We start from the raw sequence: 115,343 nt of genomic DNA, 5'->3' as shown, positions 1-115,343 counted from the left end.
GCACTGGCACAACAGCAAGAACAAGAAGTACATATCCGCTGGCATCCTTTTCTTTTAGACAATACTGTTCCTGCGGAGGGATACGAATTTCGCAGTTTTATGCAAAATAGAAAAGGGATGAAAGCGGAAGAAATACAACAGCTATTTGATAGTACGCAACGCGCAGGTGAGGCGGCTGGAGTTAAGCTAAATTTTGAAAAAATCCGTTTAGCTGTCAATACTAAGCTTTCTCATCAATTAATTGCACTTGCACCCACAAACACAAAAAACGATGTTGTCGAAGCTATTTATCAAGCTTATTTTGAAGACGGTTTTAACATTGGAAATCTTGACGTTCTTGTTGCCATCGGTACAGCGTATCAGATGAATGCTAGCGAATTAAAGTTGCAATTAAACGATCGCGCAGTGAGTGATACAGTTATTGCTGAATCAACATTTGCTCGGTTAAATGGCATCAACAGCGTGCCATTCTTCGTCATCAATGACAAAGTTAAGGTAAATGGTTCTCACTCGGTAGAGGTGTTCCTAGAAACTTTGAATCGTGCTGCACTTTTAGATATACCTGCAAAAATATGATAGTTGACATCAAGCAAAAAAGTAGATTAATTCATCAGCGTGTTTCGGTTACTTTTAACTACGAAGTTTACTTCACCCAAAATTTATTTGAGTTGAAAAATCCTACATTAGCCCAAGTGGTTGGTGCGGATGAAGAGACAAAGCCAAAGAAATTAGTTGCAGTCATAGATGCAGGAATATTAAAGTATCAACCGGAATTGGTGAAGCAATTAGTCGCGTATACCAAGTTTTATGCAGAGGTACTAGCGATCGCAGCTGAACCAATGATAATTTCTGGAGGAGAAGCTGCTAAAAACGATCGCACTTTATTAGAGCAAATCCAGCAACAGATTGAAGCTGCCGGATTATGTCGCCATTCTTATGTGTTAGCGATCGGGGGTGGGGCGATGTTGGATTTGGTAGGATATGCAGCCGCAACTGCTCACCGGGGTATTCGTCTCATTCGAGTGCCAACGACGGTGTTAGCGCAAAATGATTCGGGGGTTGGCGTCAAAAACGGCATCAATGCCTTTGGTAAAAAGAACTTTTTGGGGACATTTGCGCCACCTTATGCAGTTATAAATGATTCTGCGTTCTTGACAACTCTAGATGATCGCGATTGGCGTTCTGGAATTGCAGAAGCAGTCAAAGTTGCGCTAATTAAGGATGCTAGCTTTTTTGATTTTATCCACTCTCACACCGCAGCTTTGAGGCGGCGAGATATGGATAGTATGCAACAGGTTATCTATCGTTGCGCCGAGTTGCATTTAGAACATATTGCCAATGGCGGCGATCCTTTTGAGATGGGTTCGTCTCGTCCCTTGGATTTTGGACATTGGGCGGCTCATAAGCTGGAGCATCTGACAAATTATCGCTTGCGTCATGGCGAAGCTGTTGCGATCGGTATTGCTTTGGATAGTACTTATTCTTATTTAGCAGGATTGCTGGATTGTTCGGAGTGGCAACGGATATTAAATACTTTATCGGCGTTGGGTTTTACGTTGTATGTGCCTGAACTAGCTCAGAAGTTATCACAATTGGAAGATCCTGATTGTTTGTTTCGGGGTTTGACTGAATTCCGCGAACATTTGGGGGGGGAGTTGACTTTGACGCTGTTGAAAGGGATTGGAAAAAGAATTGAGGTTCATGAGGTGGATTTGTTTTTGTATGGGCAAGCAATATCGCTGTTGGGGGAAGTGAGGGGGGAGTTTTAAACGCAGAGGAACGCTGAGGGAAGCGCGAAGGAACGCTGAGGTTTTATGAGGTTATTTACTACTTTTGGGGGAGGTGGATATTTTTAAATGGGATTGTTGGGAAATGTACTAGGAATGCAGTGTAAAAAGCGAATAAATTGACACCTAATCGAAAAATTATTCAATGTATTATCTGCTTGATATCTAGTATTATTAAATGAGAGACGAAAGGTTTTTGATTACATCTTTTAAAAATAATATGTTGGCTCAATACTGCTCGGTTAAGGATTTTTAACTCGGAATTGGGTTTGGGGTAAAGGTTAAAGGGTAAAGGTTAAAGGTTTTTTCTTTCCCCTTTTCCCCTTAACCGACAAGTATTGTATGTTGGCTTAGATTGATAGAAAGTTATCTAAGTCTGTTCTAGGTTTGAAAATAATTACTAATAATGATTAATGGTTGATTAACAAATATTCTAGAGAAATTAATCATGGTTTTTGATTCACGTTCTTACAAAACCCTTGGCGGTGTAAGTGTTTCTCGCTCCATTACTGAAGTTAAGATGGACACTGCTCTCGATGATATTCTGTTCCATTTAAATTCTCAGCGCGGAGGGTTGCTAAGGAGTAGCTATGAATATCCTGGCAGATATAAAAGATGGGCAATCGGATTTGTCAATCCACCGTTGGAGTTGACTACACAGGGTAATGCTTTCACTTTGATAGCGTTGAATGAACGCGGTCAAGTACTTTTGCCATTCCTTTTAGAGAGACTATCTCTGTCAGAACAACTTGAGAATGTCACCCAAGAAAATAACATTGCTCTAGGCTTTATTAAACCTTCAGAAAAATTATTTACTGAAGAAGAACGTAGTAAACAGCCTTCATCATTTACAGTTGTTAGGGAAATTCTATATACTTTCTCTAGTCAAGAAGACGAGCATTTAGGCTTGTATGGGGCGTTTGGTTATGACTTAGTTTTTCAGTTTGAACCAATTACCCAACATCTAAAACGTCCTACAGATCAGCGCGATTTAGTGCTTTATCTGCCAGATGAATTGATTGTTGTTGACTATTATCAGCAACGTGCATTTCGTCTACAATATGATTTTAAAACAGCGCGCGGCAATACAAAGAATCTTCCTAGAACAGGTGAGTCTGTAGATTATCGTGGCAAACATCTTTTACCGAATCAAACGGCTGACCATAAAGTAGGCGAATATGCGAAAAAAGTTGAGGTTGCACTCGATTATTTCCGCAGAGGCGATTTATTTGAAGTTGTTCCTAGCCAAAACTTTTTTGAAGGCTATGAAGACGAACCCAGCAAATTATTTGAAACTTTAAAAGATATAAATCCTAGTCCTTATGGGTTTATTTTTAATTTAGGTGGCGAATATCTGATTGGTGCATCTCCAGAAATGTTTGTGCGGGTTGAAGGTAGGCGGGTAGAAACTTGTCCCATTAGTGGCACTATTAGCCGGGGACAAGATGCTCTTGACGATGCGGTGCAAATTCGTCAGTTACTCAACTCTCACAAAGATGAAGCTGAGTTGACCATGTGTACTGATGTCGATCGCAATGACAAATCCCGAATCTGCGAACCTGGTTCAGTACAAGTGATTGGTCGTCGCCAAATTGAATTATACAGCCATCTGATACATACAGTAGATCATGTTGAAGGGACACTGCGATCGCAATTCGATGCTTTAGATGCCTTTCTTTCGCATACATGGGCAGTTACAGTCACCGGCGCACCCAAAAGAGCAGCAATAAATTTTATTGAACAGCACGAAAAGAGCGCCCGACGTTGGTATGGTGGAGCAGTCGGCTATTTAAATTTCAATGGGAATTTAAATACTGGCTTAATTCTGCGGACAATTCGATTAAAAGATTGCATCGCTGAAGTGCGAGTCGGGGCTACTGTCCTTTATGATTCCATACCACAGTTAGAAGAACAAGAAACAATTACTAAAGCTGCTGCTTTATTTGAAACGATTCGCCGTGTAAAGCAAACAAGTCAGAAAATTGATGAGTCCAGTTCTCTAAAATTAACGAAACTCCTCCCAAGTGCGGCAGCCGGCAAACGTATCTTATTAATAGACTACGAAGACTCATTTGTTCATACCCTAGCCAATTACATTCGCCAAACTGGTGCAAGCGTTACTACACTGCGTCATGGTTTCTCAGAATCGCTATTCGATACAGAACGCCCTGACTTAGTTGTATTATCTCCTGGCCCTGGTAGACCCAGTGATTTTGGGGTTTCACAGACTGTTGGCGCCCTTCTGCATCGCCAAATTCCGATTTTCGGAGTTTGTCTGGGATTGCAAGGCATCGTTGAAGCTTTTGATGGCGAGTTGGGAGTTCTCAACTATCCTCAACATGGTAAATCTTCACGGATTTTCGTCACTGATTCCAATTCTGTCACCTTCAAAAACTTACCGGAATCCTTTGCAGTCGGTAGATATCACTCATTGTTTGCCCTACCGCAAAGTTTGCCAAAAGAACTCAAAGTAACAGCGATTTCTGATGACGACGTAATTATGGGCATTGAACATCAAACACTTCCCATCGCCGCCGTTCAGTTTCATCCAGAATCAATCATGACTTTAAGTGGAAAAGTCGGTTTGGAAATAATTAAAAATGTGGTGCGTGCATATACGCAATCATTAGTTAGGAGTTAGGAGTTGAGAATATGGAATTTGGAGAACTGAAACTTCTTAACTCAAAAACTCATATATAACTCAATACGGTTCAGTTAAGGCTAAAACTCTTTATCAAAGTCAATTTTTTTAACGAACCGCAGAGGCACAGAGGAAACAGAGAGAGGAAAACAATGCTTAACTGAACCGTATTGAAATATAACTCCTAACTCTTAACTCCTAACTCCTAACTTCTAACCTCCCCACTCCCCCTAGCATTTTATGACTAACCAAGTTGCTCCTTCCCGCCATATTCTTGAAGAAATTGTGTCGCATAAAAGGCAAGAAGTTGCACAAATGCAGCAAGAATTGCCTTTAGGCTCATTGCGACAACAGTTAAATGCAGCCCCGACTGTGCGAAATTTCTTGACTGCTTTGCAAGAAAACCCCAACCAACCTAGCTTAATTGCTGAAGTAAAAAAGGCATCACCTAGCCGTGGGATTATCCGCGCAGATTTTGACCCAGTTGCTATTGCTCAAGCTTATGAACGAGGTGGTGCAGCTTGTTTATCAGTCCTCACCGATTGTAAGTTTTTTCAGGGCAGTTTTGATAATCTGCGAAAGGTGCGTCAACAAGTTGCATTACCTTTACTGTGCAAGGAGTTCATCATTGACCGCTATCAAATTTATTTAGCACGGACAGCAGGTGCAGATGCAGTATTGTTGATTGCAGCTATTTTATCAGATCGAGAACTCCAAGATTTTTTGCAAGTAATTCACGATTTGGGCATGACTGCGCTAGTAGAAGTCCATACCTTGGCTGAACTAGATCGAGTGCTAAAGCTTGATAATCTAAGTTTAGTAGGAATCAACAATCGCAATTTAGAAGATTTTACCCTTGATTTAGGAACAACACAGCAACTTTTAGCAGAGCGTCAACAACAATTACAAAGCTTAGATATCACCGTCGTCAGCGAATCTGGACTGTATACACCTGCTGATTTATCTCTTATCGCTGAGGCTGGTGCGCGTGCGGTTTTGATTGGAGAGTCTTTAGTTAAACAAAGCGATGTAGAACAAGCTGTACGTGATATTTTGAGCTTTTCTTAAATCTGTTACCTAATTACTAAGGGACTTCCAAATAAAAAAATATTCAATTATTGATTGTGGAGTGGGCAACATGAGCGCCCAGTTTGTATGGCGGGCAAGATGCCCACCCCACAAGAAGTGTAAATTATTCTAAAACTATTAAACAATCATTAACTATTTTTCAGCATGACTTCTATCTCCGATTCCTTTCAAACTTTACGCGATCGCCAACAGTGTGCTTTAATCCCTTTTATCACAGCAGGCGATCCTAACTTAGAAACTACTGCCGAAGCTTTACGCATCTTAGATCGCAACGGTGCTGACTTTATCGAGTTAGGCATACCCTACTCCGATCCTCTCGCAGATGGGCCTGTGATTCAAGCAGCAGCAACCCGCGCTTTGCAAAAAGGCACGAAATTAGAGCAAGTGCTAGAGATGTTACACGTAGTCATTCCTAGCCTAAAAGCGCCGATAATTTTATTTACTTACTACAATCCCATTTTGCACCGGGGTATTAAGTCGTTTTTGGCGCAAATTGCCGTTGCTGGGGTGCAAGGGTTGGTAGTACCAGACTTACCCTTAGAAGAAGCAGAAGAATTAATCCAAACTGCTGCCTCTTTTGGAATTGAGGTAATTTTACTCGTAGCTCCTACCAGTTCTCAAGATAGAATTGTTGCGATCGCTCGTCAATCTCAAGGTTTTATCTATCTAGTTAGCGTAACAGGAGTTACAGGTATCCGCGCTCAAATCCAAAACCGCGTAGAGCATTTAATTACCGAGTTGCGAAGCGTCACCGATAAACCCATCGGCGTTGGTTTTGGCATCTCTGCACCAGAACAGGCACATCAAGTCATGGAATGGGGAGCAGACGCAGTAATTGTTGGTAGCGCCTTTGTGAAACGGTTAGCTGAAGGTAGCCCAACAGAAGGATTGCAAGCCGTGGAAGAATTTTGTCGAGAACTTAAAACAGCCATTACAGAAAGTCGGCGCAAAAGTCCATCTCTTCAAGAGGTGAGATAAATCCATCCGCAGACTTAGGGGTATACACGCGCCCCTCTGCCCCCCTGCCCCTCTGCCCTCTGCTTCGATTAAGATAATGAAATCCCTGCTGAAATCTGTCAAAATATTAATTTATAGCGTACTTTTAGTTACCACCTCTGCGCTTACAGTCTTTGCCCACGATCGCCTTGACCACAGACAATACAAATACCATTGGAATCATAATCTTCCAGGGCAATACGCTCATTTAGCCGTAAGAAAGAACGTAACTGACCTGACACCAGCAGAGAAAACAGCCTTCGTCAAGGCTATCAAAACCTTAAAAACTGTCATACCAGCAGGTAGCAAGCTCAGTATTTACGACCAATTCGTTGCCATACACATAGGGGCAACACGCTTAATTCATAACCATAAAGGACATTCCGATGGTTCCGTCCAAGAACTTGCTCATGAAAATGCCGCATTTTTCCCTTGGCATCGAGAATATATCCGCAGATTTGAACAAGCTTTGCAAGCAGTAGACCCAACTGTTACTCTGCCATACTGGGATTGGACAGATGCCAAAGCACTTGATGTAATTTTTAATGATGACTTTCTTGGTTCTAACGGTCAAGGAGTAACCATTAAAGTTCCAAATCAGGGAAACTTTACAGGCGGCGCTGTACCTGGGGCTTTTTCAGCTGCAAATGGCTGGGTTATGAATCCGACATTAAATATTGACCCAGAAACCCAAACCTCATTAGGTACATCACTTGTACGTTTTCTAAGATTACCTCCAGCCAGTGATTATCCAGTGCCCAAAAAAGATGTTGAGCGTGTCCTGAGTCTTAATAACTATTCTCTATTTCGCCCTGCTTTGGAAGGATTTATCTCTGTAGATGAGCGAGGTAAAGTCACTCCAGGAGGATTTATACACAACTACATTCATGGTTTAGTTGGTGGGGTGCAGATAGATGCAAGCACAAGACCCGTAAAGTTTAAGGGCTTGGGTACTATGAGCAATATCCCAAGTTCGCCTTATGACCCAGTGTTTTGGTTGCATCATGCAAACGCAGACCGCCTCTGGGCTGAATGGCAAGAAAACGGTCATCAAGGTAGCGATTTCTATCCTGCTAATGGTCAGGCTTACGGACACAATCTTAAAGACCTAATGTGGCCTTGGGATGGCGGTATGTCTACCCCCAAAGCTACGCCGTTAGGAGATTTATTATCCCTATTACCAAATTTTGACTCTAGCGATTTGGTGCGCCCTATAGACGTTTTGAATCACAGAAATCTGGGCTATATCTACAAAACCCCTGAAAAGGAAACGCGAAGAGAATTTTATCAGAAGAATTCAGAACTCAGGAGTCAGAATTCAGGATGAATTTGAGTCCGACACTTCGGCATGGTTCGACTCTGCTCACCAGCCGCTCTGTTACCAAAGTAAAAAATATTTAAACGTAAAAGGATTTTAAGCAGTGGTAAGCATACAAGACATCAAGATTGCAACTCAACAACCAGATTCTTTGGGTAGATTTGGCAGATTTGGCGGTAAATACGTCCCAGAAACCTTAATGCCTGCATTAAGTGAATTAGAAGCAGCATTTCATCAATATCGCAACGAGCCAAGTTTCCAAGCAGAATTGCAAAACTTACTGCGAGATTATGTAGGACGGCCCAGCCCATTATATTTTGCGGAACGCCTCACAACAAACTACGCTAGACCAGATGGCACGGGGCCGCAAATTTATTTAAAGCGCGAAGACTTAAATCATACAGGCGCTCACAAAATTAATAATGCGTTGGCTCAGGTGTTACTCGCTAAACGTATGGGTAAGCAACGGGTGATTGCCGAGACAGGTGCAGGACAACACGGCGTAGCGACTGCAACCGTATGTGCTAGGTTTGGTTTGAAATGTGTGATTTACATGGGCGTTCACGATATGGAACGCCAAGCCCTGAACGTGTTTCGGATGAAATTAATGGGGGCAGAAGTTAGTCCAGTGGAGGCAGGTACAGGAACTCTCAAGGATGCAACTTCGGAAGCAATTCGAGATTGGGTGACAAACGTGGAAACAACTCATTACATCCTCGGTTCCGTTGCCGGGCCTCATCCCTACCCGATGATTGTCCGTGACTTCCACGCAGTAATTGGTATCGAAACTCGCGCTCAATCGCAGGAGAAATGGGGAGGATTACCAGATATTCTACTGGCTTGCGTGGGTGGAGGTTCCAACGCGATCGGCTTATTCAATGAGTTTATGCATGAACCTTCAGTGCGTTTAATTGGAGTGGAAGCTGCGGGTGAAGGTGTAGATACAGAAAAACACGCTGCTACCTTGACAAAAGGAAAAATAGGTGTATTGCACGGTGCAATGAGCTATTTACTGCAAGATGATGATGGTCAAGTCATCGAAGCCCATTCAATTAGTGCCGGATTAGATTATCCTGGCGTTGGCCCTGAGCATAGTTATTTAAAGGATCTTGGCCGCGCCGAATATTACAGTGTTACCGATAAACAGGCATTAGACGCATTTCAAAGGCTTTCGCAACTAGAAGGGATTATTCCAGCCTTAGAAACTGCTCATGCGATCGCATATTTAGAAACCCTTTGTCCTCAATTAAAAGGCAGTCCTCGCATCGTCATTAATTGCTCCGGTAGAGGTGATAAAGATGTACAAACTGTTGCCAAAGTCCTAATTCCTTAATTTTTTTGTCATTTGTCATTTGTCCTTCGTGAATCACTAATGCCCCATGCCCAATAAATATGATAGCTGTAACTAAAACTCCACTTGACAACATCCCCGCCACTCCTGAATTCTACAACTGGCCAGCTTTATTACAACAGTTGTTAAATCGGCAATCGTTGACGGTTCCCCAAGCTGCGGATTTGATGCAAGGTTGGCTCACAGATACCATTCCCGATGTTCTATCAGGAGCGATTTTAGCCGCAATTCAAGCCAAAGGCGTCTCCGCTGAAGAATTAGTTGGTATGGCTAGCGTATTGCAATCGCAATCTTCTCAGACGCCATTAATCGCGTCTCTACATACTCCCTTAATTGACACCTGTGGAACTGGTGGAGATGGTGCTTCAACTTTTAATATCTCGACTGCTGTCGCCTTTGTTGCCGCCGCCGCCGGGGTAAAGGTTGCCAAACATGGCAATCGTTCGGCATCTAGTAAGACTGGTTCGGCGGATGTGCTGGAAGCTTTGGGTATAAATCTCAACGCCACTCCTGAAAAAGTGCAAGCCGTAGTGGGTGAAATCGGAATCACCTTTTTGTTTGCTCCCGGCTGGCATCCTGCACTAAAGGCGATCGCTACTTTGCGAAAAACTTTGAAGGTGCGGACTGTTTTTAACTTGCTCGGCCCGCTAGTAAATCCCATGCGACCGACGGGACAAATTATTGGTGTCAACGACCCGCTTTTACTGGAAGAGATTGTGCAAGCCTTATCCCAACTGGGATGTCAGCAAGCGATCGCCCTCCACGGCCGGGAACGTTTAGATGAAGCTGGTTTAGCAGATGTCACCGACTTGGCTGTACTCCAAGATAAAAAAGTCCGCTCTTTGACGCTCAATCCTCAAGAACTTGGTTTAAGTTTTGCACCCACTGCGGCGTTGCACGGTGGAGATGTCCAAGAAAATGCCGAAATCTTGAAAGCAGTTTTGCAAGGTAAAGGCACTCAAGCGCAACAAGATGTAGTCGCTTTAAATACAGCCTTAGCCCTGCAAGTTGGTGAAGCCATTCATGGGGAAACTGATGTTTTAGCAGGTTGTGTTAAAGGTATTGTCCTTGCCAAAGAAATTCTGCAAAGCGGCGCGGCTTGGACAAAATTAGAACAACTTGCGGAATTTTTACACGATTCGCCAAGGTAAGAACGGACTGTATTACACCCAAAAACTATACGGAAGGAAGAATAGATGATTATCATACTTAAAAGCGGTACACCTGTTGAGGAAATTACTCGCATTAGCCAAGAACTGAGTGACACTTGGAAAGTCACCGTAGAAAAAAGTGTTGGCACTCATAAAGTTGTACTGGGGCTAATTGGTGATACCACTAGCATCGATAAATTACAGGTTCAGGAGTTCAGCCCTTGGATTGAGCAAGTATTACGAGTGCAACAACCTTTCAAGCGGGTAAGTCGAGAATTCCGACATGGAGAAGCCAGCGAAGTTGTTGTACCGACACCTAACGGTCGTGTCTATTTCGGCGAACATCATCCGATTGTAGTGGTAGCCGGGCCTTGTTCTGTTGAAAATGAAGCGATGATTGTCGAAACAGCAAAGCGCGTAAAGGCAGCTGGGGCACAGTTTTTGCGTGGCGGAGCCTACAAACCCCGTACTTCACCCTATGCGTTTCAAGGTTATGGTGAAAGCGCTTTAGATTTGTTAGCAGCAGCGCGGGAAGCTACTGGTTTGGGTATTGTCACAGAACTGATGGATGCTGCCGATTTATCAGCAGTGGCGAGGGTAGCTGACATAATCCAAATCGGAGCGCGAAATATGCACAACTTTTCGCTGCTAAAAAAGGTAGGCGCTCAAGATAAACCTGTGCTGCTGAAGCGGGGTATGTCTGCAACAATTGACGAGTGGTTGATGGCGGCAGAATATATTTTGGCATCTGGAAATCCCAATGTGATTCTTTGTGAGCGAGGAATTAGAACCTTTGATGGTAAATATGCGCGGAATACTTTAGATTTATCAGTGCTGCCAGTGTTGCGATCGCTGACCCATTTACCAATTATGATCGATCCCAGTCATGGTACTGGTAGGTCTGAATATGTGCCATCGATGGCAATGGCTGCGATCGCAGCTGGTACAGATGCCTTAATGATTGAAGTTCACCCCAATCCCGCAAAAGCTTTATCTGATGGGCCCCAATCTCTCACCCCTGAGAAATTTGACCGCTTGGTTCAAGAAATGTCAATTCTAGGTAAAGTAGTCGATCGCTGGTCTACACCTGCATTTGATAAGATTGGTGAAAGCCGCATTCTCTCCACGCCAGAACTCTTAAATAAGTAGGTCACAAAAGGTAAAATCGTCAAAGTTTTTGTGATTGCTTTGTTACACTCCGTTTCACTCGCAATGACATACTTGTAAATTTTCCCGCCCACCTACTTAGACGTAATCTTGACTGATCTTTGCAAATGGCTAAACCTGATTAGCAGATTTTTTAGAATAAAGAATCTGCTAATCAGTTTTTCTTAAAAAGAGTATAGGCGATCGCGACTAAATTTTCGCCTCATATCATGTCTGCCAAATTACCCATAATAAAATAACCCCACCCCCAACCCCCTCCCCGCCTGCGGGGAGGGGAGACAAAGCACAGCTTTGGCGGGGTGGGGTTCTTCGGGTTTAATAAGCAATCAAGCGGACATGATATCACGTGGGAATCTTCCTCTTTGCAAATGAACTGAGTATAACCCTGCACGTATGCAGGGAGGAAGAAGTTTATCTACACTAAGAAGACACCCCCAAGATCGTTCTCCCCTGCGTAGTCTGTATTAAAGAAATTTAGGTTATTGCTACTTCCAAAGTCTTGAATAATAACTTGAGACAAATTGGCCGCATATATTATCAGTTCAGGAGATGAGGTTCCAACATTTGCAACAGATTTAGCCTCGAACTTTAACTCTATATCACCATTTATGACAATAGTTTCCGACGAGTTGTAGTCTGTTATTATGGCATCTCCAGCAGGATTGTTGTAGAAGTTGTCGTAACCGTTGCCAGCCACATATATATCAACTCCTCCGCCTCCTGTTAAAACATCTCTGCCTGTTTCATTATAATTACCTATGCCTATTAGGATATCATTTCCATTACCACCAAGCAGCGTGTCGTTTCCCGCACCTCCTACGATAAGGTCGCTAGAATTAGTACCTTGCAGACGATTATTGAACTGTGTGCCCGTTATCTCAGTATCGTATTGAAAGACTGCTAGAGGATCATTGGGATCAGAATAACGAATTCGATAGTTAGCCATTTTACACCTCTTCAACAAAAGGGACTAAGCTAATCGTGATTCAAAATTCCGGCTTGAGTGCCATAGGATTAGAGGATGTCTGAAAAGTTTTTTTGTATACATCTAGCCCTTGGAGATCCCCCTAAATCCCCCTTAAAAAGGGGGACTTTAAGACTCTTATTCCCCCTTTTTTAAGGGGGGTTAGGAGGGATCAAGAAATATTTGATACTTTTCAGACATCCTCTTAGGGTTTAGCGCACAGTTAGTACAATTTGAAGGCAGATTAGCTTTATTTGTTAAAAAGTATAGTGAAAAAAAATGCAGTTGAGCAAAATGCAACAGAAATTTACTGCTAGGCTTCAGGAAACTTTACGGGGCGAAATGATTGATAGGTTAAGCGAAATACTTCAATAATTTCTTTTAAAGTGTGACCATCTGCATCTCCTATTTCAATAGACGCTCCAAACAGAACGACCCAAATTCATTAACAACATAAAAACAGTAAAAATTTTTTCAAACATCCTCTAAACTCGACTTTATCCATTTTTGGGCAACACTCAATCTGACGCTGAAACCTTTGTGGGGCAGTAGTTTTACTTTTTTGATTTCACCGAGAATCAGTAACATCGAAAAAGCTTTTGCCAAAAAGCTAGAATTTTTGCCGTATCAAGAGAACCAAGCTCTTCATTTTGGATAAAGTCGAGCTAAGGGCGTTTCTTAATTAATCGTCTTATATCCCGACACCAAACTGAGTATAGTTATGGTGCGGAGCTGACGACGTAAAAGCTAAATAAGAATGAAAAGCCAGATATCGAACTACCTCTTTTTTTGAAGTTCGTGCATACTTCTAACAACCTTTGTGACTAAATTTCTGGGCGTAAATCTGACGCTTTCAGTTAATATCTTATTTCTCATCCCAGGAATAACAACAGTTTTGTTTTTCATTAAGCCCCGATAACCAATCCTAGCGACGGTTTCTGTATCCATCATTCTGTTAACATTAGCAATCTTGGAATCTTCCATTGCAGCATTTTGTTGGAATTCCGATGCTGTTGGCCCTGGACAAAGAACAGTCACGCTGACACCTGTACCCTCTAATTCATTCGCGATCGCTTCTGAAAATGATAAAACATAAGCTTTAGTAGCAAAATAAACTGCCATTAAAGGGCCTGGTTGAAAAGCTGCTGCTGAGGCCACATTTAATATTTTTCCATAGTTTTGCTCAACCATATCTTTGAGGAACAACTTCGTTAAATGAGTCAGGCTGACCATATTTACCTGAAGCATTTTTAATTCAGTGCTGAGGTCTGTTTCGCTAAAGGCTCCATAAGTACCAAAGCCAGCATTGTTAACTAGCACATCAATCTTGATGGATGCTTGCTGTAATTCTGTGAAAATTTCTTCTGGGGATGTTGGGATAGATAAATCCTTAACAAAAATTTTGACGGAAATGCCAAACTTTTGGGGAAATTCATCTATAATTTCAGTAAGTTTTGATTCATTCTTATCTACTAATACAAGATTATAACTATGACGGGCAAAAATCTGGGTTAATTGATAGCCTATACCACTAGCCGCTCCTGTAATTAAAGCAGTTCTTTTTTGCCGAATTCCGTATGTTTGATTCATGTTAAAAAATGGCGAATTGGAGTTAATTAATTTAACAAAAAGAATTCAGAAGTCAGGAGCCAGAAAGGGCTAAACGCCCCGCTACCGCTAACAGAATTTAATTTAAATTCTTTTAAACTTCCCGCTAATTTATTCTGACTTCTGGATTCTTATTTAACGTTTATAAATTTAGCTACAGCAATATATAATGTTTGCCGTAGCTATTTTTATAGTGAAAAAATGATGCTATCCACCTGAAATGAGTATGCTTCAATCCAGGATATTAAACGCAAATATAAAAATCTGTATCTATATAAACAAGAGCAAGAATATTTAATCTCGTCGTTAGAATTCAGCACCCAAGAGTCATAATTTAGCAAGAATCTAGTATACTTAGTATATTTATTATCAAATATTCTCCTGATTCTTTAACTATTCTGACTTCTGTTAGCGGTAGCGGGGCGTTTAGCCCATTCTGACTCCTGAATTCTTAAATATCATCAATGACACAACCTAATTCCGTTGCTATAAGTGACGTGCAAGCAGCACAAAAGCGAATTTTAGGGATTGCCCACCACACACCTGTACTAACATCTAGAATCGTTAACGATCGCACCAATAGCCAAGTGTTTTTTAAGTGCGAAAACTTTCAACGCACGGGGGCATTTAAATTTAGAGGTGCGTACAATGCCTTAGCGCAACTATCGCTAGCACAAAAACAAACAGGCGTTATCACCTATTCATCAGGAAATCATGCCCAAGCAATCGCTTTAGCTGGACAATTACTAAATATTCCCATCACTATTGTCATGCCTGATGATGCACCCATTGTCAAACAAACTGCGACTCGTGGTTATGGTGCAGAGATAATTTTGTACAATCGCCAAGAAACAAACCGAGAAGAATTAGCCCAAAATTTAGCGGATAATCGCTCTCTCATACTCATTCCTCCTTACGATCATCCCCATGTCGTCGCCGGACAAGGGACAACTGCTTTAGAACTAATCCAAGAAGTTGGTGAGTTGGACTTACTATTAGTCTGTTGTGGCGGTGGCGGATTACTTTCAGGATGTGCGATCGCAGCCAAGTCACTTTTACCCAATTGTAAAGTCATCGGGGTAGAACCAGTCCTTGGCGATGATGCTACCCGCTCCTTTCACACCAAAACCTTACAAACAGTCAAAAATCCTAATACTATCGCTGATGGTGCGCGGACTCCTAGCCTTGGTCAAATTACTTTTCCCTTAGTGCTGCATTACGTCGATGATATGGTTACGGTATCGGAAGAGGCGATTCTTCGCACTATGTTTTTCTTGTGGGAGCGTCTGAAAATTGTAGTTGAACCTACTGGGGTATTAGCTGCTGCTGCTTTACTCGAAGGCGTGGTGACAGCACCAGAAGCGAGAATTGGTGTGATCATCAGTGGTGGGAATGTAGATTTAGGGCAAGTTGGTAAATTCTTTTCTGTGGGATTGAATTGAAAAGTTAAATTCCCAATTGCCCATTAGATTAATCTTCTGAGCTATAAATCCTAAAAGGGACGACTACCTGCAAGGCTAACCCGCTTTAATACTCGTCGCTCATTTGGATCAAATGCTTGACGGTAATGCAAGGTAGCTTGATTATCCCAGTAGACAATATCACCTACAGACCATTTGTGTTGGTAGTAGAACTTGGGTTGAGTTAAATGTTGCCTCAACTGTTCAATCAATTTAGATCCTTCTTCCGGTTCTAACCCGACAATTTCCACTTCTGTAGCAGCATCTAAGTAAAGATGCTTCTTACCACTTTCTGGATGTGTCCTAACTAAAGGATGGGGAAAGATTGGACTGATTAAAGCAATAGTTTTGTCTAAACGATACAAAGAGCGGGGTGCATTCCGATCTCGCAAAAATGGGTTATAGGTAATTAACTGCAAATCTGCAATCCGTTCTTTGGTGGCTTCATCTAATGCCTCATAGGCTAAATTGGTATTTAACCAATAAGTATCTCCACCATGAGTTGGTATTTCCAACGCATAAAGAAGCGAACCACTAGATGGGGTCGGAGTCCATTTGTGATCGGAATGGAAAGTTAATTCTCCAGTACCAGTATAGCCACCATCGACATTGGAAATTGGAATTACTACCGGAGTTTCTCCTGGTTTAGAAGCCAACACTGGAGTTTCATCAGATGGTACAAAGAGTGCGCCAAAGTATAGAGAAAAGTTTAAAAGTTGTTCATCGGAGAGCTTTTGGTCTTTGAAGATTAAGATGTGGCGATGTCTGGCGACAAGCCGCTTCGCGTCTACGCGCAAAGCTTCTTTAAGTTGTAAGATAACTTCAGGTGCGATCGGTTGACTAGCATCCAGATCGGTAACTATGGCTCCCAAAGGGGCATCAATAGACCTAACTTTAACCTTTGTCAAAGTCGAGATTGGCATAATATTCTCCTGTGTTTTAGTTTATTCAGAGGTGTTAACTACTTATTCGCTAACACCTCTGAGGGAGTAATTTTGGCGTACTCTTCAGGTGTTAAAAACCCTTCTCTAACATTCACTTTCTTGGGGATAAGTCCTAAGCTGTACCACTTATCTGCAACTTCCTGTTGCTTAGTAATAGTTTTATCAGTGATTGGTAGCAGCCCATAGTCATATTTCTTATGCATGATTTCTAGAGTCGGTGGATCTAACTGAGTTACAGTAGCAAGCAGTTGTGCTACTTCTTTGGGATGATCCTTCGTCCATATTTCTGCCTTTTCTAGTTCCTCTAAAAACACTTTGATTACATCAGGATGAGCCTGATAAAATTGGCGCGAAGTTGAGTAAAAATTACCAGTATCCCGCAACTTACCACCATCTGCTAAAACACGAGCGATTTTATTTTGTACATTTCTAGTAGCGAATGGCTCCCAGATATACCAAGCATCCACCTTGTTTTGACTGAATGCCGCATTTGCATCTGGCGGCGCTAGAAAAACTGATTGGACATCGCTCAGTTTTAGTCCTGCGTCTTCTAAAGCCTTAACTAATAAATAGTGACCGATAGAGGCTTTCTGAAAAGCCACTTTTTTTCCCTTCAAATCAGTAACACTTTTAATCGGAGAGTTTACGGGAACTAAAAGTGAAATTGCTTTACCACTAGGGCGTGTAGTAGCTAGATAAACAAGAGGCGCTCCTGCTGCTTGTGAAAATACAGGAGGCGATTCGGCTGTAGATGCAATATCTAGTCCATTTGCATTCAAGGCTTCTAGCTGTTGTGGCCCAGCGGCAAACTCAGCCCACTGTACTTTAAAACCCAGAGGCTCTAATCGCTTTTCCAAAGCACCCTGTTTTTCTAAAACTGCTAAAGCAGAAAGTTGTTTTGAACGTACAATCCGTACTACTTGCTTATCAGTTGACTTTTCTGTAGTGCCAGATGAAGCAGTAGACTCAGGGGAAGTTGTTGACTGCTGAGTGTTATTTTTGGCTTCACCACAACTCGATAAGACTGTCGATAGCATTAAGCAGTAGCCCAGAGCAAATAACAAGGAACGGCGTGTTGTTCTCTGGCTTTTCCTGAATTCAAACTTTCCTTTTAAAGCTGGCATGGGTTGTTATTTTTATTTCTCGATCGGTGGTTAAAACGATTATGATGAATTGCGAATCAAAGAATCCAAATAACTCTTCCTTTCCCCTCATACCTCTCAAAAGAAGAGAGGGGAGCTTAGTTACTCCTAAATTCTGTTAGCGCAGCGGGGCGTAGCCCACTCTCACTTCTTTTTTAATATAGGACTTACGCAAGAAACCTCTGAAACTCTCATTCCTCCGTGAACTCTGCGTCCTCTGTGGTTCGATTTTCTGTTACCCGTGCGTAAGTCCTGTAATAAATAAAAATAATTTCTGGGAATGTCTAAAATAGAAAAGAGAGTGGGTATTACCCACCCTATAACGACTCGAGGAACTGAGAATTTAAGAGTTGAGAGGGAAAAATTTAGGAAGTGGAGTGAGAAGGGCCCACTCCAGGGTCGTGCTAGTGGAAGATTGAAATTTGTGGCGTTTTGATTCTGAATTATTCTTCAATCATGTTCAATTTTTCTAGTGCTTCCAAGCGACTAAAATTGTAGCTTTGAGTTCTTCTGTAAAATGTCCAGACGGCTCAACTGCTAGTAGTGCTTCTCTAAGATCCTTTTCAAATGCTGGGGCGTTATCACCATAGAAAATTTTCAGAGAGAAGGCTGTAGTGTATAAATAGCCGAGATAGCTATCGACAGTCCAAGATTTTTCAAATGGCACTTCATAGGTTTCTTGACGAGCAAAAGCCGAATTACCAATTACGACTTCATGGGGAGGATCGACTGGCTTACGAGTGCCTTGTCCTCGTTGTCCAGTTCGGCGTTCTTCACCTAACCATTTTTTCACTACTCCAACAGCAGCTTGTTTCCAAAGTAAATTACTTTCCCAAGGGTTATCACCAGTGTTAAGCAGTGCTAATGCACCATCATCAGTAAGCAATTCATAAAGGCGCTCAAGCACTAATTCGCGTTCCATCCAGTGGAAGGCTCTACCAATAGTGGTTAACTTAAATTTCCCTAAACTAGAGTCGATTAACTCTGCTCCTTGTTCTAACCAAGTAATATTATTTGCTCCAACTGCTGCTGCTTGCCGTTTAGCTTCTGCAATCATTTCTGGATCGGGATCGATCGCCACAACTTCCTCAAATTGAGTTCGTAAGGGAATTGAAATTAATCCTGGGCCAGTACCTAAATCCAGGAGTCGTCCTTGACCATTGAGATTAAATATTTCGGCTAGTTTGTCAAATATAATCGGTGGGTATTTGGTTCTATATTGAGCGTAGCCTTCAGCAGCTCCCTCAAATAAACTTGGGTCGTAGGTGGGAAGTGTTTTTAGTTGAGTCATATCAATTTTGGATTTTGGTAAGGGATTTCCAAGAAATAAATTATCCAAATAAACGAACCACAGAGGCGCAGAGAACGCAGAGGGAGGAGAACATAGAGAGGATCTTTGCGTCGGTTTTAGGATATATTTTTTAAACTCCATTTCTCCGTGTCCTCTGCGCCTCTGCGGTTCGTTATTTAAGAGAAATGTAGAGTGGGCAAGGCCCACGCTACAAGTGAACAGAGGAAATGGAACATGGAACGTTGTAAAGATGGGCATTGGTCATTGGGCATGGGGCATAGTAATTCTTTTCCTATTCCCCATTCCCTATTCCCTATTTCCCAGCCAAATATTCGTTTGCGGCTTTCTCAACACCTGTACCTTTGAAGAAGTCTTGATTGAGACTGGTGTACAACTCCAAGGGATGGATTGAGAGGAAGTAACGGAGGTCTTCTTCGGTAATGATTTCGCGTTCTGCCATTGAGTAGGCGTTGGCTGTAACGGCGGTGATATCAGGCACATCCCAGTGACCGGAATCTGAACCCAAGAAGGCTTTAACTCTATCGCCAAAGGGATTAGCTGCACGATTAAAGGCTTGGCTTACACGGGTATCGTCTGATTCCGTACCGAAGTAGAAATGATTCAAGAAGCGATCGCGCACATCTTCTGGCTTCTCAATTCCTGCTAGTTCAAATTCGTCGAGTTCGCCTGGATCTTCTGGAGCTAATAGTTGATGGTGGAATCCTAAACCATCACCAATTTTATCTAAGCGTCCATCTACGAGATCGCCACCGTAGCGAGTATATAACTTTACTAATGCTTCCTTATCGATAATGGCAGGATTGTTATTTGACAACAAATGTTGTTTATTGCGGGTTTCCCAGTGCCAAATAATATCGGCGTATAGACTAGCACCCCAAGCTGAACCACCTTCTAAAAAGGCAAATTTTAATTGTGGGAAGCGGCGAGTAACTCCACCAAAGAACAGCGATTTGCATAATGCTTCTGCTGCAAAGGCAAAGTGATTAATGTGATTATACTGGGCATTGGTGACGGAACGCTGAGTTGTCCAACCTTGGCTAGAAGCGTGAGTTGTGGGTACAACTTTCAGTTCTTGGCACTTAGCCCAGAATGGATCGTAATCATATTGGCTATCTAAGCCAAAGTTATCAATCCAAACTACTTCGTTAGCGACTTCTTTGCCGTATTTTTCAAAGGCAGGAATTGGACGACGAACATAACCTGGGATTTGAATTGCTTTGAGTCCCAGAACATTTACCGCATATTCCAACTCTTCAATCCCTTCTTCGGGAGTATGCAGGGGAATGGCGGCGATGGGTGTTAAGCGATCGCTATAAGGGCGGAAAATATCAGCATGGTAGGTGTTAACTGCCCGACAAACAGCCCGCCGCATTTCTTCGTTGCCGATATTCGGAGCCATCGTTGCCAAGTTGGGGTACACAACGGCAAAGTCTGTACCTGCTTCTTGCAAGCGTTCGTGTAGCAACTTGGGTAAGCTAATGGTAGCCAGATTCAAAGTATTTTTTGTGGGACGACCCCACCAGTTAGGGCGATTGGTACGATAAGCAAAACGTTCTTCCCAAGTTTGTTTATACCACTTAAAACGGGAAGATCCTGGTAAATTCTCTTTGAAACGTTCGACAAGTTCAGTTCCACCAACTTGTTCTAAATAATCCAAGACTGCTGGTTCAAATTCTTGGGTATGTACATCGGTGTCAATGATTGGATAACCAAGTTTTTCCCGAATTTGAGCAGACCTGGTTTTTTGTGGGCGGTCTAAAGCGATCGTCATGATAATTTACCCTAAATTATTCAAATTGTTTATGGGCATTGACAAAGAAGCAGAATCAATCCTTTGTAGAGACGGCGATTTATCGCGTCTCTTTCCCAGCCAAAAATTCATCTGCTGTTTTCTCCACAGCTGTACCTTTGAAGAAGTCACGATTCAGGCTGGTGTACAACTCCAAGGGATGAATTGACAGGAAATATTGCAAATCTTCTTCGCTGATAATCTTGCGTTCTACCATTGAATAGGTATTAGCTGCGATCGCAGTAATATCAGGTACATCCCAATGACCAGAATCGGAACCTAAGAAGGCTTTAACGCGATCGCCATAAGGGTTAGCTTTGCGGTTAAAAGCTTGAGCTACACGGGTATCATCCGATTCTGTACCGAAGTAAAAGTGATTCAAGAAGCGATCGCGGATATCTTCTGGCTTGGTAACTCCGGCAACAGCGAATTCATCTAAATCACCTGGTTCTAGGGGAGATAATAACTCAGCGTGGAAACCTAAACCACTACCTAGTTGATCCAAACGACCATGTACTAATTCGCCGCCGTAACGGGTATATAGTTCTAACAGTTCTTCGCGATCGATATTGGCGGGATTGTTATTTTCCACCAAATGGTCTTTATTGCGAGTATCCCAATGCCAAATCAAATCAGCGTACAAACTAGCACCCCAAGCTGCACCTCCTTCTAAGAAGGCAAACTTGAGTGTGGGGAAGCGGTGAGTTACACCACCAAAGAACAGAGATTTACACAGTGCTTCTCCAGCCGATGCAAAGTGACCAATATGGTTATATTGGTAATTGCTAATGGAACGCCGATTGATCCACCCCATACCGGAAGAGTGGGTGGTGGGTACAACTTTCAGTTCTACACATTTCGCCCAAAAGGGATCGTAATCATATTTACTATCCAAGCCAAAGGTATCAATCCAGATGGCTTCGTTGGCTACTTCTTCGCCATACTTCTCGAAGGCGGGAATCGGGCGGCGGATATGTCCGGGGATTTGAATGGCTTTGAGTCCCAGTACTTTCACCGCGTATTCCAATTCTGCGATCGCCTCTTCGGGCGTATGCATGGGAATTGCCGCAATGGGCGTTAAGCGATCGCTATAAGGACGAAAAATATCAGCGTGGTAAGTGTTAGCCGCACGGCAAACAGCCCGCCGCATTTCTTCATTGCCGATGTGTGGCGCCATCGTTGCCAAGTTGGGGTACACAACGGCAAAGTCTGTACCAGCTTCTTGTAAGCGTTCGTGCAACAACTTTGGCAAACTAACGGTAGCTAAATTTAGGGGATCGTTAGTGGGACGAGTCCAGAAAGGAGGGCGGGCGGTGCGGTAAGTGCGGCGTTCATCCCAAGATTGCTTAAACCATTTAGAGCGAGATGCACCGGGTAAGTGTTCTTGAAAACGCTCTGCGATCGCAGTTCCAGCAACTTGCTCTAAATAGTCCAAGAATGCTGGGGGAAACTCTTGGGTATGCACATCAGTATCAATGATGGGATAACCCAGCTTTTCCCGAATTTGAGCAGACTTAGTTTTTCTGGGACGGTCTAATGCAATAGTCATAGGTTCTACCTTATTTTTCAATTAGATTGGGTAGATAGTCAATGCTGATTCAGAAGTTTGTTTACTTTCTTCTCAACAGCAATTCTTTTGAAGAAGTTGGAATTTTCCTTTACATCTAATGTGGCGTGCTTAGTAAAGACAAAATCTCCAAAATCAGTTTCACTGATAACTTCCTTCTCCATAAATTTTCTCTGCGTTCTCTGCGCCTCTGTGGTTCGTTAAAAAAACTTTAATCAACAAGATAAATAAAATTAACGCGGCTGTTCATTAACAACCCAGTCTGTTAATTTAAAGTCCGACTTTGCTAAACCCTGCAAGACTAAAAATTTCTTTGTTCCCTCTAAAAGTTTTACACCCTCAGCTGGTAATGGTTCTTCTGAGATTTGTTTCAGTGGGTACGATATTTTGATGATATCGAGGGGATATTTAGTAGTTTGTGCGTGATACTGATAATATTCTTCAGAATTAGCTTTTAAATCCTTGGCTGCTTCTGTCAGAATTCCGTTAAATTTTTTGGGAAAGTCAGGTTGTTTCGCCAAAAAGCTTTCGGTTGCGACAACTAATGATGTCCCTGACAAACCCTGATGATTTGCCGAAGAATCAATCACTGGAAACCCTTGTGATTTCAGAAAAGGCCCCATATCGCTAGAAGTTGCATAAGCTGCTATATCACCACGTTCTAAAGCCGCTTTTGCCTCAGTAGTCATCAAGTGAACAACTTTTACATCCTTGGCAATTTTAGCTTCAGCTAATAGACCCAGCAGGTATCGATGCATATAAGAACCTTTTTGGGTAGCTATTTTTTGATCTTTCAGTTCAGCAAGCGATCGCGCACCATTCTTTTTCGCCACTAACCAAGCGGTTGTATTAAATTGAGTAATCCGCAGCAGTCGCGTTTCCTGACCCCTTGCTCTCAAAACTATGGCTGGTGTATCGCCTAAAGAGCCAACATCTAATTGTCCGGCGACAAGCGCCTCATTTAGATCCGGCCCATTAGGAAATCTTGCAAAAGTAATGTTTTTAAATCCTGCTTTTTGCAACTCCCGATCTAAAATTCCTTTTTTCTTTGCCCAACCAAGTGGCCCTGTAGGTTCTGAACTACCTACATAACCTATACGTAGTGTAGGAATATTATTGGATGCAGCAACATTGTTATTGACATTAACAGCCTCAATGGATTGAGCAGATTTAGTTTCGCCTTGGCTACATCCTGTAGTTACTAACAGTAGGATACAAGCCACTGAAATTGAGAATCTGAAAGTAAATTTATTTTTACTGATATAACTTGTTCCTACTGGTAACGACAGCATGACTATTTTCTCCGCCTATATATACGCTGTGTGTAACTTTTTCTCAGACCTAACCCCCAACCCCTCTTCCCTACTAGGGAAGGGGAGCAAGAATCAAAGCCTCTCTCCCTGTGAGGGAGAGGTTGGGAGAGGGGTTCTAAGGATAAGTTGCACATCACGTTACTATTTCATCTGCTTCAGAATTTGGAATGTTTGATCGGCTTTTGCTGTTGAAGTGCGTTTATGTCCCCAACCAATGTTTTCTCGATAACTACCCAGTAGCCCAACTTCTGCCAATTCTGCTTCGTTAACTGAAGTCGTCACATCGCTCTCTGGTGCAACATAAAGAGCATCAACTGGACAATACAACTCGCACATATAACAGGTTTGGCAGTCACTTTGTCGGGCAATGGTTGGCGGCGCATTAGGTACTCTGTCAAACACGTTAGTTGGACAAATATTCACGCAGATATTACATTTTATGCACCGCGATTCGCTGACCAACTCAATCACACTGCTGCTCCTATTTTAGATAAAGACTTTTCTGTACTTAGCGGCTGACTCTTCACCCAGACTTGATCTAATCCGCCACTAATTAGGTGATGTTGCTGGTTAGCATCTTGTTCTGGATAGTCTTGATGTTTGTGCATACCACGAGTTTCTTTACGTTCAATGGCACTGCTGTACATCCATCGTGCTGTGGCTACCATTGCCGCAGCTTCTCGCGCCCGGATTAGCTCTTTCTCTGATGTTACCTGGCTACTGCGGAGTTCTTGCCAAAGATGATTTAGCTTACCCAAAGACTCGGTTAAGCCTTGTTCTGTACGGAAATAGTTCTTTTCGTAAGGGAATACTTCAGCTTGGACTGCCTGAATAATTTCATCAGTCGCTAAGGTGCGATGCCTTCGGCGGCAAGCTACGCTCCCACTCTCTAATATTACCTCTCCAACACCCTTAACTTGTCGTTGAGTTTTTTGTTCTCCCAAACTGCGGCTATATTCAGCAGCCGATTTTCCTGACCAATAGCCAGAAGATATTGCCCAAGCCGCATTATGACTACCACCGCCAGTAAATCCGCCACAAATTAGTTCCCGTGTAGCGGCATCTCCAGCCGCGTAAAGTCCCCGCACAGAACTGGCACAACTCTCATCTACAATCCGAATCCCCCCCGTACCGCGCACAGTTCCTTCTAGGCGCAGAGTCACAGGGAAACGTTGAGTAAATGGATCGATACCTGCACGGTCAAAGGGTAAAAAGAAGTTGGGCTGTGCTAAACGCATAGATGCCCGCATTGATTCTGCCGCTTTGTCTATGATGGCGTAAACTGGCTGTTGCAGTAATGTCTGAGCAATTATTGACCGTCTATGAGAACTCGCACCCGGAATTACAGTACCGTCTTCGTAGGTGAAGGTTGCCCAATTATAAAACAGGGTTTTGGTAACTGAAGAAAAGGCGGGAGAGATGCCATAAGCATTAGAAAATTCCATACCCGACATCTCGGCCCCTGCTTCTGCCGCCATCAGATAACCATCCCCCGTCAGGACGTTGCATCCTAACGCTTTACTGAGAAATGCACAGCCACCTGTGGCGATAATTGTGGACTGCGATCGCACTATCCATTTCTCACCAGTTTGACGGTTCACACCTGTTGCACCAGCAACAGCACCATCGTCATCAACTAGTAATTCTAAGGCGGGGCTGTTGTCTAAAATCTTGACTCCAGCGCGTTGAATTTGTCGCCGCATCAGCCGCATATATTCTGGCCCTTGCAGCGATCGCCGGTAGGGTTTGCCTTCATCGTCGGTAGGGAAGGGATAACCCCACTCTGCTAACTGATTAATGTTGATATAAGTCTGATTCAGTACCCGATCCATCCAATTGCGATCGGCTAAAAACCCACCCAACGATTCCCGACTTGCCTTCGCTGTTTCCCGTGCTTCTGGATCTGGTGGCACGTACCACACACCATTCCCAGATGCAGCAGCACATCCAGTTGTGCCGCAATACCCTTTATCTACGAGGATCACTCTAGCTCCATTTGATGCAGCACTCCAAGCCGCCCAAGTTCCAGCTGGCCCACCTCCAATCACAAGCACATCTGCTTCTAAGTCGAGTTCAAAATCGTTTGTTAACGTCTTAAGCATCAAGTCTTTACCCCATCCATACTGCAAGATAAATATTTAAAAATCTAGAAATTGTCATCCCTTAATACAGGTTCTCACTAGCTCTGACATCGCATAAATACATTATCTTGATCGATAAACCGTAGTTTATAGCATAATAAAGTCTTTCACAGTTTTCGGCAAAAAGCAAGTATTTTACCAAACAACTTCAAACGTAACTTTATGTAAAATCAACTGAGTTATCTTTCTCGATAGCTTGCTCTGTAATACCAATTTTTTATGAAGCTGCATAGAATTCGATCCCCCCTAGCCCCCCTTATTAAGGGGGGAACTGGAAAAACATCTATCAAAGTCCCCCTTTTTAAGGGGGATTTAGGGGGATCAAGATATGTGCAACTTCACATTAAATTGGTATAACGTCTTTTGTGTAGTTGTCCAATTTTGGTTCACAAAATACTTAAGTTCGAGACGAATAAGACCGTCATTGTTGTAGTTGAAATTGGAGAGCAAATTTTTCAGCGAAGCAAAAAGGGGTACTTCACGACTCAAGAATCCCCGGACTTTTGATTAAACGAATGTAAAAATTTTTATTCAGTCCGGGGAGTGTCAAAGGTTAAAACCTAAAGACAGTACGAACCCAAGCATATAAACTATCAGGATTGCTGGAATCAGAGTCTGGTGCAGTAATCCAGATCAAACCCGGCGTAACCTCAATATTATCTCCGATTTTATATTGGTAAAATGCCTCAACGTGCAGGGAAGTATCTTTGTCTGCTTGTCCCACACCTGCTCCCAAATCTACATTTTTACTAAGCCTGGTGAGTTTCGGCTCCATACCAACTAAAACCCCACCTAGCGCACCTTCACTAAAAAGATCCGGGAATGCTAGTCCTACCGCCCAATCCATAGCATTACCATCTCCGCGTCCCAAATAGCGGTGTGCTGCATAACTTATCCACCCATTGATTGCCAACTTGGGACTAATTTGATAGAACGCCTGTAGACCATAAAGATTACCCACAGTTCCGGTTCCAGCCACGGTGCTGTTTACCAGGTTACTCCCGACTGCTGGGCCGAAGTTTGTTCCACTTAGACCTCGTGTATTCGCTGGGCTATAAGTATTGACATAAGTTGCAGCCACCCGAAAATTCCGATTAGAGGAGTAGTATATTAACTGTGCTAAAGCTAAATACCTGCCTGTAAATAAGCCATTATTAGGTGTGGGATTACCACCGTTTGGTGCGCTGTACGCTATCCCGAATTGAACCTGTTTGCCTAATCGCTGGAGTATGGCAATTCCTGGGCCGCTATCTCCATAGTTATAGACCAAAGACCGCCGTGAAAATCGTGAAATCCCATTAGCACCAGTTGCAGAAGACGATTCAAAATATGGGTTAACGGGGCCAGAAAGACCTATCTCACTAGCTCCATCAGACAGGGCATAAATGTTGACTTGGGTATCTGGATTAGGTAGAAACCGATAGCGAACACCACCGAGAGTAATAGTGTTACGTGCAAAAGTAATACTGGAGTTATCAGCAGTCCTCCCCTCATAAGTTCCTAATAATGTGGATTCAACTCTTGTTTGTCCCAACGATTCAATATTTCCACCTGATAGTGACAAGCTTAGTGAATCTTTACCGTTAAAACTGGTGTTTAGCCGTAAAGAAGTTGAGCCTTGAAGTGTGACATTGCGAGGTGCTTGTCTCTTGGTAACGACGTTATTGCCAGCCAGAAGTGAACCAAGAACAATCTGGGCACGACCTATAAGTTTGGTTGTGGTTGTAAATTGAGTTGCTTCTAACTTCGCATTTCGTGCTTCCAGGCTATCTACGCGTCCCCGAAGTTGGGCGAGTTCTGGAGAAAATTGTTCTTGTAGTTTTTTGATGGTATCCAAGTCTTCGCGTTTGACTAAATCTGTTGTCGAAGTCGCTATTAGTTCATTGAGGCGATCTAAAGCTGCATTCAACCCAGCGGCAAATTCATAGCGCGTTAGGGAGCGATCGCCTTTAAATGTACCATCTGTATATCCTGCAATTACACCGTAGCGCTCAACTAGAGACTGTAATGCTTGAAATGCCCAATCTGTCGGCTTAATATCTGATAGTTGCGAGACGGATGTAACTTGCCCTGCTGCATTGTTTGGAGCTTTTTGCTTAGTTGGCGGTGTAGCTTGCAACAATTGTGATACAGGTATGACTCGATCTTGGAGATCGCTTGGAGCTTTTTTAAGAGTGACTGGTGCAATTAAAGTGTCTACTGTTTGATTGACAACTGCTTCTGGAGCTTTGTTCTCTTCTACTTCAATAGTAGATACATTAGATTTAGGTAATTCAGCCTGACTTTTGGCTGGATGAAAAACCAGGATAGCTAGAATATCTAGCACCGAAAGCAGGAACACTATGGATCTATAATTCCAGCGAAATTTCGACATGACTCCTTAACTCCTCAACCTTAAAGATGAATAAATTAGCCCTTTATTGGACATAAAAGACAAGATAAATCATTGTTCTAATGTTTATAGCTAATGGTTAGAACATCGATTTACCAAAGCTTTAGCTGCTGAAAAAAGCGCAAAATTCTGATAAATATCGAACCCAGTACTAAGTAGTTGAATGTAAAATCCCAAATTCGCAGTGAGCTAGGAATTGTGACGCTTTAAATAAGCCTAAAACCCTCTGAGATTAGACAATAAATGACTTAGCAAAGACTTCTTTATTTTTAAGGTAAACTCAACCACACACTATATGAACTGATACTTCTGAAACATCCTAAAGTCCATTTTTTAGTTATGCTGTACAAAGTTCATCAATGGCTACTGACATTGACGAAAGCTTGATTTCGATTCAAGTGATTATTTGCCAATTAACATTAGTTGAAAACACTATTTTGTAATCAGCTATATTTTGACAGCATCAATCGTTACACAAGTACGATAGTTCTATCGACTTACCGTACTTTAGTAGAATTATCTTTGCATAGAGCTTGGTACAATGCAAGACCTAGTAATTTTCTATGAGGCGAAAATATGTCAAATTTCTTGGTTAAGTCAATTTCTGTAAGAATTCAGGAGTCAGAATAGTTAAAGAATCGTAAATTCTGACTTCTGACTCACCTCTCCTGCCGGAGACGCTGCGCGTAGCTTGCTTCCCCGGAGGGTTACGGCTACGCTCAGGACAGGCTCGGCGACCACCTGGGTGCTGAATTCTTGCCAATTTCTGATGCTGCCGCTGCTAGGCGTTTCTGTAGGTATGACTTTTCTGTTTGTAATTGCGATCGCTTTTAGCTGCATCCTGTTTCTTCAGACGAAAGCCGTGCAACAGTCGTTTTTTGTTGGCTGTTGCACGGCTTTTATAAAAACTCAAAAACCAAGTTTTTATGCAAATTTAGGCATTGTATTTTGATCGACGGACTGTTATCAAAGACTTTTCCTCACAATCTTGAAGTTTTGTAAGATCAGCCATTAGAAATAGTCTGCTGTGATGGTGATGTCTGGGCTATTATCAAACACCTTCACAAAGCTGATATTGATGCTTTCGTTGTAATACCAAGCATTCTGAGGCGAAGAGTTGAGATTAGAACTCCCTTGCACCTGTGGAATACTTTGTCCGGCGATCTTCACACTCTTCAAACAACCTGAAGCACCTTTAGTTTCAGATGGATCGTGCAATACTGCCACAAAGAAATAGGTTTCAAGCTTTGGCGTGTAACCATCATGAACCCGCTTTACATTAATTTCGCGAGTCTTTTTATCAGGGTAACGATGGGTAATCTCAGTCCGACGATATTCATCGTTCGCTTCCTCATCCCATCCAGAGTTCGGTGGCATCTTAAAAGCAGAAGAACGGCTCACACCATCATCTAAGAACATGGTATACTTACCACTCACACCCGGATAGACATTCAGAGTAATCGGATTAGGCTTACCTTCCTTATTCAGCTGTCCTACATATTGTTCCAATTCAATCGTCGGAATGATAGCACCCGCACGCACATACATCGGCACAATGAAGTTAATATGATCGCCTTCCAGATTAAGACTAGCATCAAAATCTCGGATAGTTGTTCCACCCTCAACAACACTCCCAAGGGGCATAGTATTGTTCATAAAACAGTACCAATCGCTGCCGTAGGGAACATAAACATCCCGCTTGCCGTAGTTTTTCTCAATTGATTGAGGTTCCTGGGGATCTAAAACCGGAGCAATCAACAGATCCTTGCCCACAAAGAATTCATTGTCTAGGAAAGCTTCTTTGTCATTGTAGAGGGATTGATCGCCGGGATCGTTAATAAACAGGGGTCTGGATATCGGTAGTCCACTCAGGGAGTTTTCAAACATCCCATCGTAGAACAACTGCATCAGCCGATAGCGCAATTCAATGTAATGCTTGCAAATCGGCAGTACCATCCGGTACAGATTTTGCGGTTCGGGCAGCTTGCCACCCTGATATTGGTTAAACCATTCTACATACATGAATGGTTCTTGAAACTCTTTACGCCCTTTGCGGACATAATGATTCCGAAACCAGGGCAAGAAAGCACCCGCCGCCGTCCAGCGAATCAGCAATTCTGGACTAGCCCATTTGCCTTCATCCACCGCTGAAGCTTCAAAACCGCCAATGTCCTGCCCATTGATAGCTAATCCGCACAAACCAAGAGACAGCACTTGAGAGACATTCATCTTCAGAAAATCCCAGTCGGAAGAGTTGTCACCATTCCACAATCCTGCATAGCGATGGACACCGCTGAAGCTACCGCGTCCAATGATAAAGTTCCGCTTGTTTTTTCTTTCGCTTAAGTTCGGGTATCTGGAATCTTTGATTTCGTGCAGACGGTTTAATCCCTGATACGTGGCTTTGTGAAGATTGTAAGAGTACAAATTCCACACCTTAATCGCTGGAGTTAATGTCGGCTCGGCATCAGAGTGGGAATTATCCGTCACTAATAAACGGAAAGGAAAGCCCTTCATATCCCCACGATAATCGCGGATAGCAGGTGTTGTCATATCCTGCCAAACCATTTCTAGCCCCATCGAATAGAGGTATTTATATTGGGTTCCCCACCAATCACGTACCTCTTGCCGACCTAAATCCGCGTAATGACCAGAAGCCCCTAGCTCATTACCGTTAGAATCGTTGCCGTAGTAAACCCCACCAATATAGGGTTCCCCACTATTGAAACCTTCAACATACCCATTATTGGGAGAGAATTGATGACCGCTACCGTAAAGCTGGTAAATTTTGCTATCAGGATTTCCGGGATCGTAACGTCTGTCTATGACGAAAAACCCTTTGTCCTTAGCCTCAGCGTAAGTTGAATAATTGGGGTCTAGGCGGCTAATCACTGGGGTGATATTGGTGCTGCATTTCACGCCCTGTTCTTTCAAGTTGTGAAACATTTCGTAGGGGTTGGGGAATTTCTCTGTATCAATCGTGAAGGTTTGGTAATTCTTCTGGATATCTACATCGACATGCATACCATCAAGGGGAATTTGGTATTCCCGATGCTTGCGGACTGCCCATTCTACGATATCTTGACGTTCGTAGCCATAACAACCTTGTTGATATCCCAAGCAGTAGCGGGGTTTCAAGCGCGGTCTGCCCACAATTTCGGTATAACTATCTAGGATGTTGGCAGGGTTATGTCCGATAAAAAAATAAAAGTCAAGATCCCCAAAGCGAGTCCCAATCATATAGCGACTGGAGTTGATATAACCGATATCCACTAGGACTTGACCAGTATTATCAATAAAAACGCCAGTGACGCTATCGTGTTCGGGAACGCCATGAAATTCGTAAAAGAACGGTTCTGAGTGGTAAAGAGGTTCTCGGGGATCTAAAGGACCGCGATCGTAAACTTGCCGATACCGCATATTATCGAAGTTGAAATAGTTGACTTGTGCGGTATTTTTGCTTAGAGATTGCCCGCCTTGTTCGCCAAAGCCAACATATTTGGCATTGGCTGGCTTGTTCACTGCCTGGATAATGGCGTAATCATTATTTCCGTTAGGGGTATAGTAAATCGGAGTATCTGCCGTCTGCCAAACAATATACTCTTCATGGGGAGCAAACATATAGACCGTAATTGAAAATGGCTGATGATTGACAACCACTTTCATTTCTGGATTATTATCTACATTCTTCGTCACCAGTTCAATGCCGTTGCTGACATCTTTTACTACTTCAATGTCAAAATGTTCGTGATTCTCGGTCAGTCTCGTCAAATCTTCAAAGTTGTTCAAAAGTACTGAAGGACTATTTTTTGAAGAATAGTCCTTGGCAGTTTTTTTAGGATTGAAGCGCAACCGGAAAGTATCTTTTTGCGGGAACTGTATGAGTATACTGCATGGATTGCTATCACTCTTGCTAAAATTCAGCGTCAAAGTTTTTGAGTCTGCATCGAAGGCATGACTTTTGACTTCTAGAAGCTTCTCCCATTCTTTATACCTACCAAAATACTCTTCTACTTTGAGAAATTTGTAGGCCTCTTTTTCGGAAAAAATTATATTCGACATGATTATGCTCTGGTAGTACAAAATTGTCTCAATCGCTCAGTGATTAAAATCATTCACCATCAGATTTATCTGAATCTAAAGCGAATAAATTCTATTCTTGTTATTATTGAAGGAAATTGTGTGAGAGACTGACTGAGGTAGAGCTACCTTAACTTCCTACCCCAGACTCTCAAGATTAAATAGTGCAATCTGTTGGAGCCAAGGACAAAGGATGTGACTGGTAATTAGCGATCGCCATGTCATAATTTAGTTGGCAATCTCCCTCAATAAAGTTGCTTAGTTTAAGCTTTAGCCAACGGATGATATTCTATTGCCATCCAAATACAATCTGTATCTGCGTAATATTGATGCCACGGATAAATGTATTTGCTGTTTTCTTCAACTTGACAAAATGGCACAGCAGTTGTAAAACCTGGACTCATTAACATGTCTTCATAGAGAGTGCCATAATCTTGAGCTTTGAACTTCTGCATTCTGCCAGTACCAAATATCTCTGTATGGATTTCTATGAAGTCATGCTTGTTGTGTATGAAACAATTGGTGTGTGAGGGGGCAAACCATAAGTTGAGTTTTACGACAAAGCTTTGCTTTTCACTCGGCGTCTTTGCTTGCCTCGTCATGTAATACGGGTCGATCTCTACAATACCCGCGTCATCTTGTGGCGATTTCCATAGAGGTGTATTTTTAGGATAGGCGAGTTCGCTAGTGTCGCCACTATTGGGAGAGTCTTCCATAGTATCGCCTAATAGAACCCAACCCTCTTCCAAAAGAATATTTCCGATATTGGTGGTGTCTTTTACCTCGATCAATATCAGTGCTTGAGCCTTCTCGATGGTTATGTCTTTGAGGATAGTTGAGGAGAAAGCAGGAATGATATTTCTAACGGGCTGACCAACTGAAACATCCCACATATGTGGGTTAACTACAATCGTTTCGTTGTTGATGTAATAATTGGTTACATCAACAACGTATTTCGCATCTATGTGCGAACCGGAAAAGTTTAACTGCTTTTCCACGTTATGTATCAGCGTGCTTGTCATAATTTACTTTTCCTCTGCTCGACAAAATCTACTCACAGCAAACAAAGCAGTTGAGAGCATTCACTTACTGTTTGAATACAAACTGTCGGTGGCACTTGCTCCACCTAAGCTAATTGACACGTGCCCCAGCGGGCATTACTTAAAATTCTCTTCAACACTTTATTAAAAGTTGAATGCAAATACAAGGACAGTTAAGACAGTTAATAAACATTTAATAAATTCTTAATAACTGTATAGTTGCTATGTATTAGCGTGTATTTTCAAACTTGCCCGAAAATATGAGCAGACAACAAGCTTTTATTTTGCGTTGACTCTGGCTTTTATCCTTAGTGCAACTTGCGCTTTTTTCAGTGTTTATCCGTCTCATAGGTGCGGACTTTCCATTTTGTTTCGTAAAAAAATTTTACAAATTATTTAATTCACCACTACATCAAGACTCTGAAAGTACCTGCATAAATTGTGGAACTTATTTATTATTAGCCAACATCTTATCTAACATTCAACAATACAGTTAATTGCATGTTGCTACAATGATTTTTGAATGATTTTTTGTTATAGAAAAAACGTAAAAAATCAGTAATCTTGAACACATTATCTATCTATAGAATGATGTATTTCACATTCTGAAACAATAAGCATACTCAAAAATTTGGTTTTCGCAGGTAATTTTGCCAATAAGTAAAATTAAGGTTTCTCTCGATGAAACCAGAAGTAAACACTTACAAGGCGCAAAAATGTGGGTAATTGACACAAAACTTGTATTCTTCACGACAGCTATTGTTGCAACAAAAGTGTAATGATTATCGGGATTGTGCGTGAGAACGTCAATCTTGTGGGCAGTTATTCTTTATGAATCGTTAATCTATCACTGGCATTTTAAATAATTTCCTGTAAAATGCTGACTATAAACTCCGGCAAATCGATCGATTTGCCGTAGCATGTGTACTTGTACCCTGTCTGACACAAATGCAAATTCTTTGGTTTATTCCTACTGGATCTCATGACGGACGCTATTTAGGCACAGATATTGGTTCTCGTGTTGTCACACCTGATTATTTACAACAAATTGCCCAAGCTGTGGATAGTTTAGGCTACACTGGCGCATTGTTACCCACAGGAAGTTCTTGCGAAGACGCTTGGATAACCGCCGCTGCTTTCATCTCTGTCACCAAGCAGATGAAATTTCTGGTGGCAATTCGTCCAGGAATTACTTCCCCAAGTGTTGCTGCACGGATGGCAGCAACATTTGACCGAATTTCTCAAGGAAGATTGTTAATTAATGTAGTGACAGGTGGAGATCCGGTGCAATTGGCTGGGGATGGCTTGCATCTTAGTCATGACGATCGCTATGATTTAACCGATGAATTTCTCAGAGTTTGGCGGGGTATCGTCAGTGGAGAAACAGTCGATTTTAAAGGAAACTACCTGGATATTAAAGGCGGTAAACTCTTATTTCCACCAGTTCAAAAACCCTATCCGCCCTTGTGGTTTGGTGGCTCATCTGCTGCCGCCAAGCGGGTTGCTGCTAAACATATAGATGTTTACCTGACTTGGGGTGAACCTCCACAACAAGTGGGCCAAAAGATTGCCGAAGTTAAGAAATTGGCGGCTGAACAAGGCAGAACAGTCCGTTTTGGGATTCGCTTGCATGTAATTGTGCGAGAAACCGAGTCAGCTGCTTGGGATGCAGCCAATGAGCTAATTAAGTATGTCGATGAGGATGCGATCGCTAAAGCTCAGAAAGACTTAGCTCAATCTGATTCTGAAGGACAGCGGCGCATGAGTCAACTACATAGTGGTAGTCGAGCAGCCTTAGAGATTAGCCCCAACCTCTGGACAGGAATTGGATTAGTGCGGGGTGGTGCTGGTACAGCCTTAGTTGGAGATCCCGACACCGTTGCTGCTAGGATGCTGGAATATCGCAATTTGGGGATAGAAACATTCGTTTTCTCTGGGTATCCCCATTTAGAAGAAGCGTATCGCACCGCTGAATTATTATTTCCACGTCTACCTTTGCAGAATGAACCTGCACCTTTAACGCCAGCAGTCTTAAGTCCTATTGGCAAAGATTTCGCCAATGAAAAAATTGCGAAACAATTAACAAGTGCTTCATGACTTAATAATTCGTAATTCGTAATTAAAGAGCAAGTTGCGAATTATGCCAACGATGCTTCTAGATTAATCCTTGTGGACAATCTAAAATCCCAAATCCCATGACTATTTCTCTTAAACAGACCAAAAGCAACAACAATATAATATTTCTGAACGGCTTGTGGGAAAACCAACAATTCCAGAAATTAGTTCCTTGGATTGTACCTGTTACCGTACTAGTTCTTTGGGAATTTGCTTCCAGAACTGGCCTACTTTCCAGCAGGATTTTACCAGCACCAAGTGGTGTAATTGCTACAGCGATTAAACTAGGATCGACTGGAGAACTGTTCCAACATATAGGAATTAGTGCTGGGCGGGCGATATCTGGTTTTATAGTTGGTGGCAGTATTGGCTTTAGTTTAGGATTGCTCAATGGCTTTTCCCGTGTAGCAGAAAAGTTATTGGATAGTTCCTTACAAATGCTTCGTACTATCCCTAATTTGGCATTAATTCCGCTAGTGATTCTCTGGTTTGGTATTGGCGATCAAGCTAGATTATTTCTAGTGTCTATGGGGGTATTTTTCCCATTATATCTCAATACATTTCATGGCATCCGCAGTGTTGACCCTGGACTGATTGAAATGGGAAAAGTCTATGGATTAAAAACACCACAACTTCTGTGGCAAATAATTTTTCCAGGAGCTTTGTCTTCGATTCTCGTTGGTGTCCGTTTTTCCTTGGGGATTATGTGGTTGACACTAATTGTGGCAGAAACGATCGCGGCAGATTCTGGTCTTGGTTATATGGCAATGAATGCCCGTGAGTTTATGCAAACCGATGTTGTGGTTTTAAGTATTGTAATCTATGCACTGCTGGGTAAATTAGCAGATGCTGTCGCCAGAGGATTAGAAACAAAATTCTTGGCTTGGAACCCCAATTACCAAAAGTCATAAATACTAAACTCACCAGACTCAAAGGTTGAAAATTCCTGATTTTAACTTTTGAATTCTATTAATTTTGACTGTGATTTGCTTTCTTCAACGTCTGATCAATCAAATAAATAATAATTCCAGTTGTTCTCGAAAAGGAGGTTTTGCAAGTGAGTTCAAATGTACAGGGTACACAATTAAGTATTTTGGATTTGACGAAAGCTTTTGGTAATAAAACTGTTTTAAACTCGCTGAATTTAGAAGTTGAAGCAGGTGAGTTTGTCGCTATTGTTGGACGAAGTGGTTGTGGCAAGAGTACTTTATTGCGTCTGGTGTCAGGATTAGATAGAGCAACTTCAGGCGGAATACTATTGGATGGAGAACCACTGCGTAGACTCAGCCGCTCCGTAACAGTGATGTTTCAAGATCCCCGCTTGCTGCCGTGGAAGCGCGTTGTTCAGAACGTGGGGTTGGGCTTAGAAGGTAATTGGCGTGAAAAAGCTTTGTGGGCACTCAATAAAGTCGGACTCAAAGATAGGGCTGATGAGTGGCCTTATATTTTGTCTGGAGGACAACGGCAACGGGTATCATTGGCCAGAGCGTTAGTTAGTCAGCCCCGTTTGTTGTTGCTAGATGAACCTTTGGGAGCATTGGATGCTCTAACTCGGTTAGAGATGCAGGGTTTGATTGAAAACTTATGGCAAGAACGAAGATTTACTGCATTTTTGGTTACTCATGATGTAGAAGAGGCTGTGGCGTTAGCAGACCGAGTGATAGTGATTGATGAAGGAAAGATTTCTATGGATTTGCCTGTGAGACTTTCACGCCCACGGGATAGAAGTAGCGAAGTGTTTATCAATATCAGAGAAGCAGTTTTAGAGCAAGTAATGAGCAATGAAAGTACTCGGCTAAACAACCAGTTATTACAGCTGAGTAGTTGAAATTTAAGCTTTTTGTAGTCAATCAATATTAAACTTGAGGTAGCTGCGGTAAATATGCTACTTCGAGATTAAAACTTGCCTATACCAATAAAGAATATTTATGAATACTCAAAATACCTCTTAACTCTACTCTCTGCCAGTCTGGGGGATTTTTTATATATTCACGATCTAGACAAACTAAAATATAATAATCTTAATCTATATTGCTTTATTGACACAAATATCTATCATTTACATTGAATCTAATGATCGTCAAAAAATTAACAAAGTATGATGCAGAAGATTATAGACAGATCAGACTAGAAGCTTTAGATAAAAATCCAGATTCATTTGGCACAACATATCAAGAAGAAGTAATTAAGACGATAGAACAATTTCGGGATAGAATTCCAGCAGATAACAATAATTTTATTTTGGGATATTTTGAGGATAAAAATTTAATTGGGATAGTCGCATTTCATCAAGAATCAAGAATAAAACTCAGGCATAAAGCATATATTAGTAGCATGTATGTTCAACAAGAATATCGGGGAAAGGGTGTAGGTAAATTATTATTAAATGAATTAATTGAAAGAGCAAAAGCTATTAATGAGGTGGAAATTTTATTAATTGATATTGTTAAAAGCAACTTTTTAGCAAAACCACTTTATTTATCATTGGGCTTTCAAATATATGGAACAGAGAAAAGAGCGTATCAATATAATAACCAATATTTTGATCTAGAGTTTATGTATTTACAGATTAAATAATCGTTCCTAATTCCATTCTGAATTCTGACTCACCTCGACTCCTTTCGACTTCTCTACGAGACGCTACGCGTTAGCGGAGCTTTCGCTTTAGCGATACGCTCAAGGCAAGTCGCTCGGCGACCACCTGACTCCTGAATTCTTACAAATAATCAGCCTTGAAATATTACTAAATATCATCATAATTTGTGCCAATAAAAAATGGCACTCAGTTTTGTCAAACATAGGCAATTTCCAGAGATATAGAATTCCTATTTGATTTGTGAACAAGACTCAGTACGGATCTATCCATTCTTTCCTGTTCGCTGTCCTCTATTCCCTGTGCCCTGTCTACGCAACCAAATTCAGGAATCAAACCGGATTCCTATAGCCTTGTCAATAAAGAAGAGGTAATCTACAATGAAGCTCATTTTGCCGCTCGATCTGGTTACTGACATTGAGCCACATCTACCATCCAATACACAGATTGTACGAGTAGATGAGGTGCTGCCGATTGAGTTGCACAATCCAAAATCCAAAACTAAAAATGGAATTAGGGAGTAGCTAATGGTGAAACTAATTTTACCCGATCATCTCATTGCAGATATAAAGCCATACCTACCATCTAATATAGATGTAGTAGAGGTGGATAGTGAAGGTAATCTCGATGGTGATGCCAGTGATGCAGAGATTTATGTCAATGGATTTTACCTGAGAACCTCTACCCTTGACAAAGTACTGACAGCAGCACCCGCGCTGCGTTGGCAACAGTCACCAAGTGCTGGCGTGAATCACATCCTCACACCAACTTTTTTGCAAAAGGACATTATCCTCACTAATGGTGCAGGGGTTCATGCAATTCCAATTTCGGAATTTGTACTCGCATTTATGCTCTATCACGCCAAGAATCTGCGGAAATTGCAAACTTTGCAGAATGAACACACTTGGGTAAGAGGAGTGTTTCTCGAAGAGTTGGCAGACGCGACTTTATTAATTCTCGGCACAGGAAATATCGGTCAAGCGATCGCTTCTCGTGCCAAAGCCTTTGGAGTTACAGTGTGGGGTAGTCGCCGCCATCCTGAACCCCTACCGAATTTTGACAAAGTTGTGGGTGCTGATGAGTGGCGATCGCTCCTCCCACACGTAGACTATGTAGTTGTTGCTACACCACTAACCCCAGAAACTAAAGGCTTGATCGATGAAACTGCATTGCGCTCTATGCGTCAGTCTGCTTACCTAATTAATATTGCTCGTGGTGCGATCGTAGATGAAGCTGCATTGCTTACCGCACTACGTGAGGGATGGATTGCGGGTGCTGGATTAGACACTGTTGCAACCGAACCTCTGCCGCCAGAAAGTCCCTTATGGTCGCTACCGAATGCCTTTATCACTCCCCATTGTTCAGCCTTGTCGCCACGCCTCAGAGAACGCATAGCACAACTATTTATCGACAATCTTCAACGCTACCAAACTGGTCAGCCCTTGCGGAATGTTGTAGATAAGCAAGCAGGATACTAAATATTGGGTATTGGGCATGGGGTACAAGAAAGAAGCAGAGGGGCAGAGGAGCAGAGGGGCAGAGGGGATAAAATTTACTGTAACTTCTCCTCTGCTTCCCTGTCTCCCCTGCTCACAATCACTTAATTTTCAGCACTGACTTCCCTAATGACTGGCAAATAACATCATTCTGCGGCGTATGTATACGGCTGCACAAAACGTCACGGTAGTGACGCTCTAAAGGATTTCTTTTTAATAAACCAGGATTACCAGTTAGTTCTAAGGCAATTTCTACAGCACGAATTGAGTTGGTTGTGGTGAGGTATTTAACAGCCTGTGCCTGTAATCCTAGGTTAGGCTCATATTTGCCCTTGTCAATATCTTGAGCCAAACTATAAATCAATCTATTATTAGCAAACAGCAGTGCTTCCATCTCACCCACGGCAGTTTGGAAGCGTGGCAGAGTTGCCAGTGGCTCTTGGAGATTAGAAGGCGATCGCTCCCAAAGATATTTAACAAGCCAGTCTCGCGCACTACTAGCAACACCGAGATATAAGGCACTCACTGTCAAACTGCCCCAAGTGGAAATCAGTGGATCAAAAGATGGCGCAGCAGATATGGGGTTGATATTGAGAGCATACTCTGAGGGAATTAATACATTCTTTAAAATGAGATCGTGGCTGCCTGTAGCTCTCATTCCCAAGTGATCCCAGGTTTCGACAATTCGCAAACCTGGCAGATCGCGCGGAACTAGAAAATTCCCAACTTGTGGTTCATCTTCAGTTGTCCGTGCCCAAACAACAAAATAGCTGAGGATAGGACTGCCCGTGGTGTATTGCTTATGTCCTGTTAAACGCCAGCCATCTGCTGTTCGTTCGGCAATTGTTGCAGGTAATCCGCCTCTCGCTGGCGTTCCTAACTCTGGTTCAACACGGGCAGCATTCAGCAGGGCAATACCTTCAATTGATTCACGACACAGCCGCCTATATACTTCTGGATGCCAGCGACGGCTACGGGCTGCATGAGCATGTTGAAGATAGTGCATTGTCAGTACTAATGCGGTCGAAGCATCACCACGCGCTATCCCTTCAATCACCCGGCAGATAGTTGCCAACCCCAAATCCTGTCCACCGAATTCACGGGGAATGGTGAGGTTGAGCAATCCTGCCTCATGCAAAGCTGTAAAATTCTCGAAGGGAAAGGAAGCATCTCTATCGTGTACCCCTGCACGGGTGGCAAAATCTTTGGACAGAGCCTCAACTCGGTCGAAAATATTGGGGAGAGTTTCTAAGCCTTGGGCTACAAAGGTGTCTGGCACTGCTTGCTCCAACTGTGACATAAATACTCCTTCGTAATTCACTGTACTACTAAATCAGAGATGTTTTTCAATATGGAAGCATCTCAAGTTTGCAGGAACATCAAAATTTTTCCCATGACGGCAGTCTCCCCTCAATCTGCAATCCTCATTACCCAGACTGTATACTTCTAGCGCTTGTGGAATACTACTTAAAATCGACCGAGATTTAGTAATTAATTATCTCAGTTAAGTATGACACAAACTCCTTTCATAGAGCAAGCCAAGCAAAAAATTCAGCGATCGCCCCACAACTTAGGAACTGAATTCCCTACTGGTCTTTTAAGCTAATCATTATTCAAATTAAATCTCCGCATTTGGAACGAAGCACGGAGAAACAAGCGTTTAAATATTCTCTGTTGAGAGTAATATAAAGATCCCTAGATAATGCAGGGATAATTTTCTCATCAAGTAGATTTTCTAATGGATAAATATACAGCAACAACATTGGCGATCGCAAGCAAGGTGATATTGGTTGCTTTTATAGCGGTTCCTCTGCTACTGAGGTATAACTAGACTTCATATATAAATTTTTTAACTTTGAAGATGTACCCGATCTGAGTGAGAACCGCTATGGATGATTTCCTATATTTAACCAAATCTATGGTGTCACAATTTCATCAGAGCACTAGCTTTATAACCACCATTCAATTTATCCATTTACTACTTGACTTGATCGCATCGCAATCTTAGGTTTTAAAAGACGAATTTGCGATTTATTGTCATTTTTTGAACTATAGGCTCATTTAAAATTATGCTTATTTCTCAACTTCTATCAAGCTGCAATATGTATTGCTGCTATGCCCTTGATAGGAAAAATGCTAAGATTGCCGTAGTTAACTAGTGTGTGTGCCGGATCACAACATTAATGTGTTTTACCTCACAGCTAATTTAAACAACTTAATTGTCACCTTTAAGCAAACAATAGTCGCCGTTATGGCTACCATCATGTTATGCAGCCTAGCTATTTAAAGATTTAATGTATAAATGGTTGTGAAATATATTTTTTTTGTTAAAAATCATCTATTAGGTGACTTGTCAGAAAATTTACATTAAGAAACTACTAAAATATCTAAATTTAAGTGCTAAGGAGTGTAAGCTAATTATGTAAATATCATGTTTGTATGTAAATATGATGATGTTCGCAAGTCTATTTTAGTCACTTGCATTTGTTACACTATAGGAGGTATAATACAAACGTTAAATAACTTGCTAGATGCTCCTTAAAAATACTAAGCAGTGCTGGAAAAAGATCCCCTCTGGAATCTCCAAGCAAACTTAAGCAATATTTGTTTAAGTGGAGTTTTGCTTAATTGGTAAAATACTACTTAAACAAAAATTACGATGTGCTTTTATAGCTTTATAGTTTTTATAGTCTTCTGTTTCCTGTAGCCTACTCAAAATCCTCTTTTGTTCCAGGTTGCATGATAAGGATGAAGCTATCCCGGAGACTATCCCCTAGACTCGCCAAAGCACTAGGGAATATGCCGGGACCTAATTGCACATTGTGTAAATTTCTGATTAACACTACAACGTTAGTCAGATTTGTAGTTGTGGTTTTTTTGCTGTCAGGCTTTGATCACACAACTGCAATGAATTACGTTTCCACATAATTTACGACTCAATGCAATTTCTAACTACAATTATGTCACACCATTTAAGTCAAGACAAGGCTGTTAAAAAGTTAGGAATGTCTGAAAACATTCTTTTAAGAATTCTTCCGATTCAGGTCTTGTTCAAGAGGATGAAAGCTAACTTTCAGCCATAACATTATTCCGAACTAGAAAAAACTTTGAGAGTTTGTGATTGAGAAATGAAATATTTTGCATAGCTATTGCTGGATATAGCAAATTATGCTCCAAAAAGAATTTCTCTTCATCATCACTTCCAACCACTGCTGATTGCAAAAATGAGCAATCCTGATTTGTGTGGAGTCTGTCAATGCAGTTAGTTGCTCTTGAAGCTAAATGTCGGTAAACAAAGCTCTAGCTAGATATTCTGGCATTTACACTAGTTATTGCCACATCAATAACTGGCTGCAACAAGTAGATTGGCCACTCAATAAAAATACTTTGTATGTAAAAGAGAGCTGCTTTGCTGCCATACTATTTCTCTCTAAAATCTACTCTAGTAAAGCTTAGAGTTTCCTCGGTGAAAATACCGGATTAAATAATATTTTTAATGAAGTTTTGAATTGGATTCCGACTGATAGCTAACTAAATTTTTTTTGTGGAGATTAAAAAATGCCACCAGTGCTTTCTGAGCAACATGTGGGTGAAAGAATTTTGTATACCTTGGGTACAAAACTTTCAGAAAAAGAATTAGAGAACTTCTTGGCAGAAATGGAGATTGTGGAGCCACCATCAGCAAAGCAATTCTGGGAATCTGCACAGACGAATCCTGGTATATACATTATTCTTACAGGTAAAGTCAGACTATTAGATAGCTCTGAGAATTTAATTACTACCTTTGGTGCATGGTCTGTTTTTGGTGAATTGACCTTGTTTCCTGAAGCTAACTTTAGTCCTTATGTAGCTAGAGCTTCGACCAGCTTAAAACTTGGCTATTTTAGGCAAGAAGCATTGCAAAGGTTGATAGACAAGTATCCTAGCATTCGCGATCGCCTATTTGCCCGTGCAGAACTTTGGGATTTGTTGTTGTTATGTCGCCAAGTATCACAATTCCCACGCCATACATCACAAGTTTCAGGAATGCTCAAAGCCTTATCTTTGTTTGAGCGACACCAGTTAGAAACTGGCTCTGTAAGTCCACAAATATCCCAAGATTCACAGTTGTGGCTATTGTATAAAGGTCAGTTGGGGCATTCTGAAGGCGATTCTTTGACACCAGGTACAATCTTTGCTCAACCAAAACAAGGAGATTGGCAAACAACGCAACCAACGATTGCTTACATTCTGAAAAACCACCAGATGCAAACAGCACGAGAATACTTCCCAGAATTAGGGGAGTGGGCTTTTGCCATGAGCGTCAGCGGAACGGGATTGGAGGCTGAGGAATGGGGACTGGGTGCTAGAGAAAAAATTCAATCTCCAAAATCTAAAATTATTCCTTTTCCCCAAAGAGAGAAGCAGTCACAACAACAGCCAACAAAAAAATCACGTTTTTACTTTCCCAGCCCGAAAGTACAAATGGGGCATTGGTGGAAGCGGATTACCAAAAGCTATCCCTTCTATGCCCAACAAAGTGCAGCTGATTGTGGCTCTGCTTGTTTGGTGATGATTGGTAACTATTGGGGCAAACATTTTAGTATCAATCGCCTACGGGATATGACCAATGTCACTCGCAACGGTGCATCCCTCAAGGCTATGGCAACAACAGCAGAATACCTGGGTTTTGCCACCCGTCCGGTGAAAGCTACTCTTGATAAATTAGCAGAACAACCTTTACCTGCAATTGCTCACTGGGAAGGTAAACACTTTATTGTTGTCTATGAAATCACCAAAAAGCGGGTGATTGTATGCGACCCAGCCCTTGGTCAACGCAGTCTGACAAAAGCTGAATTTCAAGCGGGTTGGAGTGGTTATGCATTGTTACTGCAACCTACAGCTCTACTAAAAAGTGCTAAGGACGAAAGTAGAAGCTTCTGGAAATTTTTTGAGTTAGTCAAACCTCACTATCGAACACTGCTAGAAATTTTCATCGCTTCGATAGTCATTCAATTATTTGGGTTAGTAACGCCAGTATTTACCCAATTGTTGCTCGATAGAGTACTTGTGCAACGCAGCGTTCCAACCTTAAACGCCATTGGTTTAGGAATGATTGTTTTTGGGTTGTTTGGTGTTGCTGTCAACGGTGTACGGCAATATCTGTTATTTCACACTGCTAACCGCATTAGCATCGCCTTACTCGTAGGCTTCATCAAACATACCTTCCGTTTACCCCTTGCTTATTTCGAGTCGCGTTTCGTTGGAGATATAATCTCGCGCATCCAAGAAAACCAGAAAATTCAGCACTTCCTGACTGGTCAGACACTCTCCATTGTGTTGGATATGCTGACATTAGTGGTTTATCTGGCTTTGATGTTTTCCTATAGCTGGCGGATGGCATTATTCGTGCTGTGTACTGTACCGCCATTTTTTATCTTGGCGCTGGCCAGCACAAGTATTTTGCGCCGCATCTCCAGAGATATTTTTAATGCAGCTACCAAAGAACAAAGCTATCTCATAGAATCCCTAAGCGGAATTCGTACCGTCCGCTCATTAGCAATTGAACAGACAGTGCGTTGGCGTTGGGAGGAACTGCTGAATGATTTAATCAAAAAAGACTTTAATGCTCAAATAATTGACAATCGCTTGCAAATTATCAGCGGCGTCATCCACACCTTTGTAAATACTTCATTGCTGTGGTATGGAGCGACCCAGGTAATTAATGGCGAACTAACTATTGGACAATTAGTTGCTTTCAATATGTTGGTGGGTAACGTCTTGAGTCCTTTCCAGCGACTGGCTTTGCTGTGGAATGAATTACAGGAAATCGTGATTTCCACTGAACGTATTAATGATGTGTTGGAGGCGGAACCAGAAGAAGACTTAGAAACTAAACCCCGCAAGTCGTTGGGTAAACTCCGCGGCAACATTTGTTTTCAGAATGTTACCTTTCGTTATCACCCAGAAAGCGACACTAACGTATTAGAAAATCTCAACTTTGAAATTAAGCCGGAACAGATGGTTGCAGTAGTAGGGCGCAGCGGTTCTGGAAAAACAACTCTCAGTAAATTGATTTTGGGTTTATACCCACCGACTGATGGCAAAATCCTCATTGATGGTAACGATATCACCAGTGTATCTATGCGATCGCTGCGTTCCCAAGTCGGCGTTGTAGACCAAGATACTTTTTTGTTTGGTGGGACTGTTCGCGAAAACATTGCGATCGCTTATCCAAATGCTTCTTCAGAAGAAATTATCCAAGCAGCAAAATATGCTGGAGCCGATGAATTTATTCAAAAATTACCGATGGGTTACGAATCCGAAATTGGTGAAAGCGGCGGAATGCTCTCTGGTGGACAGCGCCAACGCCTAGCAATTGCTCGTGCTTTGCTCGGAAATCCTCGGTTATTACTGTTTGATGAAGCCACTAGTCACCTAGATTCAGAATCAGAACGGATTATTCAAAACAATCTCAAAACAATTCTTCAAGGACGCACAAGTGTAATTATTGCCCATCGCCTCTCTACAGTCCGTAACGCGGACTTAATCCTGGTTTTAGATCAAGGTATTTTGGTAGAAAGCGGTACCCACGACGAATTAATCGCTAAAAAAGGTCATTATTACTACCTGAATCAACAACAACTGTCTCAAGTTAGTTGATGGGGTATTGGGCAGTCTTTTTCTTCTTGACGAGACTCTGCGCGTAGCTTGCTTCCCTGTAAGGGTAAAATTTTGAATACTTCTCCTGGCGGAGAGGCTACGCCCGAAGCGTAGCTATGCCGCAGGCTTTACGACAAGCTCAGTACAAGTTTTGAATTTTGAATTGATTTCTCCCCCACTCCCCATCTACTGTTATCGGAAAAAAAACCATGCCACATCCCAATAGATCCTCCCCACTTTCCCCAGATGAGCAAGATAAATATCAAGGTTACAAACAGCAAGAGGAATCGGTAGAGTTTGACGAGCAGACAGAGGCAGAAAATGAAAGTCAAGATTTGTACTACGGTACAGAAAAACTACTCAATGCCTTACCTCGAATTTGGACTCGTGGTTTGTTGTATACGCTCATTGCCTTTGCTGGGCTATTCTTGCCTTGGGCAACTCTCTCGAAAGTCGATGAAACTGGTAGCGCTAGAGGGCGTATGGAACCTAAAGGCGCAACTCAAAAATTAGACGCTCAAGCTGCTGGAAGTGTCAAAGCAGTTACAGTCAAAGAAGGAGATACAGTTAGAGCCGGCCAGGTTTTACTGGAACTGGATGCTGATTTACTGCAAACAGAACTCCAACAAGTTCAGAGCAAATTGCAAGGGCTACAAAATCGGCAATCCCAACTGGAACTGCTGAAAAATCAACTCTTAATGTCAACAAGTCTTTTAGAACAACAAAATAAATCTCAAGAATTAGAAAAATTGGCTCAACTCAACCAGGTGCGGCAAAACCTGGATGCCAAACTGAGTAGCTATAACCTGCAAAAGTTAGAAAAACAATCATTAGTTAAGCAAGCAGAGGAGCAAATTTCAACCAATCAAGATGACCGAAAATCGGCTGAAGTTCGTTTCCGTATAGATTCTAGGAACGTTGAACGTTATAGCAAACTCGTTGACGACAAGATAGTTGCTCCAAACGTATTTGATGAAATCAAAAAACAAGAGGAAGAAAGCAAACGACTTTATAACAAGTCTCTATCAGATATTAAACAAGCCGAATTGCGTTTAGCCCAAGAGCTAAATAGTTATCAAGTAACTATCAAAACGTTGGAGTCTGATATCAAACAAGCAAAACTCCGACTGCAAGAAGAACAAAGTAGTTATAAAAGTGCCACGCAAGCCGGACAACTAGCTGTAATGAAAAATCAGGAACAGCTAAAAGACATACAGTCACAAATAACAGCAACGCAATCAGAAATCGCTCAGACTAAAAGCCAGCTTACATCTATAAGAGTACAAATTCAGCAGCGCGTGGTGCGATCGCCGATTAATGGGGTGATTTTTGAATTACCCACCACTAAGGCAGGAGCGGTGGTGCAAGTCGGTCAAAGGATTGCCCAAATTGCACCCACGAAAACAGACTTCGTACTCAGAGCAAATATGCCTAATCAGGATAGCGGTTTCTTGAAGTTAGGAATGCCAGTAAAAGTCAAGTTTGATGCCTATCCCTTCCAAGAGTATGGCATCGTGCAAGGGAAAGTTACTTGGATCTCGCCTGACTCGAAAGTTAACCAAACACCCCAAGGCAACATCGAAACCTATGAATTAGAAATCACCTTAGACCAGCAATATGTCCAAAGTGGGAACAAACGTATTCCATTAGGTGCTGGTCAGACAGCAAATGCTGAAGTCATCATTCGTCAACGACGAGTAATTGACTTTGTTCTAGATCCGTTCAAGAAACTGAAAAAGGGCGGTTTGGAGATGTAGTTAAAGGTATAGGAATCAGGAAATAGGACAAGGGAGACTGGAGGAATAATTAATGCCCCATGCTGTGCCCCATACCCAATCCCTAATCCGCTTAATTATTGGAGATATCATGTTATGCCCCACAATCTGACTATTTCCACCTCAGATATCATTCACAGTCTGAAACTCTCCTGTCAGATACCTGCTGTTGTGGAAGCGATCGCATCGCAAAGTATTATTACCGAAGCAGCTCAAGCGGCAGGAATTACAGTCACGCCAGAAGAACTACAGCAAGAAGGAGATAACTTAAGGTTCGCCAAGAAGCTTGTCAAAGCTAAAGACACCTGGTCATGGCTAGAAAAACACCACCTCTCTGTGGATCAGTTTGAAGAATTAGCCTACAACAACATCCTTTCGCGGAAGTTAGCAAATCATCTATTTTCCAATCAACTGGAAAAGCATTTTTACGAACATCAGCTAGATTATATCGCTGCCGTTACCTACGAAGTTGTCTTCGAGGATCGAGACTTGGCTTTAGAGCTTTTTTATGCCCTAGAAGAAGGCGAAATCAATTTTCCAGATATTGCTCGTCTATATATCTCAGAACCAGAAGCCCGTCGTGCTTATGGATACAAAGGACTCCGGTACCGCAAAGATTTTCGTCCAGAGATTGCAGCCGCTGTCTTTGCTGCTGCACCACCAGAAGCTCTCAAACCGATAACGACTCCCAAGGGAGTGTATTTAATTTGGGTGGAAGAAGTCATTCAACCCCAATTAGATGAACAGTTGCGCCAAAAAATCATTACAGAATCCTTTGCTGATTGGTTAAAGCAACAAATCACCACGATGAAAATAGTTACTCAAATAGACTCAGACGGTTCACAAGAGGAATTAATAGATATGTTATTCACCAAGACTAAATAATTTAGGAATTTTCAAATGTTTTTGTTGCTAAGTATCTACCCTAATTTAGGATATATTTCTCTAGCCTTCAAAAATGTTGCAGATACAGGTTTTATTTGCTTTAAAACTTAATAGCTTTTCTTTTTTAGTGTTTTGTGAATATATCTACAAAGTGCTATTACTGCGTTGTTTAAAAATTAATTTAAATCGTTATAACTCTTGCTGGGCAGCAATTAATTTAATTTCTGCTTAAATTTGACATGCAGTTTTTTATAACTTCAATTATGACTAAATATAATGAATTTTAAACATAAATACATTAGTTTTTTTAATCATAAATTCCTCAAAAAAGTGTTGACTTTTTTGAGGAATAAAGTATATTAGATGTATAGCCAAACGAAATAAGTTGGTTAGACAAAACATTCCCAACAACAGTTACAAATTTTAGGAGAACTCAAATGATCATTTCTGATCTTAACTACTTGGAAAATACCACTGAAGAAATTATTGGTGGTACCTATAAGAAGCCAATCATCATCATAGTTAAGCCCAAGCCCAAGCCCACTCCAAAATACACAAGCATTGCACAAGCAGATGCAGATGCTTCAGCAACCGGCGGCGTCAACAACATCGCTGTAACCTTTACTAACGCTACCGTCACTCCTAATAGTGCTACTGCTTCCTCATCCAGCTATGCTTCTACTTCTTACAAGTAGTAACAAGTAGTAATAATTAAACTCTACTTACAAAAAGTATTAACTTCTGCAAGTAGAGTTAGGCTCGAAAGCTTAGTATATTGATAAATGCCGAAGGCTCTTTGCTCATTTGAGCCTTCGGCTTTTACCAAAAATACATCTTTTGGCCTGAAATAACTGTTTCCGCAATAAAATTTTACAACTGACAACATTTAATCCTCAACCCAGTTTGCAGTCTATGTTGTTTGCCCGCCCTGAATTAAAACTCTGGGCTAATAGTCATAAGAGGAACACTTTACCGTAGCCTTAAGCTTCTCGTAGACCCCCCAAAGGTAGAGAAGAGTAAAATTCCTGTTAATCAAATTTAAGAAGTAATCAAGCAGACATGATATCAATTGATATCATTTATAAGTTTCAAAAACTTGAGTTCCTTGCAGATATAGGAACAACAGACATATTAAATAAATAAAGATTGTATAAATCATAGCTCATAAATAAAAGGATACAAGCTCCTAAATTTATTTATGGGGATTGTTAATTTTGAATTTGGAGCAAAGCGACGTGACCACAATTCCTGATGCTCTCCAACTCGCAAGTCAATATCACCAAGCCAAGCGTTTCACCCAAGCCGAAGAGATTTATCGTCAAATTATAGATTTAGATCCCCAGCAGTCAGAGGCGTTATATGGATTAGGTCTGCTGGTGCAGCAACGTGAACAATATCAAAATGCAGAACAATTTTTTCAAGCAGCCTTGCAATTACAGCCAGAAGTAGGGGCAATACATAACAGTTTGGGGTTTGCTCTGCAACAACAGGGTAAACTAGAAGAAGCGATCGCCTGTTATGAAAAAGCACTCTTAATTCTTCCTGACAGTATAGAAGTACAAATTAATATCAAAAATATTCTTCACATTCAAGGTAAGCTGTCACCAGAAGAACAAATCCGCTACGCAGAGTTGAATGAGCAGTTTGCTTTAGCTAGGCAACAGGCAGGTGATTTCAAGATCGCAGAATTATATTATCGCCAAGCTATTGCATTGCAGCCAGATTTGGTATCATCTCATACTAATTTAGGAGAGGTACTCCAAAAACAAGGGCGATTCAATGATGCCATCGATTCTTACCAACAAGCACTAAAAATTAAACCAGACTATCATTACGCCTATCATAACTTAGGGTATCTTTTCCAGGAAAAAGGAAAATTTGCAGAAGCAATAGAAGCTTATGAAAAAACTTTAAGCATTCAACCTGATTTTGCAATCACCTATAACAACTTGGGAAATATTCTCAGGGCACAAAATAAATTTGATGCTGCCATAGAATCCTATCAAAAAGCGATTAAAACTCGATCTGATATTGATTACATATATTCCAACTTGGGAACAGCATTGAGAGATGATAACCAAATAGAAGGGGCAATCCAGGCATTTGAGCAAGCAGTCAAACTAACACCAAACTATGATCTGGCTAAATTTGGTGCTTGTATGAGCCAACTACCAGTTATCTATTCTAATGTTGATGAAATTGCATTCAGACGAAATCAGTATCAACAGTATTTGCAAGATTTAGCTCAATATTATGAATTAACTAATCAGGAAGAACGGGCCAAAGCATCTGAGGCTGTGGGAGCATTTCAACCTTTTTATTTGACATATCAAGGTTTAAATGACCGAGATTTACAGCGAACTTATGGGGAAATGATTTTCCAGATTATGTCGAGTCGCTATCCCCAAGATTGCCAGCCGCTTGTTCTGCCAAATTTAGAGAAAAATCAAAAGGTTCGTATTGGTATTGTCTCTGGGTTTTTATCTAGTCATTCTAATTGGAAAATCCCGATTAAAGGTTGGGTAGAAAATATAGATAGAAGCGAGTTTGAATTATTTGGTTATTATACCGGAGATAAAACAGATTACTCAACGATAAGTGCCACCAAAGCTTTTGATAAATTTGTCCAAGGTGTTCGCTCAACTGAACAATGGTGTGAGGTAATCACAAAAGATAAATTACATATCTTGATTTTCCCAGAATTTGGAATGGACCCAATGACGCTCAAACTGGGTTGTCTGAGATTAGCACCAATTCAAATGACATCTTGGGGACACCCTGAGACGAGTGGACTCCCGACAATTGACTATTACTTGAGCAGTGACTTAATGGAACCAGAAAATGCTCAAGAACATTATACAGAAAAATTAGTTAGATTACCTAATCTATCTATTCATTACATGCCTTTAGCAATTCCACCCGAAGAAATTAAGAAACCAGATATAGGTTTAAAAGAGGATGATATTTTCTTCTGGTGTTGTCAGTCATTATATAAATATTTGCCTAATCATGATGATGTTTTCCCTTCTATTGCTAAAGAGTTAGGTAATTCTAAGTTTGTATTTATTAAAAGCAAAAGTGAAGAAATCACAGAAAGATTTCGCCAGCGCTTAAACCATGCTTTTACAGCATTCGGGTTAGATTATCAAGATCACTGTTTGTTTTTGTCTTTCCTGAATGACAGAAAGTTTGCTGGGACTACAGCTTTAGCAGATGTCTTCTTAGATAGTATTGGTTGGTCTGGATGTAACTCCACGCTCGAATCTATTGCTCATAATATTCCAGTTGTCACTTTACCAGGAGAAATGATGCGATCGCGCCATTCTCTAGCAATTTTGCAGATGATGGGTATCGAAGAGACGATCGCTTCAAATAAATCAGAATACGTCCAAATCGCCATCCGTCTGGGGAAAGATGCTCAATATCGGCAATATATTTCCCAGCAAGTTGCAGAAAATAAACATAAATTATATGGCGATTTAAAGCCAGTCAGAGCGCTGGAAGATTTTATTTTGCAGTTGGTTAATAAACCAAGACAATTTAACGCCGAAGAAGTTGCTGAACTCTTTCAAATTGCACTTCAAGATCATCGAGCTAATCGCCTAGACACAGCCGAACAGCTATATCGTCAGGTGATAGAAAAACAACCAGACTATTCAGAAGCATTATACGGTTTAGGGATACTGGCACAGCAGAAAGGTGAGTTGCAGGAAGCCGAGAAGCATTTGAGTGCAGCTTCCCAAGTTCAGCCTAACTCGGTGAAAATTTGGTTTAGTTTAGGCAATTTGCTTCAAGGTCAAGGACAGTTACCAGAAGCTGAAGCCGCTTACCGAAAAGCGATTGCGTTGCGACCAGATGCAGGGACAATATACAACAATTTGGGCTACACCTTGCAACAACAAGATAAGTGGGAGGATGCGATCGCATCTTATCAAAAAGCTCTGGAATTTCAGCCCAACTGCATAGAAGCAGAAATCAATTTAGCGAATGCGCTGTTTGCTCAAGGGAAGCTTTCACCAGAGAAACAAGCCTATTACGCAGAATTGAATTATCAGATGGGCATTGCCCACCAAGAAGGAGGTGATTGGCAAACTGCTGTTGTTTACTATCGAACTGCGATCGCAATACAGCCTGATTTGGTAGAAGCCCATTATAACTTGGGGATGATACTGCAAGAGCAAGGGGAGTTAGAAGAAGCTATCGCTTGCTATCAAAAAGCTTTGGAGTTCAATCCCCAACACCAGGAAGCCAACATCAAATTAGGAGATATTTACCAAACCCAGCAACAAGAATTTACACAAGTTGACTCACTAAAAGTTTCTGGCTAAACGGATTATTTCACGCGATCGTCAATTTTCATCAATCTAAACTTCAACTTTCAAATTCAGGGGGTAAAATTTATGTCATTAACAATTTTTGAGAAAGTTAAAGACTTCTTAGTCAGACTAGTCAAAGACGAAGCTTTTTACACTCAATTGATGAGTGATAAGATTGAGGAAGTGATAAAAGTCATGGAAGAAAGTGGCTATAATTTTTCTAAAGAAGAATTTGAAACAGCCTCCATTAAAATCTTGGAATTAAAAGAACTAGGTCAGTTTGATGACCTCAGTGAAGAAGAATTAATGGGAGCATTTGGTGGGATTATAAGCATCAATCAACCAGTCATTAAGCCACCATTAATCACTCAACCAAAATTACGTGATGTTGTAGTTTCACTTCCCGAAAACTTTGAAAAACCATCAATTAAACCAATTAAATGGATTCCTAGACCACTTCCAAAGCCATGGCCACTTCGTCAAGCAATAGACCCACCTGTACAAGCGTTATATGGAGTCGTTGTTAGTTCAACAGAAGTACAATAACCCGATAAAACGTTTATTTTGAGGGTTGAGATTGAGAGTTAACCTATGACATATCACCGCAAAAGCTACGCAGTTTGGGAAATTACCTTAAAGTGCAATCTAGCTTGTAGTCACTGTGGTTCCCGTGCAGGACATGAACGCGCCAACGAACTTTCCCCAGAGGAAGCTTTGGATCTCGTCAAGCAGATGGCAGAAGTTGGAATTAAAGAAGTTACTCTCATTGGTGGTGAAGCATTTCTGCGTCCAGACTGGCTGGAAATTGCCAAAGCTATCAACGAGGCGGGAATGTTATGTGGTATGACTACAGGCGGCTATGGCATTTCGTTAGAAACCGCCCAAAAAATGAAGTCAGCGGGAATTCGTACCGTCTCTGTTTCTATTGATGGCTTGGAAGCAACTCATGACCGTCTGCGGGGAAAGAAAGGCTCTTGGAAATATGCATTTAAGACCATGAGTCATCTGCGAGAAGTCGGTATTTCTTTTGGTTGTAACACCCAAATTAACCGCCTGTCAGCGTCAGAATTTCCCTGCATCTATGAGTGCATTCGTGATGCCGGTGCCCGTGCTTGGCAAGTTCAGCTAACTGTACCAATGGGGAATGCTGCCGATAACGCAGATATCCTGCTCCAACCCCATGAACTGTTAGATATCTACCCCATGCTTGCCCGTGTGGCGCGTCGTGCTTACCAAGAAGGTGTGCAACTTCAGGCGGGAAATAACATTGGTTACTACGGCCCTTATGAGCGACTGTTGCGGGGACGGGGAAAGGAGCATGAATTCTCATTTTGGCAAGGTTGCGGTGCAGGACTCTCAACCTTGGGAATTGAAGCTGACGGAGCGATTAAAGGTTGTCCCTCATTACCGACTACTGCCTATACAGGTGGTAATATTCGAGAACAAACCTTGCATGATATTATCGAGGGTGCAGAAGAACTACGCTTCAATCTAGGAGCAGGAACACCTGAAGGCACAAAACACCTGTGGGGTTTCTGTAAAACCTGCGAATATGCTGAACTTTGTCGTGGGGGTTGCAGTTGGACTGCCCATGTTTTCTTTAATAAGAGAGGTAATAATCCTTACTGTCATCATCGCGCTCTTGTTCATGCCAAACAAGGTATGAGAGAGCGTGTAGTTCCCAAAGTAAAGGCGCAAGGATTGCCATTTGATAATGGCGAATTTGAGCTAATTTTCGAGCCTACAGATACTTTGTTGCCAGCCAACGACCGATTCAACTTTACTGCTGACAGCATTCAGTGGTCGGAAAGTTGGCAACAAGAACCCGAATTTTCTTACTCTATCGTGAGATAATAAATCATGGCAGAAAATTCAGAAATTAACACAATTTCAGGGAAAAAAACTGACCTTAAGTCATTACCATCTCAAGATTTAGAGAAAATCCCATTACTTCCACGTTCAGCTTGGAATAGTCAATTGGGCTATTTAAAAGTGCTGTTAAAAGCAAAGCAAGTCCTGGATAAAAGCTGACAGGTTCATTAGGGATATCGAGAGATTTAGCTCGTAAATTAGGAGAGAATTACTCCCCGAACTTTTACGCGCAAATTACGCGCAAATTACGCGCAAATTTGTTAACTAACAAAATCAATACAGGTTTTTTATGGCATCAAGAGTAAGTCTAACACTGACAGTTCCAAAGTTACTTTCTTTCAATGGTAGAACTAATCTCAATAATAGACCCGATCCCAAGCCCGATCCTAGACCTAATTTTGCTACCGCTGAAGGGGATGCAACTTTTTCTAACTATAGTGAAGGTGCTGCAAGCATTTTAACTTCTACCGAGGCCGATACATTAGTTAAAGGTGGTATAACTGCTGCAATTGCTGAGGCTAAAGCAAGTTTTGATCCAACTTTTTCATCACTTTTCACTCAATCTGCTGTTGTTGGATTAAGTGGTCAATTTGAAGGTACTTCCAACAGCGAAGCAAAGATACTTGCTAGTTTTGCGGTTGGTCGTAATGAAAGCTTCTCTTTTGATTTTTCAGCAGATTTAAAATTGGCAGCTAAAGAAATTGAAAATCCTGACGTAGAATATAACAAGGCTCAGTCTACAACCACTTTTTTGGTATTAGATACTACAAATCCTAACAGGGCCAGGGTTTTAGATTATTTTGGTATCCAGGGTAAATTAATCTCCTCCGATAAAATTGGGGATCTAACCTTTGGTCGTAGTAGCAATGTTAAAATTGACGATCGCGATAGAAGCTCCGATATTAATGGCAACAATGGTAGTGACTTTCTCAATGGTAGTGCTGTTGGGACTTATGAACGGAATTTTAAGCGCAATACCAACCTAACTATAGTCAAAATTAATACTACTTCTGTTGAATTGGCAGGAGATACTTTAATCGGCAACCTGGGTAGAGATGTTATCTATGGCACAATTCGGAAGGATAATCTGACGGGAACCAACGGTGCGGATAAACTTTATGCCAGCTTGGGAGATGATAAGCTATCTGGAAACAGAGGTGATGATGACCTCGACGCCGGCCAAGGTAATGATTCGCTAAATGGTGGCGATGGCAATGATACACTCTATGGCGGTAAAGGCAATGATACACTCTATGGTGGTAGTGGTAATGATGTCTTAGTTGGTGGCGAAGGTAATGACACATTTACTTTCAAACGTAGCGATACCTTCCTTAAAAAAGACTTTGATGTCATTCAAGATTTCCAGGTTGGTGTTGATAAGCTTGTATTAGATGGCTGGGGAAGTCAAGGGAAGGTAACAGATACCAACAATGGCGCTCTTCTCACCTTCAATTCTTTGTCTTTCGGTAATTCTTTGACTCTCGGTGATTCTTTTTCTCTCGGTAATTTTTTGTCTCTCGGTAATTCTTTGTCTCTCTTGAATAATTCTCCACAAAGCATACTATTTACAAACGTGAGTGCAAGTGATATCAGCTCGGTAATCTAATTTACTTAAGGCTAATTCCTCGTTTCATTCACTAACGGACTCTGATTTACAAGCATCTCAGTCAAAACAATCGGGTGAGTAAAAAATCTGATTGTACAAGAAAATGTCGATATCTTTTCTGGGAGAAGTTTTGCCAACAGCAACCCCTATGGTGTACGCACTGAAATTACTTGAGTTGGTAACGTTTGATCGCTAGCTTCAAGCTTATTTATCGCTCATACTGTTGACAAAATCTCTCCTTTATCTTAATCAATAGACTTGCTTTATTAACAAGTAAAAATAGGTAAAATATTTTATTGATAGTTATCACTTATGGTAAGGATTTATAGTAATCTATAACAATATAATATCAAATTCAAATATAGTTATAGATACTACATAGTTATGGATACTACGAATATTTCAGAATCTAAAGTTAAATCTTTTATTAAAATTGCGGTGCAAAAGCATCAGTCAGGTGACAAGGATGAAGCTGAATCGCTAGATAAAACAGAAGTAGCTGAAATCCTCGAACTAGCAGTTCAACAGCAACGAGAGAATAGTTTATTGGAGGCGGAACAGCTATATAGTCAAGTTCTGGAAAAACAACCTGATAATCCTGAAGCTTTATATGGTTTAGGGATGTTGGCGCAGCAGATGGGGCAACCTCAAATTGCTGAACAGTGGTTAAATGCGGCTTCACAAGTTCAACCAGATTCTGTGAAAACTTGGTTCAGTTTAGGTAATTTGCATTTAGTTCAGGAGCAGTTTGCCGAAGCAGAGAAAGCTTATCGGCAAGCTTTAGTTTTATTACCTAACTCACTACCGATTTACAACAACTTGGGCTATACTCTGCAACAACAAGGATTATTTGAAGAAGCAATTCACTATTATCAAAAAGCTCTAGAGTTAAAGCCAGACTTTATAGAAGCAGAGGCTAATTTGGGCAATACGTTACATGCTCAAGGTAAGCTCTCCGGCAATCAACAAATGTACTATGCACAATTAAATAATCAATTGGGTGTTGCCCGGAAAAAAGCAGGAGATTTTAAAAATGCTGTTACTTGTCACAAGCAAGCGATCGCACTACAACCAAATTTGTTAGAAGCCCATTATAACTTGGCTTTGGCGCTGCAAGAACAAGGAGAATTAGAAGAGGCGATCGCATCTTATGAAAAACTTTTGGAACTTAATCCCAACGATGGAGAAATATACCTCAACTTAGGTAAAATTTACCAGCAACTAAACCAATACCAGAAAGCAGTTTTTGCCTATCGACAAGGGTTAAAGCTAATTAATCCCCACTATGCCAAAGCATTAGCAGCTGGTGAGGATGCTGAAATTCCTCAACAAGTACCAGTCACGCCCTCAATTCCCCAAGGGGAGGTAATTGTAGGGGAATACAGCTTTCCGACTATTCCGACAGTAGCAAATACAGATAAGCGTCCTTTCTGGAGTGTGGTGATAACTGTATATAACCGCATAGATTATCTACTCGAATGCCTTGTCAGTGTATTGTCCCAATGGCAAGGAGAAGAGCAGATGGAAATCATCGTCATGGACGATGCTAGTACAACGCCAGTATTTGAAGTGGTGAATAGTATTGGACAAGGAATAATCAACTACTATCGCAACCCGCAAAATCTCGGTCTGCCAGGAAATTGGAATGCCGGAGTTGCTCTCACTCGCGGTCATTGGATTCATTTACTGCACGACGATGATTATATTCTCCCAGGTTTTTATTCCCAGCTACAAGAAAGTCTAGAAGGGTGTTCAGATTCTATAGGAGCCGCTTTTACAGGTTATGAAAATATTAACGAGAAAGGGGAAGTAATTTTCAGCCAACAAGTCTATGGAGAGCAGCGAGGAATTGCCCAAAATTGGCTGCAAATTATTGGAGTTAGTAACTCATTGAATATGCCTGCGGTAGTAATTCGTCGAGAAGCGCACGAACGATTGGGCGTATATCATCCTGAACTGACCTATACAAGCGATTGGGAAGTTTATAAACGCATTGCCTCTGTTTACGATTGGTGGTGTGAACCAGAAATTTTAGCTCGTTACCGCCAACACGCTAACAATGTCACCAGCGAACTATTACTCTCTGGGAAACAGATGATATCTATCCGCCGTGCAATTGAAATTTCCAAGAGTTATTTTCCTATTGAATACTCGGCACAAATTACTGCCCAATCCCGGAGTCATTATTTTCTTTATTGTCTAGAATCAGCCATAATTCCCCTACAGGCTGGTAATCTAGCTGGAGTTTGGCAAGGGTTAGAAGAGGCTTTAAAAATAGATCGTAGCCCTGAAGCAGTGGCAAAGTTATTCCGGTGGTTAACACAAGAAGAAGCAGCTCCTCTGCGTGATGAAATTGTCTCAAGATTTATCTCACTTCCTTTATATAGTGTTTCCTAAGCAACTGAGGTACACCCAAATCCTTGTGAGCAAAGTTAGTAACTTTGAAAACGTACCTCACCAGATTGGGAACCGCTATCAAGACTTATTTAGGGAAAAGCAAAATTTTTTAATTTTGGACTAACAAACTATGTCAATTGGTCAGATTGAGCATCCTACTATAAATACTTCATCTTTTGAGCCACAAAATCGGCAAGATGGTATTAGCGGTCTGATGCGAATTCGTAATGAAGAGGAATTTTTAGCACCAACGATCGAATCTTGGATTGATTATGTAGATGAATTAGTAATTGTGTTTCATCAGTGTACGGACAAAGCTCCCCAAATAATCAAGGCATTTGCACAAAAATATCCTCAAAAAATACGGGCTTTTCATTACTTACCCTACGTCGATTTATTTGGTACAAAAGAACAAGTTGAATTGGATGTAAATAACATTCATTCTTTCGTTTTTTATTCTAATTTTAGTCTCAGTCTGACGCGGTATAAAATTTGCGTTGATATTGACAGTGGTCACGTGGGTATTACTGAACATTTAAAAAATATTTATCATTATTTGAAGCAAAATCATCTGCAAAATACAGCCTTATTTTTTTCAGGAGTAAATTTATATCAACGTCCAGACGATCCAAACTACTACACGAATTTAAAATCTCCTGCTTCTGGCAATGGAGATTTAGCATATTGGACAGTTTCGCAGCAAAATATTTTCGATAAACATGCAAAAATTCCATTCTGTGAAGCAATTCAATTTGAAGGACTAACATCTTATTATTTAGGTTTTATTTTTTGGCATACACATTGGTTAAAAAAGAACGCACCTTCGAGGAATGACGGCAGAGAATTGGATGGTGAGCTTTTAGAAAAGCTGAACGATATTGAGATAATCAATAGAGATAAACAATTAGTTTTGTTATCTCAAAAATTTAAGCAAGAAAATAAAAACTTTCAAAATATTCCTTGCCAAAAGTTTTTATTGTATTTTGATTTCGCTTCTCTACCTGATGTTATAGCTCTAGAGTCCAAGCTAGTAGCAATACATAACAACTTGGGTTATACCTTAGAACAACAAGGTAAGTTTGATGAAGCAGTCACTTGTTATCAAAAAGCCTTAGAACTTCAGCCCAACTGCGCCGAAGCAGAAGTCAACTTAGGTAACGCCCTCAACGCGCAAGGTAAACTATCAAAAGATCAACAAGCGCACTACGCGGATTTAAATCACAAATTGGGAATTTCCTGCACAATCGCAGGGGATTTCAAGAGAGCAATTAATTACTATCGTCAAGCGATCGCTCTTGACCCAAACTTGCCAGAGACATATTATAGCTTAGGCAACATCCTACAAGAAATAGGTCAATGGTCAGAAGCGATCGCCTCTTATAGCCAAGCCCTAAAACTCAATCCCTTAAACTGGGAAATCTACATCCGTTTGAGTCAGGTTTACCAAGCTCAAAATAAGAGAGCAGAGGCGATTTCTGTGTATCGTCAGGCATTAACTTTATTCAATCCTCACTATGCCAAAGCCGTATCTGCTTACTTTGATGCTGCCATCACTCCAGAAATGCTTGTTACTCCCCCCATTCCTCAAGGTGAGGTTACTGTTGGCGACTATCAATTTCCAGCGATTCCACCTGTAACAGACCCAGAGAAACCTCGACCATTTTGGACTGTGGTGATTCCGGTATATAACCGCACCGATTATCTTCTGGAATGTCTGGCTAGCGTCTTGGTGCAATGGACTGGGGCAGAGCAGATGGAAATTTTGGTAATGGATAATGCCAGTACAACACCATTGTTCGATCTAGTAAACAGTATTGGGGGAGGAATAATCCGCTACTACCGCAATCAGCAAAATATCGGAGTATTGCCAAATCAAAATGCAGGCATTTCCCTCAGTCGCGGTCAGTGGATTCATATCCTACATGATGATGATAGTGTGGTTCCAGGTTTTTATGACCGACTCCAGCAAAGTCTCCAAGGGTGTCCAGATTCCGTAGGAGCCGCTTTCACAAATTTTGAATATTTCAATGAAAAAGGAACAGTAATTGAAAAATGGGAAGTGATTTCCTGCTTTGGAAATCAGAAAGGTATCTGTGGGAATTTTTGGCAGCAGATTGGTGTAACATGTCCATTACAGATGCCTGCGGTTGTTATTCGTCGCCTAACTCATGAAAAAATAGGAGGTTATTATCCGAAGTTAGTTTGCACTCCTGAATGGGAACTTTATAAACGCATTACTGCTTCTTCTGATTGGTGGTACGAACCGGAAAGTTTGGCTCGTTACCGTATACATTCCGACAGACAGACAGGTGATGACTTATCATCCGGTATTTTGGCGGCATCCATCCGCCAGTGTATAGAAATTTCAGAGAGTTATCTTCCTGCTGAATATTGCGCAGACATTACAACCCAAGCTCGTAGCTATAACTTCAATTATTGTTTGACAAGGGCAGCGATTCCTCTGAACAGTGGTAATGTTATGGGAGCTTTGCGTATGCTCCAAGAAATTCTCAAACTTGACAGCTCCCCGCAAGCAGTAGCAAAGTTATTCGTTTGGTTGACTCAAGATGAAGCCGCTCCCCTAAGAGAAGAAATCATTGCTAAGTTCCTACCACTACCTGTAGATAATACCCAAGATAATATTCCTACTGAATTAAAATCCCCACTAATTGCGATCGCATCATAGGATATGAAAATACTTGTAACTGGAACTGAAGGTTATATCGGCTCGTTATTAGCTCCTCTGTTGATTCAAGAAGGTCACGAAGTTATTGGTTTAGATACTGGCTTTTATAAAGTCGGTTGGCTATATAACGGCACCAAGGTAACTGCCAAAACCCTCAACAAAGACATCCGCCACATTACAACAGAAGACCTGCAAGGTGTGGAAGCAGTAGTTCACATGGCAGAACTCTCTAACGACCCTTTAGGTCAGTTAGCCCCTGATATCACCTACGATATCAACCACAAAGGCTCAGTACATTTAGCGAAACTGGCGAAAGCAGCTGGAATCCAACGCTTTATCTACACTTCATCATGCAGTGTCTATGGTTTTGCCACTGAAGACTACGTTAGCGAAGAGTCTACCATCAATCCCCAAACAGCTTATGCCAAATGCAAAGCACTTGTCGAACAGGATGTGAAACTCCTTGCTGATGATGGCTTTTCTCCCACCTTTCTCCGAAATGCCACAGCCTATGGCGCCTCTCCAAGAATGCGCTTTGATATTGTCTTAAACAATCTAGCAGGTTGGGCATGGACAATTAAAGAAATCAAGATGAACAGCGACGGTACACCTTGGCGTCCCCTAGTACATTTATTGGATATCTGCAAAGCAATTGCCTGTACCTTAGAAGCTCCGCGTGATGTAATTCACAACCAAATTTTCAATGTCGGTGATACAAATAGCAACTATCAAGTCAAACAAATTGCTCAAATAGTTGCAGATGTCTTTACAGATTGTCAATTGAGCTTTGGTAAACACGATCCTGATAACCGCAGCTATCGGGTTTTATTTAATAAAATTAACCAAAATTTACCAGGATTCAAATGTGAATGGAATGCCCAACGAGGTGCCCAACAACTATATAATGTCTTTCAGCAAATTGATATGGATAGAGCAACATTTGAGTCTAGAGGCTTTACCCGCCTGAAACAATTGGAATACCTCATTCGCACTCAGCAAATCGATCGAGATTTCTTCTGGCAGACTGTTTAAAATTTCATATAATAAGTTATGAATTTACTAAAGTCAACAAATAATCAGCTAATAACTGGTAATTGTCTATTCTGTGGAACAGGCTTACACCATACCTTTGTAGATTTAGGTATGTCTCCTCCCTGCGAAAGTTATCGCAGTCTCAAACAGCTCAATGAAGTAGAGCCATTTTATCCTCTGCATGTCTATGTTTGTGAGGAGTGTTTTTTAGTTCAACTCCAAGAATACATTAGTCCAGAAAATATTTTTAGCGACTACGCTTACTTCTCTTCCTACTCTGATAGCTGGTTACAACACGCCAAAAAATATGTTGATTTGGTAGTAGAACGTTTCCAATTAAACCAGGAAAGTCAGGTCATCGAAATTGCTAGTAATGATGGCTACTTACTGCAATACTTTGTTGCCAAAAGCATCCCGGCGCTGGGAATAGAGCCAGCAGCAAATGTTGCTGAGGTAGCAATTCAAAAAGGTATTCCTACAGTTGTCAAATTTTTTGGACAGGAGACTGCAAAAGAACAGGTTGCTAAGGGCAAACAGGCAGATTTATTACTCGGAAATAATGTCCTTGCTCACACACCATATCTCAATGATTTTGTCAAGGGGATGAAAATTATCCTCAAACCGCATGGTGTAATAACTATGGAATTTCCCCACTTGATGCGGTTAATCGAGGAAAATCAGTTTGATACTATTTACCACGAGCATTTCTCTTATTTTTCCTTTCTTACCGTAGACAAGATTTTTGCTGCTCACGGTTTGACCATTTTTGATGTAGAAGAATTAACTACTCATGGTGGTTCTTTGAGAATTTATGCCCGCCATAATGAAGACTCGTCTAAACCCGTTACTCAGCAAGTGTCAGAACTTAAAAATAGAGAAGAAGTGGCTGGTTTTACGCAATTAGAATACTATTTTTCCTTTAGAGAACAAGTTAAAGAAACTAAACGCAACTTATTAGATTTTTTGATCAAAGTTAAGCGAGAGGGAAAATCGATTGTTGGTTACGGTGCTCCAGGTAAGGGAAATACTCTCTTAAACTATTGCGGTATCCGCACAGATTTTCTTGACTATACAGTAGACCGTAACCCTTATAAACAGGGTCAATTTTTACCAGGAACTCATATTCCGATTTTTCATCCAGATAAAATTGCCGAAACAAAGCCTGACTATATACTAATATTACCCTGGAATCTGAAAAATGAAATTATGACCCAAATGGCTTACATTCGGGATTGGGGAGGACAATTTGTTGTACCAATTCCTGAAGTTAATGTCTACTCTTAAGTATTTAGTATTTTTGCTTGTAAAAAAGAGGTAAGTGACATGAAAGTAGTTTTATTTTGCGGTGGTTTAGGAGCCAGAATGAGAGAATACTCAGAAAGTATTCCTAAGCCAATGGTAAATATTGGTTATCGACCAATATTATGGCATGTAATGAAATACTATGCTCACTATGGGCACAAAGATTTTATCTTATGTCTTGGTTATAAGTCTGACCTCATTAAAAGCTATTTTTTGAATTACAATGAATGGCTTTCTAATAACTTTACTCTTTCTAACGGTAGCCAAATTCAGTTGTTTAATCGAGATATTCAAGATTGGAATATTACATTTGTAGATACAGGGTTAACTGCCAACATTGGTCAAAGATTCAAAGCAGTAGAAAAGTATCTAGAAGGAGAAGAAGTATTTTTAGCTAATTATAGTGATGGTTTGACAGATTTACATTTACCAACGTATATCAATAATTTTTATCAACGTGATAAAATCGGTAGTTTTTTATGTGTCAGACCAAGCCAAACTTTTCACTTAGTTGATATGAAAGAGGATGGTTTGGTAAAAAATATCCAAGATGTAAAACAATGTGATATTTGGATTAATGGAGGATATTTTATCTTTAAAAAAGAGATTTTCAACTATATAAATTATGGCGAAGAACTGGTCATGGAGCCTTTTCAAAGATTGATTGCCAAAGAAGAACTTTTTGCATATAAATACACTGGCTTTTTCGGAGTAATGGATACGTTTAAAGAGAAACAACAGTTGGATGATATGTATGCTCAAGGCAAAAGACCTTGGGAAGTTTGGGGAGATGAACAAGTACAAGTCGACCATTTATGATCCAACTTAGTTTGAATAAGATAGAAGAATCTGAGTACAAAATTCTTTGTCTAGGTTCTCATTGCGATGATATCGAGATTGGTTGTGGAGGTACAATCTTAAAGCTGATAGAGACTTACCAAGATGTTGTTATCTATTGGGTTGTCTTTAGTTCCAATGAGCAAAGAGCAGAGGAAGCAACCACTAGTGCTAATCTCTTCTTAAAAGAAATCCCGGTCAAGAAAATTATCATTAAAAATTTTCGAGATGGCTTTCTACCTTTTCAAGGGATAGAGGTGAAGGAATGTTTTGAACAGTTGAAGCAAGAATTTTCACCCGATATAATCTTTACTCATCACCGAGACGATCGCCACCAAGATCACCGCTTAATTTCTGAGTTGACTTGGAATACCTTTAGAAATCATTTAATTTTAGAATATGAAATACCCAAATATGATGGTGATTTGGGTATTCCTAATTTCTTTGTCCATTTAAATGAAACACTCTGCCGCCGAAAAATTCAATATATTTTGGATGCGTTCCCTACCCAGAATAATAAGCAGTGGTTTACAGAAGAGACTTTTCGTTCCATGCTCAGAATTCGTGGGATTGAATCAAACTCGCCGGGTAAATATGCTGAGGCCTTTTACTGTCGAAAAATGTTTTTCTAAAAAATTAGAATTTTAATTTTCTCTCAAGTTTGTAAATTTATGATCTTCACTGAAACTAAAATAAAAGAAGCATTTATTGTTGATTTAGAGTTGCATCAAGATATTCGCGGCTTTTTTGCTCGGACTTTTTGTGTTCAGGAATTTCAAAATCGTGGTTTAAAACCTACTATTGCCCAATGCAATTTATCTTTTAACTATAAAAAAGGAACGTTGCGGGGTATGCATTATCAAATGCCTCCTTCTCAGGAAACAAAATTGGTGCGTTGTATCAGGGGGGCTATTTATGATGTAATTATCGATTTGCGTCCAAATTCTCCTAGCTATTTATCTCATATTGGTATAAAATTAACGGCTGAGAATCGCCTTGCTCTTTATATCCCAGATAGGTGCGCTCATGGGTTCCAAACGCTCACTGACGAAACCGAAGTGGCTTATCAAATGGGTGACTTATATGCACCAGAATATTCTACTGGGTATCGCTACGACGATCCAGCCTTTGGTATTGAATGGCCTCTACCTGTGACTGAAATTTCAGAAAAAGATCGGGCTTGGAGTTTATTTGAATCGACAAAAATTGTAACGCCTATGACTTAGGCTTTTAAAAGGATTCTACTTATGGTTGCAGTTGATATCAAAAATTCTTTTAACCTCAAGGATATCAGTCTAGAACTTTACCAACTAATTTCTGATTTATATCCCATTTGCCGTAGTATTACAGGTGATGGTTTTAGAGAAACTTTAAAAATTCTTCAGCAGCATATTCCTTTGTCAGTTCATGAAATACCGACAGGAACAGAGGTATTTGATTGGACAGTTCCTAATGAGTGGAATATTAAAGATGCCTATATTAAAAACTCTCAAGGTGAAAAGATTGTAGATTTTGCTAATTCAAATTTGCACGTTGTTAACTATAGTATTCCCATACATCAAAAAATATCTCTTCAAGAACTTAAATCACATATATTTACACTTGCCGATTATCCTAATTGGATTCCTTACCGAACTTCATATTACAAGGAAAGTTGGGGCTTTTGCCTGACTCACAATCAGTATTTGCAACTAAATGATGAAGAATATGAAGTATGTATTGATTCTTCTCTAAAACCAGGTTATTTGACTTATGGTGAGTATTATATTCCCGGAGACAGTACTGATGAAGTCTTGATTTCTTGCCATGCCTGTCATCCTTCACTCTGTAATGATAATCTTTCGGGAATTGCGATCGCTACTTTTATCGCTAAATATTTAAGTCAAACTACACCAAGATATTCCTATAGATTTCTCTGGATTCCCGGAACCATTGGCTCAATTACATGGTTGGCTCTCAATGAAGCTAAAGTCAACAACATTAAACATGGCTTGGTATTAACTTGTTTAGGAGATTCAGGCAACTTTACCTACAAAAAAAGCCGTAGAGGTGACACTGAAATCGATCAAGTTGCTGCTTATGTACTCAAAAACTTAAAACAAGATCACAAAATTATAGATTTCTTCCCCTATGGCTATGATGAGCGACAATATTGCTCACCTGGATTTAATCTAGCTGTAGGTTGCTTCATGCGATCGCCTCATGGTAGTTTTCCTGAATACCATACCTCAGCTGATGATTTAAATTTCGTTCAACCCCAATATCTAGCCGAGTCATTCTTTCAATGTCATTCGATGTTGTATATCCTCAACAATAACGAAATCTACTACAACAAAAATCCTAAATGTGAGCCACAGTTAGGTAAAAGAGGAATATATCGGGCAGTTGGTGGTAACAAAGATAGCGGACTAAATGAAATGGCAATCCTGTGGGTTTTAAATTTATCTGATGGTCAGCATACTCTATTAGATATTGCAGAAAAGTCGGGAATGTCATTTGATGTGATTAAATCTGCTGCCGATACATTATCAACACATGACTTACTAACAATTAAAACCAATTAAGTTTGAAAAAGATTGGGAAAATGAAATTCGCTACGACAAAAACCTATGTAAGTCTTTCCCACCGAGTAGTCTAAGAGAAAATCAAGGTTTTAAAACCCCTGGAGGTGCGTCAATACTTCTCAGTTAAGCATTTTTAATTCCGAATCGGGTTTTGGGAAAAGGTTATATCATGTCCGCTTGATTGCTTATTAAACCCGAAGAACCCCACCCCGCCAAAGCTGTGCTTTGTCTCCCCTCCCCGCAGGCGGGGAGGGGGTTATTTTATTATGGGTAATTTGGCGGACATTATATTATATCATGTCCGCATAATTTAGTTATGCTAACCACAGTCATTACACCCCACCCCCAACCCCTCCCTACAAGCGGGCTACGGTGTACACACAAGTCCTAAAAACCTTGTTTGATAGGACTTTCCTCGTTCCCAGTCGGAGACTGGGAATGCCGTCCTAGAGGCTCCGCCTCCCTTGCTGGCGGCAGAGCCGCTTTTGAGTTGCATTTCCAGCCCAGAGGCTGGAAACGAGATTTGACAAAGCTTTTAGCTTAAGTTGACACCTGTGCCCTTTACCCTTCCCCTTTTCCCCAAAACCCTAGAAGTATTGGGAGATGGATTTGATGTGTGTAACCGCGAATTCTATTTGCTAGGGCTGCCAAATTTTTCTATATTATTATCCTCAACAGTTCTGTGAGAATACTTATTTTGTATAGATATATTTAATTTTATTTTTACATTCTACTTATAATTACTGTCCGAAAAGTAGCTTAACTTTATAATTTAGAATATACTTCACCTCTTCACTATTACTTGGAAAAATATCCTATTTAACTTCATGATTACTTAAACTAAATGTCATTACTTATACCATTGTAAGAGCAGTTTAGATGATTGATATTAGAGAAGTAGTTTAAAAACATAGCTTGTCTAGTACATGAATAAAAAATGGGCTGTTAAACGACTTACAATCAATCTCACATCAGGCGAGGCACAGAAGCTTGAACAATACTGTTCAACAACAGGCAGACCAGCAACTGATGTAATTCGGGAGTTAATTCGCTCTCTTTATCCTAAAGATGAAAAACCCTCTGAAACCTCGTGAATCACACTGCAAAAAAACCAAATCAAAATAAGTACATCTTAATTGGTGAGTGAAATATGCTGCTTAACAGTTATCAGTTAACAGTGAATTCCTATAACTAAAGTTAGGGAATTTAAATAAGAATACTCTCTTACAAAGTTCAGAGCCGAGGAAATCTTCGCTCTGACTTTTGCTTTATATATGGTGCAATTATCTTGATACACTTGCATAATTAACAATATCAAATTAATTGAAGAAAAGGTAGAATTCAGAATCAAGATGGTCTTGCTAGCTTGCTTTCTCGTAGTGGTAGAGAGTCCGCAAGTGTTTTGTAAACTACCAAATTTCAAGTTTTGTAGGTGTCTTTAACCAGTAATTTATCCATTTGTTTGGGCAGGATACCTTCTTCTCTCTGACTTTGCGCCTGAAAATTTTTGACAAATAGTAATATTACTGATCTTTTCAAAATATTTTTAAGTTAGATATAGTACTTACCACTTATTGACTTATACTTCCCAAAGTATTAAGAATTTAATCTCTAATTTATTTAATTACAAATAATGGTTAAAAAAACCTTGGTTATAAATCAGCTAAAGGTAAGGAAGTCCGTGGGCGAACTAAGGATTTTTGCTGGATTTATAACACTCAGCTTTGCGATCGCAGCAATATTGTGCAACTATCAAGATGCAATCGCCCAAACTCCCGATCCTCAAACATTACCCCCAGGTCGGTTAGAGGATATTCCTGACAGTCCGTTACCATCGAATGTGCTACCCAAGCCACCAGACGAGAATCAATTGCTTCCATCTCTAAAACTACCGAATCAGCCGATTCTGGAGCAAAATGACCCTAATACCAGATTTCAGGTTGATCGCATTGAAGTTTTGGGTAGTACAGTTTTCAAAGCAGAACAGTTTGCCGCTGTCACAAATCCCTTTGTGGGACGGGAACTGACATTTGCAGAGTTGTTGCAAGTTAAAGATGCCATCACCAAGCTTTACACTGATAACGGCTATGTCACCACAGGCGCATTGATTACACCGCAGACACTAGAAGCTGGGACAGTCAAGATTCAGGTGATTGAGGGTAGTTTGCAAGAAATTCAGATTGTCGGTAATAGGCGATTACACACTCAATACATTCGCGATCGCATTAAACTTGGCGCTGGCAAACCTCTAAATGTACCCCGCTTACTAGAAAAACTTCAACTACTCCGCCTCGATCCACGCATCCAAAACCTGTCAGCCGAGTTGCAGAAAGGTGTGCGTCCAGGAACCAACATATTGCAAGTTGAGGTTGAAGAAGCAGACACTTTTCAACTGACAGCAAGCCTAGATAATGGGCGATCGCCTAGTGTGGGCAGTTTTCGCCGGGGAGTGGATCTGCAAGAAGCCAATTTATTGGGTTTGGGCGATACCCTGAGTATGGGATACACCAATACTGATGGTAGTAATACAATTAATCTCAATTACACCTTACCGATTAATGCCCATAATGGCACTGTATCCTTTGGCTTTAGCCAGGGATGGAACCACGTTATTGAAAAACCGTTCAGTGTCCTTGATATCCAGTCAGATTCCCAGTCTTACGAATTGGGCTATCGGCAACCACTGATCCAAAAACCAACCCAAGAGTTGGCAGTTGGGCTGTCATTCTCGCGCCAGTCCAGCCAAACTGAGTTAGGTATAGATAATATTGGGCCATTTAAACTATCCCCGGGTGCAGACGAGAAGGGAAAAACTAATATTTCGGCTCTGCGCTTTTTCCAAGAATATACTCAGCGAAGTAACCAGTATGTCTTTGCGGCGCGATCGCAATTGAGTTTTGGTGTAGATTGGTTCGATGCTAATGTCAGTGAGAATGAACCAGATAGCCGCTTTTTTGCGTGGCGGGGACAGGCGCAGTGGGTGCGACAATTAGCACCAGATACTCTATTTTTAGCTAGGGGCGATTTCCAATTGGCAGCAGATTCCTTAGTACCTTTAGAGCAATTTGGTCTTGGTGGACAGCTAAGTGTCCGGGGCTATCGCCAAGACGCATTACTCACAGATAATGGTCTGTTATTTTCGGCGGAATTTCGAGTCCCAATTGTCCGCGCTGCTAAAATTGGCGGAGTGTTGCAACTGACACCCTTCATTGATGTAGGTAAAGGCTGGAATACCAAAGGCGAAAATCCATCACCGAGTACGCTTGTTAGTACTGGGTTGGGGCTGTTATGGAAACAGGGTGATGACTTCTTGGCCCGCATAGATTGGGGCATTCCTTTGATTTCAGTGGATGGTGAAAAGCGATCGCTCCAAGAAAATGGGTTGTATTTCTCGATACGCTATTCACAGTTTTGAGGCGATCGCCAATTTCTCTGACTATGAGTAGAGATCGCTCAGAAAGTTTTTATGCAAAAAGCTCTCAGGGTATTGATAGTAATGAGTTTAGGCAATTAGAAATTTTAACAAGCTAAACAATGAAAATAACCTCTATTTGGCTGAGTTTTTTGGATAGCATATTTAGAAGTGGGATGCTTGTACCTTTGGGTACTGTACTTCTCTGGAGCAATTCGACTAACGCCCAAGTAACACCTGATAGCACCCTCAACACCACAGTCTCCCAAAGTGGTAATAATTTCACTATTATCAATGGCAATCAGATCGCGAAAAACTTGTTCCATAGCTTCAGCCAGTTCTCCTTGCCTACAGGTGGTTCTGCCTTCTTTGACAATGCCACCGATGTGCAAAACATCTTCGCCCGTGTCACAGGCGGTAGTGTGTCTAATATCGATGGGTTAATCCGCGCCAATGGTAGTGCCAATTTGTTCGTGGTCAATCCTGCGGGTATTTTATTTGGCCCCAATGCCCAACTGAATATTGGCGGATCGTTTGTTGGTACAACTGCAACCAGCATCAAGTTCTCTGACGGGGTGGAGTTTAGTGCTACCAATACCGCAGTAGCCCCTTTGTTGACGATGAATGTGCCAATTGGCTTGCAATTTGGTAGCAATCCAGGAGCCATTACCGTCCAAGGGTCAGGACACAATGCCCAATTAGGCGACTCACTTCAGGTTTCTGGATTAAACCTCGGTACGAGAGGATTACAGTTGCAACCTGGAAGAACCCTAGCATTGGTGGGTGGGAATGTCGCCTTAGATGGAGGATTGCTCTCTACACCAGGAGGACAAATAGAATTGGGTAGTATTACTAGTGGAAGTGTCACACTCAATACTATCCCTGAAGGATTTGCACTAAGTTATCCTAATGCTTCGAGTTTTGGCAATATCCAGATAACCCAACTAGCTCTAGCATCTACACGCGACCTTAGTGGGCAAAGGGGAGGAGCCATTCAAATTCAGGGTAAACAGGTCAGCATCCGAGATGGTTCACTGGTATCGGTGCAAAATCGCAGCAATCAAACTGCTGGTGATATTGCCATCAATGCCACAGAGTCCCTCCAGATTATCGGCAAGTCTCCTGATTTTAAAAGTTCCAGCAGTTTAATTAATGAAACTATATCCCCAGGTGCGGCAGGGAATATTATCGTTACCACCCCACAGTTGAATATTGACGGGGGTGGGTATATCTTAAACCGTACTTTTAGCACAGCATCGGGTGGCAATATTGCAATAAATACTGATGAAATGCAGGTGAATGGTTTTGCATTTGGCGATCCTTCTCCTTTTCGAGCAGTCAGCCAGATATTAGCTGCTTCCTATGGGGCTGGAAAAGGTGGAAATGTTAACATCTCCACTCAAAACCTGTCTATTTTAGCTGGCGGCAATATCGCAGCAAGACCCTACGCTTCAGGCAATGGCGGCGATCTCATCGTCAAGGCGGATACGATTCAGGTGACAAATGAGGGAGCGCCAAAGGGTTTGTATTTTAGTCTGTTGTCTACTGCCACATTTGGGTTTGGTAATGCAGGGGATTTGAAAATCGATACCCGCAAGCTGTCGGTTCAAGCTGGCGGCAGAGTGTCAGCTTCTAGCATAGTTTTAGGAAATGCAGGTTCACTGACTATCAATGCGTCTGAATCGATTGATGTGAATGGTGTCAAAGATGCAGCAAATCCCAGCTATATTGGTACAGCTGTTCGTCCTGTTTTTAGATTTTCCAGCGCTACTTCAGGTAACACCACGATTAACACCCCACTTCTTAACATCAGTAATGGTGCAACAGTTTTTGTCCAAAACCTTGGCTCCGGTAAGGCTGGTACTTTAAACATTCAGGCGAACACTCTACGACTCGACAATGGGGCCAGCATTTCAGCATCCACAAAAGCAGGCGGAGGTGGTAACACTAATTTACAACTGCGGGATCTACTACTGATGCGTCATGGTAGCTTTATCAGTGCAGAAGCAGGGGGTAGTGGTGATGGTGGCAATATAACGCTTAATGCTCCGAACATCGTGGGTTTAGAAAACAGTGACATTATTGCCAATGCAGTCCAAGGAAAAGGTGGCAATATTCAAATCACAACTCAGGGAATTATTGGGCTGAAATATCGTCCTCAACTGACTCCAGAAAATGACATCACTGCTAGTTCACAGTTTGGGGTTAGCGGTACTGTTCAAGTTAATACTATCGGAGTAGATCCCAATTCTGGCTTAATTCAACTACCAGCGAATGTCAGCGATTCATCGCAGCAAATAGCCAGTGGTTGTTCTGCAAATCAAGGCAGTCGATTTGTGGTAACGGGACGGGGTGGTGTGCCGCAAAATCCCAATCAAGATGTGACGAGCAATGTCTACGACGGACTACGCCTAAGCACTTGGTCTGATGTCCGCGATATCTCTGAATACCGCAAAACTGGGGAAGTCACAGCACAAATGCCTGAATCTTCAGAAGTTCTTGTCCAAGCTACTTCCTGGCACCGGAACACCCAAGGCAAAATTGAGTTAATTGCGGCTCAACCAACCCATGTACAACCATATTTAATATCATGTCCGACTAATTAGTTATAATTCCCGCACCTGTGCAAAAACCGGGAAACCCTCTTTCCCCCTGCCGTCTTAATGATAAGTCTTTAACCGGACACGATATAACCTGTGGTGCGAACTGAAGTTCCAGTAATTGCAACGCTTACGGCAAGTTTCGTTTTCACAAAGCTACACCAAGATAACTACTAAAACTGTTGATGCTGTGCAAACACAATACCGTTTAGGGAACCCTATATATATTAAGTATTGATAGAAAGTGAGCGATGAAAGCACCCTCTGTTTGCTGGGGTTTGATCGATATAGTGCTGACAGGTGGGATGCTGCTTTGGTGTGCCTCTGTGAGTGCCCAGCTAACTCCCGATGGCACCCTCAATACTGCTGTCTCCCAAAGCGGTAATAACTTCACCATTACTAATGGTAGTGCCGCCAAGAGTAACTTATTTCACAGTTTCCAGCAGTTTTCGGTTCCCACTGGCGGTTCGGCTACTTTTGATTTAATAAACACGCCCAACATTTCTACCATCTTCAGCCGTGTTACTGGCGGTAATATTTCTAACATTGATGGTTTGATTCAGACAATTAACGGCAACAACCCCGTCAGTCTGTTCTTGATCAACCCTAGTGGGATCATCTTTGGAGCCAATGCCCAACTAAACATTGGGGGTTCATTTATTGGCAGCACTGCCAGCAGTATTAAATTTGCCGATGGCGCTGAGTTTAGTGTAATTAATTCTGAATCTGCCCCCTTGTTGAGTATCAATGTTCCCATTGGGTTGCAACTGGGTAACAATCCCGCACCCATCAACATTCAAGGTACAGGACATACTTTGAGGAATGTCAGTGGACTGACTCTGCTTCCCCCGATTCAGATTCCCAGTTCTACAAAACTGCGGGTACAGCCGGGAAATACCCTAGCTTTTGTGGGTGGCGACATACATCTAAATGGGGCAAACCTGATCGCTGAAAGAGGGCGAGTTGAATTGGGTAGTGTAAGTGGAAAAGCATTGGTAAACCTGATACCAACCGCACAGGGCTATACACTGGGATATGGTAATGTACAAAGCTTTGGCGATATTCAATTGGCACAGCGATCGCTATTAGATATTAGCGGGGTAAATGCGGGTTCTGTTCAAATTCAGGGTAGGCAAATTCAATTCACCGATGGCTCCCTGGTACTGGCGCAAAATTTTGGCAATCTCCCCGGTGGTGACATTCGCCTTCAGGCTACACAGTCCATTAATATGATTGCCAAAACAGCTGATGGCACAATTCAGAGCGGAGTGCGTAGTAATGCTTTTGGTATGGGAGCTAGTGGAAATATCAGCGTTATTACTCCTAACTTCACTATCAAGTCGGGAGCGGGGTTGAATAGCACAACTCTTGGAGCAGCTCCGAGTGGCAATATTTACATTGATGCAACCGCCATTGAACTGTCTGGCTTTTCAGGCATTAATCCTGCTGATGTCACCACACTCAACACTACTACACTAGGCACTGGGAATGCTGGTGATGTTTTCGTCAATAGTAATAGTCTACTAGTATCAAGCGGTGCCTCACTATCTTCGGCTACCTTTGGCAGTGGTTCTAGCGGTAAAGTGACGATTCGCAACACCAATACCACGGTGATGGGAGAAAGTCCCTCTGGACTTTACAGCAATATTAGCTCAACTACATTTGCAACCGGAAGTGCCAAAACCTTGACCCTGAATACTGCCAAATTGCAAATTCTGGATGGGGGAGCAGTTGCTACCACCTCATTTTTTGCAGGTAATGGGGGAGATTTGAGTATCAATGCTACGGAAGCGATCGTCATCAGTGGTCAAGGTCGGGCAACTAATAGTAGCATTAACGCCTCCACCATCCGACCCGATACGTTAGTGCGGATACGATTCGGTTTGCCAGATATATTAACAGCGAATGCCGGTACTTTGAGCATTACCACACCGAACTTAACGCTGACCGATGGCGGGACAGTCAGTGTCACCAGTCAAGGCAGTGGAAATAGTGGCAATATTAACATCAGTGCAGCCAGCATCCAATTAAAGAATCAAGGGTTTATTCAAGCACAAACAGAATCCGGTAATGGTGGAAATATTAAATTGTCCACCACAAACCTATTGCTTCTGCAAGACAATAGCCAGATAACCTCAACAGCTGGCGGATCGGGGAATGGAGGTAATATAAACATCAATGCATCCATCATCGTCGGCTTAAAAAACAGCGACATTATTGCTAATGCAGTGCGAGGCAGAGGTGGTAATATCCAAATCACCACTCAAGGCATCTTTGGGCTGAAGTTCCGCAACCAACTCACCCCAGAAAGTGACATCACCGCCAGTTCCCAATTTGGGGTAAGTGGCACGGTTCAAGTTAATACTATCGGTATCGATCCAAATTCCGGTTTAGTCGAATTGCCTGTAAATGTCACCGATCCATCCCAGCAAATTGCTACAGGCTGCGCAGATAGTGAAGGCAGTCGCTTTGTGGCAACAGGACGAGGTGGTGTGCCGCAAAATCCTAATCAACTGACGAGTGATGTCTACGACGGGCTACGCCTACGCACCTGGGACGATGTGCGCGATTTGTCTGCTTATCGCAAAACGGGTGAGGTCACTACACAGATACCTGTATCCCCAAAAGTCCTCGTTGAAGCCACTTCTTGGCAGCGTAACGCTAACGGCAAAATTGAATTAATTGTCACCAAATCTACTACAAATAAACAGCCGCAGTTAACTTGTGCTGCGGTTCCCAAGAGTTAATTTGCCCAATAATTTTGTAACCAAGTTAATTAATTTTAAGGTAATTTAATATACAATTAATTAGATAATTTTGTACGGATAATTACTGATGATTTTCCAAGTTAAACAACTTCGTTGGCTATATATTAGTCTGAGTATCTTGAGCTTGTGTTTGGCAATAACCATTACACCTACTAGAGCATCTGTGCAAGTACCAACAACTTCTACCCTGAATGTGTCAGCATCCACTTCTCAACCGACCAATTGGCTAGAACAGGGACGAAACCTCTACCATTCAGGACGCTTTGCAGAAGCAGTGACGATTTGGCAAACGGCAGCACAACAGTATCATACCCAAGGCGATCGCCAGGGCGAAGCTTTAAGTTTAAGTTACCTATCACTGACACAACAGGAGCTTAATCAATGGCAAGCAGCCCAACAGTCTATTGAGCAAAGTCTGAAACTGTTGCAAACCTCTATTCCCTCTGCTGATGCAATTCTCTGGGCACAAGCACTCAATACCCAAGCAAATTTGCAATTGCACACTGGCAAAGCCGAAACCGCCCTCGAAAGTTGGCAAAAAGCTCAAAAATTTTATGAGCAAGCAGGCGACACAATGGGAAGCCTGGGTAGTCAAATCAACCAGGCACAAGCTTTACAAACTTTAGGATTTTATCGCCGTTCTAAACAACAGTTAGAAGCACTGACTCAAAAACTCCAAGGGATGCCGGATAATGAAATCAAAGTCAGTGGACTGCGATCGCTTGGTTTAGCCCTGCAAATGATTGGCGACTCTGGTAAGAGTCAACAGACTTTAGAGCAAAGTTTAGCGATCGCACAGAAAATTGCTGCGAAACCCCATTTGAGTTCTATCCTGATAAGCTTGGGTCAAACTGCCGTTGACTTGCAAGATCCAGAAGCAGCATTAAATTACTTTGAACAGGCTCAACTCTTAACAACTAACCCAAGCGATCAGTTACAAGCGCGTTTAGCTCAGTTCAAACTTTTCCTCAATTACGACAAACTGGAATTTGTTAACCCACTCGCACCTCAGCTACTCCAACAACTCCGGGAACTGCCCCCCAGTCACACCTCACTCTACGCAGCGATCAATTTTGTTGCCACCCTAGATCGTCAGTCAAATCCTGACCAAATCTTACCGCTGAAGGATTTGGCGCAACTGATGGCAGTCACAGTCAAATCTGCACAGCAAATTCAGGATACTCAAGCCGAAGCTCATGCACTAAATCAGTGGGGAAAACTCTATCAGCGTACACAGCAGTTATCTGAAGCACAGGAGTTAACTCAGAAATCCCTCAACATTGCCCGCCAACTCCAAGCTAACGATATCATTGCTCAATCTGCTTGGCAGGTGGGACAGTTGTATAAACAACAAGGCGATCGCTCAAAAGCGATTACCGCCTATACAGAAGCAGTCAACGCTTTAAAGGCACTGCGGGGAGATTTGGTAGCTATCAACCCGGATGTCCAGTTCTCTTTTCGCACCAGTGTGGAGCCGGTCTACCGAGAACTGGTTGATTTACTTCTAGAGAATCAACCTAGTCAAGCAGAACTAATCCAAGCTCGTGAATTGATTGAGTCCCTCCAAATTGCGGAACTCGATAACTTTTTTCGGGAAGCCTGTTTAGATAAAACTCAACAAATTGATCGGGTTGATCCTACTGCAACCGTCATTTATCCGATTATCCTGCCAGATCGCTTAACAGTAATTCTCTCCAAAGCAGGGCAACCACTCCGTTCCTATGTCACTCACAAATCGCAAGCTGAAATTGAGCAGACTCTAGACAATTTTTTGGTTGCTCTTAACCCTGTCTCAGATTCTAAAAACCGAGATCGATTATCTCAACAAATTTATAGTTGGTTGATTCGTCCAGAGGAAGCAGAGCAAGCATTTATTGATACCAAGACATTGGTGTTTGTTTTGGATGGTCGATTGCGGAATATTCCCATAGCAGCCCTTTTTGACGGTAAGCAATATCTGATCGAGAAGTATGCTGTAGCGCTCTCACCAGGATTGCAACTGATGGCGACGCGATCGCAAAACCACATCAGTGCGATCGTCGGTGGCATTAGCCAATCTCGTGCTGGCTTTAGTGCTTTGCCCGCCGTCGAATCAGAAGTGAAACAAATCTCCAAGGCGGTATCTTCTAAGATGTTACTGAATCAGGAATTTACCAGTCAAGCCCTTGCTGAACGTGTGAAATCTAGTAGTGCAGGTATTGTCCACCTAGCAACCCACGGACAGTTTAGTTCCCGCCTCGAAGACACCTTCTTGCTCACTTGGGATGGACAAGTCAATGTTAAAGAATTATCTGAACTCCTGAAAAATCGGGGTAGCGATCCATCAAAAGCTATCGAGTTGCTGGTACTAAGTGCCTGCGATACTGCCGCAGGAGACGATCGCGCCGTCCTGGGACTAGCAGGCTTGGCTGTCAAATCCGGCGCTCGCTCAACTATCGCTACCCTATGGCCCGTCAAAGATCGGGCAGCCGCGATGCTAATGACTCGCTTCTATGAGCAACTGCGACAACCCAAAATCACTAAAGCCGAAGCACTAAGACAAGCACAAATTAGCCTAATTCGCCAAACTGATTTCCACGAACCGTTCTTTTGGTCTGGCTTTGTTTTGATCGGCAACTGGATTTAGCTAAGTAATACAACGGACTTTATTGCAAATAATTTAGGCTATTTTTTACAGAGTTTGATATCAAGTTCGCCTATACTGCTAGTAGAACTTCCCTGACTTTACTGTTACTTAGACTTATTCTCTGAGCTTCTGAACATAGTCGAAAGAAACGCATTTTGTTTGTATCACATTTCAAAGACATAAGGAAAAACATCATGAAACGTCGATATTTAGCCAGTACATTAAGCGTCATCGCACTGATCGCTAGCAGTACATGGACTACTGCCTATGCTGTTACATTTACCCCACCCCCCAACAGTAGCTCTCCTAGACAAGCAACTGGAGGAGCTTCTCGCGGTAGTATTTTTACCCCTGCTGTCGGCAAAGGTGTGCCCAGACAAGCAACTGGAGGAGCTTCTCGCGGTAGTATGTTTGCCCCTGCTGTCGGCAAAGGTGCGCCCAGACAGGCAACTGGAGGAGCATCTCGTGGCAACCTCTTTACACCTGCCCCTGGCAAAGGTACGCCCAGACAGGCAACTGGAGGAGCTTCTCGCGGCAAGCTGTTTACACCTGCCCCTGGCAAAGGCGCTCCCCAACAAGCAAGTGCGGGTGCTTCTCGCGTTGGTACTTACTACTTGAATCCATCGACTACAAGTACAACGCAACCAGCAGCGCTAATCGCCCTCTTGCCCCAAAATTTCTATGGCACAACAATATCTGAACGTCCCACAATCTTGGTGTATCTCCCAGCTTCCAATGCCGAAGAAGCAGTGTTCAGCCTCAAAGATGAAGCTGGCAATATGCAACATCAGATGAACATTTCAGTTGCAGGGAAAACTGGGGTAATCGCGATCGAATTACCAGCTAATGCACCCGCTTTAGCCGTTGGTAAAAACTATCAATGGTTCCTAGCACTAAAAGTAGATGGGCAACTCAGTCCGAGTACGCCTTACGTCGATGGTTGGATTCAGCGTATCCAGCCCAGTGCGGAGTTGGCAACAGCAATCCAAGAGCAAGATGCTTTGAAGCAGGCTACTATTTTGGGTAAAAATGGTGTTTGGTATGACTGTGTGGCAACACTTGCATCGGTATATACCGCTCAACCTAACAATGCAACTCTCCGCAAACAATGGGAAGAACTTCTATCCTCAGTGAGTTTAAAGGAGATTGTAACAGCTAACTTATTAGCATCTACTAACTAATACCAGTTTGGGCATTGGGCATGAGAAGAGACAAGGTAGACAAGGGAGAGGGGGGAGACAAAGAAGAAACTTGTTCAATAATTCCCCCTTGTCCCCTTTGTTCCCCTCTTCTTACTTCCACCCAGTCCCCATTACCTCTTATCCCCAGAGGAAACCCTACCTTCCCCAATCCCCATTGCATGACACAAATATGTGGCGCAGATTCCAGGCTTTTATCCAAGGTACTCGCAGCGTTTTGATTATTACTCCCAGCGTTGCCTTGACTGTTATGGTTGGGCAATCGTTGGGACTTTTCAATTTACCGGAATGGAAAATTCGCGACGAATGGGTTCGTCAGCGATCTTCACAGGCGATGCCTATGGCGGGCTACGCCTACGCAGATGAGATTGTGATTGTTACAATCGATGAGCGCGATATCCAATCGGTGCGTAAATGGCCAGTTCCAGACTGGGCGCTGGCACGATTACTAGAAAAAATCCGGGCGCAGCAGCCTAGAGCCATTGGCTTGGATCTCTATCGAGATTTACCCGAAGGAAGCGGACACGAGCAACTTGTTCAAGTTTTTCGCAACACTCCCAATTTAATCGGAGTTGAGAAAATTACTGGCGAACGCGTCAATCCCCCACCAGAATTGAAAAAACAGGATCGGGTAGGATTAGCAGATTTAGTCTTGGATGGCGATCGCTTTGTACGTCGCGCCCTCTTGACAGCTGAAGATGCCAAAGAGAAAAACACCATTAAAGCCGGACTAGCAACCCTTGTAGCCCTAAAGTACCTCGAAGCTGAAAAAATTAGCTTAGAAAGCATTGACCCCCAAAAACAAAAGTTTCAGTTGGGTAAAGAAATTTACCTGCCACTGCAAAATCAAGAAGCAGGTTATACCGATGCCGATTTAGGAGGCTATCAAATTCTGCTGAATTGGCATGGTTCAGAAGCCGCATTTCGGACAGTTGCGATGCGCGATGTGTTAGCAGGGAAAATTCCGAGAGATTTGATGCGCGATCGCATGGTATTTATTGGGTCAATTGCCTCCAGTACCAATGATTTCTTCAGCACACCCTTCTCTTCGTGGATCTCTGCTCAAAAACCGACTCCAGGTGTGGTTGTTCATGCCAATATTGCTCATCAACTAGTACGAGGAGCAAAAACAGGAAATGCCACTCTGCACGGTGTTTCTGGCATTTTTCTGTCGTTGTGGATTGTTTTGTGGTCTGTCATTGGTTCTACGGGCAGTTGGTTATTATCTAGTAGCAAGCTGCGGATTCCCGGTGGCAAAATCCTTTGGGCAACTGTAAGTATCAGTGGAGGCTGTATATGGGGTGGCTATGGGATGTTTTTGCATGGTGTTTTAATTCCAATAACACCCGCTTTAGCCGCGTTTATCGGTAGTGTGATTGCAACAACTAATGCTTATAAACAGCGGAAGTTAGAAGAAACCAATCGCCAACTAGAAATTGCCAACAGTCAACTTTTGGATTATTCCAAAACCCTAGAGACAAAAGTCGAAGAACGCACTCATGAATTAGTCGAGGCAAAGCAAGCTGCCGATGCTGCCAATCAGGCCAAGAGTGAGTTTCTCGCCAACATGAGCCACGAACTACGTACACCTCTCAATGGCATCCTTGGTTTTGCCCAGGTACTAGAAGGATCGCCAAACATGACAGCTAAAAACCTAGAAGGGGTTAGCATTATCTACCAATGCGGATCGCACCTTTTGATGCTGATCAATGACATTCTCGATCTCTCGAAGATAGAAGCAAGAAAATTGGATTTGGTTGTTACTAGTGTGCATTTGCCCAGTTTTTTACATGGTGTGACTGAGATTTGTGGTATCCGGGCTGAACAAAAAGGAATTGGATTTAATATCTTAATTAGCGATCGCCTACCACTGGCCATTGAAGTTGATGAAAAACGCCTGCGGCAAGTGTTAATTAACTTACTGGGCAACGCGATCAAATTTACAGATAGCGGTAGCGTAACCTTCAAAGTGGAAGTCATTAGTCAAGAGTCTAAACAAATGACAAATGACAATGGACAAATGACACATCAAAAGATTCGTTTTCAGATTGAAGATACGGGTATTGGAATGTCACCAGACCAACTAGAGAAAATCTTTTTGCCCTTTGAGCAAGTGGGTGAAGCAGGACAGCGATCTGAAGGTACTGGCTTGGGGTTGGCGATTAGCCAAAGAATTGCGGCATTGATGGGAAGCCAAATTCAGGTACAGAGCCACTTAGGTGAAGGAAGTCTATTTTGGCTGGATTTGACAGTACCAGTACCACTTGCTCATGACTGGTATGGAGGAGCGATGTCTACGATGGGCACAGATACAGCCTCAACTCCTCAAAAAATTACCGGAATTCGGGGTAGTGCGCCTCAGATTCTAATTGTCGATGACGATCGCAACCACTGTTCTATGTTGACCAATCTGCTGCAAGAAATTGGCTGTCAAACCCTGGAAGCAACCGATGGCAAACATGGGCTAGAAGTAGCAATTGAACACAATCCAGATGTGATTCTACTCGATTTAGCCATGCCCAATATGGATGGTTTTGAGCTAATGGTTCATCTGCAAGCGAATCCCGAAACCCGTTCTATTCCCATTATTGTTTCTAGTGCTAGTGTCTTTGAGTCAAATCGCCAGCGGAGTTTAGAGGCAGGGGCAACAGCATTCTTATCCAAACCCCTCCAGATCGACGAACTACTTAATAGACTGCGATCGCTCTTGGGAGTGGAATGGATATATGCCGAATCTTCGCCTCCCAAAGGTGAGCAGATTACTGATAGTGAATTGATCCTACCATCCCAAGATGTTTTGCAACAACTCTATCATCTGGCAATGATGGGAGATATCTCGGCGATTGAGGGAATGTTAAAAGAACTAATTGAGGAAAACAGTCAACTAGCTCCCTTTGCAGCAGAGTTAAGCAAACTCACTGCCAATTTCCAAACCGGAAAAATCCGTAAGTTACTCAAATCATTTGTCACAACGGAGTTACATCCATGATCGCTGTTCCTATCTCGAAACCCATACATATTTTGTTAGTGGATGATAATCCAAACAATCTTAAGGTGCTATCGGAAGCGATTCAGAGGTGTGGCTGGAAAGCCCTCATGGCAACAGATGGAGAGTCAGCGATCGAACAAACAGAATATGCTCATCCCGATCTGATTCTCTTGGATGTGATGATGGCAGGTATTGATGGATTTGAAACTTGTCGCAGACTGAAAACCAATCCTATCACTCACAATATTCCAGTAATTTTCATGACTGCCCTATCCGATTCTACAGACAAGGTGGCGGGATTGGAAATAGGTGCAGTTGACTACATTACCAAACCCTTCCAACACGAAGAAGTCATTGCCCGTTTAAAGTTACACCTCAAAATTTCTCATCTCACGCGCACATTAGAAGAACGCGTGCAAGAACGCACCGCAGAATTAACTCAATCTCTACAGCAGTTACAGCAAACCCAACTACAAATGATCCAGAGTGAAAAAATGTCCACTTTAGGGCAGATGGTTGCAGGTATTGGTCATGAAATTAATAATCCGGTTGGTTTTGTTGGTGGAAATTTATCTTATATTGAGGAACATGTAAATAATCTACTTCGCCTGGTGAGCTTACAACAGGAGAAGCTAACGCAACCAGACTCGGAAATTCAAGAGCTTCTTGAAGAAATTGACTTGGAGTATCTGGCAGAGGATCTACCGAAACTACTGGCATCAATGCACCAAGGGATTACCCGTCTTAAAGATATCAGTCTCTCTTTGAGAACTTTTACTCGCGCAGATATTTCATCTCAGGTGGAGTTTCAGATTCACGAAGGAATCGATAGCACCTTAATGCTGTTGAAACATCGACTAAAAGGTAATGGCGATCGCACTAAAATCCAGGTTGTCACACAATATGGTGATTTACCCCCAATCAGTTGCTATCCCGGACAACTGAACCAGGTGTTCATGAATATCATCGCCAATGCCATTGATGCATTTGATGAACTCCATCAAAACAATTGCGATCGAAATATTGCTGCTTGCCCGAACATCATCACTATTACCACATCGGTTGATCCCCAACAAAAAACCGTTACAATTTGCATCCAAGATAACGGTCCCGGTATGCTTACTGAGGTGCAATCTCGAATTTTTGATCAATCTTTCACAACCAAGGCTGTGGGCAAGGGAACCGGGCTGGGATTAGCGATTAGCTACCAAATTATTGTTGACAAACACAACGGACAAGTTAACTGCTTGTCAACACCTGGTGAGGGAACAAAATTTATTATTACTCTGCCAATGTAACTGAATATACATGATTTTTATTATAAATTCCGTAACTCAACATAACCCAATACAGTTCATATAAGCCCAAAACACTTGTAGATAAGACGAGTTATCGCGTCTAAAAAAACCAAAATTTTTGCCAGTAGCCCTTAACTAAACCCTATTACCAAATCAAATCCAATACAATTCAATTAAGAAAAATTGTAGGTTGGGTTAAGCAAAGCGCAACCCAACAAAGTCCTTGCAAATGTTGGGTTTCGTTCCTCAACCCAACCTAATAGCGATTAAACGCAGTTTTGTAAGCATCAGCAGTTTCTATGCCAAAACCTCCAGCTTCGACATGACGAACTAGCGATTTAATAATTGGTGTAGCAATACTCATACCAAATAAAGCATTGAAGCCTGCAACAACCACTGGTGCTGACAAAATAACTGTAAATTCTGGAAATAAAGCTAACACAGCCACCAAGACTAAAAAAACAATTGGTGTCGCAATACCTGCTGCCTTTGCTGCTTCAAAAATTAGATTTTTATACTCTTCAACAGTAATATCGCCCCGATAAAGATCCAAAGAGTAGGAAATTGCCGTGACTACAACCTGAGTGAGAATAGCTGTTCCCGTTGCAGTAATCCCAAGTTTTGCGATCGTCCCAGAATTGCTGACAATAGAATCTACCGCATTATAAACTCGAATATAAAACTGTTCGCCAACGGTCATGACTTTGGCTCCTCGGCGGAAATTGTCAACACCTACTTCCCAAAGAATATTATCAGCAGCATTCGATCCACCTTGGGAACGTGGATTGATGTGGCTACCATGCTTATCTCTAAGAAATTGACGAATTGTATATTCTTTACCTCCAAGCTTTGATGTGCCAGGAATTTTCTCAAAAAGCTTCATAACATCTGCATCAGAGCGAGGTAAGTCTCCCACCCTAACACCAGCACGATATCTTAGCCTATTGGCAATCTTGGGCATCTCTTGGGCTAATTCGGCAGCTGTCTTTGGTAAATTTTGCAAAGCATCAGCCATAACCATGCTAGATGCAGCAACTCCAACAGCAGTTTGTTGAAATGTTTGACTAACATTTTGAACAGTTTGAAAACCTGACTGTGCTGCTATGGTTGATAAACTTTGTAAATCATTAACTGCATGGACACTTGAAGTAGTCATCTCGCTAGTAGCGTTCTTGATTCCATCAACTACCTCATTCATCCCGTTTACTACATTGTTGGCTGCTTCTTGAGCTTTATCTCTAACCGTATCTGCCAACTTTTGTGCTTGGTTGATAAAATCCATGTTTTCTGCTGTGGAGTATTTGCTCCAGTTTCTCTTTCTCAAACTAAGAAGCACCTCAGCATTCATGACGAATTTACTTCCAAAATTTTTAAAGAGATAGTAATCACTCTATATTGTTTGTATATGTTATATCATGTCCGCTTGATTACTTACTAAACCCCAAGAACCCCACCCCGCCAAAGCTGCGCTTTGTCTCCCCTCCCGAAGAGCGGGGAGGCTGGGGGTTGGGGGTCTTTCAAGGGCAGGCTTTTAGGCTTTCGATAAATAGTTGAGAATGTTCTCAATTATTGAACGTAGTTTTAAGTTCTCAGACAATGGTTTTGGTTTTAAAATCCCAAAAATTTGTCTAATCAAAAAAACCTGCCCCAGAAAGGGGTTGGGGGTGGGGTGCAATGACTCTGGGAATCATAACTAATTATGCGGACATGATATTACTTTTAAAAACTTAGCTATTTTAGCAGTTTCACTTCTTCAGTCCGATTGCTCTCTGCTTTCCATTATTTTTGTAGCTTACCAATTTGAAATCTGCTATATCTCTTGTTTCTGAAAGCGATCGCCGATTATTACCATTGAGCTTCAGAACTCGGAACTTGAGCTTTAGAACTCAAAACGTCAAATTCTCTACTCAAACTCCGAGTTTCTCAGCTCTAGCTTTCAACCTCTTAAGCAAAATTGCCGATAGATTTTCTGCACTATTGATGCTTACGGCTGCACTTTTCCAGATTTACAGATAAAATTGCGCCTTCATCAATTGTTAGTTTCTACCTTTGAAAGAGTTTAGCCATTCTTGAACTTGCTCTCGTGCAATATCGCGCCCTCCAAGACCAAAGGCTAGGGCAATAGCAACTGCGATCGCACCCAGTAAAAGTCCAAAGGCTAAATTCACAATATCACTGGCAACTCCAATCTGTTGCAGTGCCATTGCAGAAACTAAGGCAATAATTGCAATCCGCGCCACTTGTCCCAAAATCTGGGCTTGGCGATCGCCAGAACTGGTAATGATATTAAAAGCCAGATTTGCCAGGAATAAGCCAATGGCAAAGATTACCAATCCTGCCAAAATCCGCCCGAATATAATCACAATACCAGACACTAATGCTGTGAGAGCTGGAATATTCAAGATATTCACCGCCGCCACCGTGGCAAACAGCATGATCCCCACTAAGGCAACAATGCCTACAATTTCCGATGGAGTACGGGTTGTAATCGGCTCAACTGTTGGTTCTGTGGAAATGACGATTCGTCTGCTGGGTGTTGTCAGACCCAAAATAGTGAAAATGTTATTAAACCCTAAATTGGTGAGGATACTTGTAACCAAGTCCGCGATAAACCGCCCGACGAAATAGGCAACAATCAAAATTGCCACCGCTGTAAAGATGGCAGGTAGGGCATTGAGAACCTGTTGCAGCATAGCGATCGCAGGTATTGAGATCGCATCAATTCGCAAGGCATTCAGCGCTGCGATCGCTACAGGAATCAGAATCAAAACATAGACAATTGTGCCGATGATACTCGATAGAGGTTGCACCCCCGCAGCTGAAGATAATCCTAAGCGACTACCTAAATGGTCAAGACCAGTTGTCGCCAGCAAGTTCGTCACAATCCGCCGTACTACATTAGCGATGAACCAGCCAACTACAGCAATCAAGATCGCCGCTAAAATGTTCGGCAGAATTAGCAGAACTTCTGTAATTAGAGCTTGTACTGGTTGTAAAGCCTGCCTGAGTCCGAGAGTATCTAAAACTGGGGCGAGAAACAGTAAAAATATAAACCAATACAGAGCATTGCCAATCGTCTCACTCAAAGACAGCTGATTCAGGCTGGGCGCTCTGTCTTCTGGTTCTGGATTCAAACGCTCATCTAGGTTAAATGCCTGTAATGACCGCACAGTGATAATCTTCACAATGGTCGCCAACAACCAGGCTACTCCCAAAAGGATTCCTGCACCAACCAACTTTGGCAAAAAGCCAATAAGTTGATTGAGGAAATTATTGAGGGGACGAGAGGCAATTTCCAGATCCAATGTCTGTAAAACAGCTACCGCTGTCAATAGGAGAATACTCCAAAAGACTATGCCGGAGATGAATTTCTCCACTTGGGGAACATCTTGACGACCTGTTATCCCTGCGGCAATGCGGTTATCTATGTTTGTACGATTGAGGATTCCTCGCGTCAGTGCTGCTGCGATCGCTGCAATGAGCCAACCTACTAATAAAATTGCTACCGCCCCCAAAAGACGAGGCGTAAACAGAATCAACTGTTGTACAATACCTTGCACATCAGCGATTCCTTGATTCACTGCTGGTTGTATTGGTTGTAGGCTGGGCGATGATTGTGCTAAAAATTGCTGCACCCTTGTGGATAAACTAACTCCGTAGGCGTAGCCCGTCGTAGACATCACCTGGGTTATTTCTTGCCAAGTTGTGTTCATGGTTTTCGGGAATTATGTTTAAGTATTCGCCGCAAACACTGAGTCAGTGTTTTGCCTATCAATTTACCAGTAAAAACATACATATTTACTCATATTTGATTTAATCTACGGGGATTGGGCATAAGGGGCAGAAATGCGGAGGGAAAAACTTACTGCAACTTCTCCCCTGCTCCCTTGCTCCCTCATCTTCCACTGCGCTGAATTTTGCGTTACTCTAATTGCAGCAACAGCATCAAAGATGTGGAATGTCCCAAGTTTTGGAACAATCGATTCAAATTAATGCTACAGCTACGGTGGTGGAGCGCTGTCTTAGCGATTTAGCTCTCATGCACCGTTGGCTCAACCCCGTTCTTCGTTGCGAACCTATGGGCGAAGCTTGGAGTACCGATGTCGGCAGTAAAAGTCGTTTTATTATTCAAATTCCTCTAATAAAACCCACTTTGAATAGCGTAGTTGTAGAACGACAACCGGGTTTAGTAGTTTGGGAATTTCAGGGATTTTTTCAAGGGCGCGATCGCTGGGAATGTCAACCCACAGAAAAGGGAACGCTTTTACTCAATCGCTTTGAGTACGATATCCCTAACCCCTTAGTTAGTTGGGGCTTCAACACTTTTGCTGCATCTTGGACGAAAGAAGATATGCAAGCCCAACTGCGCCGCCTCAAACGAGTCGCAGAAGAAGAAAATAATTCGTAATATTTCGGCTGCGCTCAATACAAGTTCGTAATTCGTAATTGGGCAGAAGAGGCAGAGGGACAGAGGGGAAAAACTTACTGCAACTTCTCCCCTGCTCCCCTGCTCCTTGGTCACTGAGCGTAGCCGTTGGCGAAGCCTCTCGTAGAGAAGTGCTGCTCCCCTGCCCTACTTCTCTTTACCCAATTCCGTAAGTAGCCGCCGAATCACAGATGCATCCTCGGCATCTGGAACTTTTGCTAAATAGTTTTGTAAATCGTCTACGGCTTGGGGATAATAACCGAGTTGATAGTAGATCAAACCGCGATCGCGCAATTCTAAAGTTAAACCAGGAAACAGCAACAAAATTCGTTCAACTGCTGCCAGCGTTTTTTCTAACTCTTGCTGTTTAAGGTAAATAAATTTTAAATTTGTCAACATCCGGGCCAAAAATTGCCGATTACTAACTACAGCTAAAAATTCTGGTTGTAGCGTCACAGGTTGCTGATAAAGTTGAGACAGGCGTTCTTCGCAATCTTGGGCAAATATTATTTCACCACCATTGAAAGCATCCACAAAAATCTCGATATCAGGAATATCTGGGCGGATCAGGAAATGTCCTGGCATCCCTATACCCACCATCGGAAAATCAATCCGTCGAGCAACTTCCAGGTAAAGCAACGCTAAGGTAATGGGAATCCCTAATCTGCGATCGATTACATCATTGAAAAAGCTGTTGCGCGGGTCGTAATAGTCAATTTTATTACCAGAAAATTTTAAATCATCGTAGAGATACTGATTAATACTTTGAACTATCCGCAAAGGATATCGTGAATCAGGCAGGCGTTCTTGAAGTTCCCAAGCCATTGTATCAAGGGCGTTGAGATATTCTTCTGCATCTAGATTGGGATATTCTTCTTGTGCAATATACAAAGCTGCCTTTGCCAAATCAATGCGCTCGTCAGACTGCTGAATCTCTTGGTAAAAATATTGTCGTGCTGACGAGAAATTCATAAGCTGTTGCTCGGTGTAAGTGTGAGGATGAAGCCGCAGCTACGACTAACCCAGGCATCGCAGCTTGGCCAAAAGCTGTTTTTTGTATCTATCTTCATCTTATGGATATTCAGAAGTTTTGGAAATGTAGTTTATGGATAGCTTTATATATCTATTACTAACTAACTTTTAGCAAATGCTGTGTTGGTGATGTCTTCGATGGGCTGTACCCATGCAAGGCACATGATGTAATACAAATATGAATTATTTCAAGGCAAAAGCTAGGTATCAAATATCTAGCTTTTTGCCTGCAAGTGTAAACATCTAAGTAATCTAGGACATCAGTACTTTTTGCTACATGCGTTAGATATGGGGCGATCGCATCTAAAAAAGGAGATTAGGGATAAACTAGAGCCTATCCCGTCAATCTAGTCAAGATGGGGACTACAACCATAGCCACCAAACACCTTTTTAAGGAATTACTAAGAGAGTTATGTCCCCGTCCGGTGCTAGAGTGAAAGGTGACATTTCTTATTCTTATGTCTTCTCCGACCTTATCTGAAATCTAGCTTCAATCATTAGGCGCAGCATGGTCACAACCGCAGAAAAAACAAACATTGGCTACATTACCCAAATCATTGGCCCAGTTGTAGACGTTAAATTTCCCGGCGGGAAATTGCCACAAATCTACAACGCTTTGAAAATCGTTGGCACCAACGAAGCTGGACAGGAAATCAACATCACCGTTGAAGTACAGCAACTGCTGGGCGACAACCAAGTGCGGACTGTTGCGATGAGTTCCACCGAAGGCTTAGTGCGCGGTTTTGAAGTCACCGATACAGGCGCTCCCATTAACGTGCCAGTTGGTAAAGCCACTTTAGGTCGAATTTTTAACGTCCTTGGCGAACCTGTGGACAACAAAGGCCCTGTAAATGCTGAGGCAAGTTTACCCATCCACCGCTCTGCTCCCAAATTCACCGACCTGGAAACCAAACCTTCCGTGTTCGAGACTGGGATTAAAGTTGTTGACCTTCTGACTCCCTATCGACGCGGCGGTAAGATTGGTCTGTTCGGCGGTGCTGGTGTTGGTAAGACCGTGATCATGATGGAGTTGATCAACAACATCGCTACTCAGCACGGTGGAGTATCCGTTTTTGCTGGTGTGGGTGAACGTACCCGTGAAGGCAATGACCTCTACAATGAAATGATTGAATCTGGGGTTATCAACAAAGACAACCTCAACGAATCAAAAATTGCTCTAGTCTACGGTCAAATGAACGAGCCACCCGGAGCCAGAATGCGGGTTGGTCTTTCGGGATTGACAGTAGCAGAATACTTCCGTGATGTGAACAAGCAGGATGTGCTGTTGTTTATTGACAACATTTTCCGGTTTGTCCAAGCAGGTTCGGAAGTATCAGCGCTACTAGGTCGGATGCCTTCAGCGGTGGGATATCAGCCCACATTGGGAACCGACGTAGGTGAACTGCAAGAGCGAATTACCTCGACTACAGAAGGTTCGATTACCTCCATTCAAGCAGTGTACGTACCAGCGGATGACCTCACTGACCCCGCACCTGCTACCACCTTCGCCCACTTAGACGGTACAACAGTACTATCTCGTGGTTTGGCAGCTAAGGGAATTTATCCCGCAGTTGACCCCCTTGGTTCAACTTCCACCATGCTTCAACCTAATATTGTCGGTGACGAACACTACAATACGGCGCGGGCGGTGCAATCAACTCTGCAACGTTATAAAGAACTCCAAGACATTATCGCCATTCTTGGTCTAGATGAATTGTCTGAAGAAGACCGTCTCATTGTCGCGCGGGCCCGGAAAGTTGAGCGTTTCTTGTCTCAGCCGTTCTTTGTGGCAGAAGTATTCACCGGTTCTCCTGGTAAGTACGTGAAGTTGGAAGACACCATTAAAGGGTTCCAAAAGATTCTGTCTGGTGAGTTAGATGCTCTACCAGAACAGGCTTTCTACTTGGTTGGCGATATTAACGAAGCGATCGCCAAAGCTGAAAAAATCAAAGGTTAGTCATTAGTCACTTGTACTGAGCGAAGCCGAAGTATTGGTCATTAGTCATTAGTCATTAGTTCAAGTGCTAATGACTAATGGCAATTACAAAAGACAAAGGACAAAGGACGAAGGACAAAGGACAAAAGACAAATGACATTAACCGTTCGTGTAATTTCCCCAGATAAAACAGTCTGGGATGCTCCAGCTGAAGAAGTCGTTTTGCCTAGCACTACTGGTCAACTAGGTATCCTAACTGGACACGCACCACTTTTGACCGCTCTAGATACTGGTGTCATGCGAGTTCGTGGCGCTAAAAATCAGAATTGGGAAGCGATCGCTCTTTTGGGTGGCTTTGCCGAAGTCGAAGAAAATGAAGTGACAATTCTGGTTAACGGCGCTGAACGTGGCGACAAAATTAACCTTGATGAAGCTCGTACTGCTTATAACCAAGCAGAAACACGTCTAAGTCAAGTTTCCGCAGACGATCGCCAAGCCCAAATTCAGGCAACCCAAGCCTTCAAACGCGCCCGCGCTCGGTTTCAAGCTGCTGGCGGTTCGGTCTAATTTAACTTTATATTTCCACTTTGTAGGTTGGGCAATGTTCAACCTACAAAATATTTATTCAGAAGAACTCAGGAGTCAGGAGCCAGAATTCAGTATAAATTCTGTACGGATGCTAAAACTCTATCCCTTCACGGATAGAGAATTCTGAATTCTGTTAGCGCAGCGGGGCGTAGCCCATTCTGAATTCTGACTCCTTGTTTATTAAATTTTAAAAAAATTACGCCAAGTTTAAGAAATCGAGCCAAGCTTTGATGAAGTGTTAACTTAACTAATTAGTTGCCCAAATGGGCACAAATTATGAAAAGCATTTCATCTTTGCTTGGTACGTGTAAACAAAATAAAGTAGCTCGTTTTGCAGCATCTGTGGTGGCAACGTTAGCAATTGCTGGTAGTGTTCACTCTGCCAATGCTACTTCTGTCAAAATAACTACTGCAAAAGAAATTACTTCAGCGACTGCCCAGCTAAATCAGACCACACCAAATATTATCCAGTTACAAACGAGCAGGACTCAATATCAAGCTGCTGGACTTGATCCAGTTGTAGTGGTTCCCATTCTACTTGTTGGCGGTTTAGTCATATTCGTCCCCCTATTCTTTGGCGGGCTTGTAGTTATTGGCGAACGGGAAGTTGGCATTGTAGTTAGAAAATTTACCCTTTCCGGGCGTGGACTCCCCGCCGGTAGTTTGATTGCCCTCAACGGCGAAGCTGGCTTACAGGCAGATACTTTAGCTCCTGGTTGGCATTGGGGCTATTGGCCTTGGCAGTATTCTGTAAAAAAAGAATCGGTAATTGTCGTTCCCCAAGGGGAAATCGCTTTGATTGTGGCAGCAGATGGCGCATCCAACCCACCAGAGCGGATTTTGGGTAAAATCGTGGGTTGTGACAACTTCCAAGATGCTCGAAAATTCCTCACCCAAGGCGGCGAAAAAGGGCGGCAAATGGGTTTTCTTACGGCTGGTACGTACAGGATTAATACCGCCTTGTTTAAAGTCATCATGGCATCAAATGCCAGCGCTCATGGCATGACTCCAGAACAGTTGCGGGTGTATAGTCTGGCATCTGACAAAGTTGGCATCGTCACTACTTTAGATGGCATACCAATTTCTGCTGGTGAACTCGCAGGCCCGATAATTGACGGACACGACAACTTCCAAAATGGTCAGAAATTTATTAATGGGGGTGGGCGGCGAGGTTTACAAGAACAGATATTGCTTTCTGGTTCTTGGAACTTGAACCCTTGGTTTGTCCAGGTTGAACAAGTGCCGATGACGGAAATTCCCATTGGGTATGTAGGTGTGGTGATTTCTTTCGTGGGCAAGGCACATCAAGATGTCAGCGGTGCAGCTTTCACCCACGGTAATTTGGTGAATCAAGGACATAAAGGTGTGTGGGTCGAACCGCTATATCCTGGTAAGCACCCGATTAATTCTCGAATTATGAAGATTGAACTCGTGCCAACGACCAACATCGTCTTAAACTGGTCAGGTCGGACTGAACGCCACAGTTATGATGCTAAACTGGCTTCTTTAACGGTGCGATCGCGTGATGGGTTTGCCTTTGATTTGGAAGTAGCACAAATTATCCATGTGGGTGCTTTAGATGCGCCGAAGGTAATTTCTCGTGTTGGTGCTATGCAAAATCTCGTAGACCATGTATTAGAACCGACCATCGGTAATTATTTCCGCAACTCAGCCCAAGACTATACTGTACTAGACTTTCTTACCGCTCGGAGCGAACGCCAAGCTGAGGCTGCTGAGTATATTAAAACAGCATTGCGGGCTTATGACGTGCAAGCGATCGACACCCTCATTGGTGATATTCAGCCACCAGCATCGTTAATGCAGACACAGACAGACCGGAAAATTGCCGAAGAAGAACGCAAGACTTATGAAGTCCAGCAAATGGCGCAAACCCAACGGCAGCAGCTTGTTCGGGAGACGGCACTCGCTAATATTCAGCAAGAAATGGTGAAATCAGAGCAGAGTGTGCATATAGCTGACCTTAAAGCCCAAGCTCAAATTAAGCAGGCGAACGGTGAAGCTGAGGGTACAAAACTGCGGGCAATTGCTGAGGCTGAAGGTATCCGAGCCACAGGTAACGCCAAAGCTGAAACCTACCGTGCTGGTGTGGAAGCCTTGGGGCCACAAGGTTATACAGCAATGCAACTAATGCAGATTATAGGCGATCGCAATGTCCGTTTGATTCCAGATGTCTTAGTTGGCAGTAATGGCAGCAATAACGGCTTAGTGGATGGGCTACTATCGATGATTTTATGGAATCAAACTGGTAAGGGTGAATTGACACCAACACCTTTGCATCCACAACCAGTAGTTACTAAAGCACAACCAACCTCAGAAAACGGTTATCCACCTATAGTTGTGAATTTTCCTGAAGATAAGTAACATCAGGAACATTTGGTAGGCGCACACAGCCATCATTGGTGTTTAAGCTAAAACTCTTGGCTGCATGAGTTTTGCCCTCAGCCCCAGCCCCTAAATTGGGAGAGGGGAGCAAATTCTCCAATTCCCCTTCTCCCATGTTGGGAGAAGGGGTTAGGGGATGAGGGCAACTCTAGAACGCTTGCTACTACGATAAACGTAATTTAAAACGATATTTTATTGTGGGGTAATATCATGTCCGCCAAATTACCCATAATAAAATAACCCCACCCCCAACCCCCTCCCCGCCTGCGGGGAGGGGAGACAAAGCACAGCTTTGGCGGGGTGGGGTTCTTCGGGTTTAATAAGCAATCAAGCGGACATGATATAAGCCGGAAAGCCTACCCTGTAAATATGGCGGAGAAATTTTGCTTTTACAAGAACGTTATCGTTTAATCAAGCAGATTAGTAAAGGGGGATTCTGTAAAACCTTCCTCGCTGTAGATGAAGGCCAGTTTCCTCCAATTCCTTGCGTTGTGCAAGAATTATTGCTGGAATCCGAAACATTTAAAAATTTTCAGCAAAAGGCGCACAAGCTAGAGGAATTAGGAAAGCATCCACAAATTCCCGCTTTATTAAATTATTTTCAGCATAACGGGCATTTTTATTTAGTGCAGGAGTTTATTGCAGGCACTAATTTAGCTCAGGTGGTTGAAGAAGAAGGCGCTTTTAATGAAACTCAGATTTGGCAACTGTTAGAAGATGTGTTGCCAGTTTTGCAGTTTATGAGCGATCGCAAGATTATCCACCGCGATATCAAACCCCAAAATATCATCCGTAGATCCCCAATTAGCAAGAAGGGGGATTTTTTCATAGTTGATTTTAGCACTGCGAAAATTATTACAGAAATCGATCGCTTAACATCTGAAACCAGTATCGGCAGTCCAGAATATGCTGCACCAGAACAAACAAGAGGAAAAGCGGTTTTTGCGAGTGATTTATATAGCTTGGGTGTAACTTGTATTTACTTACTGACCCAGATTTCTCCCTTTGATTTATATGATATTGCAAATGATTGTTGGGTCTGGCAACAATATCTTACTACCAAAGTTAGCGATGTCTGGCGACAAGACTCAAAAAGTCTACGCTTGTCCCAAATCCTCGACAAGCTGCTGCAAAACGCTGTTAACCGTCGCTTTCAATCGGCTGATGAAGTTATGCAAGCAATGGGTATGGAATGTAAAACTCAAAATTTTAAATTACCAACTCCTCCTTGGCGATGCTTGCATACTCTAAGTGGAGATTCTGGTGCGTTGAGTAGGGTGAATACCATTGCCATTAGTCCAGACAGTCACACTTTAGCCAGTGGTAGTGATGACAAAAACATCAAGTTGTGGGATTTAAATAATAAAAAAGTCCTAGCTAGCTTATCAGGACATTCCCAAGCTGTAAAATCAGTTGCCTTCAGTCCTGATGGTCAAATTCTGGCAACTGCTAGCGATGATAAAACTATTAAATTGTGGCAGATTGAGACATTAAAAGAAATCTGCACCCTCTTGGGACACTCACACGCGGTAAAATCAGTTGCTTTTAGTCCAGATGGGCAGATTCTCGCTAGTGGTAGCTGGGATAAGACAATCAAACTTTGGGATGTCAATACTGGCACAGAAATTTGCACCATAACTGGACACCAATTACAGGTAAATTCAGTAGCATTTAGTCCCCAAGGACAGCTTTTAGCTAGCGCTAGTTATGACAGAACAATTCGCTTGTGGCAGATAGAAGGTTCCCCAAGAGAATTTCAAAACCGCCCATGCTATAGCTTGTTAAGCACCCTTTCGGGTCATGCATGGGCGGTTTTGACAGTCGCTTTTAGTCCCGATGGGAAAATTTTGGCGACGGGTAGTGATGATAACACTATTAAGTTATGGGAGGTAAACACGGGTCAGCTAATTTGCACACTTGTAGGCCATTCTTGGTCTGTGGTGGCTGTGGCTTTTACTGCCGATGGCGAAACGCTCCTAAGTGCAAGTTGCGACAAAACAGTTAAACTTTGGAGGGTAAGCACAGCAGAAGAGATTGTTACTCTCTCTGGTCATGTAGACACAGTATCTGCTGTTGCTGTGAGCAAAGTTACACAATTAATTGCAAGCGGCAGCCGGGACAAGACTATCAAACTGTGGCAGCTTGTAGAACAGGACAATAGCTAATTTTGTAATATCAAGCGCTACCTGTAAAGGCAACTTCTGGAAATTTCAACTGAGCTTCTGCCATTGGACGGTTTCTGCCTTCCTCTTGCCAGTAGTTAATCACTTCTGTCGCTTTGTTAAGCAACTCAACCCGATCCAGATCAGTAATCCAATGTTTGGACTCTAATTCCTTTTTTAACTCTTCCCAGGCATCATTTCTGGGCCAAAAAAAGTACTTAGTCAAGGGACTGGTGCCTTTGCCTACAACTTGATCCACTGCGAGAGCAACGTTCTCGTCTAACCACAAAATTTTCAAAATAAACTTGGTCAATCACACCTCCGGGAATTTCCGGGCATTATTTAACAAGGATAGCGATCGCTTATTTTAACGCAATACCCTATCAAATGACCAAACATTCAGGAGCGCTGTTAGCGTTAGTGGGGCGTTTAGCCCGTGCTAAGTACCAAGTGCCTAAGCACATTATGATAATTTAAAACTCTTTTGCTTCCTACCCCATGACTCAACTCACTTCTACAAAAGCGATCGTTGTTTTCGATATTGATGGCGTTGTGCGCGATGTTAGCGGTTCCTATCGCCGGGCGATCGCAGATACCGTAGAATATTTTACTACCCAAGCATATCGTCCAACCCCACTGGATATTGACCAATTGAAGTCTGAAGGCGTGTGGAATAACGATTGGGAAGCATCACAGGAATTAATTTACCGCTACTTTGAAACCCAAAAACAGAGCCGTGAACAACTGCAACTAGATTACACTGCGATCGTTGCTTTTTTTCAATCCAGTTACCGCGGCCCTGACCCAAATAATTTTACTGGGTATATCTGTAATGAACCTTTATTATTGCAACCCAGCTATTTAGAGCAACTTACCGAAGCGGGGATTGCATGGGGATTTTTTAGTGGTGCAACTCGTGCTTCTGCGAACTACGTCTTAGAAAAACGGCTGGGTTTGGCATCTCCAGTGTTGATTGCGATGGAAGATGCACCGGGGAAACCTGATCCTACGGGACTTTTCGCTACAGTTCGGGAGTTAGATAATGGAATTGAGGAAAGATTAGCGATCGTGTATGTGGGAGATACGGTAGCAGATATGTATACCGTCGAGAAAGCGCGGAGTCTAGATTCTTCTCGCCCTTGGATTGGTGTAGGCGTTTTACCGCCCCATGTCCAGGAAACAGCAGCGCGTAGTGATGCATACAGTGAGACACTAATAGCAGCAGGAGCAGCAGTAGTTTTGCGTAATGTGCAGGAATTGACTCCAAGACAGATTCAAAAATTGTTGACATACTCACTGCCCTGAAGGGTCGGTGATTCTGGAGTAATAAGTAATAAGTAATGAGTAATGAGTAAATACCCATTTTTCATCCACTCATTACTCATTACTCATTTAAAGTCCTGTCACCGATGATAAAAAGCTCGTCTTCAAAGGACGGGGCTTCAGACCCAAGTTTTTGGTGAGTTCATCTCCCCAATTTGTGGTCTAAGATTAATCAAGCTACGGGTGCATGAATGACTGACTGATAACAATCTTGCTTTAATCATTGGGAGATTAATAAAAATGTCTGCACTTAAACTGCCTAACGGCCCTCAAACTCACCCTTGGGTACAGACGTATCAATGGCTGACTAATCCTTTAGAATACCTAGAAGACTGTGCTAAACGTTATGGTGATATCTTCACCCTTCAGCTAGGACAAAATTCTCCTGCTCAAGTTTTCATTAGCAATCCCCAGGCGATTCAGCAGATTTTTACTACAGATCCAAAACAGTTAGACTCTGGTGAGCCAGCAGGGATTAGATCGCCTTTATTAGGACGCCAATCACTACTGGCGCTCGAAGGAAAGCCTCATCAGCGACAACGAAAGCTATTGACACCACCCTTACATGGGGAACGAATGCTAGCTTATGGTGAATTAATCCGCGACATCACTCAGCAAGTGATTAATCAGTGGCAGGTTGGAGAAACCTTTGCAGTTCTGCCTTCTATGCAAGCAATCTCTTTCCAAGTGATTTTGAAGGCTGTATTTGGTCTAGAAGATGGGCCACGTTATGAAAAACTCAATGAACTCCTAATTACAATCCTAAATCCCAAAATCCCCATATTAAGAACAATTCTGCTTCTTTTCCCAGCAATGCGACGGGATTTAGGAGCGTGGAGTCCTTGGGGAAAATACTTGCGTTTACGGCAGCAAATCGATCAACTCATCTACGCCCAGATTCAAGAACGCAAAGCACAACCCGATCCATCTCGGACTGATATTCTATCTTTGATGATGGCTGCTCGTGATGAGGCGGGAGAGCCGATGACAGACTTGGAATTACGTGATGAACTGATGACGCTATTAGTGGCGGGTCACGAAACTACTGCAACTTCCTTATCATGGGCCCTGTACTGGATTCATCATCTACCACAGGTGCGTGAAAAACTGCTGCAAGAACTAGATAAGTTGGGTGAACAACCAGATCCAAACGCTATTTTCCGATTGCCTTATTTGAATGCTGTCTGTTCTGAAACCCTACGCCTTTACCCAGTGGCGATATCGGCACTAAATCGAGTGGTCAAATCACCGCTACAAATTGGAGAATACAACTTTGAACCTGGTACTTTACTCAATCCCTCTATTTATTTGACCCATCATCGAGAAGATTTATATCCTGAGTCGAAGCAATTTAAGCCAGAGCGTTTTCTGGAACGGCAATTTTCTCCTTATGAGTATTTACCCTTTGGTGGCGGCAACCGTCGCTGTATTGGTATGGCATTTGCCTTGTTTGAGATGAAATTGGTGTTGGCAAAAGTGCTGTCTCACTGGAAGATGGAACTGGCTGATAGTAAACCTGTGCAACCAGTACGTAAGGGTTTGCTATTTAGCCCAGCAGGTGGTGTGAAGATGGTGGTAAAGGGGAAACGCCAGCAAAATCAGTCTGTTTTGCAGACAAGTTCTAGTTTAGCGTGAAGAGTGAGAGAATGTGATGGCATGGGGTGGGAGCGATCGCACATAGCATTTTATGTTTGACTAGATAAACAGGTTTGCCTATATAGTAACGAGTTGTTCAATAATATCAATGGCTCGACTTGCCTCGCCTACCTTGCTGTGATCCATATAAGCCCTTTTTAATGCAGCTTAATTAATTCTCAAAGATGAGCAAAAAACTGTACTATTTAGAGCTAAGTAAACCCGGTTTTTTCCATAAAGAATCCCAACCTAATGTATACAATAAGCTCTTAACTATACCTAAAATACCTTGGATTTGGTAACCCAAGTATGCTCGAAGTTGCAACCCTTTGATCCGGCTCTTAGGAACATAGATAAATATGGATTTGAGCATTATCCATATCCCTTGGGTGATATATGTAACATACAAAATATCAACCAAACTTTTGAAGAATTTAGGTTCTTTACCCCCTAACCGTAACAGTGGTTCACTATTCCAAGGATCAAAAGCTATGAACTTTGTAGAAAAATCCCAATGGGGACGGATAAAAGTTTCTCCACCCTCGTTAAGCATACAAGCGGCAAAGCTAAAGACGCTATTGCTAATACATACTATGTCACAGTTGCTCAACATGAAAAAGTCTATGTAGAACTCTATATTTAACTCTTTCATTTCTTCTGGCAAATTTACATCCAAATCTCTCGAAGTCACAGGAGAAAATTTTTCAAATTCTGGAAGAATGCTGTCGATATCATCGCTGCAAAGAAAGAGAATCGGTTCTTCTAAGTTTTCCCATATCTCATCTAGCCATTCACAATACCATTTTGCAGGAAATACTAACGTAAAACTAGCCCTAACCTCTGCAATATAATCACCTCGGCGTAAGTGAATTCCAATGATTGTTTTACCTTTAGAACGGAGAATATTTAGAGTATTGACCAACGGAATTTTTAGCTCCTGAACGGGCTGGAAGAGCGAACGAAAGTATTCTTTGTATGGCGCTAGTAAATGGGTTGGTAATTGGAAGAAACCCCAGATATCGACGTTAGCAAGACCCTCTTCTAGAGCTTCTGAACCCACATAGGAACTTTTCGCATCAGCAAGTTTTTCAAGATAAGGGATAAATTCTGGAATAATCTCAAATAAACTTTCTCTAAAATTGCAGGACTCAATTGCAGGAGGTAAGCGCTTGGAAATGGGGGCATCCTTATGACCAAAGAGAGTTTGTCCAATCCAAGGAGGAGACTCTACTCTTGCTCCATTTTTTTTTGCACAGATTCTCAGAAAAGCATACTGGAATAGCTGATTACCGAATCGCCCAAACTGTCCAAGAGAGGACATTGTTAGAACTGGCTCTTTAGCACTTATGACATCATTTGTACGAGAGTCTTTAGTATCTTCAGCATCTTGTTTGAAAGTGTCAAATACGCTAAATACCCTATCTGTTTCGCTTTTAGTGGTATATTTCAATTTTTCCATTGCATTCTCTAAGGTATTACTAACTACTATTTAGCGCCAAATTCTACAGTTACTATAAAAACTGAGAAATATCGTTATTACTTTGTTTAAGCCAAGACAGGCTTACCTGTAGATACGGCCTGCTCAATAATATCAGCCGCTCGATTTACCCCCCCAGCCGCGAGAGTAGCTGCTTGTAATCTGAGAGCATTCTGTTTATAAGATTCTTCTGTCAACACCCGCTTAATAGCATTTTTCAATCTGGGAACATTCAGTTTTTTGAGAGTGATAAGCTCACCCGCCCCTGTCCAAGCGATACGCGCTGCTACTCCTGGCTGGTCATTAGCAACTGGAATCGCCACCATTGGCACTCCTTTTTTGAGACATTCCATTGTTGTATTCATTCCCGCATGAGTAATCATGAGGGTAGCTTTTTCCAGTACTTCTAATTGAGGTGCATACTCAACTACTAAAGGATTTCCTGCCAAGCCTGGTAGTGATTCTGGTTTAGCAGAACCTCCCAGAGAAATCACTAACTGAACATCCAAATCTTCACAAGCTGAAGCAATAGTCTGAAAAACCCAAATCAGACGGTTTTGCAATGTTCCCATCGAAGCGTAAATTAATGGTTTCCCTGTCAATTTTTCATAAGGGAAAGAAACAGTTGCTCGACTGGCTGAAGTATGATAGCTTCCCGTGAAATGGAACCAAGGAGGTAATTCTTCTCTGGGAAATTCAAACTCAGCAGGTGCATTACTTATTTGAGCCAGTGGAGAGTAACTATCTTTAAGACTAGAGTACAGGGGTAATTTCCACTCTCGACGATATTCATTGATCAAATCTTGAAGTGGTTTGACGACGTTATTCTGTAACGTGTAACCCATTTGGTTGCGTAAGCGTCCCCACCCAGATGGGTTATAGTTCCAAGTTGTGAAAAAAGGAGGAATGCTAGGTTCTCGATTCAGCACCACGGCGCTGCATACAGTAATAAAAGGAATTTTCAGAAACTCGGCAATTGTCCCTCCCTCTACTGAACTTTGGTTTACTAGCAAAGCTTCTACGCCTGCTGCTTTAATTGCTGCTGGAGCCTCTTGGAGTGTCACAGATGAAACACGCTTCAGCAGGTCAATAGTGTATCGCAACGCAGCCAATCCACGCAGTTGACCCAATTTAGCAAAGGTTTCTGCTGTTGAGCCAGGAATAAAATCTTTTTCACCAATTGCTTGGAATTCTATTCCTGCTGCCAGTACCTTAGATTGAGTATCGAGTGAGCCAAAGAAGGTGACGCGATGCCCACGCCGTTGAAGTTCCTGTCCCAAGGGAAGCATGGTGTTGAGGGGGCCGGTTGCTGCACCAGGACAGATGATACCAAAATGAGTCATGATAAACGCCTCTACTTGATTTTCAAGAACTTATCCAAAGCTGTAACTAGGCTGGGAGGCCAACGGCGGATATTTTTTACCCAGTCGATATCCTTGTAGCGGCTATCAAGTCCATAAGCTGCTACCCAGTTGCTTTCGGCTTCACCTTGTTCTCCATTTACCCAATATGCAGCTGTGAGAGCGGCACGCACATCAGCAAACTTGGAGTATTTACGGGCGATATTTCGCATTTCGCGGATTGCTTGCTCTTTTTGACCAGTTTCATACAGAGCGAGGGCGTAGTTAGCACGGGCGAAGGCAAAATTTGGGGCTATCTCATTAGATTTTTTATAGTCTGCGATCGCATCTGACCATTTTCCTAAACCTGTTTTGGCATTGCCGCGATTGTTATATGCCATCGCATCGTTAGGATCGAGTTCTAAGACATGATTATAATCTGCGATCGCATCATCCCATTTTCCCATCCCTTCCAACGCCGCACCCCGATTTAAATATGGATCGGTGACATTTGGTGCTAGTTCTATGGCTTTGTTATAATCTGCCAACGCCTCTGGCAATTTATTCTGACTCACCCGCGAATTTCCCCGGTTACTCCACGCCCCGGCATTCGTAGGAAATTGCTCAATAATCTTTGTCCAGTAAGTTTCAGCCGTAGCAAAGTCACCTTGATTCGTCGCTATAAACGCTTGATTTGCCCACTCATCACCTTGTTTTAACTGTTCTTGAGTAATGGGCGGCTGAGATTGTGCCATAACTGGAGTACCCCAGCCAAACACAAGTAACAGACTGAGAAAAATACCAATCAATTTAATCATCTAGGTTTACCTAATTTGTTCTTTGTCATTTGTCATTGAGTATGGGGCAGAGGAATGGAGTTCAAAGGCTCATTTACGAGTATCAATGCCTAATGCCCAATGCCCAATGCCCCTCAAGAGTGCTGAGTGGGGCAGAAGGGAGAATAACTCCTAACTTTTAACTCCTAACTTTTAACTCATTACTCCTAACTCATTACTCAGCACTGTTTTGCCCAACCCCCATAATTACAATAATGACAACTGTTCATTAGGCGGCGTGAATCCCAAATGCTTATATGCTGCCTTAGTCGCCATCCTTCCACGATGAGTCCGAGTTAAATACCCAATTTGCATGAGGTAAGGTTCGTACACCTCTTCAATTGTTTGAGTATCTTCACCTATGGCTGCTGCCATTGTTTCTAAACCTACGGGCCCGCCGTTAAATTGTTCAATTATCACACTTAACATTTGGCGGTCTGTCCAATCTAAACCGCAAGGATCTACTTGGAATAGTTGCAATGCTTCGGATGCAATGGTTTCATTAATTTCCCCAGATATTTTTACTTCCGCATAATCACGCACACGCTTTAGTAACCTATTAGCAATACGTGGTGTTCCGCGGGAACGACGGGCAATTTCTGTGGCTCCATCTTCTGTGATCGGGGTTTTGAGTAATTGAGCGGTTCGCAGTACAATTTGAGTCAGCTCGTCAACTTCGTAAAATCGGAGTTTTTGAATTAAACCAAAGCGATCGCGAAGTGGTGAAGTTAAAGCACCGACACGGGTTGTAGCCCCTACTAGGGTAAACTTTGATAGCGGCAAACTTCTGATCCGAGCGCTGGAACCCTTACCAATAGTAATATCTAAGCGATAATCTTCCATTGCTGGATAGAGAATTTCCTCCGTCATCCGCGAGAGGCGATGAATCTCATCAACAAATAAGATATCCCCTGGCTTCATGTTCACCAGTAGCCCGACAATATCCCGTGGACGTTCTAGCGCTGGCGCACTAGTAATTTTGTAATTTACCCCCATTTCCGATGCTAAAATCATTGCCATTGTGGTTTTGCCCAATCCTGGCGGCCCATACAGCAGCAAGTGATCCAGTACCTCACCACGAGACTTGGCTGCTTTGATGGCAATATCTAACACATCCTTTAAATCTTTTTGCCCAATGTAATCAGCAAATCGGTGTGGTCGAATACCTTCTTCTTGCTGTTCTTGCTCATCAATAGCAGCTTCAGGCTTCAAAATATTTTCTGTGGATGGTGCTTTCGCCGACTCTCGACGCTGTTTTGGTTCTCCGTTGGGTTCTGGAGGCTGTTTTTTCGATGAGATTATCGCCATAATTCAGCTATCTACTTTATAAGGGACTAGGGAGTGGGGGAGGCAGGGAGGCAGAGGGGCATGGGAGCAGGGGAGGCAGGGTGACAAAAGTTAGACCCTTGTCCCCAATTCTCTTTGTCCCCTTGTCCTCTGCCTCCCTGCCCCATACCCAATACCCATGAAAATTTTCGGTTGAGAATACCCGCGCCAATTTAAAATTTAAATTCCGGTCATTTACCCAGAAGTACAAAAGTTATTATGTTATCTAAAAGAATCTTACCGTGCTTAGATGTGAAGGCGGGACGGGTTGTAAAAGGAGTTAACTTTGTTAATCTCCAAGATGCAGGCGATCCGGTAGAGCTGGCAAAGGTTTACAACGAAGCCGGTGCTGATGAATTAGTATTTCTGGATATTACAGCTACTCATGAAGACCGAGCTACAATTTTAGATGTGGTCTACCGCACTGCTGAACAGGTCTTTATTCCATTGACTGTAGGTGGTGGCATTCAATCCTTAGAAAATGTTAAAGCTTTGTTACGAGCGGGCGCAGATAAAGTTAGTATTAATTCTGCGGCGGTGCGTGATCCAGACTTGATTAATCGGGCCAGCGATCGCTTTGGTAATCAGTGCATAGTTGTTGCTATTGATGCCAGACGCAGAAATAACCCGGAAAATCCAGGTTGGGATGTGTATGTGCGGGGTGGCAGAGAAAATACAGGCTTAGATGCCCTATTGTGGGCGCAGGAAGTTGAAAAACGGGGGGCCGGAGAACTGCTAGTCACAAGTATGGATGCGGATGGAACCCAAGCCGGGTATGACATTGAGATCACACGAGCAATTGCCGATGCTGTAGAAATTCCAGTTATTGCTTCTGGTGGTGCAGGTAATTGTGAACATATCTACACTGCCCTAACCCAAGGCAAAGCTGAAGCCGCATTACTTGCATCACTGTTACATTACGGACAATTAAGCGTAGCAGAAATTAAAAGTTACTTGCGCGATCGCAACGTGCCAGTCAGAACATTATCTTGATCCATCATTCCCCATTTAATGACATCCATCTAAGGTTAGACACACTTCCTGAAAAGGGTGTTAATATTATTTTACAAGTATTAACAAATATTAAGAAATATGTTGCTTCCTATTTTGCTTTTTGATGTAGCCCTGGTAGCGTGGTCGCTGCACTTAATGGAAAAAGCCTACGAGAGTAAAGAATTTTCTCTAATGTTGGCTGGTACATTGGTTGCTCTGGCTGCTGCTGCCATGTTAGTAGTTTACTTTTTGATGGGGCATTGTATGACCTATTTGTTGCAAGTATCCTAGAGAGTGCTGAGTGCTAGAAGAGATATTTAAAATTTAGTTTCCAGAAAGCTTGACAAAGTAATAATAACTCAGTAACTATATATACCTGATTTTAAGAAGATGTTTTCAAAGTACCAAAAAGTATAATTTTTGCCTTCTCGACTACGGTAAGTACAACGAAAAACTAAGGTTCTCGCTATATACTTAAATGCTTGGCTGTGCTAATTATGAGAGCAAAAGACCCTTTTAAAACATTCTCTAAGGGGTCATAGCGCAGTTGGTAGCACACCTGTACATTCACAAATTAGATGTCGCAATCGATTTCGGCGTTTGAGTAAGGATTATGAGTTGTACACAGAGTTAAGTGAAGCAATGATTTATGGCTCATTGATTCGTCTGATGGTAAAGCGAATGACACCTTAAGCTTTTCTTGACGAATCAAATATAAGCATAAATATGGCTAACCAAAGCTTATTGATGCATCACTTTTTGAGTTTTACTTTGTGGAGTAATTCATCTTTAATCCGGTTAAGAATTGAAGTCTCATCCAAGTTTGCCAATATCCGATTAATTACTGCTTTCGGCCCATCAGGCCCCCAAGTTGCGCCATTTGCTAAATAAACTTTGGTAACTTGTCCAATACCGTAAGAAGAAACACCAGCTACTCCTCCTTGGGTAATTGCTACCGATATATAAGGGCCTAGCGCAATGCCACCCGTAGCTGTTGCAGAGATCCCAAGTAAAGTTTTTAATCCACTCAAGCCTAAATTTGCTAACAATTCACTAGCACCGATGCCGCCCATACTCAGGGCAATTTTTTGTAGCAATTGTACAGCCCCAGCTTCGGTCATCGAGAAGCCATAGAGTTTAGATAAACCCAAAATTAGAGCAATATCAATTACCACACTACTCAGAATATCTACCACAGTTACAGGATTGAGTGCGATCGCTAATGCTTTAGTCATCACAGCCTTCCAAATCAACTGATTGGCATTCTGTTCCCGAATCATTAGTTTTCGTTCTATCAACTGCTCATTTACAATATCGGCATAAAGCATAGTATTGAGGGCAACCAAGGCTTTACCCTCACGATGCAAAATTTCCAATATTTTCAGCTTCAGTTCCTCGACTTGGGCATTCCCTGTACGTAACTGTATGCCCCTCGTACCATCAGGGCGACGAATCGCTGTCTTCACCAATGGCGATGCCGCAGCCATGACAATTTCTAGAGGTGTAAGTAATTCCCGCACCCTTTCATCCCGGATTTTGTGATAAATTGCCATCCGGTCTGCTTCTGGATACTGGTCTACTTTGTTAAATACCAGAATGATCGGTTTACCTGCTTCCCGCAACTGAGAAAGGGCGGCGTATTCCAGCTTTGTCATGTCGCCAGAGATCACAAACAAAATCAAATCTGCTTGTTTGGCAATCTGTTCAGCTAAGGCGGCGCGGGTTGCACCATCTACTTCATCTAACCCCGGAGTATCAATTAATTCCACTTGAGATTGACCTACACCAGGGAGAGTGACACGCAAAGCACGTTCAGTTTCCCCAATCATCTCCTCGCTAATACTCCAATTAACTGTTTGGGCAGTACGGGTGACACCGTGCAGCGGCCCAGTTTCAAATACCGTTTGCCCAACCAAAGAATTGAGTAGAGAAGACTTCCCACGTCCCACCATGCCAAAAGTCGCAATCTGCACTACCATGCGGTCTAACTTTCCCAGCATGGTTTCCAACTCAGCAATTTCCGTCTCTAACCCGGTTTTTTCTTGGGGAGTAAGGTCGAGATTGGCTACCAAGTTTCGCAACGCTGTTTGTGCTTGTTTATAGTTCAGTTCCGTCTGAATGTCTTCAAAACTGAAAATAGCACTATCCAATTCTTCCTCCCAGCTGAGAGAATTTGCGTCAGGGTTAGCAGAATCGCTTTGATGAGGTTCAGGCACGGGCAATGTCGAAGTCATGTCAATTTTAGATTTGAAATTTGGGATTTTTAAATTAGCCCTGTCTCTTATCCTAGTTATTTTTAACAGAGGTTTGTGCAGATTAGGGAGGAGGGGGGCAGGGGAGCAGGGAGCGGGGGAGAATAATAAATAACTAATGACCAATGACCAATACTTCGGCTTCGCTCAGTACAAGTGACTAATGGCTAACAAAAAGTCATAAACTGAAAAATGCATCTAAATATAACGCGTTAGGATCTTGACTAAATTACCTGTGCGGAAAATCGTTATTGCCGGCAACTGGAAAATGTTCAAAACCCAGGCAGAAACCCAGGAGTTTTTACAAGGATTTCTGCCCCACTTAGAAGAAACCCCCCAAGGGCGAGAAGTGATATTGTGTCCTCCTTTCACTGATTTAAGTGTTTTGTCCAAGACCTTGCACGGTAGCCTCATCCAACTGGGGGCACAAAATATCCATTGGGAAGAATATGGAGCCTATACGGGTGAGATTTCTGGCCCGATGCTGACAGAAAGCGGTGTACGCTTTGTGATTGTCGGTCATAGCGAACGACGGCAATATTTTGGGGAAACGGACGCCACCGTTAATCTGCGCCTCCGAACTGCTCAAAGGTTTGGGTTGACTCCAATTCTCTGTGTTGGCGAAACCAAACAACAACGAGATGCGGGAGAAGCTGAATCACTGATTGCTCTCCAACTCGACAAAGGCTTGGTAGATATCGATCAGGATAATTTGGTGATTGCCTATGAACCGATTTGGGCCATTGGTACTGGTGACACTTGTGAAGCAGAAGAAGCTAATCGAATAATTGGCTTAATTCGTAGCAAGTTGACTAATCCAAATGTCTCAATTCAATATGGCGGTTCAGTCAAGCCGAATAATATTGATGAGATTATGGCTCAACCAGAAATTGATGGTGTCCTCGTAGGAGGAGCAAGTCTAGAACCTGAGAGTTTCGCTCGGATTGTGAATTTTAAATCAGTGTGATGTGCTTTTTTCTCGTTCCCATGCAGAGCATGGGAATGCCTAATGTAGATAAGAAGAATTCAGAACTCAGTAGTCAGAATTCAGAATTGAATTTTGTACGACTGGGTTATGAATATTGCTTAAAAAGATTGCTCTTTGTGGGCGAAAGAAAATTAAAATATTTTTCAAGAGTTGATACTCCACACCTGAAGGGATGGAGTATTCTGAATTCTGACTCCTGTTAGCGGTAGCGGGGCGTTTAGCCCATTCTGACTCCTGTTTTATGCCAAGGAACTTGATAATTCGAGGACGCTGTTTCAATTGGGGACAGCGGACTTATTTGATGGGCATTTTAAATGTAACGCCCGATAGCTTTAGTGATGGGGGTGAGTTTAACACTTCCTCTGCCGCTTTAATACAGGCGCAAGCACTGGTGGCTGCTGGTGCTGACATCATCGATGTGGGCGGTCAATCAACTCGACCAGGGGCAAAGCAAATAACTCTGGCGGAGGAACTTGACCGGGTACTATCGGTATTACAGGTGTTAAGACCAGAGATTTCAGTCCCGATTTCTGTAGATACAACCCGTGCTGCTGTCGCCAAGGCATCTGTAGAAGCTGGAGCAGATATTATTAATGATATTTCTGGCGGCACTTTTGACTCAGAAATGTTGCCAACAGTCGCAGAATTAGGTGTGCCGATGATTTTAATGCACATCCGGGGAACACCACAGACAATGCAACAACAGACCGATTATCAAGATTTGCTCGGTGAGATTTATAGTTTTTTGGCTCGGCAAATTGAGGCTGCAACTACTGCGGGTATTGACCTGGATAACATTATTGTCGATCCTGGTATTGGTTTTGCTAAAAACTATGAGCAAAATTTAGAAATTTTTCGCAGCTTGCGATCGCTTGCACCACTCAACTGTCCTATCTTGGTAGGAGCGTCTCGTAAAAGTTTCATTGGTCGCATTTTAAATCAACCAGATCCCAAAGCACGAGTTTGGGGAACGGCAGCAGCTTGTTGTGCTGCTATTTTTAATGGTGCTGATATCCTCCGAGTTCACGATGTTCAAGAAATGCGCGATGTTTCATTAGTCGCCGATGCCTTATTGAGACGGGCTACACAGCATAACTCTTAAATGTTACCGTTCTTCAATTTTTTTGCCATTACCTTCTTGAGTTACCGACTCGGCTATCAACTCCTGAAACATTTCAGTTGAGTTAGCTGGGTCTACAAAGACAATTTTGGCATTACTGCTCTCACCAAGTTTTTGGCTAGCGTCTACGTAATCTTGAGCTACAAGATACCGCAAAATATCCCTACTGTCGGGATTGGAACGTAGAGCTTGAGAAATGATTTGCACTGAAGCCATAGTTCCTTCTGCTTTCTTAATTGCAGCTTCCTTTTCTCCTTCTGCTTCGGTAATCAGTGCCCGTTTTTTGATGACAGCGGCTTGTTCTTCTTCCCTAGACTTTCGGACACTCTCAGGTAGAGTGATTCTCTGAATATCTAACCGGAGAATATCAACTCCCCAATCTGCCGTTATACTATTCAACTGGTCTAAGATAGCTGAGTCCATCTCCGCTCTAGAAACGTTTGTCTGCTCTAAGGTGTTTTGAGCAATGATTTCTCGCAGGGTGGTTGTGGTGATCTGTGTCAATGCCCCTTGCAGATCCTCAATCGCGTAAAAGCTTCTCTCAATATCTCGAATCCGCCAGTATACAATAGCGTCCACTTCTACGTAAATATTATCTTGGGTGATTACATTCTGAGGTTTGATGTCTAAAAACTGCTCTCGTGTAGTATCTTCCATCACAATCTGATCGACCAAGGGAACAATAAAGTTCAGCCCCGGCTTAAGTTTTCGATGATACCGCCCTAAGCGTTCGACTAAGGCTTCATTTCCTTGATTAATCAGTTTTGCAGAACCTAATGCATAACCTATAAGGGCTAAAACTATAGCAATAATTGGCTCCATGTATGCTCCTATTCAGCTTTGGGGAGAATTTAGTGTCAAAGATATGCTACTAGCTTGTCATATCTTTGAGTTTAATGTTTTGAGTTTGTAATTTTATCAACACCAGCAGCGATGTCGAGTCGCTGCAAGTTTTGTACATATTCTCTAAGTGAGACTATTTTGCAGAATGCGTAGAAGCTCTGCTTCTTGTCGTCAGACATCGCTATTAAAGCACCTTGATAAAACGCTGGCAAGGACTACTTGATGTAATCAACTTTACTTGTACTGGCATTTTCAGACAGCCTGGATTTGTTTTAAGTATATTTACGCAAATAAAATTCAATGAAGGTAAAAATTTGGCAAGAATTAAAAACCCCACTATAATCGGATAAAAATTGGCTTGGGCCATTAAAAACATCAAAATATTATGTATGGGCAGGTTGTTAATCAAACTTATAGGTTTAATTCTACTTTTCACCGGATTATACTTTTTTGGTCAAAACATCATATTTGTTAGCGGTTACTATTCATATTTTTACCGTAGCTTACCTGCTACAGCTTCAGTTTTAGCAACGATGATAGGTATCTTTGCATTAGTCTTTTTCCAAAGAGAAACTGGTAACTTGGGATGGATTTTTCTAGGCATTGGCATAGTACTAGTTTTCTTAAGCGGTGGAGTTATTTTAAAGCCTACTAGCTTATGGAATTTCATAATTGCTTTTACAGCATTAGCAACTGGATATAAATTACTAAATGAGGGCAGAGTCAACTTTTAAAATCTGTTTTTATCATATATCTTAGTAACTAAGATTACATTATTACCCTATTCAGAGTACAGTCAGAAAAATTTAGCATTATAATTTCCCCATCCTCTCTATTGGTTCTGAGAGTGCATTAGGACACTTAGATTAACTTTTAGTTAAGTACCGATTTTACGAGATAGAAGTACACATAACCCGCCTCAACCGGACGAATAGCCTCTTAATCATGACTTTAGCTCAGAGGGGTTTTACTAAGGTTGAGGGTAATATTAGAATGGAAACTATTGATGATGAGGAAAAGGGAAGAATGACCCAGGTGGTTCTAGGAGAGAACGAAGGAATAGACTCAGCTTTGCGTCGGTTTAAACGCCAGGTTTCCAAAGCTGGAATATTAGCTGATGTGAAATATCATCGGCACTTTGAAACACCAATAGAAAAACGCAAACGTAAGGCAGTAGCAGCTAGACGCACAAGACGTTTTAAATAAATCTATTTGGTGTGATATCGGCGTTGCTTGAGGTTATGACCGAAAACAGGCAATAGCGCTTGCACCCTTATTCATACAAACATTAAGCAAAGTCTGCCGCACCGTTAATTAGGGTGTAAATGAGTTACTTTTCCTATACTTAGAGCGCGTTAGAGACTTTATCTTGGTTAGATGGAACAAGCTGCCCATCAACCAAAATAAGCGCCTTTAAACATCGGTTAGCTTTCTTTAATCAGCTGATAGGACAGTATTCATCCAGCCCTAAGACTCAGAATTATTAATGGTGCGGCTATTACAAACATTCATCGCCTTTTCTACTCCCTGCTTGAGACTTAGTTCAATACACTCAACTACGAACTGAAGTACAAGAGACATTTGCTGATTTTCGGCAACGGAAAATCGCCCCAGCACATGAGAAATAGTACCAGAATCATCCTTATTAGCTACATCTTTGGGTTTACCAATACCGATTCGCAAACGGGGAAAGTTTTGGGTATTAAGATGTGCGATCGCACTTTTCATCCCGTTATGTCCGCCAGCTGAACCAGATAAGCGCAAACGAGTTTTTCCCAAAGGCAAATCCATATCGTCATAAATTACCAACACTGACTCAGGCGGCAATTTATACCAACTTGTCACCGCTTGTATTGCTTGTCCTGAGCGATTCATATAAGTTAACGGTTTCAACAAGCGAATCTTACCTCCATTTGGGGCCATACCCTCGCCATACTCACCCTGAAACTTGCGGTTTTCTGTTAAGGAAATGCGCCAAGAACGAGAGAGAGTTTCTAAAGCAGCAAAACCGATATTATGGCGTGTTTGGTCGTACTTAGCTTCTGGATTCCCTAATCCGACGATTAGTTGGGGAATTACCAAAGCTGGTTGCGTAACAGCTTCTGTCATTTTGCCTACAGTCAATTGATATGCAGCACTCTTCTAGTAGTCTGTCCCAAAAGTTTTGAGAGGTTAGTGGTGTTCAGATCCCCGACTTCTTAGAGAAGTCGGGGATCTAGCAGCCCCTCAAAATCAATGGGACAGACCACTAGTACAATGTCTAAGCTAGTAATGAAGGGTTTGTAGTAAGTAAGACTTTAGTGCTTAGAAAATAAGGACTAAAGTCCTTACTAAGAACTTGACAGACTACTAGCTAGGTTGGGAAGAACTAGCGGTATCCTGCTCAGATTTCGCAGGGTGGATTTGCTTGGGTTCCAATTCAGCAGTAGTCTTGACAACTTCTTCTAACTGTTCTGCTTCTTTTTGAAACTCGTTTTGAAACTCCTTAGAAGCTTCTTGGAAACTACGAATTGTTTTGCCCACACTCCGACCGATCTCTGGTAGCTTTTTTGGGCCAAAGATTAACAGCGCTACTACCATAATTACAGCCATTTCTGGCAGACCGATACCAAATATATTCATTTTTTGTCTCCTGTAAACTCTAAAACCACTACAGAAACTCACATATATAGTTAGTCTAGTCGGAAATCGCAACTCACAAAAAAACCCGGAAGAACCGGGTGAAACTTAACTTGTTATCCAAACTCGCTCGCTTTGTATGCGTTAGCGTCCTAAACTGCGCCAATCGACAAATACATCCTGAACCAACAGTGATTTATTGTAAAGTTGCAGAATAATCAGCAGAAACACGAAAAATAGTGCCATAAAAACAGCCATCACAGGGGTAGTACCCCAACCTGGAGCCACTTTACCATACTCAGAGTTAAGTGGTTTCAGGATATCTCCCAACCTAGTCCTTTGTGCCATAGTTCACCTAAGATTACTTGCCAAAGCTTTTTTTAATCTTCTGTAATATTCTATAAGAATAGCACTCATCATCTATCTCTCAATTATGGAACCCGCAATAGTTCTTAGCATTTCTATGGCTGCCGTGGTGGTTGCCATCACTGGAATTTCGATTTATACCTCCTTTGGCCCTCCTAGCAAGGAATTGAACGATCCATTCGATGACCACGAAGATTAAAAGAGTCATATCACGTCCGCAGCGTAAATTTTTGGTGCGATGTCTATGACGGGCTACGCCTACGTAGACAAGCATTGCTGTTGCTTGTCGGGGTTTTCTCCATAAGCGACTGGCGTGTGGGGTAAAATGACTGTGGCAATCATAATTAATTACCCAGACATGATATTTGAAGTGCGTTACGGCTCAAGCCGTAACGCACACTACTTTGGATGTTTTTTAATTGGAAATCTCTAATGGCTTGCCACTACCTCTCCTTCTAGGCGAACGAGTCGGTCTGCCAAAAGTTTCTCAAGGTCTTCTAGTGCCTTGGTGAAACCTTTAATACCTTCGTCTAGTTTGTCAGTTGCCATGCGGTCAGCGGCGTGCATTTTGTCATAGTTCGCTTTGTCAATGGATATCTTTTCAATTTCCAAATTTGCTGCCTTGGCGGGGTCAAGTTTACGTGGCAGTTCTGCAACAGTTGACTGTAATTCAGCCAAAAGCGACGGTGAAATGGTCAGCAAGTCACTACCTGCAAGTTCAGTAATTTCACCAAGGTTACGGAAACTAGCTCCCATAACTTCGGTTTTATAGCCAAATTTCTTGTAGTAGTTGTAGATTTTGGTGACAGACAAAACACCTGGATCTTCGGCTGCTGGGTAGCTATCGCGTCCGGTATCTTTTTTGTACCAGTCGAGAATCCGGCCAACGAAGGGAGAAATTAGGGTAACGCCAGCTTCAGCACAAGCGATCGCTTGGTGAAGACCAAATAACAAGGTAAGGTTACAGTGAATACCTTCTTTTTCGAGAATTTCCGCAGCGCGAATGCCTTCCCAAGTGCTGGCAATTTTAATTAAAACGCGATCGCGGCCAATTCCGGCAGCTTTATACTGGGCAATTAAGTCCCGTGCTTTAGTCAGAGTGGCTTCCGTATCGTAGGACAAGCGAGCATCCACTTCCGTAGACACGCGACCGGGAATGATTTGCAAAATCTTTAATCCAAAAGCAACTGCCAAACGGTCAAACGCTAGAGAAACTATCTGTGCTTGGGTGGCTCCGGCTCCAGCATCTTTTTTTGCTTGGAGTAAAGTTTGATCGACAATTCCCTGATATTCTGGCATTTGCGCCGCAGCAGTAATCAGAGAAGGATTGGTGGTGGCATCTTGGGGTTTAAACTTTTCAATTGCCTGGATATCCCCTGTATCTGCGACCACAACAGTCACTTCTCGCAATTGTTC

83 protein-coding genes and 1 pseudogene (2 of these 84 only partly in view) are annotated in these 115,343 nt (G+C 42.2%); 56 read left to right on the top strand and 28 right to left on the bottom strand.

Annotated features, from left to right (window positions below):
* From RMX69_RS01970 to aroF, 9 genes are all read left to right on the top strand, one after another.
* A protein-coding gene (locus tag RMX69_RS01970) for a DsbA family oxidoreductase (RefSeq protein WP_322636333.1) crosses the window boundary here: on the top strand, window positions 1-576 show its 3' portion. The gene continues 69 nt to the left of window position 1, outside the view; only the last 576 of its 645 coding nucleotides appear in the window; the start codon falls outside the window, past its left edge; it ends in the stop codon at window positions 574-576.
* Complete coding sequence (locus RMX69_RS01965) at window positions 573-1,769, top strand: 3-dehydroquinate synthase (RefSeq protein ID WP_322636332.1); 1,197 nt, start codon at window positions 573-575, stop codon at window positions 1,767-1,769. Before RMX69_RS01970 ends, RMX69_RS01965 begins: the two co-directional genes overlap by 4 nt.
* Window positions 1,770-2,235: 466 nt before the next feature.
* The gene (locus RMX69_RS01960; RefSeq protein WP_322636331.1) at window positions 2,236-4,428 is read left to right on the top strand and encodes an anthranilate synthase; all 2,193 of its coding nucleotides are present in this window, start codon (window positions 2,236-2,238) and stop codon (window positions 4,426-4,428) included.
* Window positions 4,429-4,668: 240 nt separating this feature from the next.
* Window positions 4,669-5,496: an indole-3-glycerol phosphate synthase TrpC gene (trpC, locus tag RMX69_RS01955; RefSeq protein ID WP_322636329.1), complete on the top strand. Its 828-nt coding sequence runs from the start codon at window positions 4,669-4,671 to the stop codon at window positions 5,494-5,496.
* Window positions 5,497-5,661: 165 nt separating this feature from the next.
* Window positions 5,662-6,495 (top strand): tryptophan synthase subunit alpha, encoded by an 834-nt coding sequence (gene trpA / locus RMX69_RS01950; protein ID WP_322636327.1) that lies wholly within the window; start codon window positions 5,662-5,664, stop codon window positions 6,493-6,495.
* A gap of 76 nt (window positions 6,496-6,571) precedes the next feature.
* Entirely contained in the window at window positions 6,572-7,840 is a 1,269-nt protein-coding gene (locus RMX69_RS01945) for a tyrosinase family protein (RefSeq protein ID WP_322636326.1), read from the top strand.
* A gap of 94 nt (window positions 7,841-7,934) precedes the next feature.
* Window positions 7,935-9,164 (top strand): tryptophan synthase subunit beta, encoded by a 1,230-nt coding sequence (gene trpB, locus RMX69_RS01940; protein WP_322636325.1) that lies wholly within the window; start codon window positions 7,935-7,937, stop codon window positions 9,162-9,164.
* A 59-nt stretch (window positions 9,165-9,223) separates the two neighbouring features.
* Window positions 9,224-10,333, top strand: coding sequence for an anthranilate phosphoribosyltransferase (gene trpD / locus RMX69_RS01935; RefSeq protein WP_322636324.1), 1,110 nt, complete (start codon window positions 9,224-9,226; stop codon window positions 10,331-10,333).
* A gap of 45 nt (window positions 10,334-10,378) precedes the next feature.
* Window positions 10,379-11,482 carry a 3-deoxy-7-phosphoheptulonate synthase gene (aroF, locus tag RMX69_RS01930; RefSeq protein ID WP_322636323.1) on the top strand — a complete coding sequence of 368 codons (1,104 nt, stop codon included), beginning with the start codon at window positions 10,379-10,381 and terminating at the stop codon, window positions 11,480-11,482.
* A 433-nt stretch (window positions 11,483-11,915) separates the two neighbouring features.
* Here the strand turns inward: aroF and RMX69_RS01925 are convergent, their stop codons facing one another.
* Together RMX69_RS01925 and RMX69_RS01920 are read right to left on the bottom strand one after the other, a co-directional pair.
* Window positions 11,916-12,446, bottom strand: coding sequence for a hypothetical protein (locus tag RMX69_RS01925; protein WP_322636322.1), 531 nt, complete (start codon window positions 12,444-12,446; stop codon window positions 11,916-11,918).
* Between the two features lie 795 nt (window positions 12,447-13,241).
* Entirely contained in the window at window positions 13,242-14,054 is an 813-nt protein-coding gene (locus tag RMX69_RS01920; protein WP_322636321.1) for an SDR family oxidoreductase, read from the bottom strand.
* Between the two features lie 482 nt (window positions 14,055-14,536).
* Here RMX69_RS01920 and RMX69_RS01915 point away from each other — a divergent pair, with 482 nt between their 5' ends.
* Window positions 14,537-15,514: a threo-3-hydroxy-L-aspartate ammonia-lyase gene (locus tag RMX69_RS01915; protein WP_322636320.1), complete on the top strand. Its 978-nt coding sequence runs from the start codon at window positions 14,537-14,539 to the stop codon at window positions 15,512-15,514.
* Window positions 15,515-15,564: 50 nt separating this feature from the next.
* On the opposite strand, the gene RMX69_RS01910 is transcribed toward RMX69_RS01915, so the two are convergent.
* The 9 genes from RMX69_RS01910 to RMX69_RS01870 all read right to left on the bottom strand — a co-directional run bounded on the left by RMX69_RS01910 (window position 15,565) and on the right by RMX69_RS01870 (window position 28,114).
* Window positions 15,565-16,455: a TauD/TfdA family dioxygenase gene (locus tag RMX69_RS01910; RefSeq protein WP_322636319.1), complete on the bottom strand. Its 891-nt coding sequence runs from the start codon at window positions 16,453-16,455 to the stop codon at window positions 15,565-15,567.
* Window positions 16,456-16,493: 38 nt separating this feature from the next.
* Window positions 16,494-17,600, bottom strand: a complete 1,107-nt coding sequence (locus RMX69_RS01905) for an aliphatic sulfonate ABC transporter substrate-binding protein (RefSeq protein ID WP_289799646.1) — start codon at window positions 17,598-17,600, stop codon at window positions 16,494-16,496.
* A 487-nt stretch (window positions 17,601-18,087) separates the two neighbouring features.
* The gene (locus tag RMX69_RS01900; protein WP_322636318.1) at window positions 18,088-18,909 is read right to left on the bottom strand and encodes a class I SAM-dependent methyltransferase; all 822 of its coding nucleotides are present in this window, start codon (window positions 18,907-18,909) and stop codon (window positions 18,088-18,090) included.
* 313 nt (window positions 18,910-19,222) lie between these two features.
* Window positions 19,223-20,701: an amidohydrolase family protein gene (locus RMX69_RS01895; RefSeq protein WP_322636317.1), complete on the bottom strand. Its 1,479-nt coding sequence runs from the start codon at window positions 20,699-20,701 to the stop codon at window positions 19,223-19,225.
* 79 nt (window positions 20,702-20,780) lie between these two features.
* Window positions 20,781-22,268 carry an amidohydrolase family protein gene (locus tag RMX69_RS01890; protein WP_322636315.1) on the bottom strand — a complete coding sequence of 496 codons (1,488 nt, stop codon included), beginning with the start codon at window positions 22,266-22,268 and terminating at the stop codon, window positions 20,781-20,783.
* Window positions 22,269-22,519: 251 nt separating this feature from the next.
* The gene (locus tag RMX69_RS01885) at window positions 22,520-23,578 is read right to left on the bottom strand and encodes an ABC transporter substrate-binding protein (protein ID WP_322636314.1); all 1,059 of its coding nucleotides are present in this window, start codon (window positions 23,576-23,578) and stop codon (window positions 22,520-22,522) included.
* A gap of 162 nt (window positions 23,579-23,740) precedes the next feature.
* Window positions 23,741-24,070: a 4Fe-4S dicluster domain-containing protein gene (locus RMX69_RS01880; RefSeq protein ID WP_289799651.1), complete on the bottom strand. Its 330-nt coding sequence runs from the start codon at window positions 24,068-24,070 to the stop codon at window positions 23,741-23,743.
* Window positions 24,067-25,701, bottom strand: coding sequence for an FAD-binding protein (locus tag RMX69_RS01875; RefSeq protein ID WP_322636313.1), 1,635 nt, complete (start codon window positions 25,699-25,701; stop codon window positions 24,067-24,069). Before RMX69_RS01875 ends, RMX69_RS01880 begins: the two co-directional genes overlap by 4 nt.
* Window positions 25,702-26,293: 592 nt before the next feature.
* Entirely contained in the window at window positions 26,294-28,114 is a 1,821-nt protein-coding gene (locus RMX69_RS01870) for an iron uptake porin (protein ID WP_322636312.1), read from the bottom strand.
* Between the two features lie 817 nt (window positions 28,115-28,931).
* Here RMX69_RS01870 and RMX69_RS01865 point away from each other — a divergent pair.
* Window positions 28,932-29,084: a hypothetical protein gene (locus RMX69_RS01865; protein ID WP_322636310.1), complete on the top strand. Its 153-nt coding sequence runs from the start codon at window positions 28,932-28,934 to the stop codon at window positions 29,082-29,084.
* A 59-nt stretch (window positions 29,085-29,143) separates the two neighbouring features.
* Here RMX69_RS01865 and RMX69_RS01860 read toward each other — a convergent pair whose 3' ends face one another.
* A complete protein-coding gene (locus RMX69_RS01860; protein ID WP_322636309.1) occupies window positions 29,144-32,194 on the bottom strand; it encodes a TIM-barrel domain-containing protein in 3,051 nt (1,016 codons plus the stop codon).
* A gap of 281 nt (window positions 32,195-32,475) precedes the next feature.
* A complete protein-coding gene (locus tag RMX69_RS01855) occupies window positions 32,476-33,234 on the bottom strand; it encodes a hypothetical protein (RefSeq protein WP_322636308.1) in 759 nt (252 codons plus the stop codon).
* Window positions 33,235-34,200: 966 nt separating this feature from the next.
* On the opposite strand from RMX69_RS01855, the gene ssuD reads away from it, so the two are divergent.
* The 5 genes from ssuD (at window position 34,201) to RMX69_RS01830 (ending at window position 39,438) form a co-directional block, all read left to right on the top strand.
* Window positions 34,201-35,349, top strand: a complete 1,149-nt coding sequence (gene ssuD, locus RMX69_RS01850) for an FMNH2-dependent alkanesulfonate monooxygenase (protein ID WP_322636306.1) — start codon at window positions 34,201-34,203, stop codon at window positions 35,347-35,349.
* A gap of 98 nt (window positions 35,350-35,447) precedes the next feature.
* A complete protein-coding gene (gene ssuC / locus RMX69_RS01845; RefSeq protein WP_289799657.1) occupies window positions 35,448-36,278 on the top strand; it encodes an aliphatic sulfonate ABC transporter permease SsuC in 831 nt (276 codons plus the stop codon).
* 146 nt (window positions 36,279-36,424) lie between these two features.
* Window positions 36,425-37,195: an ATP-binding cassette domain-containing protein gene (locus RMX69_RS01840; RefSeq protein WP_289799658.1), complete on the top strand. Its 771-nt coding sequence runs from the start codon at window positions 36,425-36,427 to the stop codon at window positions 37,193-37,195.
* A 245-nt stretch (window positions 37,196-37,440) separates the two neighbouring features.
* Window positions 37,441-37,944, top strand: a complete 504-nt coding sequence (locus RMX69_RS01835) for a GNAT family N-acetyltransferase (RefSeq protein WP_289799659.1) — start codon at window positions 37,441-37,443, stop codon at window positions 37,942-37,944.
* Between the two features lie 543 nt (window positions 37,945-38,487).
* Window positions 38,488-39,438, top strand: coding sequence for a D-2-hydroxyacid dehydrogenase (locus tag RMX69_RS01830; protein WP_289799661.1), 951 nt, complete (start codon window positions 38,488-38,490; stop codon window positions 39,436-39,438).
* A 118-nt stretch (window positions 39,439-39,556) separates the two neighbouring features.
* Here the strand turns inward: RMX69_RS01830 and RMX69_RS01825 are convergent, their stop codons facing one another.
* Complete coding sequence (locus RMX69_RS01825) at window positions 39,557-40,756, bottom strand: acyl-CoA dehydrogenase family protein (protein ID WP_322636304.1); 1,200 nt, start codon at window positions 40,754-40,756, stop codon at window positions 39,557-39,559.
* Window positions 40,757-43,014: 2,258 nt separating this feature from the next.
* Here RMX69_RS01825 and RMX69_RS01820 point away from each other — a divergent pair.
* From RMX69_RS01820 to RMX69_RS01700, 25 genes are all read left to right on the top strand, one after another.
* Window positions 43,015-46,098, top strand: a complete 3,084-nt coding sequence (locus RMX69_RS01820) for a peptidase domain-containing ABC transporter (RefSeq protein ID WP_322636303.1) — start codon at window positions 43,015-43,017, stop codon at window positions 46,096-46,098.
* A 209-nt stretch (window positions 46,099-46,307) separates the two neighbouring features.
* Window positions 46,308-47,855 carry an HlyD family efflux transporter periplasmic adaptor subunit gene (locus tag RMX69_RS01815; RefSeq protein WP_322636302.1) on the top strand — a complete coding sequence of 516 codons (1,548 nt, stop codon included), beginning with the start codon at window positions 46,308-46,310 and terminating at the stop codon, window positions 47,853-47,855.
* A gap of 114 nt (window positions 47,856-47,969) precedes the next feature.
* The gene (locus RMX69_RS01810; RefSeq protein WP_289799664.1) at window positions 47,970-48,758 is read left to right on the top strand and encodes a peptidylprolyl isomerase; all 789 of its coding nucleotides are present in this window, start codon (window positions 47,970-47,972) and stop codon (window positions 48,756-48,758) included.
* Between the two features lie 437 nt (window positions 48,759-49,195).
* On the top strand, window positions 49,196-49,453 hold the full coding sequence (locus RMX69_RS01805) for a hypothetical protein (protein ID WP_322636300.1): 258 nt from the start codon (window positions 49,196-49,198) through the stop codon (window positions 49,451-49,453).
* 540 nt (window positions 49,454-49,993) lie between these two features.
* Entirely contained in the window at window positions 49,994-53,086 is a 3,093-nt protein-coding gene (locus RMX69_RS01800; RefSeq protein WP_322636299.1) for a tetratricopeptide repeat protein, read from the top strand.
* A 72-nt stretch (window positions 53,087-53,158) separates the two neighbouring features.
* The gene (locus RMX69_RS01795) at window positions 53,159-53,620 is read left to right on the top strand and encodes a Nif11-like leader peptide family RiPP precursor (protein WP_322636298.1); all 462 of its coding nucleotides are present in this window, start codon (window positions 53,159-53,161) and stop codon (window positions 53,618-53,620) included.
* A 45-nt stretch (window positions 53,621-53,665) separates the two neighbouring features.
* Window positions 53,666-54,928, top strand: a complete 1,263-nt coding sequence (locus RMX69_RS01790; RefSeq protein WP_322636296.1) for a nif11-class peptide radical SAM maturase 3 — start codon at window positions 53,666-53,668, stop codon at window positions 54,926-54,928.
* Window positions 54,929-54,934: 6 nt separating this feature from the next.
* Window positions 54,935-55,105 (top strand): hypothetical protein, encoded by a 171-nt coding sequence (locus tag RMX69_RS01785; protein ID WP_289799668.1) that lies wholly within the window; start codon window positions 54,935-54,937, stop codon window positions 55,103-55,105.
* A 130-nt stretch (window positions 55,106-55,235) separates the two neighbouring features.
* A complete protein-coding gene (locus RMX69_RS01780) occupies window positions 55,236-56,552 on the top strand; it encodes a calcium-binding protein (protein WP_289799669.1) in 1,317 nt (438 codons plus the stop codon).
* A gap of 384 nt (window positions 56,553-56,936) precedes the next feature.
* On the top strand, window positions 56,937-58,949 hold the full coding sequence (locus tag RMX69_RS01775) for a tetratricopeptide repeat protein (RefSeq protein ID WP_322636295.1): 2,013 nt from the start codon (window positions 56,937-56,939) through the stop codon (window positions 58,947-58,949).
* A gap of 130 nt (window positions 58,950-59,079) precedes the next feature.
* Window positions 59,080-61,635 (top strand): tetratricopeptide repeat protein, encoded by a 2,556-nt coding sequence (locus RMX69_RS01770; RefSeq protein WP_322636293.1) that lies wholly within the window; start codon window positions 59,080-59,082, stop codon window positions 61,633-61,635.
* A 3-nt stretch (window positions 61,636-61,638) separates the two neighbouring features.
* Window positions 61,639-62,667: an NAD-dependent epimerase/dehydratase family protein gene (locus RMX69_RS01765; RefSeq protein ID WP_289799672.1), complete on the top strand. Its 1,029-nt coding sequence runs from the start codon at window positions 61,639-61,641 to the stop codon at window positions 62,665-62,667.
* 18 nt (window positions 62,668-62,685) lie between these two features.
* The gene (locus RMX69_RS01760; protein WP_322636292.1) at window positions 62,686-63,951 is read left to right on the top strand and encodes a class I SAM-dependent methyltransferase; all 1,266 of its coding nucleotides are present in this window, start codon (window positions 62,686-62,688) and stop codon (window positions 63,949-63,951) included.
* Window positions 63,952-63,990: 39 nt separating this feature from the next.
* The gene (locus RMX69_RS01755) at window positions 63,991-64,788 is read left to right on the top strand and encodes a sugar phosphate nucleotidyltransferase (RefSeq protein WP_322636291.1); all 798 of its coding nucleotides are present in this window, start codon (window positions 63,991-63,993) and stop codon (window positions 64,786-64,788) included.
* Window positions 64,785-65,438: a PIG-L deacetylase family protein gene (locus RMX69_RS01750; RefSeq protein ID WP_322636290.1), complete on the top strand. Its 654-nt coding sequence runs from the start codon at window positions 64,785-64,787 to the stop codon at window positions 65,436-65,438. Before RMX69_RS01755 ends, RMX69_RS01750 begins: the two co-directional genes overlap by 4 nt.
* Before the next feature lie 39 nt (window positions 65,439-65,477).
* Complete coding sequence (gene rfbC / locus RMX69_RS01745) at window positions 65,478-66,032, top strand: dTDP-4-dehydrorhamnose 3,5-epimerase (RefSeq protein WP_322636289.1); 555 nt, start codon at window positions 65,478-65,480, stop codon at window positions 66,030-66,032.
* A gap of 21 nt (window positions 66,033-66,053) precedes the next feature.
* Window positions 66,054-67,370, top strand: a complete 1,317-nt coding sequence (locus RMX69_RS01740) for a DUF4910 domain-containing protein (RefSeq protein WP_322636288.1) — start codon at window positions 66,054-66,056, stop codon at window positions 67,368-67,370.
* 926 nt (window positions 67,371-68,296) lie between these two features.
* A complete protein-coding gene (locus RMX69_RS01735) occupies window positions 68,297-68,464 on the top strand; it encodes a CopG family transcriptional regulator (protein WP_289799678.1) in 168 nt (55 codons plus the stop codon).
* 539 nt (window positions 68,465-69,003) lie between these two features.
* Window positions 69,004-70,785: a ShlB/FhaC/HecB family hemolysin secretion/activation protein gene (locus RMX69_RS01730; protein ID WP_289799679.1), complete on the top strand. Its 1,782-nt coding sequence runs from the start codon at window positions 69,004-69,006 to the stop codon at window positions 70,783-70,785.
* A gap of 119 nt (window positions 70,786-70,904) precedes the next feature.
* Entirely contained in the window at window positions 70,905-73,388 is a 2,484-nt protein-coding gene (locus tag RMX69_RS01725) for an S-layer family protein (RefSeq protein ID WP_322636287.1), read from the top strand.
* 245 nt (window positions 73,389-73,633) lie between these two features.
* Complete coding sequence (locus tag RMX69_RS01720) at window positions 73,634-76,129, top strand: S-layer family protein (RefSeq protein WP_322636286.1); 2,496 nt, start codon at window positions 73,634-73,636, stop codon at window positions 76,127-76,129.
* An 88-nt stretch (window positions 76,130-76,217) separates the two neighbouring features.
* Window positions 76,218-78,776, top strand: a complete 2,559-nt coding sequence (locus RMX69_RS01715; RefSeq protein WP_322636285.1) for a CHAT domain-containing protein — start codon at window positions 76,218-76,220, stop codon at window positions 78,774-78,776.
* A 194-nt stretch (window positions 78,777-78,970) separates the two neighbouring features.
* Window positions 78,971-79,957, top strand: a complete 987-nt coding sequence (locus RMX69_RS01710) for a DUF928 domain-containing protein (RefSeq protein ID WP_322636284.1) — start codon at window positions 78,971-78,973, stop codon at window positions 79,955-79,957.
* Between the two features lie 190 nt (window positions 79,958-80,147).
* Window positions 80,148-82,964 (top strand): CHASE2 domain-containing protein, encoded by a 2,817-nt coding sequence (locus RMX69_RS01705; RefSeq protein ID WP_322636283.1) that lies wholly within the window; start codon window positions 80,148-80,150, stop codon window positions 82,962-82,964.
* The gene (locus tag RMX69_RS01700; RefSeq protein ID WP_322636282.1) at window positions 82,961-84,262 is read left to right on the top strand and encodes a response regulator; all 1,302 of its coding nucleotides are present in this window, start codon (window positions 82,961-82,963) and stop codon (window positions 84,260-84,262) included. Before RMX69_RS01705 ends, RMX69_RS01700 begins: the two co-directional genes overlap by 4 nt.
* Window positions 84,263-84,518: 256 nt before the next feature.
* On the opposite strand, the gene RMX69_RS01695 is transcribed toward RMX69_RS01700, so the two are convergent.
* Together RMX69_RS01695 and RMX69_RS01690 are read right to left on the bottom strand one after the other, a co-directional pair.
* Window positions 84,519-85,544, bottom strand: coding sequence for an HNH endonuclease (locus RMX69_RS01695; protein WP_322636281.1), 1,026 nt, complete (start codon window positions 85,542-85,544; stop codon window positions 84,519-84,521).
* A 754-nt stretch (window positions 85,545-86,298) separates the two neighbouring features.
* Window positions 86,299-87,975, bottom strand: a complete 1,677-nt coding sequence (locus tag RMX69_RS01690; protein ID WP_322636280.1) for a mechanosensitive ion channel — start codon at window positions 87,973-87,975, stop codon at window positions 86,299-86,301.
* Between the two features lie 245 nt (window positions 87,976-88,220).
* Here RMX69_RS01690 and RMX69_RS01685 point away from each other — a divergent pair, with 245 nt between their 5' ends.
* Window positions 88,221-88,670 carry an SRPBCC family protein gene (locus tag RMX69_RS01685; protein WP_289799687.1) on the top strand — a complete coding sequence of 150 codons (450 nt, stop codon included), beginning with the start codon at window positions 88,221-88,223 and terminating at the stop codon, window positions 88,668-88,670.
* A gap of 165 nt (window positions 88,671-88,835) precedes the next feature.
* Here RMX69_RS01685 and RMX69_RS01680 read toward each other — a convergent pair whose 3' ends face one another.
* Window positions 88,836-89,660 (bottom strand): SirB1 family protein, encoded by an 825-nt coding sequence (locus RMX69_RS01680; protein WP_289799688.1) that lies wholly within the window; start codon window positions 89,658-89,660, stop codon window positions 88,836-88,838.
* Between the two features lie 568 nt (window positions 89,661-90,228).
* On the opposite strand from RMX69_RS01680, the gene atpD reads away from it, so the two are divergent.
* From atpD to RMX69_RS01660, 4 genes are all read left to right on the top strand, one after another.
* Window positions 90,229-91,677, top strand: coding sequence for a F0F1 ATP synthase subunit beta (atpD, locus tag RMX69_RS01675; protein WP_322636279.1), 1,449 nt, complete (start codon window positions 90,229-90,231; stop codon window positions 91,675-91,677).
* Between the two features lie 132 nt (window positions 91,678-91,809).
* The gene (atpC, locus tag RMX69_RS01670) at window positions 91,810-92,223 is read left to right on the top strand and encodes an ATP synthase F1 subunit epsilon (RefSeq protein ID WP_194041858.1); all 414 of its coding nucleotides are present in this window, start codon (window positions 91,810-91,812) and stop codon (window positions 92,221-92,223) included.
* A gap of 297 nt (window positions 92,224-92,520) precedes the next feature.
* A complete protein-coding gene (locus RMX69_RS01665) occupies window positions 92,521-94,626 on the top strand; it encodes a flotillin family protein (RefSeq protein WP_322636278.1) in 2,106 nt (701 codons plus the stop codon).
* A gap of 404 nt (window positions 94,627-95,030) precedes the next feature.
* Complete coding sequence (locus RMX69_RS01660; RefSeq protein WP_289799691.1) at window positions 95,031-96,812, top strand: serine/threonine-protein kinase; 1,782 nt, start codon at window positions 95,031-95,033, stop codon at window positions 96,810-96,812.
* 10 nt (window positions 96,813-96,822) lie between these two features.
* Here the strand turns inward: RMX69_RS01660 and RMX69_RS01655 are convergent, their stop codons facing one another.
* Window positions 96,823-97,122, bottom strand: a complete 300-nt coding sequence (locus RMX69_RS01655; RefSeq protein WP_094333099.1) for a 30S ribosomal protein PSRP-3 — start codon at window positions 97,120-97,122, stop codon at window positions 96,823-96,825.
* 185 nt (window positions 97,123-97,307) lie between these two features.
* Between RMX69_RS01655 and RMX69_RS01650 the strand changes: the two genes are divergently transcribed.
* Window positions 97,308-98,114: a TIGR01548 family HAD-type hydrolase gene (locus tag RMX69_RS01650; protein WP_289799692.1), complete on the top strand. Its 807-nt coding sequence runs from the start codon at window positions 97,308-97,310 to the stop codon at window positions 98,112-98,114.
* A 258-nt stretch (window positions 98,115-98,372) separates the two neighbouring features.
* Window positions 98,373-99,767, top strand: a complete 1,395-nt coding sequence (locus tag RMX69_RS01645) for a cytochrome P450 (protein ID WP_289799693.1) — start codon at window positions 98,373-98,375, stop codon at window positions 99,765-99,767.
* Window positions 99,768-99,969: 202 nt separating this feature from the next.
* Here the strand turns inward: RMX69_RS01645 and RMX69_RS01640 are convergent, their stop codons facing one another.
* From RMX69_RS01640 to ruvB, 4 genes are all read right to left on the bottom strand, one after another.
* Window positions 99,970-101,226, bottom strand: coding sequence for an alpha-1,2-fucosyltransferase (locus RMX69_RS01640; protein ID WP_289799694.1), 1,257 nt, complete (start codon window positions 101,224-101,226; stop codon window positions 99,970-99,972).
* Window positions 101,227-101,312: 86 nt separating this feature from the next.
* Window positions 101,313-102,587 (bottom strand): glycosyltransferase, encoded by a 1,275-nt coding sequence (locus tag RMX69_RS01635; RefSeq protein WP_322636276.1) that lies wholly within the window; start codon window positions 102,585-102,587, stop codon window positions 101,313-101,315.
* Between the two features lie 11 nt (window positions 102,588-102,598).
* On the bottom strand, window positions 102,599-103,402 hold the full coding sequence (locus tag RMX69_RS01630; RefSeq protein ID WP_322636275.1) for a tetratricopeptide repeat protein: 804 nt from the start codon (window positions 103,400-103,402) through the stop codon (window positions 102,599-102,601).
* 225 nt (window positions 103,403-103,627) lie between these two features.
* A complete protein-coding gene (gene ruvB / locus RMX69_RS01625; protein WP_322636274.1) occupies window positions 103,628-104,728 on the bottom strand; it encodes a Holliday junction branch migration DNA helicase RuvB in 1,101 nt (366 codons plus the stop codon).
* A gap of 237 nt (window positions 104,729-104,965) precedes the next feature.
* Between ruvB and hisF the strand changes: the two genes are divergently transcribed.
* The 3 genes and pseudogenes from hisF to RMX69_RS01610 form a co-directional block, all read left to right on the top strand.
* Entirely contained in the window at window positions 104,966-105,739 is a 774-nt protein-coding gene (gene hisF / locus RMX69_RS01620) for an imidazole glycerol phosphate synthase subunit HisF (protein ID WP_322636273.1), read from the top strand.
* Between the two features lie 99 nt (window positions 105,740-105,838).
* The gene (locus tag RMX69_RS01615; RefSeq protein ID WP_094348875.1) at window positions 105,839-106,030 is read left to right on the top strand and encodes a hypothetical protein; all 192 of its coding nucleotides are present in this window, start codon (window positions 105,839-105,841) and stop codon (window positions 106,028-106,030) included.
* A 294-nt stretch (window positions 106,031-106,324) separates the two neighbouring features.
* Window positions 106,325-106,432 (top strand): annotated as a pseudogene (locus tag RMX69_RS01610) (IS5/IS1182 family transposase); the annotation flags it as partial.
* Window positions 106,433-106,491: 59 nt separating this feature from the next.
* Here RMX69_RS01610 and RMX69_RS01605 read toward each other — a convergent pair.
* Complete coding sequence (locus RMX69_RS01605) at window positions 106,492-107,973, bottom strand: GTP-binding protein (RefSeq protein ID WP_322636271.1); 1,482 nt, start codon at window positions 107,971-107,973, stop codon at window positions 106,492-106,494.
* A 253-nt stretch (window positions 107,974-108,226) separates the two neighbouring features.
* Here RMX69_RS01605 and tpiA point away from each other — a divergent pair, with 253 nt between their 5' ends.
* Together tpiA and folP are read left to right on the top strand one after the other, a co-directional pair.
* Complete coding sequence (gene tpiA / locus RMX69_RS01600; RefSeq protein WP_322636347.1) at window positions 108,227-108,958, top strand: triose-phosphate isomerase; 732 nt, start codon at window positions 108,227-108,229, stop codon at window positions 108,956-108,958.
* A gap of 262 nt (window positions 108,959-109,220) precedes the next feature.
* Window positions 109,221-110,081, top strand: coding sequence for a dihydropteroate synthase (folP, locus tag RMX69_RS01595; RefSeq protein ID WP_322636269.1), 861 nt, complete (start codon window positions 109,221-109,223; stop codon window positions 110,079-110,081).
* 3 nt (window positions 110,082-110,084) lie between these two features.
* Here folP and RMX69_RS01590 read toward each other — a convergent pair whose 3' ends face one another.
* Window positions 110,085-110,921 (bottom strand): SPFH domain-containing protein, encoded by an 837-nt coding sequence (locus tag RMX69_RS01590; protein WP_322636268.1) that lies wholly within the window; start codon window positions 110,919-110,921, stop codon window positions 110,085-110,087.
* Between the two features lie 410 nt (window positions 110,922-111,331).
* Here RMX69_RS01590 and RMX69_RS01585 point away from each other — a divergent pair, with 410 nt between their 5' ends.
* A complete protein-coding gene (locus tag RMX69_RS01585) occupies window positions 111,332-111,676 on the top strand; it encodes a hypothetical protein (RefSeq protein ID WP_322636267.1) in 345 nt (114 codons plus the stop codon).
* A gap of 292 nt (window positions 111,677-111,968) precedes the next feature.
* Window positions 111,969-112,148: a 30S ribosomal protein S21 gene (rpsU, locus tag RMX69_RS01580; protein ID WP_069073049.1), complete on the top strand. Its 180-nt coding sequence runs from the start codon at window positions 111,969-111,971 to the stop codon at window positions 112,146-112,148.
* A 261-nt stretch (window positions 112,149-112,409) separates the two neighbouring features.
* Here rpsU and pth read toward each other — a convergent pair whose 3' ends face one another.
* The 3 genes from pth to psbH form a co-directional block, all read right to left on the bottom strand.
* A complete protein-coding gene (gene pth, locus RMX69_RS01575; protein WP_322636266.1) occupies window positions 112,410-113,051 on the bottom strand; it encodes an aminoacyl-tRNA hydrolase in 642 nt (213 codons plus the stop codon).
* Between the two features lie 240 nt (window positions 113,052-113,291).
* Entirely contained in the window at window positions 113,292-113,564 is a 273-nt protein-coding gene (locus tag RMX69_RS01570) for a TatA/E family twin arginine-targeting protein translocase (RefSeq protein WP_099103129.1), read from the bottom strand.
* A gap of 141 nt (window positions 113,565-113,705) precedes the next feature.
* On the bottom strand, window positions 113,706-113,909 hold the full coding sequence (psbH, locus tag RMX69_RS01565) for a photosystem II reaction center phosphoprotein PsbH (RefSeq protein WP_094348882.1): 204 nt from the start codon (window positions 113,907-113,909) through the stop codon (window positions 113,706-113,708).
* 85 nt (window positions 113,910-113,994) lie between these two features.
* Here psbH and psbN point away from each other — a divergent pair, with 85 nt between their 5' ends.
* On the top strand, window positions 113,995-114,126 hold the full coding sequence (psbN, locus tag RMX69_RS01560) for a photosystem II reaction center protein PsbN (RefSeq protein WP_012410654.1): 132 nt from the start codon (window positions 113,995-113,997) through the stop codon (window positions 114,124-114,126).
* Window positions 114,127-114,356: 230 nt separating this feature from the next.
* On the opposite strand, the gene RMX69_RS01555 is transcribed toward psbN, so the two are convergent.
* Window positions 114,357-115,343, bottom strand: the 3' portion of a protein-coding gene (locus tag RMX69_RS01555) for a transaldolase (protein WP_289799704.1). Its footprint extends 18 nt past the window's final position; 987 of the gene's 1,005 nt are visible here — the last part of the coding sequence; its start codon lies off the right edge, out of view; the stop codon is at window positions 114,357-114,359.

The sequence above is a fragment of the Nostoc sp. EspVER01 genome (genome assembly GCF_034530635.1).
GTDB lineage: Bacteria > Cyanobacteriota > Cyanobacteriia > Cyanobacteriales > Nostocaceae > Nostoc.
Note: the sequence above shows the minus strand (reverse complement) of the source record. Positions and strands in the feature narration are given on the sequence as shown.

What these genes read in the sequence shown, in the direction of transcription:
- RMX69_RS01965 (WP_322636332.1), top strand. Translation starts at nt 573, where the DNA reads ATGATAGTTGACATCAAGCAAAAAAGTAGATTAATTCATCAGCGTGTT.
- RMX69_RS01960 (WP_322636331.1), top strand. Translation starts at nt 2,236, where the DNA reads ATGGTTTTTGATTCACGTTCTTACAAAACCCTTGGCGGTGTAAGTGTT.
- trpC (WP_322636329.1), top strand. Translation starts at nt 4,669, where the DNA reads ATGACTAACCAAGTTGCTCCTTCCCGCCATATTCTTGAAGAAATTGTG.
- trpA (WP_322636327.1), top strand. Translation starts at nt 5,662, where the DNA reads ATGACTTCTATCTCCGATTCCTTTCAAACTTTACGCGATCGCCAACAG.
- RMX69_RS01945 (WP_322636326.1), top strand. Translation starts at nt 6,572, where the DNA reads ATGAAATCCCTGCTGAAATCTGTCAAAATATTAATTTATAGCGTACTT.
- trpD (WP_322636324.1), top strand. Translation starts at nt 9,224, where the DNA reads ATGATAGCTGTAACTAAAACTCCACTTGACAACATCCCCGCCACTCCT.
- aroF (WP_322636323.1), top strand. Translation starts at nt 10,379, where the DNA reads ATGATTATCATACTTAAAAGCGGTACACCTGTTGAGGAAATTACTCGC.
- RMX69_RS01925 (WP_322636322.1), bottom strand. Translation starts at nt 12,446, where the DNA reads ATGGCTAACTATCGAATTCGTTATTCTGATCCCAATGATCCTCTAGCA.
- RMX69_RS01920 (WP_322636321.1), bottom strand. Translation starts at nt 14,054, where the DNA reads ATGAATCAAACATACGGAATTCGGCAAAAAAGAACTGCTTTAATTACA.
- RMX69_RS01915 (WP_322636320.1), top strand. Translation starts at nt 14,537, where the DNA reads ATGACACAACCTAATTCCGTTGCTATAAGTGACGTGCAAGCAGCACAA.
- RMX69_RS01910 (WP_322636319.1), bottom strand. Translation starts at nt 16,455, where the DNA reads ATGCCAATCTCGACTTTGACAAAGGTTAAAGTTAGGTCTATTGATGCC.
- RMX69_RS01905 (WP_289799646.1), bottom strand. Translation starts at nt 17,600, where the DNA reads ATGCCAGCTTTAAAAGGAAAGTTTGAATTCAGGAAAAGCCAGAGAACA.
- RMX69_RS01900 (WP_322636318.1), bottom strand. Translation starts at nt 18,909, where the DNA reads ATGACTCAACTAAAAACACTTCCCACCTACGACCCAAGTTTATTTGAG.
- RMX69_RS01895 (WP_322636317.1), bottom strand. Translation starts at nt 20,701, where the DNA reads ATGACGATCGCTTTAGACCGCCCACAAAAAACCAGGTCTGCTCAAATT.
- RMX69_RS01890 (WP_322636315.1), bottom strand. Translation starts at nt 22,268, where the DNA reads ATGACTATTGCATTAGACCGTCCCAGAAAAACTAAGTCTGCTCAAATT.
- RMX69_RS01885 (WP_322636314.1), bottom strand. Translation starts at nt 23,578, where the DNA reads ATGCTGTCGTTACCAGTAGGAACAAGTTATATCAGTAAAAATAAATTT.
- RMX69_RS01875 (WP_322636313.1), bottom strand. Translation starts at nt 25,701, where the DNA reads ATGCTTAAGACGTTAACAAACGATTTTGAACTCGACTTAGAAGCAGAT.
- RMX69_RS01870 (WP_322636312.1), bottom strand. Translation starts at nt 28,114, where the DNA reads ATGTCGAAATTTCGCTGGAATTATAGATCCATAGTGTTCCTGCTTTCG.
- RMX69_RS01865 (WP_322636310.1), top strand. Translation starts at nt 28,932, where the DNA reads ATGACTTTTCTGTTTGTAATTGCGATCGCTTTTAGCTGCATCCTGTTT.
- RMX69_RS01860 (WP_322636309.1), bottom strand. Translation starts at nt 32,194, where the DNA reads ATGTCGAATATAATTTTTTCCGAAAAAGAGGCCTACAAATTTCTCAAA.
- RMX69_RS01855 (WP_322636308.1), bottom strand. Translation starts at nt 33,234, where the DNA reads ATGACAAGCACGCTGATACATAACGTGGAAAAGCAGTTAAACTTTTCC.
- ssuD (WP_322636306.1), top strand. Translation starts at nt 34,201, where the DNA reads ATGCAAATTCTTTGGTTTATTCCTACTGGATCTCATGACGGACGCTAT.
- ssuC (WP_289799657.1), top strand. Translation starts at nt 35,448, where the DNA reads ATGACTATTTCTCTTAAACAGACCAAAAGCAACAACAATATAATATTT.
- RMX69_RS01835 (WP_289799659.1), top strand. Translation starts at nt 37,441, where the DNA reads ATGATCGTCAAAAAATTAACAAAGTATGATGCAGAAGATTATAGACAG.
- RMX69_RS01830 (WP_289799661.1), top strand. Translation starts at nt 38,488, where the DNA reads ATGGTGAAACTAATTTTACCCGATCATCTCATTGCAGATATAAAGCCA.
- RMX69_RS01825 (WP_322636304.1), bottom strand. Translation starts at nt 40,756, where the DNA reads ATGTCACAGTTGGAGCAAGCAGTGCCAGACACCTTTGTAGCCCAAGGC.
- RMX69_RS01820 (WP_322636303.1), top strand. Translation starts at nt 43,015, where the DNA reads ATGCCACCAGTGCTTTCTGAGCAACATGTGGGTGAAAGAATTTTGTAT.
- RMX69_RS01815 (WP_322636302.1), top strand. Translation starts at nt 46,308, where the DNA reads ATGCCACATCCCAATAGATCCTCCCCACTTTCCCCAGATGAGCAAGAT.
- RMX69_RS01810 (WP_289799664.1), top strand. Translation starts at nt 47,970, where the DNA reads ATGCCCCACAATCTGACTATTTCCACCTCAGATATCATTCACAGTCTG.
- RMX69_RS01805 (WP_322636300.1), top strand. Translation starts at nt 49,196, where the DNA reads ATGATCATTTCTGATCTTAACTACTTGGAAAATACCACTGAAGAAATT.
- RMX69_RS01795 (WP_322636298.1), top strand. Translation starts at nt 53,159, where the DNA reads ATGTCATTAACAATTTTTGAGAAAGTTAAAGACTTCTTAGTCAGACTA.
- RMX69_RS01790 (WP_322636296.1), top strand. Translation starts at nt 53,666, where the DNA reads ATGACATATCACCGCAAAAGCTACGCAGTTTGGGAAATTACCTTAAAG.
- RMX69_RS01785 (WP_289799668.1), top strand. Translation starts at nt 54,935, where the DNA reads ATGGCAGAAAATTCAGAAATTAACACAATTTCAGGGAAAAAAACTGAC.
- RMX69_RS01780 (WP_289799669.1), top strand. Translation starts at nt 55,236, where the DNA reads ATGGCATCAAGAGTAAGTCTAACACTGACAGTTCCAAAGTTACTTTCT.
- RMX69_RS01775 (WP_322636295.1), top strand. Translation starts at nt 56,937, where the DNA reads ATGGATACTACGAATATTTCAGAATCTAAAGTTAAATCTTTTATTAAA.
- RMX69_RS01770 (WP_322636293.1), top strand. Translation starts at nt 59,080, where the DNA reads ATGTCAATTGGTCAGATTGAGCATCCTACTATAAATACTTCATCTTTT.
- RMX69_RS01765 (WP_289799672.1), top strand. Translation starts at nt 61,639, where the DNA reads ATGAAAATACTTGTAACTGGAACTGAAGGTTATATCGGCTCGTTATTA.
- RMX69_RS01760 (WP_322636292.1), top strand. Translation starts at nt 62,686, where the DNA reads ATGAATTTACTAAAGTCAACAAATAATCAGCTAATAACTGGTAATTGT.
- RMX69_RS01755 (WP_322636291.1), top strand. Translation starts at nt 63,991, where the DNA reads ATGAAAGTAGTTTTATTTTGCGGTGGTTTAGGAGCCAGAATGAGAGAA.
- RMX69_RS01750 (WP_322636290.1), top strand. Translation starts at nt 64,785, where the DNA reads ATGATCCAACTTAGTTTGAATAAGATAGAAGAATCTGAGTACAAAATT.
- rfbC (WP_322636289.1), top strand. Translation starts at nt 65,478, where the DNA reads ATGATCTTCACTGAAACTAAAATAAAAGAAGCATTTATTGTTGATTTA.
- RMX69_RS01740 (WP_322636288.1), top strand. Translation starts at nt 66,054, where the DNA reads ATGGTTGCAGTTGATATCAAAAATTCTTTTAACCTCAAGGATATCAGT.
- RMX69_RS01735 (WP_289799678.1), top strand. Translation starts at nt 68,297, where the DNA reads ATGAATAAAAAATGGGCTGTTAAACGACTTACAATCAATCTCACATCA.
- RMX69_RS01730 (WP_289799679.1), top strand. Translation starts at nt 69,004, where the DNA reads ATGGTTAAAAAAACCTTGGTTATAAATCAGCTAAAGGTAAGGAAGTCC.
- RMX69_RS01725 (WP_322636287.1), top strand. Translation starts at nt 70,905, where the DNA reads ATGAAAATAACCTCTATTTGGCTGAGTTTTTTGGATAGCATATTTAGA.
- RMX69_RS01720 (WP_322636286.1), top strand. Translation starts at nt 73,634, where the DNA reads ATGAAAGCACCCTCTGTTTGCTGGGGTTTGATCGATATAGTGCTGACA.
- RMX69_RS01715 (WP_322636285.1), top strand. Translation starts at nt 76,218, where the DNA reads ATGATTTTCCAAGTTAAACAACTTCGTTGGCTATATATTAGTCTGAGT.
- RMX69_RS01710 (WP_322636284.1), top strand. Translation starts at nt 78,971, where the DNA reads ATGAAACGTCGATATTTAGCCAGTACATTAAGCGTCATCGCACTGATC.
- RMX69_RS01705 (WP_322636283.1), top strand. Translation starts at nt 80,148, where the DNA reads ATGTGGCGCAGATTCCAGGCTTTTATCCAAGGTACTCGCAGCGTTTTG.
- RMX69_RS01700 (WP_322636282.1), top strand. Translation starts at nt 82,961, where the DNA reads ATGATCGCTGTTCCTATCTCGAAACCCATACATATTTTGTTAGTGGAT.
- RMX69_RS01695 (WP_322636281.1), bottom strand. Translation starts at nt 85,544, where the DNA reads ATGGATTTTATCAACCAAGCACAAAAGTTGGCAGATACGGTTAGAGAT.
- RMX69_RS01690 (WP_322636280.1), bottom strand. Translation starts at nt 87,975, where the DNA reads ATGAACACAACTTGGCAAGAAATAACCCAGGTGATGTCTACGACGGGC.
- RMX69_RS01685 (WP_289799687.1), top strand. Translation starts at nt 88,221, where the DNA reads ATGTCCCAAGTTTTGGAACAATCGATTCAAATTAATGCTACAGCTACG.
- RMX69_RS01680 (WP_289799688.1), bottom strand. Translation starts at nt 89,660, where the DNA reads ATGAATTTCTCGTCAGCACGACAATATTTTTACCAAGAGATTCAGCAG.
- atpD (WP_322636279.1), top strand. Translation starts at nt 90,229, where the DNA reads ATGGTCACAACCGCAGAAAAAACAAACATTGGCTACATTACCCAAATC.
- atpC (WP_194041858.1), top strand. Translation starts at nt 91,810, where the DNA reads ATGACATTAACCGTTCGTGTAATTTCCCCAGATAAAACAGTCTGGGAT.
- RMX69_RS01665 (WP_322636278.1), top strand. Translation starts at nt 92,521, where the DNA reads ATGAAAAGCATTTCATCTTTGCTTGGTACGTGTAAACAAAATAAAGTA.
- RMX69_RS01650 (WP_289799692.1), top strand. Translation starts at nt 97,308, where the DNA reads ATGACTCAACTCACTTCTACAAAAGCGATCGTTGTTTTCGATATTGAT.
- RMX69_RS01645 (WP_289799693.1), top strand. Translation starts at nt 98,373, where the DNA reads ATGTCTGCACTTAAACTGCCTAACGGCCCTCAAACTCACCCTTGGGTA.
- RMX69_RS01640 (WP_289799694.1), bottom strand. Translation starts at nt 101,226, where the DNA reads ATGGAAAAATTGAAATATACCACTAAAAGCGAAACAGATAGGGTATTT.
- RMX69_RS01635 (WP_322636276.1), bottom strand. Translation starts at nt 102,587, where the DNA reads ATGACTCATTTTGGTATCATCTGTCCTGGTGCAGCAACCGGCCCCCTC.
- RMX69_RS01630 (WP_322636275.1), bottom strand. Translation starts at nt 103,402, where the DNA reads ATGATTAAATTGATTGGTATTTTTCTCAGTCTGTTACTTGTGTTTGGC.
- ruvB (WP_322636274.1), bottom strand. Translation starts at nt 104,728, where the DNA reads ATGGCGATAATCTCATCGAAAAAACAGCCTCCAGAACCCAACGGAGAA.
- hisF (WP_322636273.1), top strand. Translation starts at nt 104,966, where the DNA reads ATGTTATCTAAAAGAATCTTACCGTGCTTAGATGTGAAGGCGGGACGG.
- RMX69_RS01615 (WP_094348875.1), top strand. Translation starts at nt 105,839, where the DNA reads ATGTTGCTTCCTATTTTGCTTTTTGATGTAGCCCTGGTAGCGTGGTCG.
- RMX69_RS01605 (WP_322636271.1), bottom strand. Translation starts at nt 107,973, where the DNA reads ATGACTTCGACATTGCCCGTGCCTGAACCTCATCAAAGCGATTCTGCT.
- folP (WP_322636269.1), top strand. Translation starts at nt 109,221, where the DNA reads ATGCCAAGGAACTTGATAATTCGAGGACGCTGTTTCAATTGGGGACAG.
- RMX69_RS01590 (WP_322636268.1), bottom strand. Translation starts at nt 110,921, where the DNA reads ATGGAGCCAATTATTGCTATAGTTTTAGCCCTTATAGGTTATGCATTA.
- RMX69_RS01585 (WP_322636267.1), top strand. Translation starts at nt 111,332, where the DNA reads ATGGGCAGGTTGTTAATCAAACTTATAGGTTTAATTCTACTTTTCACC.
- rpsU (WP_069073049.1), top strand. Translation starts at nt 111,969, where the DNA reads ATGACCCAGGTGGTTCTAGGAGAGAACGAAGGAATAGACTCAGCTTTG.
- pth (WP_322636266.1), bottom strand. Translation starts at nt 113,051, where the DNA reads ATGACAGAAGCTGTTACGCAACCAGCTTTGGTAATTCCCCAACTAATC.
- RMX69_RS01570 (WP_099103129.1), bottom strand. Translation starts at nt 113,564, where the DNA reads ATGAATATATTTGGTATCGGTCTGCCAGAAATGGCTGTAATTATGGTA.
- psbH (WP_094348882.1), bottom strand. Translation starts at nt 113,909, where the DNA reads ATGGCACAAAGGACTAGGTTGGGAGATATCCTGAAACCACTTAACTCT.
- psbN (WP_012410654.1), top strand. Translation starts at nt 113,995, where the DNA reads ATGGAACCCGCAATAGTTCTTAGCATTTCTATGGCTGCCGTGGTGGTT.